This is a genomic window from Pseudomonas sp. S09G 359 (genome assembly GCF_002843605.1).
GTDB lineage: Bacteria > Pseudomonadota > Gammaproteobacteria > Pseudomonadales > Pseudomonadaceae > Aquipseudomonas.
In genome coordinates this window covers 4644723-4756484 of record NZ_CP025263.1, presented here as the reverse complement: position 1 = coordinate 4756484, position 111762 = coordinate 4644723, and the positions used below count along the sequence as shown (strand labels likewise).

Sequence of the window (111762 nt, the reverse complement as noted above, 5' to 3'; positions counted from 1 at the left end):
CTGGCTGAGCGCAATGGCCAGTTGGCGTTGCTGACCAATGGTTATCAGCCACTGTCGGAACTGTCGCCGTTGCTTGCCCGATGGCTGGAGCGAGCCACCTGTGCAGGATGAGCCCAAACGTACTGATCGTCTGACCTGGGCGGAAGTTCGCCGCCTGGCCCTGCGCCACAAGAAGTCCCTATGGATCGCCAATGGCGTCGCCGTGCTGGCGACCCTGTGCAGCGTGCCCATCCCCTTGCTGTTGCCGTTGCTGGTGGACGAAGTGCTGCTGGGCCATGGCGATGCCGCGCTCAAGGTGATGAACCACGCGTTGCCGCTGGGGTGGCAGAAGGCCGCCGGTTATATCGGCCTGATGCTGCTGCTGACCCTGCTGCTGCGCTGCGGCGCCCTGCTGTTCAACGTGGTGCAGGCGCGACTGTTTGCGCGGCTGGCCAAGGATATCGTGTACCGCATCCGCGTACGCCTGATCGAACGCCTCAAGCGCATCTCCCTCGGTGAGTACGAAAGCCTGGGCAGTGGCACGGTCACCACGCACCTGGTCACCGACCTGGACACCTTGGACAAATTCGTCGGCGAGACCCTCAGCCGCTTCCTGGTGGCCATGCTTACCCTGGTCGGCACCTCGGCGATCCTGGTGTGGATGCATTGGCAGCTGGCCTTGCTGATTTTGCTGTTCAACCCGTTGGTGATCTACGCCACGGTACAGTTGGGCAAACGCGTCAAACACCTGAAGAAGCTCGAAAACGATAGCACCTCGCGCTTTACCCAGGCGCTGACCGAAACCCTCGACGCGATCCAGGAAGTGCGTGCCGGCAACCGCCAGGGCTTTTTCCTCGGGCGCCTTGGCCAGCGCGCCCAGGAAGTGCGTGACTACGCCATTCACTCGCAATGGAAAACCGACGCCTCGAGCCGCGCCAGTGGCTTGTTGTTCCAGTTCGGTATCGACATCTTCCGTGCGGCGGCGATGCTGACTGTGCTGTTTTCCGACCTGTCCATCGGCCAGATGCTCGCGGTGTTCAGTTACCTGTGGTTCATGATCGGCCCGGTGGAGCAACTGCTCAACCTGCAATACGCCTACTACGCGGCGGGCGGCGCGCTGACGCGGATCAACGAGCTGTTGGCGCGTGCCGACGAGCCGCAATATGCCGGCGGCGCAGATCCGTTCAGCGGGCGCGAAACCGTTGGCATTGAAGTGCGCGGCCTGGATTTCGGCTATGGCGACGACCTGGTGCTCGACCAGTTGAACCTGGCCATCGCCCCCGGCGAAAAGGTGGCGATTGTCGGCGCCAGCGGCGGCGGCAAGAGCACCCTGGTGCAACTGTTGCTCGGGTTGTATACGCCCCAGGCCGGCACTATCCGTTTTGGCGGTGCCACCCAGCAGGAAATTGGCCTGGAAACCATTCGCGAGAACGTCGCCGTGGTGCTGCAACACCCGGCGCTGTTCAACGACACCGTGCGCGCCAACCTGACCATGGGCCGCAGCCGCAGTGACCAGGCCTGCTGGCAGGCACTGGAAATCGCCCAGTTGGATGCTACCGTCAAGGCTCTGCCGCAGGGCCTGGACAGTGTGGTGGGGCGCTCCGGCGTACGGTTTTCCGGCGGCCAGCGCCAGCGCCTGGCGATTGCGCGCATGGTGCTGGCCGAGCCGAAGGTAGTGATCCTCGACGAAGCCACCTCGGCCCTGGACGCCGCCACCGAGTACAACCTGCACCAGGCGCTGGCGCGGTTTCTCAGTGGGCGTACTACACTGATCATTGCTCACCGTTTGTCGGCGGTTAAGCAAGCAGATCGAGTGTTAGTGTTTGACGGCGGTCACATTGCTGAGGATGGTGACCATCAGCAGTTGATTGCCGATGGCGGGCTGTACGCCAAACTGTATGGACACTTGCAACAGGTGCGTTGATTCAGACGGGCTCAGGAAGCGGATTTTCGCGTGCGTATTCAGCAGTGCATGTGCAAGGGACTTCATGAAGCAAAAGCGGACTCTCGGAACGCCTCGGCTGCTGGGTATTGTGTGGCCTTTTATCGCAGTCGTGCTGTTCCAGGCATTGTTGGGCTGCGTGAGTCTTTACGTGCTTTCAGCGGTGCGCGGCTATGTGGCAGGCGAGAGCCTGTGGTCCAAGGGGCAGAAAGACGCGATCTATTACCTCACGCTGTACGCCGACAACCGTGACGAATCCACCTACCTCAAATACCAGCAAGCCATCGCCGTGCCCCAGGGCGGGCATGAGCTGCGCATCGCCCTGGACCGCTCCACCCCCGACCTGAGCGCCGCGCGCCTGGGTATTCTCAAGGGCGGCAACCATCCGGATGACGTCTCCAGCCTGATCTGGCTGTACCTCAATTTTCGCCACTTCAGTTACCTGGAAAAGGCCATCGAGCTATGGACCGTAGGCGATGGTTACCTGGTGCAACTTGATGACCTGGCTCGGGAGATGCACCAGGCAATCGCCCGCGACCAGGTCAACCCTAATGATGTGCGCCAATGGAAGGCGCATATCACCGCCATCAACGAGGGCGTGACCCCCGCCGCCAAAGCCTTCAGCGACGCCTTGGGCGAAGGCTCGCGGATGATCCTGCGGTTGCTGTTGATCACCAACCTGGCGACGGCCCTGGGCCTGATCGTGCTGGCGCTGTTGCGCACGCACAAGCTGCTGACCCAGCGCCATGCGTTCGCCGATGCCCTGCAAGAAGAGAAGGAGCGGGCGCAGATCACCCTGGAGTCGATTGGCGATGGGGTGATCACCACCGACGTCGACGGCGCCATCACCTATATGAACCCGGCGGCCGAGGCCCTGACCCATTGGCGCTCGGCCCAGGCCCAGGGCCTGCCCCTGGCGGGGTTGTTCAAGTTGCTGGAGGACAATGCCCAGCCAGACGGTTTCACCCTGATCGAACACATCGTCAAGGGCCAGCTCAGTGGCGGCAGCGAGCATTCAAAAACCATCCAGCGCGTGGATGGCAGCACCGTGTCGGTGACCTTGGTGGGGGCGCCGATCCGCAGCGCCGGCAAGGTTACGGGAGCCGTGCTGGTGCTGCACGACATGACCCAGGAGCGCCAATATATTGCCAACCTGTCGTGGCAGGCGACCCACGATGCCTTGACCGGGCTGGCCAACCGCCGCGAATTCGAGTTCCGCCTGGAGCAAGTACTGCACCCGGCAGGGGGCGCGCAGAGCGGGCGGCACGCGTTGATGTTTCTCGACCTGGACCAGTTCAAATTGGTCAACGACACCTGCGGCCATGCGGCGGGCGACGAGCTGCTGCGACATATCTGCGCGCTGCTGCAGTCGGACCTGCGCGAAGGTGACACCCTGGCCCGCCTGGGCGGCGACGAGTTCGGCATCCTGTTGGAGAACTGCCCGGCGCCGGTGGCGGAAAAGATCGCCGAGAGCCTGCGCCATACCGTGCAAAATCTGCATTTTGTGTGGAAGGGCCGGCCGTTCATGACCACCGTGAGTATCGGCCTGGTGCATATCTCGAACACCCCGACCACGCTGGAAACTTCACTGCGGGCCGCCGACATGGCGTGCTACATGGCCAAGGAAAAAGGCCGTAATCGCGTGCAGGTATACCACGCCGATGATTCGGAATTGTCCCTGCGCTTTGGCGAAATGGCCTGGGTGCAGCGCCTGCACATGGCCTTGGAAGAGAACCGGTTTTGCCTGTACGCCCAGGAGATCTCGCCGCTGGGGCACACCGACGGCGCCGATGGACATATTGAAATCCTGCTGCGCCTGCATGATGAGGCGGGCCGGATCATCCTGCCGGACAGCTTTATCCCGGCAGCCGAGCGCTACGGCCTGATGACCTCCCTGGACCGTTGGGTGGTGGAAAACGTCTTCCAGCTCATCGCCCGTTGCATGCACGAACGCCCGGGCCGCCCGATGGCGATGTGTGCGATTAATCTGTCGGGCATTACTATTGGTGATGATGACTTTCTGGGGTTCCTGCGTGAGAAATTTCACACTTACAGTATCCCGCCGAAAATGATCTGTTTTGAAATTACCGAAACCAGCGCAATTGCAAACTTGGGCAGTGCGATTCGCTTTATTAATGAACTCAAAGACTTAGGTTGTCATTTTTCCCTCGATGACTTTTGTGCCGGAATGTCCTCATTCGCGTATCTCAAACATTTACCTGTAGACTTCCTGAAGATCGATGGAAGTTTCGTAAAGGATATGCTGGACGACCCGATTAACCGCGCGATGGTTGAAGTGATCAATCACATCGGCCACGTCATGGGTAAGCGCACAATTGCAGAGTTTGTCGAGACACCGCAAATCGAACAGGCATTGCTCGAGATCGGTGTGGATTACGCTCAGGGCTACCTGATTGAACGACCGCAATTGTTTACCTTTGATAGCTTGCAGTGTCGACCTGTGCGGCCGCAGCCTCTGTTATTCAAGGCGCCCGGCACATTCCGCTGAAACATTTGTTGGTCTGTAAATCACACTTGAAAAGGAGCCCAACAGTGATCGACACATTCAACAGAACCGGCCCGCTTATGGAAGCCTCGAGTTACCCCGCCTGGGCGCAGCAATTGATCCAGGACTGTAGTGAGAGCAAGCGGCGCGTTGTCGAACACGAACTGTACCAGCGCATGCGCGATAACACGCTCAGCGCCAAGACCATGCGCCACTACCTGATCGGTGGCTGGCCCGTGGTGGAGCAGTTTGCCTTGTACATGGCACAGAACCTCACCAAAACCAAATTTGCCCGCCACCCTGGCGAGGACATGGCGCGCCGTTGGCTGATGCGCAATATTCGCGTGGAACTCAACCACGCCGACTATTGGGTGCATTGGGCCCGCGCCCATGGCGTCAGCCTGGAAGAGCTGCAGGCGCAGAACGTACCGCCGGAACTGCACGCACTGAGTCATTGGTGCTGGCACACCAGCTCGGCCGATTCGCTGATCGTGGCTGTGGCCGCGACCAACTACGCGATCGAGGGCGCGACCGGGGAATGGTCCGCCGTGGTGTGTTCCACCGGCGTCTACGCGGCGGCCTTCCCGGAGGAAGACCGCAAGCGTGCGATGAAGTGGCTGAAGATGCACGCCCAGTATGATGACGCCCACCCGTGGGAGGCGCTGGAAATCATCTGCACCCTGGCCGGGATGAACCCGACCAAGGCCCTGCAGACTGAGCTGCGCCAGGCTGTGTGCAAGAGCTACGACTACATGTACCTGTTCCTGGAAAGCTGCATGCGCCTTGAGAAAGAAAAGGCGCCGGCGGTGGTACGCGAGCGCCAGGTACGCGTGGCCAGCGAGGCATGATCTAAGCCAGTGACAAGTGGGCTGGTTGTGGCAATTAGGTCTGTTATAGCAATTGGGCTGGTTGTGGCAATCGGGCTTGTTGTGACAATTCGGCTTGTTGTGACAAAAGGGCTTATGTGACAAACGGGCTTATGTGGCGAGCGGGCTTGCCCGCGTTGGACTGCGCAGCAGTCCCATCTCTGGGGCCGCTGCGCGCCCCAACGCGGGCAAGCCCGCTCGCCACAACAAGCCCGGCTTTTACCCCAACAAGCCGGCCTGTGTCACTACAAGTCCGCCAGTGCCCCAACAAGCCGGCCTGTGTCACTACAAGTCCGCCAGTGCCCCAACAAGCCGGCCTGTGCCACTACAAGTCCGCCTGTGCCACAACAAGCCCGCTCGCCACAACGGCCTTGTTCTTACCCCGCCATTGCCAACCGGTTGCGGCCTTCGCGCTTGGCCACATACAAGGCATTATCGGCGCGGCGCAACAGGCTTTCGGCAGACTCGGCAGCCAATAAGGTTGAGCAGCCCAGGCTCACCGTCAATTCGATCCGTGTACCGTCCGCCCAATAATCCTGGGCCTGTGCCGCCTGGCGCAGGCGTTCGCCCACCAGCGCTGCTGCCTCGCGGCCGGTGTTGGACAGCAGGATCAGAAACTCTTCCCCGCCAAACCGAAACACCATGTCGACGTTACGCAGCTGGCCCTTGATCGCTGCGGCAACCGCACGCAGCACGCTGTCGCCGGCGGTGTGACCGTGGGTGTCGTTGATGATCTTGAAGTGGTCGATGTCCAGCATCAGCAACGACAGCGGGTTCAGGTGCCGGCGCGCCATGTCGATTTCCCGTTGCAGGGTCTGGTCCATGGCGATGCGGTTGCCGGTCTCGGTCAACGGGTCGCGCAGGGCGCTGCGGGTGGCGGCGCGGTAGAGCAGGGCGTTGCGCATCGGGTAGAGCAGGGTTGCCAGCAATGATTCGAGCTGGCCGAGTTCTTCTTCCAGCAGGCGCTGGTTGCGGCGAAAGATCAGCTCGCCCAGGTGCTCGCCTTCGTGGCTCAAGCTGTAGCTCACCGAATGGTGGCCGCGGTGGCCGAACTCCAGGCGCAGGTCGCTGGCCTCGTGGCGATATTGCAAGGCGTCCAGCGGCACCAGCCGTTGAATCTCACGGAAGAACACCCCGAGGATGCGCTCCGGTTCCAGGCTGGTCTGCAGTTGCATGCCCAGTTGCTGGCGAAGCTGGGTAATGGTGGTGGGGCGGCGCGGGAGGAGCGATGGCTGACCAAAGCCCAGGCGTTGCAATTTGGCACTGTCGAAGTCAATTGCGTTGGTCTGGGTAGGTGTTTTCATAAGCGATCGCCTCTAAGCACTTCAGTGTCTTACAGGCTCGATGAGAGTGGCGAATGCCAAGCGTCTTACTGTTCCTTCAGTTCCGTAAAACATGCTGAACAGTTTAGACCGCTTTGCAGTGGGTTATAACCCCTGGGCACAGCCGCACGTCTTGTCATCGCTTAACCTGCTTGATAAATAGCAGAGCGAGATTCATGCCAGTTTCTTTTGGTTGATAAAACTCTTTATAAATCAATGACCGTTTTTTAAGTTGAAAACAGTCATTGAAGAGTGGCGCCGGTTATTTGGCTGATTGAACCAGGGTGCTGTGGTCAATCTGGTCAATCGCGGTCACGCCGGTGAGGGTCATTGCCACACGCATTTCCTTGGCGAAGATATCCAGCAGGTTCTCTACCCCGTGCTGGCCATCGGCGGCCAACGCGTAAGCCGTGGCGCGACCGAGCAGGCACGCCTTGGCACCCAGGGCGAGCATGCGCACCACGTCCAGCCCGGAGCGGATGCCTGAGTCCACCAGCACCGTGAGGTCATCGCCCACGGCGTCGGCAATCGGCGGCAAGGCCTTGGCGGTGGACAGCACGCCATCCAACTGGCGGCCGCCGTGGTTGGAGACCACGATGCCATCGGCGCCGAAGCTCACCGCGTCCTTGGCGTCCTGGGGGTCGAGGATGCCCTTGATGATCATCGGGCCCTTCCAGAACTCACGGATCCACTCCAGGTCCTTCCAACTGATGGACGGATCGAAGTTGTTGGCCAGCCAGCCGATGTAGTCTTCCAGGTGGGTGGGTTTACCGAGGTATTTGGAGATATTGCCCAGGTCATGCGGGCGGCCCATCAGGCCCACATCGAACGCCCATTGCGGCTTGGTCACAGCCTGCAGCATGCGCCGCTGCGCCGCGAACGGCCCGGACATGCCCGAGTGCGCATCGCGGTAACGCGCGCCGGGCGTCGGCATGTCCACGGTGAACACCAGCGTGGTCACCCCGGCGGCCTGGGCCCGCTCCAGTGCATTGCGCATGAAGCCACGGTCCTTGAGCACGTAGAGCTGGAACCAGATCGACTGCGGGCTCTGCGAAGCCACCTCTTCAATCGAACACACCGACACCGTCGACAAGCAAAACGGGATGCCCTTGTTGGCCGCCGCCTTGGCGGCCTGCACCTCGCCGCGCCGCGCGTACATGCCCGTCAGGCCTACGGGGCTGAGGATCACCGGCATCGCGAGTTCCTGGCCGAACAGGGTGGTGCTCAGGCTGAGGTTGTCGACGTTGCGCAGGATGCGTTGGCGCAGGCTGATCTCGGCCAGGTCCGAACTGTTCGCGCGCATCGTGTGCTCGGCATAGGCGCCGCCGTCGATGTAGTCGAACAGGAAACGCGGCAGCTTGCGCTTGGCGGCTGCGCGGTAATCGGATGCGGACGAGATGATCATCAAGGGTGTCTCCTCAAGGCAAAGTGGGTTGAGGATAGGCAAATCTCTGGCATGATAAAAACAACTTTTATCACTAGATACCAGTCGCTAAAGGAATACTGATGAACCTCAGGACGCTACAGGCCTTTGTCGAAGTGGTACGCCAGGGCGGTTTTTCCCAGGCCGCCGAAGTGGTGTCCCTGACCCAATCGTCGGTAAGCAAGGCCGTCAAGACCCTGGAGGAGGAGTACGGCACGCCGCTGCTCAATCGCCTCGGCCATAAGAACGAACTCACCGCCGCCGGCGAAATTGCCTACCGCCGCGCCCTGGTAATGCTCGCCGAGCACCACGACCTGGTGGCCGAAATCAATGACCTGCGCGGCCTCAAGCGCGGTGTATTGCGCATCGGCCTACCGCCGGTGGGCTGTGGTGTGTTGTTTGCGAGCATGTTCGCCACTTACCGCAGCCGCTACCCGGACATCGACATCGAACTCACCGAATACGGCAGCAAAAAACTGCGTGAATGCCTGGAAGCGGGGGAGGTCGACCTCGCGGCCCTGCTGCTCCCCGTGGACGAAGCCTTCGACTACCAACCCGTGCGCAACGAACCGCTGATGGCCGTGCTGCCCAGGAGCCACCCGCTGGCCAGGCGCAAGCGCATCGACTTCACCGACCTCGCCGATTCGCCCTTCATCCTGTTCGAAGCCGGCTTCGCCCTGAACGCCAAGATCCTCGCCGCTTGCGAGCGCAAGGGCGTAACGCCGCGAGTCACCGCGCGCAGCGGGCAGATCGACTTTATCGTCGACCTGGTCGCCGCGGGCCTGGGCGTCGCCTTCCTGCCGCGCATGCTGGCGCACAAGCACCAACACGCCGACATCGCCCTGGTCCCCCTGGACGAACCCCACACCGACTGGCACATCGCCCTGGCCTGGCGCAGCAACGCCCACCTACCACCGGCGGCGCGGGCCTGGTTGGAATTGGCCAAGGAACAGCCGCTTTCAACCGGTCATCCGGTTTAATCGCCAGAAATGCCAGGTAAGGCTTGACTTATCCTTTTTAATCAGTAACATACGGCGCATTCCGCGATAGCTCAGTTGGTAGAGCAAATGACTGTTAATCATTGGGTCCCTGGTTCGAGTCCAGGTCGTGGAGCCAGATAGAGAAAAGCCTGCAGAGATGCAGGCTTTTTTTTGCCCGTATTTTGGGGCACTGCGAGGTGTTTCCGGTCAATCAGTATCAAGTGCAGTGGGTCGACCCAACGACGATTCTGACGCGCTGCTGCATAGAGTTGGCGATGCTGGTGTCGGCGGATGCTCGGTGCGCCCCTCCCACTTCGCTATCACCAACGGCGCCAGCGCATTGCCCAGCACATTCAACGCCGTGGTCGGCATCTCCATCAACCGATACACCCCGGCAATAAACGCAATGCCTTCCAGCGGCAGGCCCGCGCTGGCCAGGGTCGCGGAGAGAATCACGAACATGAACCCCGGTACTCCGGCGGCGCCTTTGGACGTGAGTACCATGGTCACCACCAGCAGCGCCTGATCGCCCAGGCTCAGGTCGATACCGTACAGCTGCGCCACGAACAGGGTGCCGATACCAAGGAACAGTGAAGCGCCGTCGAGGTTGAACGAGTAGCCCACCGGCACCACAAAGCTCACCAGTGACGGCGGCACGCCGTAGGTCTCGAGTTTTTTCATCAGTTGCGGCATGACCGACGCCGAACTCGCGGTGGAGAAAGCCAATATCAATTCATCCTTGATATGGCGCATCAAGGCAAACAGGTTGATCCCGCACAATCGCGCAACCAGGTTAAGCACCACCAGCACAAAGAAGGCGATCGCCACGTAACTGACCATGATCAGTTTGGCCAATGGCAGCAGCGAGCTGAAGCCGAAGTTGGCGACGGTCACGGCGATCATGCCGAACACGCCAATGGGCGAGTAGGCCATGATCATCGATGTAACCTTGAACATGGCATCCGACACGCCGCGCAGCAGCGCGATCACCGGGTCTTTGCGTTCGGCGGGCAAGCGTGCCACGCCCAGGCCGAACATCACGGCAAAGAACAGCACCGACAACAGGCTGCCCTGGGCCATCGCACTGATCACATTGTCGGGGATGATCCCAACGATAATCTGCCCCAGGCTGTGGCCCGCGCCACTGCTGGTGGGCAGGGTGATCGTCGCCGCATGCAGGCTCGACAGTTCAGTGCCGGCCCCCGGCTTGAGCAGGTTACCCAGTACCAGCCCGACAATGATCGCCAAGGTGGTGATGCAGAAAAAATACCCCAGGGAACGCACGCCGATACGGCCCAGGGATTTGCCGTCGCCGTGCCCGGCAATGCCCACCACCATGCACGAGAACACGATAGGGACGACGATCATCTTCATCAGCTTGATAAAAATGTCACCCGCCGGTTGCAGGAGATTGTCCACCAACCACGGCCGGGATTCGGGAAAACGGTGCAGCAGGGCACCGATGGCAATACCGGCGAGCAAGCCGATCATGATTTGCCAGACCAGCGCGATACGGGGCGTGTGCATGGGAATGCCTCATTTGGAATCAATGATTTTTAAGTTGTTGTTCTAGGCAGTCAAAAGGCGGCCGTCCGTTGGCCGCCGGGTGTAGCAAGAGGCCGTCAGCGCACGTCGTGGCATGCGTCTTTGAGGCGGCGGCAACCTTCTTCAATCACATCCAGCGAGCTGGCGAACGACAGGCGCACATACGGCGACATGCCATACGCCGCACCGCTGACCGTGGCCAGGCCGTAGTCGCGCAGCAGGTAGTCCACCAGTTGGGTATCGCTCGTCAGGCGATCACCCTGAGGGGTAAGTTTGCCCATCAGTCCGCTCACATTGACGAACACATAGAACGCGCCGTCGGGTGGGGTAAAGCTCAAGCCGGGAATGTCCGCCAGCAGCGCAAGCATGCGTGCGCGCCGCTGTTGGTATTCCTCGCGCATCCCGGCGATGGGCGCCTGGTCACCGGCAAACGCGGCCACCGCAGCGGCTTGGCTCAAGGAACTGGGGCAGGTGGTGGTTTGCGACAACAACTTGGCGATGGCCGAGATCAGCCACGCAGGCCCCGCGCCGAAACCCAGGCGCCAACCGGTCATTGCATAGCCCTTGGACGCGCCGTTGACGATCAACGTGCGTGGCTTCAGGTCCGGCGCCAAACGCGTCAGTGGTAGATGCTGCGCGTCACCGTAGACGAAGTGCTCATAGATTTCGTCAGCCATGATCAGCACATGCGGATGACCGCGCAACACGTGCGCCAGGGCCAGCAGCTCAGCCTCGCTGTACACCGCGCCGCTGGGGTTGTTCGGGCTGTTGAGGATCACCCATTTGGTCAGCGGAGTAATCGCTTGCTCCAGTGCCTGTGGTGACAGTTTGAAGCCCAGGCTTTCGTCGCCTGGAATAATCACCGGCGTGGCATCGTTGAGCCTTGCGATGTCCGGGTACGACACCCAGTAAGGCGTATGCACGATGACTTCATCGCCGCGATTCAGCGTGGCGGCCAGCGCGTGGTAGATGATGTGTTTGCCGCCGCAACCCGCCACCACTTCATCCAGGCCGTAGGCCAGGTCATTGTCCCGTTGCAGCTTCAGGCAGATGGCCTGGCGCAGGGCAAGGGTGCCGGTGGTGGGCGTGTAGTGGGTGTCGCCGCTGTGCATCGCCTGGCTGGCGGCTGCAAGGATATGCGCCGGGGTGTCAAAGTCCGGTTCGCCCACGGTGAAATTGACGATATCGCGGCCCTGGGCGCGCAACTCGGTCACTAGCGCATTGGCGGTGATGCTGGGTGAAGGCGCGATGCCCTGGACGCGCTCAGATAAAAACTGCTTCATTGCGCCAACCCTGCGTTGTCCAGGACCTTGTCGATCCAGCCCTGGCGCACCGCACCGCTGGCGATCTCGGCCTTGACCGCTTCTTCATGCTCGGCATGCTGCGCGGCGCGGCGCAGCACTTCGGCAGCGTCGGCTTGGGAAAACGCGACCAGGCCGTCTTCATCACCCACCACCAGGTCGCCGGGGTTGATCAGCATGCCGCCGATGGACACCGGCACGTTCACTTCACCGGGGCCGGTTTTGTACGGGCCGGTGTGCACCACGGCGCGGGCATAGCAGGGGGTGTCATCAAAGCTGGCCACATCACGAATCGCGCCGTCGATCACAAACCCTACACAACCGCGTTGTAGCGCGTAGAGCTTGACCAGTTCGCCGATCACCGCGTTATTGGTGTCGCCCTGGCCGTCCACCACCAGCACATGGCCCGGTTGCAGCATGCTCATGGCTTTGTAGATCAGCAGGTTGTCGCCAGGGCGTGTCTTCACGGTGATCGCCGTGCCCACCAGCTTGCCGCTGCGGTTGTAGCGTGTCAGGCCGCGGGCGCCGATGTGCCGGCCGAGGTTGTCACTGATATGCGGGGTGACCACTTGGGCAAACGCTTCGACCAATTCGGTCGAGGCCATGGGGGCGTTGGGAAGGATGCGTGAACCGGGCAAGGACATGGCAAATCTCCAAAATCGTTGGATAGCGATGGGCTATGTCCGGATCTTAGGAGTGATGATCGAAGAGTTTTAGCGATATTTTATGATGTGTTAGCATCGATTTTTTTCATGATTGGTGCGCCATGATCACCTTCAAACAAATCGACGCCTTGTTTTGGATCGCCGAACTGGGCAGCTTTGAAGCCGCCGCCAACAAGCTGAACATGTCCCAGTCGGCCATCTCCAAGCGCATCCAGGAGCTTGAAGATACCTTCGACGTAGAGATTTTTGACCGTAGCAAACGCAACGCGCGCCTGACTGAAAAAGGCGGCGAATTGCTCGACTACGCCCGCGACCTGCTCAACAGCCGCGACCAATTGCTCGAACGGGTCAGCGCGCGGGAAGTGCTGGTGCGCAGGTTTCGCCTCGGCGTCACCGAACTCACCGCCTTGACCTGGTTGCCGGCGCTGGTGGAAGCGCTGCGCCAGGCCTATCCCAAGGTGCAGATCGAACCCTCGGTGGAACTCAGCAGCGAGCTGTTCCGCAAATTGGAAAACGACCTGTTGGACCTGGTGATTGTGCCAGATGTCTACAGTGACCCGCGCTTTCACAGCACGCTGCTGCAGAGTGTCGAAAACGCTTGGATGTGTGCGCCTGGCCTGATCCCGGATGCCGACCCGATCAGCCTGGAGACGCTGGCCAGTTACACCGTACTGACCCAGGGTTCGCAGTCGGGCACCGGGATGATCTACGAGCGATGGCTGGCGGCGCACAACGTGCAGATGCCGCGCACACTCACCAGCCACAACCTGTTGGTGCAGGCCGGGCTGGCGTTGTCGGGGATCGGTGTGAGTTACCTGCCCAAGGCCTGCCTGGCCCATCTGATCGAGCAGGGTACCCTGCGTGCCCTGGTCACCCAGCCTGCGTTGCCGGACATTCAGTACGTGGCGTTACACCGGGTGGACCGGCAGTTTGGCTTGAACCAGGACGTGGCGAAATTGGCGCAGGCCTGCTGCGACTTTTCGCGATTGTTGTTCTAGTGCATGTTTTTAAAGTATCCAAACCCGGTTGTTTAGAGATTTTTCATCGGTGGCTTGGTCATGTTCATAAGCCTGTCCACCCAACCTTCCTCATCGACGCTGAGCTGTTTTTTTTGCTTTTGTGGCGAGCGGGCTTGCCCGCGTTGAGGTGCGAAGCAGCCCCAATTCAGGCGACTGCGTTTTTACAGGCAAATCAAGTTGGCAGGTTTTGGGGGCGCTTCGCACCCCAACGCGGGCAAGCCCGCTCGCCACAACAAGCCCACAGGGCAGAACACCTTACCAGCGGTAGGTCAACGAACTGACCAACTGGCGCTCATCGCCATAGCGGCAAATCGCGAATTCGCAGTAGGTGTAGCGTTTGTTGGTGACGTTGTTGGCGTTGAGCGCGACTTCCCAATGCGGGTCGATCTCGTAGCTGGCGCGGGCGTCGTACAGGGTGTAGGCAGGCATGGACGAAGGCACGCCGGAGGCCTGCGTGGTGCCTTTGTAGCGGGCGCCACCGCCGATGCGCACTTGCGGGATACCCAGCGCGGCCAGGCGGTAATCGGCCCAGAGGGCGGCCTGGTGGTAGGGCGTGTCTTCGCTGCGTTGGCCGATTTCGCTGGCGATATCGCTTTTGGTGATGCGTGCGTCAATGTAGGCGTAGGACGAAATCAGGCTGAGGTTGGGCGTGACTTCGGTCTTGGCTTCCAACTCGAAGCCACGGGAGCGAACTTCACCGACTTGTACCGAGAAGTTGATATCGGTGCGATCCTGGCTCAGGACGTTTTTCTGCTCCAGCTGGTACACCGCCGCGCTCAGCAGTGTGGCGCTGCCTTCGGGTTGGTAGCGGATGCCGATTTCATACTGCTTGCCTTCGGTGGGCACAAAGCTTTCCCCCGCCTTGTTGGTGCCGGCCACCGGGAAGAATGACTCGCTGTAGCTGATGTACGGCGCCAGGCCATTGTCGGCCTTGTACACCAGGCCGGCGCGCCAAGTGGTGGCTTCATCGCTTTTGCCGCTATCGGCGCCATTGCGGAACAGTTCGGTATGCTGGTCAGCCCAATCATGGCGGCCACCGAGCAGCAGAATCCAGCGCTCATCGAACTTGATCTGGTCCTGGAAGTAGATGCCTTTTTGCAGGGTATCGATCTGCGAGCCGCGGTCGGTTGTCGGGCTACGGTTAACCACCACCGGCTGGCCATATTGATAGGTCGCCAGGTTCAACGACGGCGCGTTGCCCCGGAAGTTATGCGAGTCGTAGCTGGTGTCATAGCCATCAAAGCCCAGCAGGAAGGTGTGCTGCCAATCACCGAACTGCCATTTGCTTTCGAGGTTGGTGTCGCTGGCCAGGCCTCGTGAGCGCTCCTCACGATCGCTGTATTGGCGGCGCAGGAGGCCGGTGTTTTGCGCCGTGGCGATGTTGGTGCCGGCGATGTTGACTTGCAGGTAACGCCACGTCACATCCGACTGGTAGTAGCGCAGCTTGTTGCTGATGCGCGTGTGCTCATCGAAGCGGTGCTCGAACTCATAGCCCAGCGCGGACATCTCGCCGTTCATTTCGTCGTAGTCCGGTTCGCCGATAAAGTCGTGGCGGCCGATCTGGAAGTTGCCGCTGCCCACGCCCTTGGTCAGTTGGTAGGGCAGGGGCGCGGAGAAGCCGGTTTCGGTCTTCTGGTAAAACGACAGCAGGGTCAGCGAAGTGTCGTCGTCGGGCCGCCAGGTCAGGGCCGGGGCCACGTACACCTTGTCGTTGGGGATATGGTCGGCGGCGGTGTCACTCTTGCGGTCGAGCAGGGTCAGGCGGTAGCTCAGGGTGTCGCTGTCGCCCACCGGGCCGGTGAAGTCGGCGGACAGCTGCTTGCGGTTGTTCTGCCCGGCTTGCAGGTTGAGCTCGTGGTAGGGCGTCTGGCTCGGGCGTTTGCTCACGGTATTGATCAAGCCGCCGGGCGAGAGTTGGCCATACAGCACCGACGCTGCGCCGCGAATCACCTCGGCGCGTTCCAGGCCATAAGGTTCCTGCACGCCGTCATAGGAGTTGTTTTGCAGGCGCAGGCCGTCGCGCAGGGAGCCGCCGGTGACGGATTCAACGTCGAAGCCACGAATGCGGAAGCGGTCCGAGGTGCGGTTGAAACTGGTGGGCTGGCTGGTGAAACCCGGGGTCAGGTCGAGGGTTTGCGAGAGGGTTTCCGATTGGCGATCGCGGATCTCGTCACTGGTGACCACCGACAGCGATTGTGGGGTTTCGATGATCGGCGTGTCGGTCTTGGTGGCGCTGAGGTTGCGCGTGGCCACGTAGCCCTTGACGTGCTCGGTGCTGCTTTCTTCGCTGAGGCCGGTGATGGCGGTGGGCCCCAGCTCCAGCGAACCGGTGGTGTCTATCGGCATCAGCACATAGCCATTGGCGCCTTGCACCGCCTGCAAGCCGCTGCCGCGCAGCAATTGCGCGAAGCCCTGGGCCACCGCGAAGTCACCTTGCAGGCCGGCGGTGTTCAGGCCAGCGACGGTCTTGCTGTCGAACAACAGCGCCACATGCGCCTGCTGGGCGAACAGGTTCAACGCGGGCCCCAGTGGGCCGGCGGCGATTGCATAACGCGTCGCCTCCTGTGCCGCCACCGGGCTGCTGAATGCCAGGCTCAGCGCAGCCAGGCTGGCCAGGTTGATCGCCAGGGCGAGGGGCAAGGGAGAACGCTTGAAGTGGCGCGGCATGGAAGAATTTCCTGTTATTGAGGTGCTTTCTTCCTTGACGGGGCAGTGCTGAAAAGCGGAACCCGGCGGGTAAAACTATTTTTCCTGGCGCTCGATCTGCAACCACCACGGGCTGAACGAACGGATGCGCACCGGCAGGCCATCGGCGATCAATTGCAGGGCGCGACGCGGGTTATCCAGCGGCAATACGGCGGACACGCGCAGATCGGCCAACTGCTGGCGATTGAACTGAACATGGCCGCCGTATTGGCGCGCGAGCTCGTCGAGGGCTTCCGGCAGGGGACGGTCCTGCACCACCAGTTGATGGTGTTTCCAGGCGTCGTCGGTGGCGCGCGGGTCGATCCTGCCTAGCCGTTTCACCGCGTCCGGGGTAATGCGCGCCTGTTCGCCGGCGCTGACCTGCACGTCATCATGCTGGCTGGCGTCGGTGGCGGCGACGGTTGACTCGAGCATGCTCAGCAAGGTGCCCGGAGCCTCACGCTTGACCGTAAAGCGCGTGCCGAGGGCGCGCATCTGGCCGTCCTCGGTGACCACGGTAAACGGCCGCGTCGCGTCGTGGGCCACTTGCACCAGGATTTCGCCGCGCAGCAAACGCACCTGGCGCTGCTGGCCGTTGAAGGTCAGGTCCACGGCGCTGTTGCCGCTGAGGGTCAGTTGCGAGCCATCTTCCAGCTTGACCTGCTGCCACTGCGCCGGGGCGGTGCGCTGGTCGGCCAGCAGGTAGCTCGGCGGGTAGGCCCGCAGCGCCAGGGCCACCGGCAGCGCCACCAGCAAGCCCAGCAGCACACGCCCGGCCGGGTTGCGTCGGCGTACCCGCGCGGCTTCCAGCGCAGCCTGCACCGGGGCCTGTTGCGGGCGCAAGGCCTGCAAGCGCCCGACAAACCCCTGCAAACGCTCAAAGGCCGCCCCATGCTGCGGGTCGGCAGCTTTCCAGCGCTCGAATTGCTGCTGCTCGCGCTCGCTGAGGTTGCCCTCATTGAGGCGAATCACCCAGTTTGCGGCCTGCTGGTCGAGGTCGCTGCTCATACGTCCAGCGCGTGGTTGCAGTGCATCAGGGCGTTCATCAAGTGCTTGCGCACCATGCGTTCGGAAATCCCCAGGCGGCTGGCGATCTCGCTTTGACGCAGGCCTTCGAGGAAGTACAGCAAGAACGCCTGCCGCGCATTCAGCACGAGGCCGTCGAGCACAAAGGCGATCTGCTCCAGGGCTTCGAGGGTGACCAGAATCTGTTCCGGCGACTGTTGGCACTGTTCCATCATCTCGATGGTCAGCGCCAGCTCGCGCAGGTAGGCGTCTTCCAACTGGCGGCGGCGCGCGCGGTCGATGATCAGGTGACGCGCGGTGGTGGTGAGGAAGGCCCGGGGTTCACGCATGCCGCCGAGGGCATCGCGGGAGGTGAGAATTCGCATAAACGTATCGTGGGAAAGATCCGCCGCGTTATGCGGGCAGCCGAGCTTTTTGCGCAGCCAGCCGAACAGCCAACCATGGTGCTCGGTGTAGAGCGCATGGACAGCCTGGTTCAAGGGGAGGTTGCTGGCCGACATGGCGGGATACGTCTGCGGATAAGAATTATTCGCAAGATTGGCGGTGTGCCATCAGCGAAAGCAAGCGTGGCCAGCAGCGGTTGCTGTATTTATGTGATCAGGGCTGATAAACAGGCGGTGTCAGCTTTAAAATCGCCATTCGGTGTAATCAATCATGAAGCGCCATTTCGAAGATTTGCAGCTGGGCAGCATCGAGCTGTTCTGCCTTGCCGCCGAATCCAGCAGCTTCACCGCCGCCGCACAGGTGGCCGGTGTAACCCCAGCCGCCGTGAGCCGCAGCATCTCGCGCCTGGAAGAACGCCTGGGCTCGCGCCTGTTTGTGCGCACCACCCGCAGCATTCGCCTCACCGACAGTGGCCGCACATTTTTCGAACAATGCCGCCAAGCCCTGACCCAGTTGGTGGAGGCCCAGCAGGAGGTGATGGGCGCGCAGTCGGTGCCCTCCGGCCTGTTGCGCATCAGCATTCCGACCACCTACGCGCACCACCGCCTGCTGCCGTTGCTACCGAAGTTTCGCGCGCTGTACCCGCAGGTCACGGTGGATATCCACATCAGCAACCGCAATATCGACTTCGTTGCCGAGGGCTACGACCTGGCCGTGCGCGTGCGTGCGCAACCGGACTCATCGTTGATCGCGCGGCTGCTGGAAGACGCTGAACTGGTGGTGGTGGCCGCGCCGTCCTACCTGCAACGCGCTGGTACCCCACAAACGCTGGCGGATTTGCCCGACCACGAATGCATCCAATATGAACTGCCGAGCAATGGCCGGCGCATCTCCTGGTTGTTCCAGGCGGGCGGCAAGCCCCAGGAGTTTTCGGGGGCGGCGGGGTACAGCTGCTCCGACGATGTGCTCGGCGGCGTAACCCTGGCCAAGCATGGCGCGGGCCTGTTCCAGACATACAAGTTTATTGTCGAGCAGGAATTGGCCGACGGCAGCCTGGTGGAAGTGCTGCAGCCGTTTGGCGGGCGTTCGCGGCCGTTTACCTTGTTGTATCCCCACGGGCGCTATGTGCCGCATCGGGTGCGGGCGTTTGTGGATTTTTTGCTGGCGTGTCGCGATGAATGGGCGCGGTGATCGACGCCGCCACATCCCAGGTCAGCAGCAGTTGGCTGATCGCCGCGTCGAGGGTGGCGTGGGGCACCCCATCACGGGCCAGTAGGGAAACCCCCTGCAAAAAACTGTCGAACACGCTGGCCATTACCGTTGCCTGCGTCTGCTGCGGCAACTGGCCCATACGCACGGCACGCTCCACACACGCGACCAGCCCCGCCCGCGTGCGTAACCGCGATTCGGTCAAGCCATCCGCCACCCGCGCATTCTCCGGGCTTGGCGCGCTCATCACGCCCAGCGCGACCATGCAGCCCTTGGGGTGCCCGTCTTCGCACTGCATGCGTACCGACTGGCGCAACGCGGTTTCGATGGCCTGGCGCGGGGGCAGGGTTTCGTCCCACAGGCATTCGGTGACCTGGGCGTAGGTCGCCACGTAGCGCTGCACGCATTCATCGAACAGCGCTTCCTTGGAGCCGAACGCCGCGTAGAAACTCGGCGCGGAGATGCCGCCACCCAGGCCGGCCTTGAGCTGCGCAAGGGAGGTGGCGTCGTAGCCGTGCTGCCAGAACAGGTGCAGGGCCTGCTCCACGGCCTGTGCGCGGTCGAAGGTACGGGGGCGGCCCATTTGTGCCATGGCAGGTCTCCGGTGCAAAGTTAGATAGATACTAGTCGATACATAAGTCGTTGACAATGTCGGTTGCCCGCCTGCAACATCTGTATCGATCAGTATTTAAGTAATCCCAAAGGAGTTACCCGTGACCCCCTCACTGACCTTACCGGCCGCATCCGAGCGCCTGCCCATCGGCGCCTTGCTTGCCCTGGCCATGACCGGCTTCATTTGCATCGTCACCGAAACCCTGCCCGCTGGCCTGTTGCCGCTGATCAGCGACGGCCTGGCGATATCGCCGTCGATGGCCGGGCAGATGGTCACCGCCTATGCGCTGGGTTCGGTGCTGGCGGTGATCCCCCTGACGATCGCCACCCGTGGCTGGCGCCGGCGCAATGTGTTGCTGCTGACCATCGTCGGCTTTCTGCTGTTCAACTCGATCACCGCGCTGTCGTCGCACTATGGCGTGACCCTGGTGGCGCGCTTCTTTGCCGGTGTGGCGGCGGGGTTGGCCTGGAGCCTGTTGGCCGGTTACGCCCGCCGTATGGTCGCGCCCCATCAACAGGGCAAGGCGCTGGCGCTGGCGATGGTCGGCACGCCGATTGCGCTGTCGCTGGGGGTGCCGCTGGGCACCTGGCTCGGCGGGCTGGTGGGCTGGCGCACGACCTTTGGCCTGATGTCGGCCGTGAGCCTGGTGCTGATTGCCTGGGTGCTGGTGAAAGTCCCGGACTACGCGCCGCAGCCCGCCCATCAACGCGTGTCACTGCGCAGCGTGTTGACCACCCCTGGCGTACGTCCGGTACTCGCGGTGGTGATCACTTGGATGCTGGCCCACAACATTCTCTACACCTACATCGCCCCGTTCGTGACGCCGGCGGGCCTGGCCGCGCGCGTGGACCTGGTGTTGCTGGTGTTCGGGGTTGCGGCGTTGGCCGGCATCTGGATCACCGCGAGGCTGGTCGAACCGCTGCTGCGTAACACCGTGCTGGTGAGCCTGGTGATGTTTGCCGCGGTGAGTGTGGTATTTGGCGTGCTGGGCAAGGTGCCCCAGGTGATCTACCTCGGCGTGGCGGTGTGGGGCCTGAGTTTCGGCGGCGCCGCGACCCTGCTGCAAACCGCCCTGGCTGACGCGGCGGGCGAGGGCGCGGATGTGGCGTTATCGCTGAACGTGGTGGCGTGGAACAGCGCGATTGCCGGCAGCGGCGTGGTGGGCGGGGTGTTGCTGGACCGCTGGGGTGTGGCGGCGTTTCCCTGGGCGATGCTGGGCTTGGCGCTGCTCGCGTTGGTGATCGCGTGGACGGCGCGTGCCCATGGCTTCAAACCGGGGAAGCGGTCTGCCGATGGGCCCGCCGTCGTGGGGCATTGAGCTAGTTCTAGGCCAGCTTCACATTCATGGTGATGCGCGCTGTAAACACTTTGACGTCGCCTTCATCGTAGATGTCCACCGGCACAATCTTGTCCCCGGCGGTATGCCAATCGATGCTGCTGCCGTCGGCCACCGCACGAATGGCGGTTTTTGCCTTGGCCAGGTATTCAACCGTCATGCCCTTGGGAATCCAGCGTGCGCCGGCGGGTATCGAGACGTCGGTCATGGTGCCGCCGGCCAGTTCGGCGGCGTTGCACAGGGCAATGGCATGCACCGAGGCGAGGTGGTTAGTGATTTCCTTGCGAAACGGCACGTTGACCACCGCACGGTTTGGGCTCAGTTCAACGAACTCCGGGGCGACGCTGCTGAAGTACGGTGCCATCTGGCACACCATCTGGCTGAAGGCGGCGGGCCCTGCGCTATTGAACAGGCCGAGTGTCTGGCTCATGGGATATCCTCTTATTGGCTTAAAAGAATAATATTCTGTAACGGAACAATATTCCGTTAACGTCGCGAGTGTCAACCCGGACGATCAACCTATAAACTGCTTTTATTTGGCGCCTCTTTGCATGCACTCCATCGATCTCATCGAACGCACCTTCCCCGGCCGGCGCAGCGACCTCAAGCGCAACATCCTGCGTGAGGCGCTGGCGTGTTTTAACGAGGTGGGTATCGAGGCGACCAATATCGAAACCATTCGCGCACGCTGCGACACCAGCGTGGGCGCCATCTACCATCATTTCGGCAGTAAAGAGGGGCTGGTGGCCGCGCTGTTTTTTGCCGCGCTGGAGGACCAGGCCGTGCTGCGCGACCGCTTCCTGCAAGCGGCGAGCACGGCGCGCGAAGGGGTGGTGGCGTTGGTGTACAGCTACGTCGAGTGGGTGGACGCACAGCCGGACTGGGCGCGCTTTGTTTTCCAGAGTCGCTTTGCGGTGTCCAACGGACCGTTCAAGGACGAGCTGATCGCGCGCAACCGCCAGCGCAACCGGCAGTTGCAGGACTGGATGAGCAGCGCCGATCGCAAGGAATCGTTCAGCCATCTGCCGGCGGAACTGATTCCTTCGCTGATCATCGGCGCTGCCGAAAGCTACTCACGTGCCTGGCTGTCGGCCAAGGTCAAGCAGAGCCCCCAGGCGTATCGCGAGTTGCTGGCTGAAGCCGCGTGGAATTCGATCGGGCTGGGCCAGCACTAAAGTGCATTGTGAGGGTCCATAGGTCCCGTTTATCCCTCACGATAAGATTTAAAAACATGCACTTACGCAACATTGCAGTCGGCCTGTCGGCCTTTTTCCTGCTCGCCACCGGTGCTCACGCCCGGGGTGTGATGGACCTCTACTCCAGCCAGGAACAACGACTCTCGTTTGACGCCTGCGCCGATATATTTCCCGCTTCAACACCGATCAACACCGCCACCGTCCCCGCCAGCATGAAGCCGTTGGCGCTGTGCTCCGACCACTTTGCGGTGGTGTATTCGCAAACCAGCAAGACGCCATTGGTGGTGGTCGAACGCCTTAACGCACGCCAGCTCAACGCGGCCAAAGGCGAGGAACGCACCAACCATTTCTACGCCGACCCACGCCTGCCCAAGGGTGGTCGCGCGGAGTTGAGCGACTACCACGGCCAGCAACCGGCGATGGACCGTGGCCATCAATCGCCGGCCGCCGATGCCCCTGATGCGAAGGCCATGGCGCAGTCCTTTGCGCTGTCGAACATGGTGCCCCAGGACCCCACCAACAACCGCAAGATATGGAGCAAGGTCGAGGCCGACGTGCGCAAATTCGCCGTGCGCGCCGGTGGCGATGTGTACGTGTTTACCGGCCCGCTGTTCGACTCGGGCCATAGCACCATCGGCGACAACCAGGTCTGGGTGCCGACGCGCCTGTTCAAGCTGGTGTACGACGCCTCGTCCCAGCGCGCCTGGGCCTACGTGCTGCCCAACGCCGAAACCCGCATTCAGAAACCGATGGACTACGACACCTTCGTGAAGAGCACCGGGCTCAAGTTGCTGGGCAATCTTCCGGTATCGGGGTCGGTAGGGCGCAGCTGACCCAGTAGTGAACGGACTCCTCGTGGCAAGCCGGCTTGATGTGGCAGGCGGCTAGTTGTGGCAAGCGGGCCAGTTGTACAGAGCGGGCCAATTGTGCAGAGCTGGCCAATTGTGGCGAGCGGGCTTGCCCGCGTTGGGCTGCGCAGCAGCCCCAAACCAGTCGCCGCGTTTTGTCAGTTAACCCGCGGTGCTTGAACCCGGGGCCGCTTCGCGCCCCAACGCGGGCAAGCCCGCTCGCCACGGGTGTTGCTTTGGCCATACAGCCAGCCACGGGTGTTGGTTTGGCCACACAGTCAGCCACGGTGTCGTTCTGGCCATACACCGCCACACAGCCAACGCCGCCTTTGTGGCGAGCGGGCTTGCCCGCGTTGGGCTGCGCAGCAGCCCCAAACCAGTCGCCGCGTTTTGTCAGTTGAACCGCGGTGCTTGAACCCGGGGCCGCTTCGCGCCCCAACGCGGGCAAGCCCGCTCGCCACGGGTATTGCTTTGGCCACACAGTCAGCCACGGTGTCGTTCTGGCCACACACCGCCACACAGCCAGCGCCGCCTTTGTGGCGAGCGGGCTTGCCCGCGTTGGGCTGCGCAGCAGCCCTAAAACAGTCGCCGCGTTTTGTCAGTTAACCCGCGGTGCTTGAACCCGGGGCCGCTTCGCGCCCCAACGCGGGCAAGCCCGCTCGCCACGGGTGTTGGTTTGACCATACAGCCAGCCACGGGTGTCGTTCTAGCCACACACCGTCACACAGCCAGCGCTGCCTTTGTGGCGAGCGGGCTTGCCCGCGTTGGGCTGCGCAGCAGCCCCAAAACAGTCGCCGCGTTTTGTCAGTTGAACCGCGGTGCTTTAACCCGGGGCCGCTTCGCGCCCCAACGCGGGCAAGCCCGCTCGCCACGGGTGTTGGTTTGGCCACACAGTCAGCCACAGTGTCGTTCTGGCCACACACCGCCACACAGCCAGCGCCGCCTTTGTGGCGAGCGGGCTTGCCCGCGTTGGGCTGCGCAGCAGCCCCAAAACAGTCGCCGCGTTTTGTCAGTTGAACCGCGATGCTTGAACTCGGGGCCGCTTCGCGTCCCAACGCGGGCAAGCCCGCTCGCCACGGGTATTCCTATGGCCATGCATCGCCACACAGCCAGCCACGGGTGTTGCTGTGGCCATACATCGCCACAAAAAGCAGGGGGCTGAAGCCGATCATTGTCCTCTGGGTTTATACTCGCGGCCCTCGCAATTCACCTTTTTCAAACGAACCGAGATACCCCATGAGCACCTCCGTTTCTCTCACTCCCGCGCGCAAGCCCTTCGCGCCGTTGGTGGCCTTTATCGTTCTGGTGCTTGGCGCCCTGTTCCTGCAGAACAGCGTCGGCTCGCGCCAGGTGTTGTTGCTGGTCGTCGGCGCGGCACTGGGCTTGACTCTCTACCATGCTGCCTTCGGTTTCACCTCGGCCTGGCGCGTGTTTATCAAGGACCGACGTGGCGCTGGCCTGCGCGCGCAAATGGTGATGCTGACGGTGGCGGTGCTGCTGTTTTTCCCGGCGCTGGGGGCAGGCACGTTGTTCGGGCAGCCGGTGGTCGGGCTGGTGGCGCCGGCTGGGGTGTCGGTGGTGTTTGGTGCGTTTATTTTCGGCATCGGCATGCAGTTGGGCGGCGGGTGTGCGTCGGGCACGCTGTTCACCGTGGGCGGCGGTAATGCGCGCATGCTGGTGACGTTGTTCTTCTTCATCTGCGGTTCGCTGATCGCCACTCACCACGTTGACTGGTGGTTTGCGCTGCCGGCGTTCCCGGCGGTGTCCATCGTCAAGAGCTTCGGCGTGGTGCCGGCCTTGCTCGCGAGCCTGGCGGTGTTCGGTCTGATTGCCGCCGTTACCGTACGTTTGGAGAAGGGCCGTCACGGTCAGCTCGAACCAGGCGTGACCAGCGAGCATCAAGGCCTGCGCCGTTTCCTGCGCGGGCCATGGCCGTTGGTATGGGGCGCGATTGGCTTGGCACTGCTCAACTACGCCACCCTGGCGCTGGCCGGGCGGCCGTGGGGCATTACCTCGGCCTTCGCCTTGTGGGGCGCCAAGGTCGCCAGCGGCCTGGGTGTGGATGTGGCCAGCTGGGCGTTCTGGCAGATGCCTGGCAATGCCAAGGCCCTGGCCGCGCCGGTGTGGGAAGACATCACCAGCGTCATGGACATCGGCATCGTCCTCGGTGCACTGCTGGCCGCAGGCCTGGCCGGGCGTTTTGCGCCGAGCCTGAAAATCCCCGCGCGTTCCCTGTTGGCGGCGGTGATCGGTGGCTTGTTGCTCGGCTACGGCTCGCGCCTGGCCTACGGCTGCAACATCGGCGCGTATTTCAGCGGCATCGCCTCCGGCAGCCTGCATGGCTGGGTATGGTTGGTGGCCGCGTTTATCGGCAACAGCGTGGGCGTGCGCTTGCGGCCCTGGTTCTTTGCCGGCGAACGCCCGCAGGTCGCGCTGAGCGGTTGCTGAACCTGTCCGAATCCGTCCGCAAGTGGTCCGGCGTGGGCCTGTTGCGCAACGGCCCGGCGGCCTAGCATGGCTTGCATCGACCCGTTAGATGCAAGCCACAGGAGCTGTCATGCGCCGCAAAGCCCTTATCGTCATCGATGCCCAGCAGTCATTTCGTCATTCAACCTATTGGTCCGAAAATGACCTGCCGGCTTACCTGGAAAAACAACAGGCGCTTATCGATGGGTGTGTTCAGCAAGGCATCCCGGTGATACAAGTCTTCCATGTTGAAGACCAGGGGCACTTTTCGATGGCATCGGGCAACGTCAGCACATTGAGTGAATTATCGATCAACCCTGAGCTGGTCATTCACAAGCGCTTCCACAGTGCCTTCGCCGGCACCCCACTGGCCGCCCGGCTCACCGAGCGGGGCGTGACCCACCTGATCATCAGCGGCATCCGCACCGAACAGTGCTGCGAAACCACCACGCGGCAGGCGTCGGACAGCGGCTTCAGTGTGGACTTTGTCAGTGAGGCAACGCTGACCTTTGCCATGACCCACGCGCGCAGTGGCCGGGTCTACACCCCGGACGAGATTCGTGAACGTACGGAGCTGGTGCTGGAAGAGCGCTTTGCCCGCATTGTCAGCGTTGCCCAGGCATTGGCAGAGTGAATCCATGAGCCTGCCGGTGCTGTTCGTGCTGTTGCCCAACGCGCTGATGCTGGACCTGGCCGGCCCGGCTGAAGTACTGCGCCTTGCCGCCCAAGTCGAGGACCCGGCCGCGATCGATTTTGACTTGCAGTACGTCAGCCCGGTGGCCTCCCTGCAAACGTCCATCGGCTTGCCTTTGAGTGGGTTGGCGCCACTCCCTCCAACCCTCGCGCCCGGCACCCTGGTGGTGTTGGTGGGCTCCACATCGAAGGTCACACACGCGCAGCGCCACGCATTCGAGTCGGCCAGCCAGCTGCTGACGCAATGGCTGCAAAGCGTATTCGCGCCCTCGGGCCAGCGGTTGGTGTGCGTGTGTGCGGGCGCCTTGAGTGCGGCCAGAGCCGGCCTGCTGGATGGCCGCCAGTGCACCACCCACCACGCGTTGTGCGCGACCTTGCAGGCCATGGCGCCCAAGGCCCGGGTGTTGGAAAACCGCCTTTACGTTATCGATGGCCCGATCAGTTGCAGCGCCGGCGTCACGGCGGGCATCGACCTGATGCTGCACCTGGTCGCCGAACTGGCTGGGCCACGGCTGGCCTGCGCCGTGGCGCGGGATATGGTGGTGTACATGCGCCGCAGCGGCACCGACCCGCAGTTGTCGCCCTGGATCACCGGGCGCAATCACCTGCATCCGGCGGTGCATCGGGTGCAGGACGCCATCGCTGCTGCCCCCTGTGACGCGTGGACCGTGACCCGCATGGCAAGCCTGGCGTGCACCAGCAGCCGTCACTTGGCGCGCTTGTTCCACGAGCATGTCGGCGTCAGCCCACTCGATTACCTGCACCAGCTGCGCTTGACCGTAGCCCGTGAGTTACTCGGTGAGTCGACCTTGGATATGGAAACCGTGGCCGAACGCGCGGGCTTCGGTTCGGCGCGACATCTGCGGCGTATCTGGGGCAAGTACGAGGTGGGGACGCCTTCAGCCAGCCGTGTCGGCCTCGTGGGTTGACGCCTGATCAGCCTCGGCTTCGAGCTTGGCGCGGTCGGCTTTGCTGATGTATTTGTCTTTGCTTTTCGGCGCCAATTTGGCGCTGGCCTTCTTGGCTTTGGCCTTGAAGAGCTGCTGGAGTTTTTTCTGGCGGTTCATGTCGTTTTACCTCGGGAGTGCAGGCGCGGATCATACCAGCTCGCGCCCGCTCAGAGGTCTAGCCCGGCTGCGCCGCCAAGCTGTTGCTGACATTACGCCCCAGCACCAGCACGGTCACAAACCCGCAGCCCACCAAGGCCGTGGCCAGGCTCAACAACACCGCGCTACCCATTTGGTCGACGATCTGCCCGCCGAAGAACGAACCCAGCGCGATGATCACCTGGAACAGGGCGACGAACAGCGGCATGCCGCGTTCGACATCCTTGGGCGCCACCACAAACATCCAGATGCTGGCGCAGGCCGGGAACGCGCCGAAGGCGAAGCCCCAGAGTGCGATCAGCATCGCCGCGCCGCTCATGCCGGTGGCGAAGTGCGGGAACAGCGCGGTGCTGGTGCCGATCATCAAGGCCACCAGCAGCAGGGTGTGACGCACGCTGCGGTTGGCGGCGAAACCGGCAAACACGTTGCCCATCACCCCGGCCACGCCATACAGCAACAGCAGCGAGCCAATGGTCGGGCCGTCGAAACCGGAACTGTTTTTGAAGAACGGCGCGACATAGGTGTAGGCCGCAAAGTGCGCGAGGCCGATCAGCAACACCGCGATCAAACCGACCCGCGCCTGTGGGTTGATAAACAACGCCGGCAGGTCACTCACACGAATCGCCTTTTCCGGCTTGAGCTGCGGCAACAGGAACACCTGGGCCAGCAGCACCGGCACGCCCACCAGCGCGGTGACCAGGAAGGTCATGCGCCAGCCCATCAAACCACTGAGCCAGGTGCCGACGGGCACGCCGAGTACGGTGGCCAGGGTCACGCCCATCATGATGATCGAGGTGGCCTTCGCGACGCCCACCCCCTTTGGCGCAAGGCGCCCGCTGAGGGCAATGGCCGTGGCCCAGAAACCGCCGATGCTGATGCCGAGCAATACGCGCCCGAACAACAACAGGTTGAAGTCGCTGGCGTAGGCCACCACGGCGTTGGCGATGATCATGATCAGCGTCAGGCCGATCAGCAGGTAACGACGGTCCATGGCACCAATGAACACCGACAGCAACGGGGCGGCGAGGGCGGCCATGATGCCGGGCAGGGTCACCATCAGCCCGGCGTGGCCGGCGCTGATGCCGAGGTCGCTGGCGACGTCGTTGAGCACGCCCACCGGCAGGAATTCGCTGGTCACCAGGGCGAAGGCACCCACGGCCACCGAAAGGATCGCCAACCACTGCTGTTTGACGCTTTGTTGATTATGTTCAGGGCGGCCGCTGGAGGCCTGGCTGACACTTGGCATGTGTTGGATTCCACGAGGAATGCCGCCTGAAACAGCCAGGCAGCAAGGAAGAAAGGGGAGGCGATTATAGGAAGCGGTTTTGCAGACGCTATAGGCGAGCGATTCGATAGTAATCATCAGTGCTATCGATGTGACGCCCAGGTCATGCGCCAAACGTTGCGCCGACTTCCCTGGCCACCTCAATAAACACCCGCGCCGCCGCCGACTGGTAAGCCCCTTGGCGCCGCATCAACACCGCCGTGCGCTGCAAGCGCTGTGGCCCCAGCTCAATCGCCACCAACTCCGGGTGTGCCTGCGCGATGGCGGCGGGCAGCAGCGTCGACAAGCGCGTCCTGCGCACCACCTCAAGCAGCGCGCCGATCACATTGGCCTCCATCACCACGCGCGGGCGGATGGCGTGCTGGTTGCAGTAGCGGTCGATCTGCTCGCGGGTGGCGAACTCGCTGCTCAGCAGAATCAGCGACTCGGCATTCAGCGCCTGCAGCCCGATGGCCTGTTCCCGCGCCAGCGGGTGCTGCGTGCCGACCACCAGCGCGAGGGTTTCCACCAGCAGCGGCGCGGCGTCGATGTCCTGGGCGTGGGCCTGGTCAAACGCGATGCCCACGTCCAGTTCGTCGGCCAGCAGTTGCTGCTCCATCTGTTCCTGGGCGACTTCACGCACGTTCAGCGTGATGTTCGGATAGCGCTGATGAAACGCTTCGACCAGCGGCCCGATCAGGTACGTGGTGAAGGTCGGCGTGACGGCAATGCGTAAGGCGCCGCGGCTCAAATCCGCCACGTCATGAATCGCACGTTTACCTTCCTGCAATTCCTGCGCAGCTCGCAGTGCATAGCGTAGGTAAACCTCGCCGGCATCGGTCAGGCAGGTCTTGCGGCCGGAGCGATCGAACAGCTGCGCGCCCAGGCTCTCTTCCAGTTGCCGCACTTGCTGCGACAGCGCCGGCTGCGACACATGCAAGGCCGCCGCCGCCTTGGTGAAACCCTGGTGTTGCGCAACGGCGAGGAAGTACTGGATATGTCGGGCAAGCATGTCGGTAGCCATAAGATTATCTGATGTACTTGATCATATATCAGACTTTTACCTTATCAAGTGCGCTGCGTAACCTTTGTTCCATCGCCTCGCGATTCAAAGGAGCCAGCCCATGCAAGACATCATCGACGGTTTTCTCAAGTTTCAGCGCAACGCCTTTCCTGAGCGCGCCAGCCTGTTCAAAGACCTGGCCAACCAGCAGAGCCCACGGGCGCTGTTCATCTCCTGCTCCGACAGCCGGCTGGTGCCGGAACTGGTTACGCAGCGTGAGCCAGGCGACCTGTTTGTGATCCGCAACGCCGGCAACATCGTGCCGTCCTACGGCCCTGAGCCGGGCGGTGTTTCGGCCTCGGTGGAGTATGCGGTGGCGGCCTTGCAGGTCAGCGACATCGTCATCTGCGGGCACTCCGATTGCGGCGCCATGACCGCCATCGCCACCTGCAAATGCCTGGATCACATGCCCGCCGTGGCCGGCTGGTTGCGTTACGCCGACTCCGGCCGCGTGGTCAACGAAGCCCGCCAGCATTCGAGCCCGCAGGCCAAGGTGGCGTCGATGGTGCGCGAAAACGTCATCGCGCAGTTGGCCAATATCCAGACCCACCCCTCGGTACGCCTCGCCCTCGAAGAGCAACGCGTGGCGCTGCATGGCTGGGTGTATGACATCGAAAGTGGCTGTATCGAAGCGTTCGATGGCCACACCGGCAAATTCGTGTCCCTGGCCGCAAACCCGACAGTACGCGCCGTTTAAAACCCCACCCGCCCGAATCAAAGAACAACGCAAATCGCCCTTGTGGCGAGCGGGCTTACCCGCGTTGGGCAGCGCAGCGGCCCCAGAACCAGACGCTGAGCTACTTCAGGAAAAACCGCAGTGCCTTTAGAGGGGCCGCTGCGCACCCCAACGCGGGCAAGCCCGCTCGCCACGAGGGACAGTGTGTGCTTTTAAACCTGTGTTACGCCTATTTTTACCCACGGAGATAACCCCATGATCCAGTCTCAAATCAGCCAGACCACTCGCCTTGCCCTGACCGACATTATCCTGTTGGCCAAGGCCCGCAAAGACCTGTCCTTCGCGCAGATCACCGAAGGCACCGGCCTGTCCGAAGCCTTCGTCACTGCCGCGTTGCTGGGCCAACACCCACTGCCGGCCAACGCCGCCCAAACCGTCGCCGACACCCTCGGCCTCGACGCCGACGCCGTGGCCCTGCTGCAAACCATCCCGCTGCGCGGCAGCCTCGGCAACGGCGTGCCGACCGACCCGACGATCTACCGTTTCTACGAAATGCTGCAGGTGTACGGCACCACGCTCAAAGCCCTGGTGCACGAGAAGTTTGGTGACGGCATCATCAGCGCGATCAACTTCAAGCTGGATATCAAAAAGGTTGAGGACCCGGATGGCGGCTCGCGTGCGGTGATTACCCTGGATGGCAAGTATTTGCCGACCAAGCCGTTCTGAATGAGCTGTGAAAAGGCCCGGCGCTGTGAGGCGGCCGGGCCACTTTTTTAATCGCGAACGGTTTGCCCCAGAAACTCAGTGATCAACCCTACGATCTGCTGCTGAATCTCTGCCCGTGGCCGCGCACCTTCACCGTCCCGGCAAATCATGCCATCCCCCGGCGAACTCTCTTCTATCAAGGCTATCGCCCCTGGCTTGCAGATCGACATAAAGCTGAAGTGGGTCGCGTCGCTGATCTCCACGTACTGCGTGGAAGCCTTTGGCATGCGCTTGACCATATTGGCGGATTCCAATTCAGGGTCCATATCCTCGGTCTTCACACCGCCTGCAATCACCAGCGCCGGCACCGGCAGCGCGGCCAGGCTGGCGTCGGTGAAGCCGCGCGACAGGCCCAGGTCCAACGCCACAATGGCGGTGACGCGTTTGTCGCTCAAATCCCCGGCCAGCTTGGCCTTACCCTCGGGGGTGGCCGCGGGGTTCATCTCGTGGTAACCGATGCAACCGCCCAGTTTGGGGTGCACGTTGCAGTCCTGGGCGAAGTGGTCCGGGTCGAAGCGCGCGCCGCCGATTTCCAGCACGGTCCAGCCGCCGAGGGAGTGACCTATCGCAGCAATCCGCTGGCTTGCCACCGCGCCAAATTGCTTGGGCTGCGCGAGCACTGCATCAATAGCGCGGCTCAGGTCCGCCGGGCGTTGCCATAACTGTGCGGCGGCTGGCGGGCTGCGGTCCTGGGTGGTGGTGCCGGGGTGGTTGACCGCCGCCACGATAAAACCTTGATGCGCCAACGCACTGGCCAGCCACGCCTGCTTACCCCAATTGCCGCCGTAACCGTGGGACAGCACCACCAGCGGATGCTCGCCACTGGCCGCCGGCGCATTGCGCACGGCGAGGGCGCCGGTGAACACCGCGTTGTCGGCGATCAGCTCGGGCTTGGTGGTGATGGCGGCGGCGGGGTACCAGACGGTCAGTTCCAGCGGGCGGTGGTTTTTCGCGTCGAGCAGGGTGGTGGTCTGGAAGCCGATGGGGCTTTCGGCGGCGAAGGCGGGGGAGGTCAGGCAGAGCAGGAACAGGGCGCGGAGAGCGGTTTTCATTGTTGTTATCGTCCTTGATTTGGGTGGCGCATGATTACCTGAAATCTGGCGCCTGAACATCCCCTGCGCAGGCTGAGATCAAAGCAAGCTCTGCCGTTCAAGTTCCGTAGTTTTTCACCGCCGCGCTAAGCAACTTGTGGACATGATCCCTGAGGGCTTGCGGCTCCAGCACCTCAATATCCGCAGCGTTTGCCATTAAAAACAGGCGCAGGCCCTGCGTGTCACGGATTTCACAGGTCAGCAACCAACTGTCCCCATAGGGAGCCAGCGTCTGGTTTATATCGAGAGGGTTTTCTGAAAGCCGGTTGTACAGGTTGTCACTCAGGCGCAGGCGCGTTAACTGCGGGGGCGAGTGAATGCTCACCAAGTCTTTTTGTGCCTCATCCGAGTGGATGTCGTAGCCTTCCGGCTCAATGGGGTTGCGCTTGCCGGGCCCCACTTGGGTGATTCGATGCAGCATAAGTGCACAGAGTTTATTCGGCCCGTTGCTGCTGTACTTGCCGCGCGGCAGACCGGGGTCGGGCGCTTCACCCGGCCAGTCTTCTTCGACGATGTAGGCGGAAAGATAAATATTGGAGTCCTGATAGGAAAGCCCCAATGGCGTGAGTTGGTAAGTGCATTCAACGCCTCCTGCATCTCGCGGCCGATACCCGACTTCCAATGGGGCGCCGTCGAGAATGGCGCTCTGTACCTGTTTGAGATGTTCGGGGTTGTACTGACCTGGCTGCAATAGCGTAAATCGGGTGCCGGAAGTCAAACGCTTGGTGTAGTCCAGCTTACGTTCTGCGCCGTCCTGCATCACCAACTCCGCATACTCCCGCAGCCCCTTGAGCTCATCGGTGGCTAATTGCAGGCCAAACCGCTCAGCGTGCTGGAAGACCGCCGTCAGTGACATGGCGTCGGTGGGTGAAAGTACCAACGAGTGGCTTCGACCCACCGCTTTCCAGAGCAGCAGTCTTTTGTCTGCCTTACTGGCGTCGCTATCAACGTACTTGAGTTTTTTGAGCAGCTCCAAGTCCCTGAGGGTGGTTTTCTTATCATGGACATCACCGGCATCACCATGACGATCAACCCAGACGACCAGCTTTTTGTGGATGTCGGTGGTGGAGAGCGGTGCGGCGGCGCCGCGAAGAATTTGGCGTACGTAATCACGGCGATGAGCTCGATCAATCATTTTTTTAGTTCGGGACAGGAAGTGTCCCTATTTGAATTCAGGATGTTCTTCATTGGCAAGGTAATCACGCCTGACCCGAATTGCGGGGCGGCGGATGAGGAGGGCATCGTGGTGAAAGACATCGAGCAAGTGAAAGCATTGATCGTTCAGAGCGCTGTCGGCGGCCTTGGTGCTGCCGACTTGCGCCGGTACGTCATGCAAGAAGCGACGTACCTGAGTGAGGCTGAGTTTCAGTCGATTATCTTGGGGCTACAGGAAGCGGGCCATCTGTGTGGGCATGAGGTTGAAGGCCAGTGGATGTACACCGCAATCGATACGGCGGCGCCGGGGTTCATTGCTTTGGAGTACAGCCCCCAGTTTGCCGAACGGATCATCGCCGCGTCGTGTGAAGAATTCAAAGAGATCGACGTGGATGCAATGATCAGCCAACTCGATGAGATGATCGCAAGCGCACGCTTACGCAAAGCCTTCAAGAATCAATAAATTACAATCAACCCGTATTTTGTCCCCCCACTGAAAGGAAGTAGGTTCCATGGTTAAAGATGTGACGTCCGCCATTATCAAGGCCAAGCCAGGCATCCAAAAATATCTGGCACTGATGGACCAAGTGGGCAAGGTCAATGTCTCGACCGATGCTGCGTTCCAGCGCGCCTATAACGGCTTCTATCGCGTCCAGCGCCGCCAGCCGGCCTGGTACAGCGCCTATTACAGCCTTATGCAGGAGCTGAAAGGGTCGACGCCCACCTTCGGTGAGGTACTCGACCGTATACACGAAAGCACTGGCCGCTATGAGCCGTCCTTTTCCAGTAAATGCGTGGCGACGCTAAACCCTGAGAAGCCGGTATGGGACAAATTTGTGTTGTCCAACACCAACCAGGTGGCGCCTTCCTACACCTCTCGCACGAAGATTCAGGACGCCAAGCTCCGTTACGCCGACATCGAAAATTGGTACCAGAGCTTCCTGCCGTCTGATGAAGGTGTGAGTTGGGTAGAGCAGTTCAACAAATTGGTACCGGAACACCACGCGCTGACGGATCTCAAGAAAGTCGATTTCATCCTCTGGCAGATGCGTGGCTAGTAATTTGATCGCGGCTTTTGCGTGCCAGCGGCAGGCAGAAATTCCTGGCCTGGCCGCCATCAGCCTGCCGAAAACCCGGCTACGCTCCTCGCACCGATACCCTCTGGAGACGCCGCGATGATCCGAGCCCTGCTGGTTGCTACTCTGCTTGGCCACATAGACCCAAGATCGACCGCTCGTGAGTCGATGGTTGCAATTGCGTCGAGACAATCAGCCATGGCCTCCTTGGTGAGGTGCTCTTGGTAGATACAAAGAGTCTCAGCAAATTGCGGAAGAGAAGAATTTATGAAAACTCTCCCGTTGTAACGGTCGTGGTTGAAGTAGATGACGTGTCGGCTGTCCATATCAATGGCAACAACGTCGCCAGATCCATTGTGACCTAGAGGAAAATAAGATTCGGGTAAGCCGACATTTTGTACTCGTGACTCAATTTCGGTCTGTGAGTAGGCATAGAACGAAAGAAACGGCGCGGCATCACGCGGCAGCCCCTGTGCCGCCAGAAGGCTTGAATCTTCTCTTGCAAGTCGGTCGGGAAGGGACTCTGGATCATGAGCGTTCGCTTCTGGCCGATAGATGCCGGTGTCGCGCTTCTGCGTATCTCCTGATAGATATCTAACGGATTGATCTGTCTCAGGATAAAGTGGCGTGTCAAATGATCAGGGCATGCACATGTCAAAAATGACTCAGCGCTTGAACATTAATGAACAGATCTCTTACCTGAAGGTAGGTATAGAGCTAGGTATTTTTAGCGTATCGGACGCTGCCCAATGGGCAGATGATCAAATCGCTACACAAGAAGACCCTGCCTACGAGCTGATAGAGCTTTCACTCATGAGTGACTCGAACCGGTACGAGATTGCAGATCAGTTGGTTCGAATTGGGGCGCCCTCGTTAAACCCCGCTGAGGTCTTGCCGTGTCTGCTCGCCAAGGCACATAAGAGGCTCCTCAATGAACCAGATTTTGGACGGATTTTAGCGGAGGGGCTGTACCGATCTTGGTCAGCCTCAATCTACGACTTCCCAGAAATCTTGAGTCCATGCGGTTACTTCGACGATGCCTATTCATTGGCTGAGAACGGGGTATATGGGACGACCGATCAGATAACGCGCGAGCTACTTGAGTTCACCTCTCGATTCCAGAATTGCGCTGAGCTTTTTAGCGCCTAAATGACAGATGTGGGAGAAGGCTAGCAGCTGCGAGAGGCCGCTTTCGACCCTGAGCAGACATTCAAGAGCTGACGTCAAGGGGAAAGCTACTCAGCACCTCATAGGTCAACCCAGCCTCAAAATATGACGCTCTCCACTCAAGAAACCCTACTTCTGGCTCGCACAACAAGAGAACAGTGCATCCAGCCTCCCCCATTGAAATCCTTTCCACCACGACGATATCTCCAGGAGCCGCCTCCCGAGAGTTCAACCAGTCCGTGAGTACCACCGCTGCTCGGTCAATAGTGATCAGCTTTATGATACTGCCTTTGGAAAGTGCCATGCCGTCTCGCCTTAACTTGTGCAGGTATGTGGTTTGTAAAGCTATTTGAAGATTTAAGGAAGGTCTGCTTTTGGCCGAAAGAAGCCATTCACCGTCGGCTGTTTCTGATGAGTAGTGTCTATCCATTGCCGTTGGCTCAGAGCATGTAGCTGGCAACCGCAAAGTGTGGGGTTTTAAGCCCCCAGACCGGATGACAACAACGGAACAGAAAATCACCGATTCGCCGTAAAGTTATATTGGCAAATCGGCGATCTTCCGGTCGAAAGCAACGTAGCTCAACCGCCAGCTAAAGCCCCCTCCCGCTCCATCAACCTATCCATCAACAAAACCCCCAACTCACTCAGCTGGTGAATCGCCAGCACCACATCACGCTGTTTCCCCGTCAAGTCTTCCGACAGGTCAAGTAGCAATGCGGTTACCGAGGAAAAGGTTTCATAGCTGTTGGTGATCAAGGTTTCGTTACTGGCATCAGTGGCAACGCTGAACAGGGCCGGTGGTGGCAGTGGTGGGGCGGTTTCTGGATTGAGGTAGTGATCGATTGCACGGTGCGCAGCCTGGTTGAGTTTCAGGTCTGGTTCGTTTGGAGGGTTAGGCGTGACTTTGAACATGATGTAATTCCTGAATAGGGCCGACACCTTTTCGCTACTACACAAAATGGGTGGCAGCTGTACGCAGGTTAGTAGACCGGGGAATTACACAAAGCCGGCGCACCCGAAGGCGCCCTACGCACAGCCACCATCAGGCACAGACAGGCGTCTGATAGATGAAGCTCATGCACTAAGTGTAATTGACCCTCGGGCTACTAAACCCGATCACTAAATTGTCAGCGACCGAGCAACCTTAGAGACCCCCACCCAAGCGCACAAGCCGGCGGATTCTGACGCAACTGTAGGCAATCGGGCAAGGCGCTGAAGCCTGATGTAGGACATGTCCTCCGGCCTCGTAAGTCGATCAGCCTGGCGTGTGCACAGCCTCGGTAAGCTGCAACGCCGCCAGCGCTTTCAGCTTGTTATGCGGCCCTTTAAACAGCACACCGTCATCCACTGCCGTAAGCGTGATCCGCTCTGAGTCACACCGATGAAACGGCGTGAACATACGTTTTTTCGGGTAGTACTCGCCTGGCTGTGTTTCGGAGTACTTCACGGCAGCCATGGCGCTGCGCAGTACCTCAGGGCTGACATGACCGGCCACGTGCCACTCGGCCAGGGCCGCTTCGCGGTACATACTGTAGGCCATGCCAATGGACGCACCCAGGGTGCCGCTGCACAGCAGGTTGCTTTTGAACGTGTCGGTGATGCCAAGGGCGTAACCAACAAACAGCACGACGCTCATCATCACAATGAAGGTGAGCAGGGTTTCCAGCAGGCCCAATGCCTTGTAAGGGTCAACGGCAAGTTGCTGCTTGAGCGTGAGTCGGGTGATATCAGCGTGGGTGTTAAGCGGGTTCAAGCGTTACCCCTCCTGGGTGGTGGTGTCCTGATCGAGCGAGGGTGGCATTTTACTCGCGGGGTGATGGCCACGCCCGGTTTTTTCCGCGCTGCAACTTGGTATTGGCCAACAGTGCCCCATAACTACCCTGTACCCATTGCGTGGAAATACACACCATGACCAACCAAACCGAAACCGCGATCCTCGCCGGCGGCTGCTTCTGGGGCATGCAGGACCTGTTGCGACGCTACCCCGGCGTGCTGAGCACGCGTGTCGGCTACACCGGCGGCGATGTGCCGAATGCCACCTATCGCAACCATGGCAACCATGCCGAAGCGATCGAGATCGTGTTTGACCCTGCGGTGATTTCCTACCGGCAGATTCTTGAATTCTTTTTCCAGATACATGACCCGAGTACGCCGAATCGGCAGGGTAATGACCTGGGGCCTAGCTATCGTTCGGCGATTTACTATTTGAGCGAGCAGCAGCGTGACGTTGCCGAAGACACGGCGGCGGATGTGGATGCTTCGAAGTTGTGGCCGGGCAGGGTGGTCACGGAAATTGAGCCGGCCAGAGAGTTTTGGGAGGCGGAGCCGGAGCATCAGGATTATCTGGAGCGGATTCCGAATGGGTATACCTGCCACTTCATTCGTCCGAACTGGAAGTTGCCGAAGCGGGGTTGAGTGCCCGTTTCCACACCTCATCCGCTGCCGCAGAGCCCCGGCCCGGGTCGCGGCGGCGTTGATCCAGACGCAAACGCTTAGTCAAAGAACTCCATGCCTGCATAGGGATGGCGTCGGCATTGTTCAAGCCGTGAAGCCAGGCTGCCTACGTGCAGTTCCAGGCGGTGCCCATCCGGGTCGGAAAAATAAAACGAGTCGCCTTCGCTCGAGTTGGTTTTCCACTCCATCACGTTACGGCGCCGTAAATAGGCAGTCACTTCTCCAAAATCGTCCTGGCTCACCGAAAACGCATAGTGGGTGTAATCAGGCTGCTTTTGCGCCAGGCGGCTCTCGTCCAGAGACACACACAGCCAAAGATCGCCGAGGCAAAGATAGGCCCCCGTGTCCCAGCGGGCAGCCAATTTGAAGCCGGGCAGGGCCATATAAAACTCGAGACTGCGAGAGAGGTTTGCCACCGCCAGCGTCAAATGATTCAAGCCAGTCAACATGCGCATTTATCCAGAACCCGTCCACGAGATAGCGTGAGGGTATCAATATCGAGTTTTTCAATTCCATCGGCCATGAGAGCCTTAACGAATGCTGAAAGACCGCATTAAATGGCTCCACTCACTCGTAGCCAATGCCCTGCGAAATCCCTATTTAACGAACTTCAAGCATGCGAACCCAGTTTTAATCTGCAACTGTTGAATGGGTTCGATGCTCTCCTGGTCGCCGACTTTCTTGATCACGCCTACGCCGCAAAACTGTTCGTCGCGGTTGAAGAGCGGAATAATCCCGGCCTTGGGTTTGCTCCAGGAGCCTTGGATCAACGTATAGGTGGCGCCGCTCTGTGGCGTGAAGGAGAACGGGATCTTACAAACGTTGCTTCCTGCAAATTGCCAATAGGTGAGGATCAGCTCTTTATTCACGCCGACCCGAGACTCGATGTAGTCGCCGTTAGAGGGCAGCACGGTGTAACCCGCATAGCAGCCATTGTCGCTGAACGTCATGGCATCCAGTCTCGCGCCATTTCCAGCCTTGATGCGAACCGTGGCGGCGGGTTCATCAGCGCCGGGCACGGCATACTGCTTGCCCTGCAACAGCGAAGTGCAGCCGCTGATTGCCAACGCGCCGGCCAGCAGGATACAGCGGCTGAACGTTTGATTGAGATACATCCATCTCTCCCTGATTCCATTGGGTACCCTGACCATCCCGGGGCTTGGGACGGCCGAATAGCGGGCCGATGATAATGTATTCGGTGATGTATCAACCAGTGTTCAGCGCATAGGCCTGGGCCACGATGTGCTGCTCACTTCCAGGCTGAAATGATTTGAACCCACCGCCCGCCTTGTAGAGAATCCCCGCCTTTGGCTCGAAAGGATGCGTGCGATGAAGTTCGAAGGGACTTTCCAATACATGGGCAATCACGGGATCGTGTTCAACGTCTCGCAGATCACCCTCACCGACAACTAGCGCGGGCGCCGCCTCGTATGTCGCCACCCCTTATGTAGGTATGCCGGTAGGCGCGGGTGTGCGCATGTATGCCAATGACGTGCTACCCACCTATCATGCAGGCGACGTGCTGGTCAGCATCGAGGCCCAGGTCAGCGGCGGTATTGGCCCGCAGCGCACAGCTACGACACTGATCATCAAGACCTGACGGGAGAGGCCCATGTCCGAGATTACCCAGCTGGTCATTGCCCTGGTGCTGTTTTTTCTGCTCGACCGATTTCTCAAACCCTTCCGGCTGCGCAAGTGGGTAGGGGTGTTGCTGGTGGCGGCGGGTGCGGTGGGCTGCGTGGCTGCAAGCCAGGTCCAACTAGTGGGGTTCGACCTGGGGTTGCTGTCGATCTTCGCGGTTGCGCTGGGGGTGGGGTTGTTCCTGAAGCGGCGGCGGTTCGAGCCGGTGGGCTGAATATCAGCCCGCACAGCTCTGCTTGTTGACTTCGATCCTTGCGACCTCTTTTACGGTTTTACTGCCATAAATGAAAATGATCGTGCCGCCCAGCGAAATGATTGACTGCTCCCTTGGCATTTGTTTGGCACAAACAGACTGGGTGGTGCTTGATTTCATCTCGGCGAAGTCAAAGTCTTCGGGGTGGGTATCGTAATTGGCCAAGGTGTAAATGAACTTGAGTTCGTGACTGTTAGCCGCTTCCGCCCGCACGAAGGTTACATCGTCGTCGATTTTTCGATTCCCGGGTGTGGTCCGCGCAGTCACGATGATCAGGTCGCTGAGGAAACTGGTTTTGCTCGGCTCGGGTGTTTCCTGGAAGGCCTGTATGACCAGAACCCCTACCAGGCTCAAAAAAACCAATCCCAACGCCCACGGTATAAACGATTTTTTCGGTTGTTCTTTTGCCACGTTATTGCCCCCTCGACCCTTCACTTACTTCCCTAGATCACCAACCGCCAGCACATCGGGTGCATATTTCAGGTACCACTCGCGTTGGCCTTTAGGCAGTTCACGTGCAAGTTCAAGCTCTCGCTCGGACATGGCGGCATAACTCCTCAGGCCATGGTCAACGTGTTGCACTTGATTGTTGACCACGGTGTAGAGCACCCAGCCTTTGCTTTCCATACAGAGGCGACTGCCCTCATTGATGATCTGCGCTTCGGTGTAACCCAGGGAGCGGAAAACCTGCACACCTTGGCCATTCTTTTGGTAACCGGCGACTTGAAATCGAACGCAGGCATTCAAGCTTTCACTGAACTGAGCGGCGGAAGACGTGTTGTCCGCTACTTTGAAATAGACCGCGCCGTCTTTGAAGTCCATATCAGCCCGATCGGACACCACACTTTGCGCGGTGCTCAGATAACTGACAGAGGGTTTCGAGGTCGAGGCGCAGCCATTGAGCAGGCCGCCGACGAGAGCAAGCGTAAGCAGGGAAAAGGTAGTTCGCATCGTTATGTCCTTGAGCAGTGTTCTGGGTAGATTCGGCCGTTCACTTGCGGTAATGGCGGCGAAACTCGGTTTTGCCGTCATACAAACGCTTGCAGGCTTTTCTCGACAGAATGGCGCAGGGAATCAGCACGGCGGCGAATACGCACCACAACAAGGTGGAGTTGGTGAACAGGTAGTCGTGGGCCAGCTTGGTCACATACCAACCTGCGCCGACAGAGAGCACGATAAAAAAGATGACGCTGGCCAGCGGGGTGCCGTAGGAGATTTCTGCCTGGCAGCCCCGGCATACGCGGGCGCCCCATGGCACGTTGTTCATGCAGTGCGGGCAGGTGATGGTGCTGTTCGTTGACACGGGCTTCAGTCCTTTGAGGTTGTTCAAGGGGGCGCATTCTACGGCAACCCGCCTTGTTCTACAGCCCTTCAGATTTCAACATTGCTGCGCCGTCATGGCTTTTGGTAAGCCTTGTACTCGTTCTGCAACACGATATGGTCCGCCACATATTTTGCGTCGTGCCACACCCCGTAGATAAACGACGACGCGCGGTTCACCAGGTTGGGCAGGCCGAGGAAGTAGATCCCGCTTTCGGCCGAAATCCCACGTTTGTGGAACGGCTCGCCTTTCTCATCAAACGCATCCACTTTCAACCAGCTGAAGTCGAACTTGAAACCGGTAGCCCAGAGGATGGTGGTCACGCCGGCTTCGGCCAGGTCCAGGCTGAGGATCGGGTTAACCAGGCACTCAGGATCGGGCAGCAATTCCCAGGCTTCGGGCTCCAGCGGAAACGGCAAGCCATTGGCCTCGATATAGGCGTCTGCATCGCGCAGTACGTCGAAGTATGCGCGGTCGCCTTCGGCTACGTTTTCAGCCAGGCCGGGCTGGAAGGTCATGACGCCTTCGTTCCAGTCCTGGGTGACGCCTACCAGGTTGATGCCTTGGTGCGCCAGGCGGCGGAAGTCCACGGTCTTGCCGCCTTCATAACCACTGACGGCAAAGGCTACGTGCTTTTTCTTCGGCTGGATTTTGACTTCGTCCCACAGGCCCAGCGCACCCAGCCACCAGCAGTAATCGCGGCTGCGGTAGGCGCGGGGCGGGCGGTAGTGTTCGCCCACGGAGAGGTACACGGTTTTGCCGGCCTTTTGCAGTTCTTCGGCGATTTGCGAGCCGGACGCGCCCGCGCCTACGACCAGTACGGCGCCTTCGGGCAACTGGGATGGATTTTTGTAGGCAGACGAGTGCAGTTGATGAATCGGCGCCGTGGCCGGGACGATGGTGGGGATCGACGGGCGTTGAAAGGGCCCGGTGGCGGCGACGACGTTGGTGGCTTCAATCACGCCTTCGGAGGTGGTGACCTTGAAGCCGGGGCGGCCGACATGGCGTTCCACTTGTTGTACTTCGACGCCGGTGCGCACGGGGGCCTGCAACTGCTGCACGTAGGCTTCGAAGTAGTCGGCCATGCGTTCTTTGGGCGGGAAGGCTTCCGGGGAGATGCCTTCGAAGGTGAGGCCGGGGAAGCGGTCGTGCCAGGCCGGGCCGTTGGCGACGAGGGAGTCCCAGCGCTCGGAGCGCCAGCGTTCGGCGATGCGGTGGCGTTCCAGCACGATGTGGGGCACGCCCATCAGGGACAGGTGCTCGCTCATGGCGACGCCGGCCTGGCCTGCGCCGACGACCAGGGTGTTGATGGTTTCTACTGACATGGGCGGTTCCTGGGAAGTAAGAGGTTTTTCAGTAACACCGACGATCTACCGTGGGAGCTGGCTTGCCTGCGATAGCGGTGTACCAGTGACAGATGGGCTGGATGACCCACCGCTATCGCAGGCAAGCCAGCTCCCACATTTGATCTGCTGTGTTTTCGAGTCTGCATTTAAGGTTTCAGTAACGCGGCCACGGCCGTGAGTGCCAGTTCGTAACTCATGGCCCCGAGCCCGGCGATCACGCCGGTGGCGGCCTTGGATACGTAGGAGTGATGCCGGAAATGCTCGCGCTTCCAGATGTTGCTCATGTGCGCTTCGATGATCGGGCCGTCGAAGGCCAGCAGCGCGTCGAGGATCGGCACCGAGCTATAGCTGAGGCCGGCGGCGTTGATCACGATGGCGTCGGCGTTCAGCCTGGCCTCTTGAATCCAGTCCACCAGCACGCCTTCGTGGTTGCTCTGGCGAAACTCCAGGCTCAGGCCCAGCCCGGCCGCGTGGCGTTGGCAGCGCGCGTCGATGCTGGCGAAACTTTCGCTGCCGTAGGTGCCGGTTGTGTCCAGCCCGTAGAGGTTGGCGTTGGGCCCATTCAGAAAAAACACGCGGTGGGGCATGGGGCTCTCCAGGTTAGGGCGCAATGGTCAGCAAGACTTTGCCGAGGTTGGCGTTGGCTTCCAGCAGGCGGTGGGCCTCGGCGGCTTGAGCCAGTGGTAGCTGGGCGTGGATTTGCGGGCGCACCAGGCCGGAGGCCAGCCAGGGCAGGAAACGCGAACGGATGCACACCGCCAGCCGGGCTTTTTCGGCGTGACTTTTTGGGCGCAAGGTCGACGAAGTGAGGCTGAGGTTTTTACGCATCAGCACCTGCAAATCCAGTTCGATGTGGGCGCCTTGCAGGAACGCCAAACTCACATGCCGCCCACCCATGGCCATGGCGGCGAGGTTGCGTGCCACATACGGGCCGCCGACGTTATCCAGCACCACGTCCACGCCGCGCCCTTCGGTGCAGTCCTGCACCACGTCGACGAAGTCTTCGACGTGGCGATCCACCGCGCGCCATACGCCGAGGCCTTGCAGCAGCGCGACTTTCTGCGCGCCGCCGGCGGTGGCGATCACCCGTGCCCCGGCGGCGTGGGCGCACTGCACGGCGAAGCTGCCGACGCCACTGGCGGCGCCGTGGATCAGCACGCTGTCGCCACTGCGTAGGCGGCCGAGTTCGAACAGGTTGTGCCACACGGTGAAGGCCGCTTCCGGCACCCCGGCGGCGTCGTGCAGTGCCAAGCCCGCAGGCACTGGCAGGCAATGCGCCGCCTGGGCCACGCAGTACTCGGCGTAGCCGCCGCCATTGAGCAGGGCCATCACGCGGTCGCCGACCGCAAATTCATCCACGCCCTTGCCCACGGCGGCTACCAGGCCGGCCACTTCCAGGCCCAGTACATCGGTGGTGCCCGGCGGCGTCGGCGCGCCGCTGCGTTGCATCAGGTCGGGGCGATTGACCCCGGCGGCCGCCACGCGAATCAACACTTCACCGGCTTGCGGCACCGGCAGTGGGCGCTCGACCACGTGCAGCACCTCAGGGCCACCGGGTTCGCGGGCAATGATCGCTTTCATACGGTCCAGTCATCCGGCACAACGGCGATCACGTCGATCTCCATCAACCATTCCGGTTGGCCCAGGCCGGAAATCACCAGCCCGGTGGAAATCGGGAACACGCCCTTGAGCCACTTGCCGACCTCCTGGTACACCGGCTCGCGGTAGCGCGGGTCGATCAAGTAGGTGGTGGTCTTGACGATATGGGTCAGGTCGGAACCCGCTTCTTCAAGCAGCTGCTTGACGTTTTTCATCGCCTGTTCGGCCTGGGCGCGCGGGTCGCCGAGGCCGACCAGGTTGCCGGCGAAATCGGTGCCGATCTGGCCGCGTACATAAATGGTGTTGCCGGCGCGCACGGCCTGGCACAGGTCGTTGTCCAGGGCCTGGTTGGGGTAAGTCTCTTTGGTGTTGAACATACGAATGCGGGTATGGGTAGGCATGGCGGGCAACTCATGGGAAGCGGGATGAGTTCAGCTTCACATCGCCCCGAGTCTGGCGAAACCAGCATTTGCGCTGGGTAGTGCTTAGGAAAAACCGAAGCCCGTGCAGGCCGTCGGTTTGCCCATGACCCGGCACGAACCCTGCAACGCTCCCCATACAGTCATTGTTGAGGGGCAGGCGTAATGCTCAGTCGTATTACTCAGCGTCAACTGGAGTATTTTGTCGCGTCGGGAGAGGCGGGCAGTATCAGTGCTGCCGCTGAACGCATTCATGTGTCGTCGCCATCGATCTCGGCGGCCATCACCCATATGGAGGCCGAGCTGGGCATCCAGCTGTTTGTGCGCCACCACGCCCAGGGCATTTCCCTTACGGCGGTCGGGCGCCAGGTGATGCAGGAGGCCAAGCAGATCCTGGAGCAGATGAGCAACCTCTACACCATCGCTTCGGAGTCGTTGAACACGGTGCGCGGGCCTTTGCGGGTGGGGTGCCTGGCGTCGTTGGCGCCGATGATCACCCCGGAGTTGGTGTTCGGATTCGGTCGCGCGTTTCCGGGCGTGCGCCTGACCCAGGCCGAAGGCAACCACGAAGAATTGCTGGAAAAACTGCGCAGCGGCGAGCTGGATATCGCCCTGACCTACGACCTGGTGACCAGCCCCGACATCGACTTCCAACCCCTGGCGCACCTGCCGCCCTACGTGATGGTCGGCGAGTATCACCCGTTGGCGAGCCTGCCGGCGGTGAGCATGCAAGACCTGGAGGCGTACCCGGTGGTGCTGCTCGACACGCCGTGGAGCCGCGACTATTTCCTCAGCCTGTTCATCCAGGCGGGCACCACGCCGAACATCATCATGCGCTCCACCAACCTCGAAACGGTGCGTGCCATGGTCGGCAATGGCATTGGCTATTCCTTCGCGAATGCGCGGCCCAAATCGAATATGTCCCAGGACGGCAAACGGGTGATCCGCCTGCGCCTGGCCGGCTCGCACCGGCCGATGCGCCTGGGTTACGCCACGGCGAGCAACACCCAGTTGTCGCGCGTGGTGTCGGCGTTTGCCGAGCGTTGCCGGCTGTTTGTCTCCGACCAGTACATCCCCGGCATGGCGCCGCCAAGCTTTTTTGACCCACATGCGGTGCGGGTGCTTGAGGGTGTGAGCTGAGGTTGCACCAGGATGTGGCGTGTGTCGTGCCACGAATTCTGGTGCGCACCTTTTTGGCCCTGGTATGCAATCTCAAGAACCCAGCAGGGCAAATGTGGGAGGGGGCTTGCCCCCGATGGCTGGGTGTCAGCTACAAATTAGTTGGCTGACCCACCGCTATCGAGGGCAAGCCCCCTCCCACATGGGTTTTGCAGTGCTTTCAGGGCTGCATAGGTTCTACCTACCCAGTGCCCCGGTTTTAACGAATTGACCCCAACCACCTCGCCCCACGACTCTGAATCCATCGATGCAGATCAACTTCTTTTTTTGTGCAGGGCACCACGACGATGACATTCGACTGGAATTACATGTTTGGTTTGCTGGGCGATGCCGAGTTCTGGCGCGCGACGTGGACGGTGATCAAACTCAGTACCCTGACCTGGCTCTTGAGCATCGCCCTGGGCTTTCTGCTGGCGCTGGCCAAACAATCCAAACATCCACTGCTCAGCGTGCCGGCGCGTGGCTATATCTGGTTGTTCCGCAGCCTGCCGCTGCTGGTGTTGCTGATCTTCATCTACAACCTGCCCCAGGCGCTGCCGGGCACTTCGGCGGTGCTGGCCGACCCGTTCTGGTCCGGCCTGCTGGCCCTGGTGATCTGCGAAACCGCCTACGTGGCCGAGATCCATCGCGGCGGCTTGCTCTCGATCCCCAAGGGCCAGGGCGAAGCGGCGCGGGCGCTGGGGTTGCGGTTTTTCGGCACCCAATGGCGCGTGGTCATCCCCCAGGCATTGCGCGTCGCATTGCCGTCGCTGGCTAACGAATACATTTCCATCGTCAAGCTCACCTCGCTGGTGTCGGTGATCTCGCTCACGGAGATCCTGATGGTCGGCCAGCGCCTGTACTCGCAGAATTTCCTGGTGATCGAAACCATGGCGGCGGTGGCGTTCTTCTACGTATTTATCGTCACGGTGTTCGACTTTTTGCTCAAACGCCTGGAGCGCTTTCTCGATGTGAACCAGCGCAATGTCTCGCGCGTGCCGGACGCGGCGGTGCTGGCCCTGGCCACCCAACAGCGCACCGCGTTGCAACGCCCGGCCAGTACTGGCGTGGCGGCGTTGCAAGCTTCGCGGTTGCACAAGGCCTATAACGACATCGAGGTGCTCGGCTCGGTCAACCTGCAGGTGCAGCCCGGTGAAGTGGTGTCGGTGATCGGCCCGTCGGGCTCCGGCAAAACCACCTTGATCCGCCTGCTCAACGGCCTGGAGCAACTGGACAACGGCGAGATCCACATCAATGGCCTGCCGTTCATTCGCTTGAGCAAGGTCGGCGCGCAGAAGCCCCAATACATCGAGCACGCCGAGCACCGCCTGAACATCGGCATGGTGTTCCAGAGCTTCAACCTGTTCCCGCATTTGAGCGTGCTCGACAACCTGCTGATGGCGCCCAAATACCACCGCCTGGGCGCGACCTCCGAGCTGAAGCAACAGGCCTACGCGCTGCTGCACAAGGTCGGCATGCTCGATCACGCCTGGAAGTACCCGCACCAGCTGTCGGGCGGCCAGCAGCAACGCGTGGCCATTGCCCGCGCCTTGATGATGCGCCCGCAGATCATGCTGTTCGACGAGCCCACTTCGGCGCTCGACCCAGAGAAAGTCAACGAAGTGCTGCAAGTGATCGAAGCCCTGGCCGAGGAGGGCATCACCATGGTGATCGTCACCCACGAGATGAACTTCGCCTTCAAGGTTTCCGACCGCATCGTCTTTATGGAGAAAGGCCGCGTGGTCTGCGATGACACCCCGAGCGCCTTGCGCAGCGGCCATAACCCACGCGTGGAGGCGTTCCTCAAGGACGTCTCGCTGGCGTGATCTGTTTAACGTTCAGGACACAATAAGATGATCGAGCAATCTCAAATCGAGCAATTCCAGCGTGACGGTTTCCTGGTGGTCGAAGGCGTGCTGTCGATGGACGACGTGGCCGCGCTGCAGCACGATTTCGACCAGTGGGTAGAAGAGAGCCGCAGCCACGACCAGGGCTGGGGCGCCACCGTGGATGGCCGTGCGCGCTTCGACCTGGAGGGCGACCACCGCGCCGATCACCCGTCGTTGCGCCGGGTCAGTTCGCCCACCGAGATTTCCCCGGTGTATGAGCGCGTGGCGTTGCACTCGCGGATGGCGACGATTGCCGCGCAGTTGATCGGCGGCGGTGGCGCGCGTTTCCACCACAGCAAAATCAACTCGAAACTGCCGCACACCGCGACCCAGGTGAAGTGGCACCAGGACTTCCTGTTTACCCCCCACAGCAATGACGACATCGTCACGGCCTTGCTGATGGTCAGTGAAGTGACACCGGAAAACGGCCCGCTGAATGTGATTCCCGGCAGCCATCAAGGCCCGCTCTGGTCGCACTGGCAGAACCAGCGGTTCACCGGCTCGGTGGACGACGCGGTGGTCAAAGAACACTGCCAGCAACCGGTGGCCTGCTACGGCCCGGCTGGCTCCGTGTGCTTTATGCACACCCGCCTTTTGCATGCTTCGAGCCCTAACGAGACCGAACTCCCGCGCACCCTGTTCATCGGCGTCTACGCCGCTGAAGACGCGCTGCCATTCGGCGAAAACCCGTTGCCCAGTGCACACGCCGGCCTGCTGGTAGCCGGCGTAGAAAGCGGCTTGGTGCGTTCCACGGAGAATCATCTGCGCTTGCCGCAGAAACCCCGTGGCGCGTCCTTCTTCGTGCAACAGGCCGGACAAGATTCTGCCACTGCCTAACCTCCTAAAAACCTTGCGGGTAATGACCATGACAGCGTTTCGTAACAGTGTTCGCCCCCTCGCCGTGTGCCTGCTGGGCGCAGCGGTAGCAATGACCTCGTTGGCGGCTGTGGCCTTTCAGAAAGACGGCAAGATCGTGGCGGGGTCGGACGTGACGTTCTTCCCCTATGAGTACATGGATAACAACAAGCCGGCCGGCTTTGATATCGAGTTCATGGACGGCCTGGGCAAGGTCATGGGGCGCCAGGTCGAGACCCTCGACACGCGCTTCCCCAACCTGATCACCGGCCTGCAAGCCGGGCGTTTCGATGTGACCAACTCGTCGATGTACATCACGGCGGAGCGGGTCAAGGTCATCGACATGATCCCCTACCTGAAAAGCGGCGAGTCGATCCTGACCCTCAAGGACAGTAAATTCCAACCCAAGACGCCGGAAGAGTTCTGCGGCCACAAGATCGGTTCCATGGGCGCCACCTCGTGGCTGGCGCAGATGAACAAGCTGTCGACCGAGTACTGCGTGGCCAAGGGCCTGAAGCCGATCGAGATCAGCGAGTACAGCACCGACCCGCAAACCACCCAGGCCCTGCTGGCCCACGCGGTTGAAGCGCAGATCACCGACGCCGCCGTGGCCCGTGGCGTGATCGACAAACTCGGCAGTCGCGTGGTGATTTCGTCCGACACCTTGATCTACCCGGTGCTCAACGGCTTTGGCGTGAAGAAGGGCAACGACACGGTGAAAAAAGCCCTGCTCGACGGCCTGGAAAAATACCGCGCCACGCCGGAATACGCCGCCTTGCTCAAGAAGTACAACTTCGAGGCGCCGACCGAGGCCGACCTCGCGGCGCTGATGCCCAAGTAACCTTGATAGCGTGCGCCGCAGCCTGCTGCGGCCACGCCCTGCGGAGTAAGCTTCATGGCGTTATCCCTCGAAGAACAGACGCGCATCGACTTGGCGGCGACCTTTCGCATCATCGCCCACCTGGGCATGCATGAAGCGGTGGCCAACCATTTCAGCGCGGCCGTGTCGGCCGATGGCAAACAGTTTTTGCTCAACCCCAAGTGGAAGCACTTCTCGCGTATCCGCGCCAGTGACTTGCTGTTGTTGAACGCCGACGATGCGGCCTGCGCCGATCACCCGAATGTGGACGCCACCGCGTGGTCGATCCACGGGCAGATCCACCGGCTGCTGCCGCAAACCCGCGCCGTGCTGCACTTGCACCCGGTGTACACCACGGCCGTGGCGTGCCTGGCCACGCCGCATATCCCACCGATTGACCAGAACACCGCGCGCTACTTCAACCGCGTGGCGGTGGACGAACTCTACGGCGGCATGGCCGACACCGAGGCCGAAGGCGCGCGCCTGGCCGGGCTGCTTGACGGCAAGAGCCGGCTGTTGATGGGTAACCATGGCGTGATGGTCACGGCACCCTCCATTGGCGAAGCCTTTGATGATATCTGGACCCTGGAGCGCTCCTGCCAGATCCTCGTGACGGCCTGGTCCACCGGGCAGCCGCTGCGGGTGTTGTCCGATGAAGTGGCGGAGAAAACCGCGCGGGGCTGGGAAGGTATTGTGGATTTCTCGCTCCGGCATTTTGAAGAAATGAAGCAGTTGATGATCGACGCCGACCCTTCGGTACTCGATTAAGGAGCGCCCTATGACTTTTTCCGTTGTCGCCCGCTGCGCCAAGACCGGCCAACTCGGTATTGCGATCAGTTCGTCGAGTATTGCCGTAGGCGCGCGGTGCCCGTGGTTGCGTGCCGGGGTGGGTGCGGTGGCGTCGCAGAACATCACCTTGCCGAGCCTGGGGCCGCAGGTGCTGGATTTGCTTGAGCAAGGCTTGGCGCCAAGTGAGGCCCTGGCGATGCTGGTTGAGCAGGATCACAGCGAGTACCGCCAAGTGACGGTGATTGATAACAGCGGCCGCACCGCGCATTTCAGCGGAGCACGGACCCTGGGCATTCACAATGCCGTGAGTGGTGAGCAATGCGTGGCGGCGGGCAACATGTTGGCCAACCCTGGTGTGATCGAGTCGATGGTGCACGCGTTTGAACACGCCGCGGGGCATCTGGCCGAGCGCCTGCTAGCGGCGATGCAGGCTGGCGTGGCCGGCGGCGGTGAGGCTGGGCCGGTGCATTCGGCGGCGTTGGTGGTGGTGGATGAGTTGCCGTGGCCGATCGTCAATCTGCGGGTGGACTGGGCCGACGCAGACCCCATCGGCGCCCTCGACCGACTCTGGCAGGCCTATCACCCGCAGTTACAGGACTACATCGACCGCGCCCTCAACCCGCAGATCGCCCCGGGTTATGCGGTGCCGGGAGATGACCGATGAGCAGCAGCCGCGAGTTGCTGGCGCAGCTGGTGCGCTTTGATACCACCAGCCGTGAATCCAACCTGGCCTTGATCGATTTTGTCCGCACGTGGTTGCAGGACCACGGCGTGGCCTGCGAGCTGGTGTACAACGAACACAAGAGCAAGGCCAACCTGCTGGCGACCATCGGCCCGGCCGACGTGCCGGGTATTGTGTTGTCCGGGCATACCGACGTGGTGCCGGTGGACGGCCAGCGCTGGACGGTGGCGCCGTTTGAACTGACGGAGAAGGGCGGCAAATTGTACGGGCGTGGCACCGCCGATATGAAAGGCTATATCGCTTGCGTGCTGGCCTGCGTGCCGGCGCTGGTGCAGGCGTCGTTGCGCATGCCGGTGCATATTGCGCTGTCCTATGACGAGGAGGTCGGCTGCCTGGGCGTGCGCGCGCTGATCGAGCGGTTCCACGGGCAGCTGGTCAAGCCGCTGCTGTGTGTGATCGGCGAGCCCACCGAACTCAAGCCGGTGCTCGGCCACAAAGGCAAGTTGGCGATGCGCTGCGAAGTGCATGGCGCGGCGTGCCATTCGGCCTACGCGCCGTCGGGCGTCAACGCGATTGAATACGCCGCGCGGCTGATCGGTGAACTGGTGCGCATCGGCGAAGGGCTCAAATCCCCTCAGCACTTGGATGAGCGATTCGACCCGCCGTTTTCCACCGTGCAAACCGGCGTGATCACCGGCGGCAAGGCGCTGAATATCGTGCCGCAGAACTGCACCTTTGATTTTGAAGTACGCGCGCTGCCGGCCCAGGACCCTTGGCAGGTGGCGCACCAGTTGCGCGGCTACGCCGAAAAGACATTGTTGCCGGCGATGCAGGCGGTGAGTGACCAGTCGGCGATCAGCCTCAGCGAGCTGTCGAGTTACCCGGGGCTGGCCACGTCATTGGAGAGCCAGGCGGCGGAGTGGGTCGCGCAGTTCTGTGGTTCGCGCGATTACGGCACCGTGGCGTTTGGTACCGAGGGTGGGCTGTTTGACCAGGCGGGGATTCCCACGGTGGTGTGCGGGCCGGGGAGCATGGAGCAGGGGCACAAGCCGGATGAATTTATCAGCGTGGAGCAACTGGAAGCCTGCGACCGGATGCTGGCCCGGGTGTTGGCGTTTGTGAGCAACTAAAACCCTCCCAATCCAAACACAGGGCCAAATGTGGGAGGGGGCTTGCCCCCGATTGCGGTGCATCAGCTGCAGCTGCATTCACTGACCCACCCCCATCGGGGGCAAGCCCCCTCCCACATTTGGCCTGTGTTGTTTGTTGAATTGAGCCTGACTTGCAGCGCTTTTAACCTGTGACTGGGCGCTGGGATTTATATGCCTGTAAGGCCATACCCCAATCAAAATGTGGGAGGGGGCTTGCCCCCGATTGCGGTGCATCAGCTACAGCTGTATTGACTGACCCACCCTCATCGGGGGCAAGCCCCCTCCCACATTTGGCCTGTGTTGTTTGTTGAATTGAGCCTGGCTTGCAGCGCTTTTGGCCTGTGACTGGGTGCTGGGATTTATATGCCTGTAAGGCCATACCTCAATCAAAATGTGGGAGGGGGCTTGCCCCCGATTGCGGTGCATCAGCTGCAGCTGTATTGACTGACCCACCCCCATCGGGGGCAAGCCCCCTCCCACATTTGGCCTGTGTTGTTTGTTGAATTGAGCCTGGCTTGCAGCGCTTTGGCCTGTGACTAGGTGCTGGGATTTATATGCCTGTAAGGCCATACCTCAATCAAAATGTGGGAGGGGGCTTGCCCCCGATTGCGGTGCATCAGCTACAGCAGCATTCACTGACCCACCCTCATCGGGGGCAAGCCCCCTCCCTTGGCCTGTGTTGTTTGTTGAATTGAGCCCGGCTTGCAGCGCATTAGCCTGTGACTGGGTGCTGGGATTTGTATGCCTGTAAGGCCATACCCCAAGCAAAATGTGGGAGGGGGCTTGCCCCCGATTGCGGTGTATCAGCTACAGCTGTATGGACTGACCCACCCCCATCGGGAGCTTGCCCCCGATTGCGGTGCATCAGCTGCATCAGCATTCACTGACCCACCCTCATCGGGGGCAAGCCCCCTCCCACATTTGGCCTGTGTTGTTTGTTGAATTGAGCCCGGCTTGCAGCGCTTTGGCCTGTGACTGGGTGCTGGGATTTGTATGCCTGTAAGGCCATACCCCAAGCAAAATGTTGGAGGGGGCTTGCCCCCGATTGCGGTGCATCAGCTGCAGCTGCATTCACTGACCCACCCTCATCGGGGGCAAGCCCCCTCCCACATTTGGCCTGTGTTGTTTGTTGAATTGAGCCTGGCTTGCAGCGCTTTTGGCCTGTGACTGGGTGCTGGGATTTGTATGCCTGTAAGGCCATACCCCAATCAAAATGTGGGAGGGGGCTTGCCCCCGATTGCGGTGCATCAGCTACAGCAGCATTCACTGACCCACCCTCATCGGGGGCAAGCCCCCTCCCACATTTGGCCTGTGTTGTTTGTTGAATTGAGCCCGGCTTGCAGCGCTTTGGCGTGTGACTGGGTGCTGTGGTTTGTATACCTGTAAGACCATACCCCAATCAAAATGTGGGAGGGGGCTTGCCCCTCCCACATTTGTTCTGCGTTGCTTCATTAACCTTTGGCGACACCTACTCGCCATTGCGCCGGCGGCAGCAGCCCATTGACCAGGTAATTGCCCACGATCCGCGATTTGTACACGCGAGGGTTGTGGTTCGCCAAGGTGCGCGCGTTACGCCACAGCCGATCCAGCGCCTTGTCGCTGGCGGTGGCGCTGGCGCCGAGTGCATCGAACAGCGCCGTGGTCGCCGCGAGGGTGGCATCCACCACCGGGTTGACCGCCAAACACACTTCCAATTCCGCCAGGGCCACCTGCGGGTCGTCATCCTGCAGTGGCTGGTCATGGTCGATCACGTACTGCGCGGTTTGCTCCAGGCGCTGGGCTGCTTGCTGGGCGATGGCCTGGGCGGCGTAGGCCTGGCTGGCGACTTCGCCGATCACTTGCAGCAGTTGCACGTCCTGGCCCGCAGTGTCGGCGTTGCCGGTGGTGAAGGTGCGCGCGCGCTGGCTGAGTGCTTCGGCGCCACTCAATGCCGCGCGGCGGGCGATGCCGGCGAGGGTGCTGAGGTGGTAGAGCTGGAAGAACGACTGGCCATGGCCAAAGCGCTGCTGGGTGGGGCGCACGTCGTTGTCCACCACCGGTGCGTTGTCGAAGACGCAGGTGCCGCTGGCGGTGAGGCGTTGGCCGAAGCCATTCCAGTCGTCGATGATCTGCACGCCGGGGGCCTTGAGGTCGACCACCACGCTGTAGACGGTGCCGTCTTCACCGGTGGCGATGGTGTTGATCAAGTCGCTGTAGAGCGCGCCGGTGGTGTAGAACTTTTTCCCGCTGATGCGCAGCGTGCCGCCTGCATCGTGGTGCAGGCGGGTGCCGAAATCACCGCGGGCCTGGGTGCCGACCTCAGTGCTACCGGGGGAGAGCAGGGCACCCTGGCCGAGGCGGTCGAGCCACTTGGCGCGCCAGTCGAGGTCCTTGGCGCTGAGCACGTCTTCGCAAAAGCCGAAGTGCCCGCGCAGCGCCTGGGTGATGTTGGAGTCGGCCGCCGACAGTTCAGTGAGCAACGTAAGCAGTTCCACCAGGGTGGCACCGTGGCCGCCATAAGTGGCCGGCAAACGCCAGCGTGGCAGGCCCAGCGCATTCAGTTGCTGGATCACGTCGGCCAGGCTGGCGCGGGTTTGATCCGCCTCGGCGGCCTGCGCGAGGATCTGCGCAAACAGCGGGCGAAACGGCGCCGCCAGTTGTTCGTAACGGGCGGAGGGCGGTGCGCCCCAGATATTCAAAACGGGAGTCGACATGCAATGGACCTTGCAGAAAGTGGTTCAGGTGCTGGGGTCCAGTGGTCTGGTGACGCCACCCTAACCCAAGGGCGGCCAAGGTTTTAATACGAAAAATAGCTATGCAGCTGCACGGCGGTTCTATCGATAGTGCCTAACAGTATTAATCGCTGCGCGCTGATTGCGTTAGCTTCTACGGGCGCCACGCTCGGCGACCTTTAAACCCTTCTCTCATCACCAGACTGCACGCCCACAGATGGTTGAGTCAGCCATTAACTCTGTGGATTTTTTGCATGATCAATCGTCGTAATTTGCTCGCCGTGCTCGGCCTGACCTCGCTCACTGCCTTCGTCCCTTCAGCCTGGGCGGCGGAGCCGTTGACCCTTACGGTAGGCGACCAGTTCTTCTCCAACCGCATCGTGCTGGAACTGTCGGGCGAGCTGAAAGACTTGCCGTACAAGATCGACTTCAAGCGCTTCAACACCGGCTCGCCGGTGGCCTCGGCAGTGGCCAGTGGCGCGCTGGACGTGGGCATTGTCGGCGATACACCAGTGATCAGCCTGGCCGCCAATGGCGCGCCGGTGAAGGTGGTGGCCAGCACCCAGACCAGCCTCGACGGCGTCGGCATCGTGGCGCGCAAGGGCATTCATTCGGTGGCCGACCTCAAAGGCAAAACCGTGGCGATCTGGAACGGCTCATGGAGCCAGCAACTGGCCTACAAGGCCCTGGATGAAGCGGGCGTGCCGCGCAGCAGCGTGACCTTCAAATACCTGCTGCCGGCCGAAGCCAGCCTGGCGCTGACCCAAGGCGACATCGACGCCTTCGGCACCTGGGAACCCTACGTGTCGCTGCAGGAAAAAGAAGGCAGCACGCTGATCCGCAACGCCAAGGGCCTGATGAGCGCGCCCACCTACATCGTCGCGTATGAGCCAGCCCTTGCGCAGAAAAGCGCGATCATCAAGGACTTTATCGCACGCCTCACCCGCGCCCGGGTGTGGAGCAGCACCCACGTGGATGAGTACGCCGAGGCGTGGTCGAAGGCCAACCAATCCGCCCCGGAAATCGCCAAGGTGTGGTTCAAGCGTGATGCGATCAAGGTGCTGCCTATCTCCCCGACGATTGTGAGCGAGGCCCAGGCCACGGCGGACTTTCTGGTGGATGCGCAGATGTTGAAACAGCGGTATGACGTGGCGCCGTTGTTTGACCGGGTGCTTTAAACGTTGGGGAAATACGCGCTAATAGTATCGACCGGCTGCTCCTGCGGGTCCTGGGCTAGGGTTTTTTCTACTGGATCTTTCCAGAGCTAAAAATTCACTGGTATCTACAAGGAGTAGCCAGTAGGCTACAAGTGATTCTGTGACGAATACGATCGGCAGGACGCCGGAGTTTGATACATGGCTCGACGGTATGAAGGATATTTGGGGGAAAACCGCTGTTCTTACCCGGCTGGACCGCGCCGAGGCAAACAATTTTGGAGACTGTGAGCCCGTAGGCGATGGGATGAGTGAAATGCGCGTTTTTGTCGGGCCCGGCTACAGGATTTACTTTGTACGTACGGGCTTAGCTGCTTATCTGATGCTGTGCGGCAGTGATAAAACCGACCAGAAAAGAGGTATCAAACGGGCAAAAGAGATTCTCGATGCCCTGCGAGGTCAATGAAATGAACGAATCGAAATTCCAACCCGAGGACATGCCGATCCTCGATCTTGATACATCCGGTACCAATGTCTATGAAGCCTCGCGCTTTCTTGACAGCCCGGAAACCATCAGTGCCTATCTTGCGCAAAGCATGAAGTCTCAAGACCCGCAGATATTGATGAAGGCGCTTGCGGAGGTTGCCAAGGCCCAGGGCGTGAACAAGGTGGCCGAGGCGGCGGGGGTTAATCGGGAGAGCTTGTACAAGACCCTCAAGGGTGGCTCGAAAACGCGCTATGAAACCATCCAGAAGCTGATGCTGGCATTAGGCGTGGAGCTGACCGTGCAGCCGATTGCTGCAACGGCGCTGAAAAAACCTGCCCGCGTAAAAGCGGGCAGTAGCCGGTAAACCCTGATATTCAAGGCGCCCCTGTGGGGGCGCGGTCCGTCAGTGCCTGGGTCACCGTACCAAACAAGGTTGTTTGTTGTTGAAGCTCCAACCCGGAATCAGAAACTGCATCGCCACGCTGTCGTCCCGTGCGCCAAGGCCCATGCCTTTGTACAGCTCGTGGGCCTGGGCCACGGCGTCCATGTCGATGTCCACGCCCAGGCCGGGTTTGGCCGGTACTTTCACGTAGCCGCCTTCGATTTTCAGCGGCTCTTTTGTCAGGCGCTGGCCGTCCTGCCAGATCCAGTGGGTGTCGATGGCAGTGATGTCGCCCGGGGCGGCGGCGGCCACCTGGGTGAACATCGCCAGGGAAATATCAAAGTGGTTGTTGGAGTGCGAGCCCCAGGTGAGGCCCCATTCATTGCACATCTGCGCCACGCGCACCGAACCCTGCATCGTCCAGAAGTGCGGGTCGGCCAGCGGAATGTCCACCGATTGCAGCTGGATCGCGTGGCCCATTTCGCGCCAGTCGGTGGCGATCATGTTGGTGGCGGTTTTAAGGCCCGTGGCACGGCGGAATTCGGCCATGACTTCGCGGCCCGAGTAACCGTTTTCGGCGCCGCAAGGGTCTTCGGCGTAGGCCAGCACGTGGTGTTGGTCACGGCACAGGCGGATGGCTTCTTTGAGTGACCAGGCGCCGTTCGGGTCGAGGGTGATGCGTGCATCGGGGAAGCGTTCGGCCAGGGCCGTGACGGCTTCGATTTCGGCGTCACCGCTCAAGACGCCGCCCTTGAGCTTGAAGTCGTTAAAGCCGTACTTGGCCTTGGCGGCTTCGGCCAGGCGCACCACGGCTTCAGGGGTCAGGGCGGTTTCATGACGCAGGCGGAACCAATCGTCGTCGGCGTCGGCTTCGTTGCGGTAAGCCAGGTCGGTGGCGTTACGGTCGCCGACATAGAACAGGTAGCCGAGCATTTTCACCGCGTCGCGCTGCTGGCCTTCGCCGAGCAAGGCGGCCACCGGCACTTCAAGGAATTGCCCCAGCAGGTCGAGCAGGGCGGCTTCCATGGCGGTAACGGCATGGATGGTGATGCGCAGGTCAAAGGTTTGCAGGCCGCGGCCGGCGGAATCCCGTGAGGCAAAGGTGCTGCGCATCTGGTTGAGAATTCGCTGGTATTGGCCGATCGGTTGGCCGATCACCAGGCTGCGCGCGTCCTCCAGGGTTTCGCGGATACGTTCGCCGCCGGGCACTTCGCCGACGCCGGTATTGCCGCTGCTGTCCTTGAGGATGACGATGTTGCGTGTGAAGAACGGCCCATGGGCGCCGCTCAGGTTGAGCAGCATGCTGTCGTGGCCGGCCACCGGGATGACCTGGAAGTGCGTAACGATAGGAGTAGTCATGGCAAGTTCCTGAATAAGCTCAAAGAGGTTTGCTGAGGGCGGCGCCGGTTGGCGGGGTGCCTGGCGAGGCCAGCGCGGCCGAGGGCGCGGTCTTGGCGAAGAACACCAGGATCGCCGCGAGCACCGAGGTGCCGGCCAGGCCGTAAAGCCCGCCCTGGATCGAGCCGGTGGTCTGCTCCAGGAAACCGAAGGTGGTCGGCGCGACGAAGCCGCCCAGGTTGCCGATGGAGTTGATCAACGCGATCACGGCGGCGGCGATGCGCACATCCAGGTAGCCCTGGGGGATCGGCCAGAACAGCGACGACGCCGACTTGAACCCGATGGCCGCAATGCAGATCGCTATAAAGGCGAAGATCGGCCCGCCGGTGGTGGACATGAACATCCCCGCCGCAGCAATCAACAGTGCCGCCGCTACCCAGGCCTGCTGGAACTTGAATTTGCCCGACAGCGACGCGAAGGCGTACATGGCGATGATCGAGATCAGCCAAGGGATCGAGTTGAAGAAGCCGACTTGCACATCGCTCAGGTCGCCCATCTTCTTGATGATGCTCGGCAGCCAGAACGTTGCTGCGTAAATCGTCAGCTGGATGCAGAAGTAGAGCGCGCAAAACAGCATGATCTGGCGGTCTTTAAGCAGCTTGCCAATGGTTGGCTTGACGCTGGTCAGCGCCTCGCGCTCGCGTTGTTCCCCGTCGATGGCGTCGACCAGGGCGTCCTGTTCCTCGCGGGTCATCCATTTGGCGTCGTGGGGTTTGGAGTCGAGCCAGAACCACACAAAGAAGCCGATGGCCACCGAGGCCAGGCCTTCAATGGCGAACATCCATTGCCAGCCGTGGAAGCCAAACCCTTCGATCTGCAACAACACCCCCGACAACGGGCCGGAGATCAGCGAGGCCACCGCCGAGCCGCTGAGGAAAATCGCGATGGCTTTACCGCGTTCCACACCTGGCAACCAGCGCGTGAAGTAGTAGATCACCCCGGGGAAGAAGCCGGCTTCGGCCACGCCCAGCAGAAAGCGCAGGATGTAAAAGTGGGTTTCATTCTGGATGAACGCCATCAGCGTGGCGACGATGCCCCAGGTGAACATGATGCGGGTCAGCCAAATACGCGCGCCGACCTTTTGCAGCAGCATGTTGGAGGGCACTTCGAACAGGGCATAGCCGATGAAGAACAGCCCGGCGCCAAAGCCATAGGCCGCGGCGCCGATGCCCAGGTCATGCTCCATGTGCGTGCGCACGAAGCCGATATTAACCCGGTCGATGTAATTGAGGATGAACATGATCACGAACAGTGGGAGCACATGGCTCTTCACTTTGCGCACGGCGCGCGCGAGAACCGGATCACTGTTTGAAGCGGCAGATGCATGGCTTGAATTGTTCACAATTCAAAACTCCCCCTGATTATTTTTATGCGGGTTTGCGTGTTTTGTTGATAGACATCATACAAGTGCTTTTCTTGGCTTAGCAATCCGGTGCGGGGTGTTTTTGTTCTTATAAGGCGATGCTCAGGTCCGCATATTTGGTTATTTGTCCAGTATTTGTTGGGGTATGTGCTGGGCTTTGCCATGCGTGGATGAGCGCGGATTCCTTGATAAGGGCACGAAAGTGGAAATTGAGATAAGAGTGCTTCAGATTAGTTGTCATACAAGATGAGCATTTTTTCCATCAACCCAAACGAAGCCGTCGGGCGCGGTGTTAAGCTCCCACCAGCCCAGCCCCGTGGACCCGTAGCAATGCCCATCGACAGTGGACCCCCCGTCCGTAAACGCTCCAACAACCTCGCCCAAGGCGTGGTCGAAGACCTGACCCAGCGCATTTTGCTCGGGCAGTTGAAACCCGGTGAAAAGCTGCCGTCGGAATCCACCATCGTGCTGGAGCATGGCGTCAGCCGGACCGTGGTGCGCGAGGCGCTGTCCAAGTTGCAGGCGTCGGGGTTGGTGGAGACGCGTCACGGCATCGGCACCTTTGTGCTGGAGCAGCACGCCCAGCAAGGCTTGCGCCTGCACGTGGACACGGTGGCCAGCGTGCGCAATATGCTCGAGCTGCGCCTGGGCCTGGAGGTGCAGGCGGTGGCGCTGGCCGCGCTGCGCCGCAGCGACGCGCAACTGGCGCGCATGCGTGAAGCGCTGGACGACTACCAGGCTTCCCTGGCCAACAACGACAGCTGCGTGGAAGAGGACAAGCGCTTTCATCAACTGATCGCCGAAGCCACCGGCAATACCTTCTTCACCGAGATCATGCAGCACCTGGGCAATGCGATGATCCCGCGCACCCAGGTCAAGGGCGTCGAACGCGGCGGTGCGGACTTTGCCAAGCTGGGGCAGTTGGCGAACCTGGAGCATGAAGCGATCTTCAATGCGATCAAGCGCCAGGACCCAGACGCCGCGCGTGCTGCGATGGTGTTGCACCTGACCAACAGTCGCGACCGGTTTTCGGGGGAGTAGGGCGTTGAACCAGCACACTTTATCCATGCGCCTTGAGCGCGTGGCGGCGAACATACCCGTGGGCGCGCGCCTGGCCGATATCGGCTCAGACCACGCCTACCTGCCGGTGGCATTGCTGCGCCGTGGCCTGGTCGCGGCGGCGGTGGCGGGCGAGGTGGCCACCACGCCATTCCTGGCCGCCCAACGTACCGTGCGTGACAACGGCCTGGAGCAGCACATCAAGGTGCGCTTGGCCAATGGCCTGGCGGCTGTCGAACCGGGGGATGGCATCACCGCGATCAGCCTGTGCGGCATGGGTGGCGAAACTATTCGCGATATTCTCGAGAGTGGTAAGGGCTACCTTGGCGGCCATGAGCGGTTGATTCTGCAACCCAATGGCGGCGAGCAGCCGTTGCGGCTTTGGTTGATGGAAAACGGTTACGCGATCCTCAGTGAAGAGTTGCTGCGGGAGAACCGTTTCTACTTCGAGATCATCGTCGCCGAACGTGCCGATTCGGTTAAATACAGTCCTAAGGAATTGTACTTCGGCCCACTGCAAATGCAGGCGCGCAGCGCGGTTTTTCTGGCCAAGTGGCAGCGTATATTGCGCGAGAAGCAGAAGACCTTAGCGAGCTTTGAGCGTGCGCTACAGGCGGTGCCGGAGGGCAAAATCCAAGAGATTGCCCAGCAAGCCAGATGGATCACCGAGTTACTGGCCTAATCTGCCTTATGTGGCGAGCGGGCTTGCCCGCGTTGGGCTGCGTAGCGGCCCCAAAACCTGCCACAGCGTTCTACCTGAAAGACTGCGGCGCCTGGGGTGGGGCCGCTTCGCGCCCCAACGCGGGCAAGCCCGCTCGCCACATAAGCAGGTTTGCTACGCGGCAGGCGGTGCCGGAGGGCAAAATCCAAGAGATTGCCCAGCACGCCAGATGGATCACCGAGTTACTGGCCTAATCTGACTTATGTGGCGAGCGGGCTTGCCCGCGTTGGGCTGCGTAGCGGCCCCAAAAACCTGCCACAGCGTTCTACCTGAAGGACTGCGGCGCCTGGGGTGGGGCCGCTTCGCGCCCCAGCGCGGGCAAGCCCGCTCGCCACAAAAGCAGGTTTGCTACGTGCGCGGCAGGCGGTGCCGGAGGGCAAAATCCAGGAGATTGCCCAGCAAGCTAGATGGATCACCGAGTTACTGGCCTAATCTGACTTATGTGGCGAGCGGGCTTGCCCGCGTTGGGCTGCGCAGCGGCCCCAAAAACCTGCCACAGCGCTCTACCTGAAAGATTGCGGCGCCTGTGGTGGGGCCGCTTCGCGCCCCAACGCGGGCAAGCCCGCTCGCCACAAAAGCAGGTTTGCTACGCGGCAGGCGGTGCCGGAGGGCAAAATCCAAGAGATTGCCCAGCACGCCAGATGGATCACCGAGTTACTGGCCTAATCTGACTTATGTGGCGAGCGGGCTTGCCCGCGTTGGGCTGCGCAGCGGCCCCAAAACCTGCCACAGCGTTCTACCTGAAGGACTGCGGCGCCTTGGGGTGGGGCCGCTTCGCACCCCAGCGCGGGCAAGCCCGCTCGCCACAAAAGCAGGTGTGCTTTGTGCGCGGCAGGCGGTGCCGGAGGGCAAAATCCAAGAGATTGCCCAGCAAGCCAGATGGATCACCGAGTTACTGGCCTAATCTGACTTATGTGGCGAGCGGGCTTGCCCGCGTTGGGCTGCGCAGCGGCCCCCAAACCTGCCACAGCGTTCTACCTGAAGGACTGCGGCGCCTGGGGTGGGGCCGCTTCGCGCCCCAACGCGGGCAAGCCCGCTCGCCACAAAAGCAGGTTTGCTTTGGGCGCGGCAGGCGGTGCCGGAGGGCAAAATCCAAGAGATTGCCCAGCACGCCAGATGGATCACCGAGTTACTGGCCTAAGCCTGGCTTTTGTGGCGAGCGGGCTTGCCCGCGTTGGGCTGCGTAGCGGCCCCAAAACCTGCCACAGCGTTCTACCTGAAGGACTGCGGCGCCTGGGGTGGGGCCGCTTCGCGCCCCAACGCGGGCAAGCCCGCTCGCCACAAAAGTAGATTTGCCACATAAGCAGGTTTGCTACAAAAGCAGATTTGCCACATGAGCAGGTTTGCTACAAAAGCAGGTTTGTCACATAAGTAGGCTTGCCACGTGAGCCCGGGGTTGGGGGTGTTGGTCGGGATATGCTCCAATGGCCGCCCTCATTTGTTAACCCGGGATACACACCATGGCAGACGCCACTGACCAAGCCTTCTATGATCGCGCCGACGCCCATATCGAGCTGTCGAACGAGCAGCTTAAGACCTTCGAAAACCTCGGCCAGGTCAGTGCTTCGATGATGTTCGGCACCACGCGCTTCAATGCCTGGGCCTGCGCGCGCAACTTCAAGTCCGGCGCGCACATGGCCGAGGAGCGGGAGGCGATGCTCAAGTATTTCTGTGACCAGTACCGGATGATGCTTGAGGATAATCTGGATGATCACATCCAGCATTTTGCCCAGTACATGCAGGTCAAGTAGCTCAACGGTTACAAGTGTGTCGTTGGCCCTGAGTGCTTTTGCCCCATTTTCGCGCACGCGATGGGGTGCAGCGGCGCACCATCCGCCCTATTTCAGGGCTGTGTGCCATCGGCCCGTATCTTGCTAGAGCTAAGCTAATCAATGACATGGCATTTTGCCGTTAGTCATTTCAAGGCTTCGCCCACCGTCGTATCGCGTGGGTGGTTTTAGGGAGTAGTCGGACATGCACAGCTTGTTATCACCCGGTATCCGCCTGCTTGGTCGCTTCGGTTTCGCGCGCAAATTCCAGATCCTGTTTTTCCTGTTCATGCTGCCCCTGGCGGGTAGCTTGTGGATGATCGGCCAGGACTATCGCGACAAATTGGGCGTGATTTCCAACGAGCAATCCGGTGTTCGCCAACTGTTGGCCCTCGACTCGCTGGACGGCCAGTTGACCGCGCAGCGCAACCTGGCTTCGCGCTGGAAAGCCGCCGACATCCTGCACGCGCCGACGCCGGCGGCGAAGGCGGCGATGGATAAGGTCGACGCCAATTTCCCGCTGATCCAGCAAAGCCTGCAAGCCCTGGGCGATGAGTTGAAAACCCAGAACGCCAGCGCTGACATCCTGGCGCGCTACGAGGCATTGCAAGCCACGGTCAAGGGCATGGACTCGCAGTCGCTGCGCACCGTGGGCTGGTGGCCGGACGGCTACGACCGTTTCACCGCCGCCCTGAGCGCGATGCAAACCCTGCGCGAGCAAATCACCCTGGACGCCGGCCTGATCCTCGATCCCTGGCTGGAAACCTACATGCTCATGCAGATGGGCACCCAGCACACGCCCGACCTGATCGAGCGCATTGGCCGGATGGCCAGCGTTGGGCAGTCGTCGATCGCCTCCGGCCAATTCACCTTGCAGAGCCGCCTGCAGATGCGCGATCTGCGCAGCCGTATTGGCGACGCGCGCGACCAGTTGGCCAAGGCCGCTGCCTCGCTCAAAGCCAAGCAATACGCCGGCATGGAGCCCTGGACCGCCCAGTACGACACCACTCTGCAACTGCTGGACAATGAACTCAAGGTACTCGACGACGGCGTGTTCGGCGGCACCATCAAGCTCGACACGGCCGGCTTTGAGCGCAGTGTCGACGCCATGCTCGGCGCGCTCGGCAGTTTGCGCATCCAGTCGCTGACCTCCCTTGATGCGCGCTTGAGTTACTACCACAACCACGCGAACGCCCGGTTTATCCCGCTGGCCGCGACCTTCGGCCTGCTGGCGCTGGCGGCGCTGTACCTGTTCATGTGCCTGCAAGCCTCCATCCGCCGCAGCGCCAGCGGCATTACCACGCTGGCCGAGTCCCTGCGTGACGGCAACCTGTGCGTGGCCGTGGCGGTGGAAGGGCGCGACGAACTCGCGGCCATCAGCACGGCGCTCAACGTGGCGGTGGTGCAATTGCGTGCCAGCCTGCTGGGGGTCAACCATGAGACGCAGCAGTTGGGTTCTGCCGTGCTCACGCTCAATTCGCAATCGGGCAGCACCCTCACCGAGGTCGAAGACCAGCAACAGCAAATCAGCCAGATTGCCGCCGCCGCCACCCAGTTGGCCGCCACCTCCATGGGCGTGGCCAGAAGCTGCGAGCAGGCCTCGGGCAGCGCCCAGCAAACTCGGCGCATCGCCGAAGACAGCAGCCGTGACAGCCAGCGCACCACGGCGAGCATCCAGCAACTCAACCAACGCCTCACCGACACCGCCGATGCGTTGCAGCAGGTGAGCCAGCAGGGGCAGCAGATTCAATCGGTGGTCGACACCATTCGCGGCATCGCCGAGCAGACCAACCTGTTGGCGCTCAACGCCGCCATCGAGGCGGCGCGCGCCGGTGAGCAGGGCCGCGGTTTTGCGGTAGTGGCCGATGAAGTGCGCAGCCTGTCGCAACGCACCCAGGCCTCGACGGCGCAGATCGCCGGCACTGTCGACAGCCTGCGTGCCACCGTGAGCCAGGCGGTCACCCTGATGGGGGCGGCATGCGAGCAGGCGCTTACCGATGCCGAGTCGGTGACCGGGCTGGGCACGCGCTTGGGCGAGATTGCCGGCGCGGTGCAGAACGTCACCGACACCCTGGCGCAAATCGCCACGGCGGTGGAAGAGCAAGCCGCGACAGCGGATGAAGTGAGCGGCAATATCCAGCAAGTGGACCAGGCCGCAGGCCGCTTGCTGGATGGCGCGCGGGCGGTCAATCGGGCGGCGGACACCCTGAGCAAAGGCAGCCAGGCATTGAGCGACAACACCGCAAGGTTCCGCCTGAGCTAAGCACTGAAGCCCTTTAAAAGCCACACGCTCCCGTGTGGCGAGCGGGCTTGCCCGCGTTGGGCTGCGTAGCAGCCCCAAAACCAGCTGCCGAGTTCTTCCAGGAAAAACCCAGTGCCTGTAGGGGGGCCGCTGCGCAGCCCAACGCGGGCAAGCCCGCTCGCCACGGGGAGGGTGCCTGCGGTTTAAATTCGATGCACTTGGGCGAATTACTTCGCCGCCGTGTGCAGCACTTCAATCCACAGCGCACCTTTGCCCGACGCGGCTTCACTCACACGCTTCAACGCCCCGGTGGCGCTGACCGCGTAAGTGCCGACGGTGTCGCTTTTTTCACCGGTCACCAGCAACCACTTCCCGTTGGGTGAAAACGCGATATTGCGTGGCTGCTTCTCGTTGACCGGGTAGTTGTCGATAAAACGCAGGCCGCCGGTGGCCGTGTCCACTGCAAACGCCGACACCGAACTGCTGGTGCGCTCGCTCATCAACAGCAGCTTGCCGTCCGGCGACAGGCGCAGGTCGGCCGCCCAGATGCGTGGGGTAGGGTCGTCCTTCAAATCGTTGTTGCGCGCATCGCGCACTTCGCCGTGGGCCAGTTTCAAGCGCTCGGGAATACCATTGGCCACGCCGATTTGCGTCAACGCGCCGGTGTTGCCGTCGATGGCAAATGCCGTGACGGTGCCGCTCATTTCGCCGACTACATACAGGTACTTGCCGTTGGCTGAAAACGCCAGGTGGCGCGGCCCGGTGTTGGCCGGCACGCTGACGTAGCCGCTGCCGATCGGCGTGAGCGCGCCGGTGTTGGCGTCGAAGCGGTATTGCAGTACGTGGTCACTGCCCAGGTTGCCGGCGTAGGCAAAGCGATTGCTCGGGTCGGTGCGCAACGAGTGCGCGTGTGGGCCGGTTTTATAGGTGAGGATCGGCTCGGCCTTGGCGATAGGCTGCACGCTGAGGGTGTCGGCACCGTAGGAGGCCGCGAGCAGATAGCGCCCGGCGCGGTCGGTGGCCAGGTACGCCATGCTTTCGGCCAGCGGCGCCTTGGATTGCGGGGTCAAGCGCCCGCTCGCCGGGTCGATGCTGAACGCCTCGACCTGAAACGGCTTGACCCGCAATGCCGCAAACAGGGTTTTACCGTCGGGGCTCAAAGCCATCGGGTTGACCTGGTCGCCGGCCGTCACCTGGTCGACCAGGCTTAGCGCACCGTTGCTTTCGTCGAGGCGGTACTGGGAAATCAACCCATCACCGGGGCTGGAGATGTAAGCAAAAGTAGCGGCGTTGGCTTGCACACTGAGGCCACAGACAACGGCGGCGGCCATGAGAAGGGGTTTACTCACGAGAGATCCTTTATTTTTATGATTGTGGTCAGTCATCGTATGACTGTATTCGGATCGGAGCAATAGCCGGTTGCAGAGGGGATAGGGTATTTGAAACGAAGCCGATCAAATGTGGGAGCTGTCGAGCCTTAGCGAGGCTGCGATGGGATCACCGCGGTGCACCCGCCAGACCGCGGCGCCTGCATCGCAGCCTCGCTAAACCTCGACAACTCCCACAGGGCGCTGCGGTGTTTTCAGCCACTCACTTGGCAAACGCGTACTCGCCGCCCTGATCCACCGCCGTGCGATACGCCGGCCGCGCCTGGAAACGTTGCACCCAGGCTGCCAGGTGCGGGTAGGCCTGCAGCTTGCCCTGGGCCTTGGCGATTTCGCCGATAAAACTCATCTGGATATCCGCGCCGCTCAACTCATCGCCCAGCAGGTAGGCCTTATCCGCCAGCGCGTCGTTCAGGTAACCCAGGTAATTGGCCACCTCGGATTCGATGCGCGGGTGCAACGGCGCGCCGGCGTCGCCCAAGCGGCCGACGTAGAGGTTGAGCATCAGCGGCAGCATGGCCGAGCCTTCGGCAAAATGCAGCCATTGCACGTAGGTGTCGTATTCAGCGCTAGCAGGGTCCGGTTGCAGGCGACCTGCGCCATGGCGGCGGATCAGGTAGTCGATGATCGCAGCGGACTCGATCACCACGCGGCCTGCATCTTCAATCACCGGGGATTTGCCCAGTGCATTGATCGCCTTGAGTTCCGGCGGTGCGAGGTTGGTTTTCGGGTCGCGGCTGTAGCGCTTGATCTCGTACGGCAGGCCAAGCTCTTCGAGCAGCCACAGGATGCGCTGCGAGCGCGAATTGTTGAGGTGGTGAACAATGATCATGGGAACTCCGCTGGCGAGGGGTGTGTAGGAACAGACTGCGGCGGCGCCGCAGAGTGCCGTCAATCAGCGTGTCACTTCAAGCGCGGTGTATTTATACACCGAGCGCATTTTGCCCGACGTCGTTTCCAGCGTCAGGGCAACCCCCAGGTCTTCGATAAACGCGCGTGAGGTGGTGTAGTCGCCCTGTTCGCACTCAAGCTTGATCGCGTCGCCGGTCAACGCGGCAAACACCTGCTTGGCCGGGAAGCGCTGGCCAATCTTGCAGGTCATAGCGGTTTCCACCGGCGTGTCGGTGGGCTTGCCTGGCACGTTGGCCATGTGCAGGCGGGCGCTCAGGGTCTGGCCTGGGGCCCAGCTGCTGGGTACGTTCAGCTCTATCTCGCGGGTTTGCAGGACCTGGCCGTCGCCGATGCCATTCATCTTCGACTTCAACTGGATCAGGTCAGCCTGCACCAGGCGTTCGACATGGAAGTTTTCGCTGTAGATCTCGTCTTTGTTCAACAAGCCACCGGCGGCCGCAGCGAAGGTCACCGAGGTGGGTGTGTCCTTGCTGCCATCGCTCTTGGTGGAGAGGTAGGTGTAGTTCAACGTCTTGAACTTGGGCTGCAACAGCGGCGAGTTAAGGCTCTGGAGCACGTTGGCCGGCACGGCGACATCGTTGATGCTCGGTTCAACCACGGTACGCGGGTAATCCACCGGCGCGATATCCGGGCGCAACCACACCAGCAGCGCGGCGTCGACGCCACCCTGTACCGAGCAGCTGACGCGTGATTGCGTGCCTTGTTGGCCTTCCGGCTCCACCAGCAGCACGCGTTCTACATTGCGGGTGCCCGGCGCGGTGCCGGGGCGCGGCTTGATCGCCTGCCAGCGGTCGCCGACCTTGAGTTCGCTGCGAATGTAGTCCCCATCGCCTTTTTGCAGGCGCGCCGGTTGCTCCAGCAGCGGCGCGAGGCGCTGGGCCACCTCATCGACATTGCCTTCCACCACGAAGCCCCAGTAATAGTAGAGGCCCAGCGAGCCGAGGTCGGTGGCTTCGTCGTTGTACGACAGCAGCTTCAAGCCCGCGATGGGCGGCGCGCTGACCGGCACCGAGTTGGCCTTGCGGTCGGCGCGGTTCTTGACCGCGATCCAGGTGAAGTCCTTGTCCTGCTTGAGCGGCGCATAGGCCTGCCAGGCATCGCGGTGGGTGTTCAGGCTGCTGAAGAAGGTTGCATCGCACCGGGCGAAGGCCTTGAGGGTGTCGGTCAGCGCGGCGTCATCGGCATGGGCGACGGCGGGCGCGAGCAGGGCAGAGGCGAGGAGCAGGACGGACGCGGGCAACTTCATCGAGCGGGATTTCCGTATCGGGGCGTGGGGTGGGCAGTATCGCGGAAATGCTTGGCGGCCTCTAGCGGCTTGTGAGTGACGGGGCGCCAATCCAGGGTGGGATGCCCTATAGTCTTCAGCCGAAGAGTTGTGACTGAGCCACTGATGATAAACAAAGCGCAATTGATCGCCCTGGGGCAACAGGCACCCCAAGGGCTTTTTGGCTGGAGTGATTTTGTCGCCCAGACTGAGTTCCTGTGGCAGGACACCACGCTGATCCCTGACGCGGCGGCGTGGCAGCGCCAATGGTTCGAGCTGGAAATCATCAACGGCCTGGCCCTGGCCGAATGGGACGAAGCCGGCCGGCCGCAGGACTGGTCGGCGCGCTGGCAAGAGGTTTATCAGCAGGAGGCGGGTGAGTTGGTGCAAGCACTGCTCAAGCTTCTGTAGGCATAGGTGTACGCAATCTACTTCAGGGGTTATCGCCCCCTTCCAGCGACCAGTAGTTAAGGAAAACTCAAGATGCGCCGCATAAGTGCGAATAGTTTATTTGTTCTCAGCATCGCCATGGCATGCGCCGGCTGTACCTCCTATGCGTCAAAACCGATCATCAACGAACATGTTGAGTCCGGCAGAAAACAAACAGTCTCCAGCTTCACTTATGAGATTGCCTCTCCCTGGAAAGACAGTCGCTTCGGTAAGCGTGCATACGACGCGACCGAAAAAATCATTCCAGATGCAAAACACATCAGCTCAACGCCGACGGCTTCGGCCGTTCCTGCATTGGCAATAAAAATCTCGGAATTTTCCTCGGGCGGCGCGTGTGCACAGGAATATTTGACGGGGTTGAGCCTGGGCTTGATTCCCAGCTGGTGCACAAGGCCGGAACTGTTCAAGTTCAATTTCATACTCAATAACGATCACGGCGTGTGCAGGCAGAAAACCTATTCAATAAGCTCCCTGACAGTGGCGCATATCACCCTGATTCCACTTGCCTTGCTCAATACCGACAATCAGCCGTTAGCGCTTTATCAGGCAGCGCTGAACGATTTTCTTCAAGACACGCCCTGTGCAACGCCCTGACACACGTGCTCAGACCTCAAGGATTGGCTTTCAGCCGCCCCAGGATTGCCACGCGCAGGCACCCCCAGGCGATCACGCCGATAATCAGCACCTCGGCGACACCCACCAGCACATTGAATGAAAATACCATCGGTTGTTCGGCCCAGTAGAAGCTCACCGACCCCGATCGAACGCCGCCGACCCGCAGCCGCCCGGTAAACAGCGCGCGCACCAGACCGATGGCGTGCGTCAGCTCCAGCACGGCCAGGAAGGCGCCCAACAGGGTGAGCAGGGCGCGTGCGGGCATGCCGAGTGGTTCGGTGGACTTTGCTGCAGGGGTGGGCCCCTTGGCTTTGCGCTGCCTGGCGGCCTTCACGGGTGATGGCGCAGGCCTATAGGGGGCCTGCGCAGTGGCCGCCGTGCCGACGACTACCTCGGTGGGCACCGCCACGTTCAGGTAATCGGCCAACTCACGCAGCCACCGATCGGTGTGTTGACTGCCCGGCACCACCGGAACGTTATCGGTGGTCAGGCGATGTTCGGTGCCATCGCGCATTACCAGCCACAGCTGGGTGTAAGCGGGCTCGGCGTGTGGGCGACGGCGAAGTTCGAGTTGGCGCGGCGTATCGATTTTAAACACCGACTGCACACGCTCGCGGCCGCCGAAGAAATTTCGGGTGCGGCGCTTGCCTTCACCGTCGACGCGCGATAACAGCAAGGTCTCGCGGGTGCCGGTGTAAACCATCAAGAACAGGCCGAGGGCGGGAATCAGCAGCAGTAAAAGAGCGATCAGCAACGAGGACAGCGGGTCCAGGCCCGTCAGCGATGAGCTTGCATCGGTGCACCAGAAGACCACGAAGGCCAGCGGCAGAATGAAGGCCATCGCGCCTGCCAGCAGTACAAAAGCACTCTGCACCCGGTTGCAGGCGTGGATATGCAGATCATCCTGTGCGGTGCGCTCGAAGCGATGCCCAATCAACATGCCACTCTCCTCATGCGCCTTTTGACGCAGCGCAGGATAGCGTATGTCGAGTATGTCGAGAGTGGGCACCTGATCTGCTGGTGTAGGTGCTGGGGGCGGGTTAGGGAGTTGTTGGGAAGTTCATAGTTGCTAAACGACTTATCAGTAATGGCCAAAATATGGTTATTGCATCATTGCTGTAGGTTTTGATCTGTATGCTTGTAGCTCTTTTCTGAAACTGAATTTTGACCGCTTTATTTTTCGCCAACTAAGAACGTTCCGACTTTATATTTTGAACTCTTCTTATTTGAAATCGGAATTCGGGCATGGCGACGGCTTATATCAATCAACATTTAACTGACTACGCGAGTTTGAAAATCAGGGTACTGAGTGGGGCTTCTTCCACTGCCGTGCAGAAATTTGATGCGCTGAACGCTCATCTACCTCGGCCGTTTATAGGGCCGGGTTACTTGGTGGTCGTGCCAGACAACATGGCTCAACAAAGCACCTCCAACGAAGCCTGGCTTATGAACCGAGCTGAAGAGATCAACCGCGTGCTGGATCACAACCCAGGAGCGGGGGACCTGATAGTCAAAGACTACGACTTACTAGAGAGCATGTTGAGCTACAGCTCGCTGGGAATTGGCAGTGCTACATCCGCCTGGAGCAGCCATCTGAATGACGTCCGACACACGTTGGAGGCGATTGAGCAGGCTTACGTACGGCTTAAAAATGGCGCCGTGAACAGAGATGTTTTTTTTCAGCAGCGTCAGATCTTGCTTAAGCAGTTAAATAACCAACTTCACGGCGCGGCTCGATTGGGTACCGGGTTGCGCAGTAGTCAGTCATTAAGGTGGATTTTGGGGGTATCCACCAAGAGCTTTTTGCACAAAGGGGAAATCAAAGGGTACGCCGAGCGCATCGAAAGGATTGCAGCGATCTCCCAGCATTTACGCAAAGGCACCTATATTGGACTGGCACTGGATGTGGGTGTGACGGGGTTGAAGGTAAAGGAGGCCTGTACAGACGGGCGGGAGGAGGAGTGTCGTAAGGCTAAGTTTGTGGAAGGCGGGAGGTTGGCGGGAAATGTTGGAGGGGGAGCGCTGGGCACCGCAATTGGTGGAGCATTGGGGCCTGCTATGTGTCGCTTTTTTCTCGGGATTGCTACCCGAGGAAGAGGGGGACTTTATTGCGGAATTATAGGAGGGGCTGCGGGCGGTTATAGAGGCGGATCGAGATTGGGAGAACAGGGGGCGCAGTGGGGTGAAGAGCTCTATATGGCTGATGATCTGTGGATATAGGTATCGACCGGTTCGTCACCATCCTTGTTCGCGTTGAGTTTCCAATTGGTTTGATGTTGATGGTCTATTCGCTCTACTTCAAGCTTGAAAGTCTGGAGAAATATTTTGAAGGCAATGAAGTTGTTCAGCGCAATAAACGCGTGTGGTCCGGCAAGCGGCCGCAGGATAAGTCTCTGCGTATGGGACAAATTTCCTGTTTTTTGATGTTTCCCAAAAGTTACATTCAGTCGGGTGATGTGAGCGAGGAGGAACTCGCGTCTATCCCCCTTCCCCTAAAGCGCTGGGCTACCTGGCCGTATTACTTCAGCATTCAAATGTTTATGTGGGTGGGGGTTGATTACGTATTGCGCGGGTCGTAATTCGCCCCGGCCGTAAAAATTAAATCGCCGAGTCGTTGTAAGTGGTTTACGACGACGCGACGAGCAATCGGGCTAGCGACTAGAAGGGCAGGTATCAGCCAGGGCATGTTGCTTCACGGTCGAGGAGTTTGGCGGTGAGCAGCACGCCCAATTCACTCAATTGATGAATAGCCAAGGCGGTGTCGCGGTGTTTGCCGCTCAAGTCTTCGGACAGGTCGAGCAGCAGGATGCTGACGGATGTGAAGGTTTCGAAGCTATTGGTGAGCAAGGCTTCGCTGCTGGCGTTGGGAGTGACGGTGAAGAGTGTTGTTGAATCGGTATTGGCTTGAGACATAACGATATCCAGTTTTGGGCCGTCACCTTGTCGCTACTAAACAAAAAGGTGGCAGCTGTGCGCAGGTTAGTAGACCGGTGGATATCAAAGCCGGCGCACCCGGAGGTGCCCTACGCATAGCCGCCATCAAGCGCAGACGCAATGTCTGATTGATGAAGCTCATGCACTTTTCAATACCCAACTCAGGCTACTAAACCCGATCACTGAGAGATTCAGCGACCGAGCAACCTTAAAGACGGCCACCCCAGCGCACAAGCCGGCGGATTCTGACGTAAGCGTAGGCAATGGAGCAAGGTGCTGCGGGATTGGGGCCGCTGCGCAGCCCAACGGGAGCAAGCTCCCTCGCCACACAGGGCCGGGTTGCCGGGTAAGCCTCTGGTCGCCAGAAAACAGCCCTTTAAGGTGGATATCGGTCTACCATGCCAGCCCCGGCAGTGGTTTTAAGCGCTACCGATCTCATTCTTTCAAGGTATCGCCCATGTCCATCGACCAAATCAGCCTTCCCAAAGGCGTAGGCCCTCACGCCGCCAAGCTTCTTGACGCCATCACCGGCGCGTCCACCCATGAAGAACTCAACCGTGCTGGCGGTAAAGCCGAAGGTTTTGTGCTTGGCTTGGAGTCCACCAAGGCCATCAAGAGCCAGATTGCCGAGTCGCTGTATGTGGCTTACGACGACGCGGCGAGCAACCGGGCGGGTGAGTTGAAGGGCTAGGCGTTATCGGTGCTGCGGGTTTTGGGGTTGCTGCGCAGCCCAACGGTAGCAAGCTCCCTCGCCACAGAGCGTACAGTCGCTGATTACAAAGGAATAACCCATGACATTGACCGTCGACCGCCTGCTCAGCCTGGCCATGGCCAACCCCATCAATGCTGAAATCACCAAGCGCCTGCCCGACCTCGGTGTAGACCAGTGCATGCTCACGGCGGGCTGTTTGTTCCAGGCGGTGTGGAATCATCAGTCGAACCTTCCGGCTGATCAGGGGGTAAAGGATTACGACGTTTTTTACTTCGACACAGACCTTTCCTATGAGGCGGAGGACGCGGTGATTCGCCGGGCCGAGCGGTTGTTCGAGGACCTGGGGGTTAATGTCGAAGTGAAGAACCAGGCGCGGGTCCACCTCTGGTATGGGCAGCGGTTTGGCCGACCGTATCCGCAGTTGCACACGGCTAAACAAGGTGTGGACCGTTACCTGGTGGCAGGCACGTGCATCGGGTTGGATATCGCCACGGGCGAGGTGTATGCGCCCTATGGGTTGGCGGATGTGGAGCAGGGCCTGTTGCGCATCAACCCCGTGCATGCGGAGCCGGCGCTGTTCGCCAACAAGGCCCGGAGTTATCAGGCGCGTTGGCCTTGGCTGAAGATTGTGGAACCGGGCTAAGCTCCCACACTAATCAGCGTTGCGGGTGCATTTTTGGGGCAAACATTGAATTTCTGCGCGGTAGTTTGAGTCTTTGAAACATAGCGTGGCTTTCTTTCAACTGACCTCAAGGACCGACCATGACGTTTTTCATTTTCCTGCTCGCCTGCGCCGCCGCCGCCAGCACCGGCATTATCTTCAAGCCCGGAGCCTGGTACGAATCCCTGGTCAAACCCGGTTTCACCCCGCCCAACTGGTTGTTTCCGGTGGCGTGGACCCTCATCTACCTGCTGCTGGCCTGGGCTGGCTACCGCTTGAGTTTGATCCCAGGCAGCGAAGTGGTGCTGGCGCTGTGGGCGGCGCAGATCGCGTTGAACACGCTGTGGACGCCGGTGTTTTTTGGCGCGCATCGCATCCTCGCGGGGATGGTGATTCTGGCGGTGCTGTGGCTCACCGTGGCGGCGATGGTGGTGCTGGCCGTGCGCCTGGATTTGATCACCGGGTTGATCCTGTTCCCGTACCTGGCGTGGCTGTGTGTCGCGGCGGCGTTGAATTTCTCGATCTTGCGGAATAACCGCTGATGGCCCACACGCTATGGCCCGCCACCGCAGCGGAACGCGCCCAGATGCGCCGCTTCAATCAAAAGCTCGCCTGGTTGCCGCGCTTTAAAATCCGTAATCGGGTCACGCCGCGTCTGATCCAGGCGCTGTTGCGCGTCAGCCAGAAGATCAAGCGCGCACCCGTGGCCGAAACCAAATCAGTCGGTTCAGTGCCCGTGCGCATCCTGCGTCCCAGCGGCAAGCCCAAGGGCGTGGTGTTGGATATCCACGGCGGCGGGTGGGTGATCGGCAACGCGCAGATGGATGACGACCTCAACCTGGGCATGGTCAACGCGTGCGACGTGGTGGTGGTGTCGGTGGATTATCGGCTGGCGGTGAATACGCCGGTGGAAGGGCTGATGGACGACTGCCTGGCCGCTGCGCGTTGGTTGCTCAGTGAGGATGAGTTCGCCCACCTGCCGGTCATCGTGGTCGGCGAATCGGCGGGCGGGCATCTGGCGGCGGCGACGTTGCTGGCGTTGCAGCAATCGCCGGCGCTGCTCAAACGCGTGAGCGGCGCGGTGTTGTACTACGGCGTTTACGATTTGGCCGGCACGCCGAGTGTGCGCACCGCCGGGCCGGAAACCCTGCTGTTGGATGGGCCGGGGATGGTCGAGGCGTTGCGCATGCTCACGCCGGGGTTGAGTGATGAACAGCGCAGGCAAGCGCCGCTGTCGCCGCTGTATGGTGACTTTACCGGCATGCCGCCGGCGTTGATGTTTGTGGGGGAGTTGGACCCGCTTAAAGACGACACGCTGTTGATCGCTGAACGCTGGCCCGAGGCAGAGGTTCATTTGCTGCCGGAATCAGCCCATGGGTTTATTCATTTTCCGGTGGCGATGGCCAGCAACGTGCTGGTCTACAGCCGTGGTTGGATAACCCAGCGGTTGAGCGAGGGAGTACTCAAACTGCAATCGGCCGGGTAACCTCTCGGCTCCAATCAAGCAAAGGACTGCACGTGAAGCTTCTTCAATGCGCCATCGGGCTCTCAGCCCTGTCTCTGCTGACCGCCTGCGGCCAGGCCACCGAGCAAAAACTCAGCTTCGACGTGCCTTACGGCCAGTACCAAACCGTGCTGCGCCAGAACGTCAGCGGTAAGGGCCAGTTGACCTGCAAGGTGGTGACCGACAACCAGGACCGTGGCGAAAAATGGGTGCCGTCGGTGATCCTCGCGGCTGCCGAAGACGCCGCCGAGGACGATACGCTGTTTCTGTCCAGCTATTCGCCACCCGGCACCGACCAGCGCCTGTTCAACCTGCGCACCTTCAACAAGGCCAAGCCGATCATCGACACGCAGTTCAAGCAGGCGCTGGATTATAACGGCGTGTATATCCTGCGCCTGAGCTGGCAGGCGGATGGCAGCATCGGTTACCAGGTCGCCAGTGGTGACATCTGGGACGAGAAAAAGATTGTCCAGGCGCCGGGCTTTAGCGTGCGCCACGTGAGCGTGCATGCGTCGGGGATGAAGGGCAGTGCTACGTGCGAGTTGCGTGAATGATTATTCAGCCGGTTGTGGCCGCTGACATTCCTGACGTACTGACCTTCGTTCTGCAGGCCCGTGCGGAGCTGTTTCCCAAGCTCAGCGGCGCCGGTATGCCGGCTGACCTGGCGGACTTCGAAGCCGTTTACCTGCAAAGCGATGGGCGGTTTCTGGTCGCGCGCGAGGGGGATCAGATTGTCGCCGCGATCGGCTATTTGCCTTACGACGGGCGCTTTCCCCAGTTGGATTATCAGGATCGCAAGACGGTGGAAGTGGTGCGGCTATTCGTGCTGCCAGCGTTTCGCCGCTTTGGTCTGGCGGGTAGGTTGTATCGCGAGCTGGAAGCGCTGGCGCGGGCGGATGGGGTAGAGGTGGTGTACCTGCATACCCACCCGTTTCTGCCGGGAGCGATTGATTTCTGGGTGCGGCAGGGCTTTGAGATTGTTGATATCGAAGCCGACCCGCTGTGGCAGACCACCCACATGCACAAGCCGCTGTAGATCCAAAGGTGGGAGGGGCGGTGCGACGATTCGACTTGCCCCCGATGGCTGTGGGTCAGTCCTGGATTTATCAACTGACACTCCCTCATCGGGGGCAAGCCCCCTCCCACTTTGGATTTTTGTTGTGCTGGAAATTTTGGTGTGTCAGCTAACTCGCAAGTCGATATATCGAAGCCGACCCGATCTGGCAGACCACCCACATGCACAAGCCGCTGTATATCCAAAGGTGGGGGGGGCGGTGCGACGATTCGACTTGCCCCCGATGGCTGTGGGTCAGTCATGGATTTATCAACTGACACTCCCTCATCGGGGGCAAGTCGAATCGTCGCACCGCCCCTCCCACATTTGAATTTTGGTGTGTCAGTTGGAGCGCAATCGCAATATTTGCGCCCCATCAAACGGGTCCGTCAGGTAATGCGCCTGCACCCCGAACGTGTCCTGCAGCCGCTGCGGCGTGAGTACTTCCAACGGCTTGCCCAACGCCACCAACCGCCCGCGATCGAGCACGGCCAGGCGGTCACAGGTCAGGGCCTGGTTAAGGTCATGCAGCGCAATCAGCGTGGTCACCGGCAGCGCCTGCACGCCTTTCAATATCGCCAGCTGGTGCTGGATATCCAGGTGATTGGTCGGCTCATCCAGTAACAGAATCTGCGGCCGCTGCGCCAGGGCGCGGGCGATGTGCACACGCTGGCGTTCGCCGCCGGAGAGGCTGCGCCAGGCGCGTGTGCTCAGGTGCGTGGCGTCCACATCGTGCAGGGCCTGGCGCACGATGGCGTCATCTTCGTCGGACCACGGGCTCAACGCCGACAGCCAGGGCGTGCGGCCCAGCGCCACGGCGTCGAAGACGCGGATGGCGTCGTCGGTGTCGGCCTGTTGCTCCACCACCGCCAGCTGTTGCGCGATGGCGCGGCGCGACAGCTCGCCCAGGCGCTTACCGCCAAGCTGCACCTGGCCCGATGCGGGCGCCCGCAGGCCGGCGAGCAGTTTGAGCAGGGTGGATTTGCCGGAGCCGTTCGGGCCGACGATGCCGAGGGTTTCGCCCTGCTCGACGTCCAGGTGAATATCGCACAGCAACTCAGCCTCGCGCACCTTGAAGCCCAAGCCGCTGCAGCTCAGTACGCTCATCGGGGGTTTCTCCGGCCAATCAGAATCAACGCAAACACTGGCGCACCGACCAGGGCGGTGACCACGCCCACCGGAATCACCTGGCCCTTGATCAGCGTGCGTGACAGCACATCGGCGGCAATCAGAAACAGCGCGCCCCCCAGCGCACTGGCCGGCAGCAAACGCGAGTGCCCGGTGCCAAGCAGCAGGCGCACAGCGTGGGGGATCACCAGGCCGACAAAACCGATGGAGCCGACAATCGAGACCATCACCGCCGTGACCAGCGCCGCGCAACCCACCAGCACAAATTGCACGCGACGTACCGGGATGCCAAGGGACGCCGCCGAGTCGCTGCCGAAAGTGAACGCATCCAGCGCGCGCCGGTGCCACAGGCACACCGCCAGGCCGATGACCGCCACCGGCACCGCCAGCCACACAGAGGGCCAGCGCACGCCGCTGAGGTTGCCGAGCAACCAGAACATGATGCCGCGCGCCTGTTCGGAACTGGCCGACTTGGTGATCAGGAACGCGGTGAGGGCATTGAACAGCTGCGAACCGGCGATGCCCGCGAGGATGATCTGCCCGGTGCCGCTCACGGAGCCGCTGGCCCGCGCGAGCAGAATTACCAAGGCAAAGGCGGCCATGGCGCCTACAAATGCACCGGCCGACAACGAGATCAAACCGCCGCCCACGCCCATCAGCGCCACCAACACCGCGCCGGTCGAGGCGCCGGCGCTGATGCCCAGCAGGTACGGGTCGGCCAGCGGGTTGCGCAGCAACGACTGCAGAATCACCCCACAGGTTGCCAACCCGGCACCGCACGCGGCGGCGACCAGGGCGCGGGTCAGGCGGTAGTTCCACACCACGCCCTCATCGATAGGGTCCAGCACGTAACTGGCGCCCCAAAGTTTGTTGGCGAGCACCTGCAGCACCACCTGGGGTGAGATGGCGGTTTCGCCGATGGCCACGCCGGCGAGCACGGCGATCAGCAGCAGGGCCAGGGCGAGTAGGGTTCGGATCACGCCTGTACTCATTTGCGCAGGTCGTAGCCGTCGATGGCCGTGGCCAGTTGTTCAAGGCCGTCGAACATGCGGATGCTGGCCTGCAACGCCAGGGCATCGAGGATGATGATGCGGTTGTTTTTCACCGCGTCCATGTTGCGGGTCACTGCGCAGGAAGGCGAGTTTCTTTTCATGGTCGTCGGCGGGGTAGCGGCGACGGTCCATACGTGCGATCACCAAAAAGGTCGGGTTGGCCTTGGCGATGGTTTCCCAGCCGACGGCGGGCCACTCTTCATCGGACTGCACCACATTGGTCAGGCCGAGCGTTTGCAGGATGAACTCCGGGATGCCCTTGTGGCCGGCCACATACGGGTCGCTGGCCATCTCGGAGCTGGAGAACCACACCAACGCGCTGGCCTGCTTGAGGCCCTTGCTCTGCACGGTGGCGACGGATTTGGCCAGGCGCGCCTTGAGCTCGTCGTTCAACTGCTGGCCGCGGTCCTGCACGTCGAAGATCTGCGCCAGTTGGCTGATACTTTTATAGATGGTCTCGATGCGGAACGGCTCCAGCCGCGTGCCGTCGGCGCCCACCAGGTTGTCCTTGCCTTCGCAGTCGGAGGGCAGCAGGTAGGTGGGGATGTTCAACTCATGGAACTGCTCGCGCGTGCCCACCACGCCCTGCGGGCCGACCACCCATTCCAGCTCGGCCGCCACCAGTTGCGGGCGCTTGGCGATCACCGCTTCGAAGCTCGGCTCGTTATTGGCCAGGCGTTCGATGCCATCGTTCAGGGCCTTGTACTGCGCCAGCACGTTGTTGAACCACAGCGAGGTGCCGACCACTTTGTCGCCCACGCCCAAGGCGTAAAGCATCTCGGTGGCAGCCTGGCCGATGGTCACGCTGCGTGCAGGGGCTTGCTGGAAGGTCACGTTGATGCCGCAGTTCTCGACGGTCAGCGGGTAGTGAGTCGGTGCCGCGTGGGCCAGGGCACAGAAACCCAGGCCGGTGATCAGGGCGGTAACGCGTGGCAGCATGGGGCTATCTCCGTAAAGCCGTAGGTGAAGCAGGGGCGGTACGGCTTGGAAACACACCCTCGAGCGCTGCCGAGCGGGCAGGGCAAGGACGTCCTTCCCGGACACCCCGCCGGTTAGTGTTCTTACTCGGCCGGCAGGTCTCCTGACTGATGCGTCGTCGCCACGCTCCGGCCTTCCCGGGCAAGGCCCAGTGGCGTCAAGGAGCAGGCTCAGCACCTACAGTTGCGGGGGCAGTTTCGATTGGCGCGGTGTACCGCGTTTCGAATTCCCTATTAGTCCCGTATGGGAACCGGCGCGGTATGGTAGTCGATCGTGGCTGGCCGGGGGAACCTCATCCGTACGCATTTGGCCCGCGGGCCCGGATGGGGTCTCTAAACCTCGGCTTAGGGTGTACCATCAGTCTCTGTTCATCAGAAATCAGTCAGACATGCCCACGCTTAGCGAAGAGAGCCGCCGGATTGTAGCTACTCTGGTGCACCGCGTTGGTCCGCACGCTGACACTGCAAGCATCGCCGAGGCGATTGTTTCGATTTTGCAGGATATGGACGCAGCACTGGCGCCCATAATCGGCCAGCAGGGCGTTGCCGCGCTGTACCGGCGCAGCTTCCATCTGTGCGTCGCCAACCATCCACGCCTGGCCGTCAGCTATGACAGCGTGCCGGCGGCGATGGATCTGCTTGCCCTCAAATCCGTTCTCGTCGAGCAAAACGAGACCGATGCGCGGTTTTTCGGTGAGGTGTTGCTGACAACCCTCTACGAACTCCTGACCACGCTGATCGGGCCTTCACTCACCGCACGTTTGCTGGTGGGTGTGTGGCTGCCTCCTTCGAGCGACACCTCTTCGCAGGAAATTTCGCCATGAGCACCAAAGTGACTATCAACCGTCTGGCCACGGGTGTGCCAGGACTGGACGAGGTCCTGGGCGGTGGCCTGCCGGAGTTTTCGTTCAACCTCATCGCCGGCCCTCCGGGATGTGGCAAAACCACCCTCGCGCACCAGATGATGTTCGCCCTGGCCACGCCCGAGCGCCCGGCGCTGTTCTTTACCGTGCTCGGGGAGCCGCCGCTGAAGATGCTGCGTTATCAGCAGCAGTTCGATTTCTTCGACGATGAAGCCATCAACCAGTCGATTCGCTATATCAACCTGGCAGACGACACCCTGGCCGGTGATCTGGACGAAGTGTTGCGGCGCATCGTCAGTGAGGTCGAGGCGCATTCGCCGTCGCTGGTCTTCGTCGATTCGTTCCGCTCCGTGGTGCTGGCCAGCCAGACCCAGCACAACCCCAACAACAACTTGCCGCAGTTCATCCAGCAACTGGGCATGTTGATGACGACGTGGCAGGCGACGACCTTCCTGATCGGCGAGTATTTCACCGAAACCGACACCAATCCGATCTTCACTGTGGCAGACGGCCTGATCTGGCTGCGGCAGAGCGTCGAGCGCAATTCGATGGTGCGCAAGATGGAAATCATGAAAATGCGCGGCCAACCGACCTTGCCGGGGCTGCACACTTTCCGGATTGCCACTTCGGGGATCAAGGTGTTCCCGCCGGCCGCCCTCAACCGGTCGGTTGAAGTGCCGCCGACGTTCCCGATCACGCGCCTGAAAATGGGCGTGCCGGCCCTTGATGAAATGCTCGGCGGCGGCCTGCCTCGCGGCTATTCGCTGCTGGTGGCCGGGCCGTCGGGCTCGGGCAAGAGCATTCTGGCCGCGACCTTTCTGGCCGAGGGCGCGCGCAACGGTGAGACCGGGGTCATCGCCGTCTTCGAGCAGCGGCCCAATCATTCGCAGAACCCGCAGTTGGCCGAGTTGATCAAGAATGGGCAGGTGGGCCTGGTGGACAGCCGCGCGCCGGACCTGTCGATTGACGAGATCGTGCAACTGCTGCTCGGTGAGATCAGCCGCTTGAACGCCTCCCGCGTGGTGATCGATTCGCTGTCGGGCTTTGAACTGGCGCTGGCGCCGACCTTTCGCGCGGATTTCCGCGAGTCGTTGTCGCGCATGGTCACCGCGTTGACCGGGGCCGGGGTCAGCGTGTTGATGACATCGGAGCTGGAAGACCGTTACACCGACCTGCGTTTCAGCCCCTACGGCACGGCGTTCCTCACCGATGCGATCATCGTGCAGCGCTACATCGAAGTAGAGAGCCGCTTGCTGCGCATCATGGCGGTGGTCAAGGTTCGCGCCAGCGCTCACTCGGATCAACTGCGCCAGTACTACATCGACGATAACGGCCTGCAGATTCGCGACATGTTGCCGGAGCAGGAAGGCTTGTTGGGTGGGCGCCCGACCAAACAGGTTTCGACGGGAGACAAACATGTGTGAGCCCGGCTCATGAGTGAAACCGGCGGCAAGAATGACAGTGAGCTGAATACAGCGGCCCACGAGCTGTTCCTGCTTGGCCAGAAAACCGTCGAGGCCCGCGCCGTGCTCGCCGCCCTGCAACAGCAACTGAGTGACGTCAGCAGCCGCCTGGTGGATACCCAGCAGGTCGAGCAAGTGATCGAGGCCAACCAGCAACTGGTCGTGGCGATCCTGCTCGCGCAATCCGACGCGGCCAGCCCGCCACGCGTGGAAGAACAGCGTTTGTACCAGGAGCTTCGCGAGGCGAATGCGCAGTTGGTCATTGCTGCGCTCAGCGCTCAAGACCTGCAGGCCACGGCCGAGCGCGCGCTGGGCCAGCAGAAAAGTATCCTGGCGATGGTGGCGCATGAGCTGCGCAACCCGTTGACGCCGATCAGCATGATCGCCGAGCGCATGGTGCGCCTGCCGAGTGACCAGCTGCCGCGCATGCGTGAGCTGATCGAAGGCCAGGTGCAGCATATTTCACAGCTGGTGGATGACCTGTTGGACGTGTCCCGCGTCAGCACGGGCAAACTGCGTGTCGAGCGGCGCAAGGTCGACATGCTGTACATCCTCCGCAGCGCTATTGATGCCTGTGGCCCGGTGATGCGTGCGAAAAATCAGCACTTTGAGGCCCATCTGCCCGATGGCCCGTTGACGGTGAGTGGTGACCCCGGGCGCCTTGCGCAGATCCTGAACAACCTGCTGGCCAACTCGGCCAAGTACACGCCGGTGGGGGGCCGTATTGTGCTGTCGGTGACCGTCACAGACGCGTTGAGGATCAGCATTGGCGACAATGGCATCGGCGTTTCGGCCAAGGCGTTGCCGTTCATCTTCGACCCTTATGTGCAGGACGAGCATGCCATCGGCTTCAATGGCTCGGGTTTGGGGATCGGCTTGACGGTGGTGCGCGAACTGGTGGAAGCCCATGACGGCACGGTTACCGCCATGAGCGAAGGCAAGGACAGGGGCAGCGAGTTTGTGGTGACGCTGCCGCTGCTGGATGCCTGAACACAGGCTTTTGCGTTGACTGGGCTTACTTGCGATCCAGCCACACCGTCTGCGCATTACAGAATTCCCGCACACCAAAGTGCGACAATTCACGCCCAAACCCACTCTTTTTCACCCCACCAAACGCCACCCGAGGGTCGGACACGCTGAACGCGTTGACGAAGATCCCGCCGGTCTCCAGCTGATTGGCGATGTTGCGCGCCTTGGCCGCATCGGTGGTGAAAATGCTCGCGGTGAGGCCGAATTCACTGTCGTTCGCCAGGGCCACAGCGTGGTCGGCATCGCGGGCAGTGATGATTGAGGCCACGGGGCCGAACAGCTCCTGTTTGAACGAGGTCATCTGGTCGGTGACATTGGCCAGCACGGTCGGCTCATAGTAGTTGCCGGCGCCGGCTGCTTTGTTACCGCCCAGCAGCAGCGTCGCGCCTTCTTCCAGGGTGGCCTGGACCTGGCCGTGCAGCTCGTCGCGCAGGTCGAAGCGGGCCATGGGGCCGATGTAAGTGGCGGTCGCCGTCGGGTCGCCCATCACCAGGGCACGGCTGGCTTCCAGGAACTTGGCGGTGAAGGCTTCCACCACACCTTCTTCGATGATCAGGCGCTTGGCGGCGGCGCAGACTTGGCCGCTGTTCTGGAAGCGGCCGATCACAGCGGCCTGAACGGCGGCGTCGAGGTCGGCGTCGTTGAGCACAATGAAGGGGTCGGAGCCACCCAGTTCCAGCACGCATTTCTTCAGCGCAGCCCCAGCCTGGGAGCCGATGGCCATGCCGGCGCGCACGCTGCCGGTGAGGGTCACGGCGGCGATCCGCGGGTCGGCGATGGCCTTGGACACACCTTCGGTGGTCACGTTGATCACTTCGAACAGGCCGTCAGCGAAGCCGGCTTTCTGAAACGCTGCTTTCATCAGGTAAGCGCTGCCCATCACGTTCGGCGCGTGTTTAAGCACATAGGTGTTGCCGGCGAGCATGGTCGGCACGGCGCCGCGCAGCACTTGCCACACCGGGAAGTTCCACGGCATCACGGCGAGGATCGGGCCCAGCGGGCGGTATTCGATCTGAGCGCTGCCGTTGTCCACCAGGGTCGGTTCCGGCGCCAGCATGGCCGGGCCTTGGGCGGCGTACCATTCGGCGAGCAGCGCACATTTCTCGATTTCGGCACGCGCCTGGGCGATGGGTTTGCCCATTTCCAGGGTGATCATCTGCGCCATCTCTTCGGCTTGGTCGCGCAGGGCGGCGGCCAGGGCCAGCAGCAATTCGGCACGCTGGCTGACTGGCTGGCGGCGCCAGGTGCGGAATGCGCCGGTGGCACGGTCGAGGGCGGCGTCCAGTTGCGACGCGGTTTCATACGGGTAGCTGCCGACCGTTTCGCCATTGGCGGGGTTGATCGACAGGGCGTGGGTCTGGGGGGAAATAGCGTTCATGGCACCGTCCTGCTGAATGAGTGGAATGGGTTCAGCGTACGGGGCTGGATCTTTTATGGAAACTGAATAATATTAAGCAATACGTTCACGATTGGAGAATGACTTGGATCTGGTGCAGCTGGAAATCTTCAAGGCCGTTGCCGAGCAAGGCAGCATCAGCGCCGCCGCGCAGTTGATTCATCGGGTGCCGTCGAACCTGACCACGCGCATCAAGCAACTGGAGCAGGATTTGGGCGTGGAGTTGTTCATTCGCGAGAAAAGCCGCCTGCGCCTGTCGCCTGCCGGGTGGAATTTCCTCGGTTATGCGCGACGCATTCTCGACCTGGTGCAAGAAGCCCGGGCCACGGTGGCGGGGGAGGAGCCCCAGGGCGCATTTGCCCTCGGCTCGCTGGAAAGCACAGCGGCGGTGCGCATTCCGGGGTTGCTGGCGGCGTACAACCAGAAGCACGCCAAGGTCGAACTGGACCTGAGCACCGGGCCATCGGGCACCATGATCGAAGGCGTGCTGTCGGGGCGCCTGACGGCGGCCTTTGTCGATGGCCCGGTGCTGCACTCGACGTTGGAAGGCGTGGCGGTGTTCGAAGAGGAAATGGTCGTGATCGCGCCGCTGCATCACGCGCCGATCAACCGCGGGCAGGATGTGAATGGCGAAAACATCTATACGTTTCGCTCGAACTGCTCGTACCGGCACCATTTCGAGCGCTGGTTCTCACAGGATGGTGCGATGCCGGGCAAGATCTTCGAGATCGAGAGCTACCACGGCATGCTCGCCTGCGTCAGCGCCGGTGCCGGCCTGGCGCTGATGCCGCGCAGCATGCTGGAAAACATGCCGGGCTTCGCGGCGGTGAGCGTGTGGCCGTTAGCGGACAACTTTCGCATCCTGCACACCTGGCTGATCTGGCGGCGGGGGACGGTGTCGCAGAGCTTGAGCAGTTTTGTGAAGTTGCTGGAGGAGCGCGGGGCGATTCGCGAGGGGGTGTGAGGGAAGGCTCAGTGATTCTGGTCTACGCTCGTCGTTGTCACCCCTTGAGAGCGATCCGCGAATGGACAAACCACCTGGTTCGAGCCTGGTTCAGGTGCCCACGGATGATCAATTTTTGTGGCGACCGATTGCCTGGATTCCGTTGCTGTTTACATCGATCGTGGTCTTTGGCGGGTGGAGCGCGGATTTTCTCAAGCTGACGTGGGCTAACGCTTTAGTCAGTGGGTTGGCGCAAACGCTGCCGTCTATCGAAACATGGGCTGAAAAGTCATTTTTTTCCGAGGTCACGCGGCTGATTTTTGCGTTGGCGTGGCTGTTCAGTGTGTATTACGCCGTGCTGATTGCATGCTGGGTGCCTTATCGAACACTGTTTCTGCGCTCATTGGTCAACAGAAGGCGCCACCTTGCGATCTTGCCTGTCGTGGTAATGGGCGGCTTCGGGGTGTTCTTCTTAACGGTGACCTTTCCCGAAGAGCCTCACTGCACGCGCAACTGCGTTTATGAGTCCGCAGTGATTCAGGTGCTCTATTCGTCGGTAGGGTCATTTCTTACGGGCTATGGCCTGGCAATGCTGTACTGGTGGTTAAGCAATTTTTCCAGAATTCACTTCGACAGGCCTCTGCACTGAGGGCCGGGCATCAGCCGCCGAATTGCAGGGTGCCCATGGCCAATTTTGCCATGATTGCGGTCGCGCCCAACTGCACCAGCCACAGCGCAAGGCCACCGAGGAACACGCCGAGCGCTACTTGCAGCACCAGGCTTTTCTGGCGTTTGGCTGGCGGTGTGCGCGGGGTGTAGTCATGCAACTCGTCGCGGTCGGCACGCAGGTCCAGGTCGTCGTTTCTCATAGAGTTCTCACAGCAAAGGGGCAGTCAGGGTTCAGTCTAGGGGCTGCGCGTTGTGCCCAGTGAATTTTTTGCAGGCGCTGCGCCTTTTGTGGCGAGCGAGCTTGCTCGCGCTGGGGTGCGTAGCGGCCCCTTGTTCAGGCACCGCGTTTCGTCAGGAAGTTCAAGGTGGCGGGGTTTGGGGCTGCTGCGCAGCGCGTTGTGCCCAGTGAATTTTTTGCGCGCGCTGCGCTGCTTGTGGCGAGCGAGCTTGCTCGCGCTGGGGTGCGTAGCGGCCCCTTGTTCAGGCACCGCGTTTGGTCAGGAGGTTCAAGGTGGCGGGTTTGGGGCTGCTGCGCAGCCCAACGCGAGCAAGCTCGCTCGCCACAGGTTCAGTGAAGCTACAGGTTTAGTTAAGCCATAGGTTCAGCTAAGCCACGGGTTCAGTGAAGCCACAGGTTCAGTGAAGCTACAGGTTTAGTTAAGCCATAGGTTCAGCTAAGCCACGGGTTCAGTGAAGCCACAGGTTCAGTGAAGCTACAGGTTTAGTTAAGCCATAGGTTCAGCTAAGCCACGGGTTCAGTGAAGCCATAGGTTCAGTTAAGCCACAGGTTCAGTGAAGCCATAGGTTCAGCTAATCCATGGGTTCAGCTAATCCATGGGTTCAGTTAAGCCGCAGGTTCAGCTAATCCACAGGTTCAGCTAATCCATCGGTTTAACTAACTCATCGGCTCAACGTTCGCCCATAAAAAAGGGGAAGCCATGAATGGCTTCCCCCTCATCGCCTGTTTAAGGCTTACAGCACCTGCACAATCGCTTTTGTTACCGCGCCGATGTTCGACTGGTTCAGCGCCGCCACACAGATACGCCCGGTATCCAGTGCGTAGATACCAAACTCGGTACGCAGGCGGGTCACTTGTTCAACGGTCAGGCCGGAGTAGGAGAACATCCCACGCTGGCGGCCGACGAAGCTGAAGTCGTGGCCTGGAGCAGCCTTGGCCAGTTCAGCCACCATCTGCTCGCGCATGCCACGGATGCGCAGGCGCATTTCGGCCAGTTCGGCTTCCCACTGGGCGCGCAGCTCGGGGTTGTTCAGTACTGCCGCCACAATCGCCGCGCCGTGGGTAGGCGGGTTGGAGTAGTTGGTGCGGATCACACGCTTGACCTGGGACAGGATGCGCGCGCTTTCTTCTTTGGATTCGCTGACGATCGACAGCGCGCCCACACGTTCGCCGTACAGCGAGAACGACTTGGAGAACGAGCTGGACACAAAGAAAGTCAGGCCCGATTCGGCGAACAGGCGTACAGCAGCGGCGTCTTCGTGGATGCCGTCGCCAAAGCCCTGGTAGGCCATGTCGAGGAACGGCACCAGGTTCTTGGCCTTGACCACGTCCAGCACGTTTTGCCAGTCGGCCGGGCTCAGGTCGACGCCGGTCGGGTTGTGGCAGCAGGCGTGCAGCACCACGATGGATTGCGGCGGCAGGGCATTGAGGTCTTCGAGCAGGCCGGCGCGGTTTACGTCGTGGGTGGCGGCGTCGTAGTAGCGGTAGGTCTGCACCGGGAACCCGGCTTTTTCGAACAGCGCCTGATGGTTTTCCCAGCTTGGGTCGCTGATGGCGACGACGGCGTCTGGCAGCAGTTGCTTGAGGAAGTCAGCGCCGATTTTCAGCGCGCCGGTGCCGCCAACCGCTTGGGCGGTGATCACACGGCCGGCGCTCAGCAGTGGCGATTCAGCGCCAAACAGCAGTTTTTGCACGGCCTGGTCATAGGCGACGATGCCGTCGATCGGCAGGTAGCCACGGGCGGCGTGTTGCGCCACGCGAATGGCTTCCGCTTCGGCAACGGCACGCAAGAGTGGAATCTTCCCCTCCTCGTTGCAGTAAACGCCCACGCCAAGGTTGACCTTGGTGGTTCGTGTATCGGCGTTGAATGCTTCGTTGAGGCCCAGGATAGGATCGCGTGGTGCCATTTCGACAGCGGAGAACAGGCTCATTTTTGCGGCAGCTCTATGGGGGAATGGAGGGACGTGTCGCGCTCCAGCCGAATGCACTAGAGCGGTGCACAAACGGGGAGCTAGTATAGAGGCCCTCACCGCTGAGGGCGACAACCGAAACGGCTTTTCGGCCAAGTTTTTCGGTTTATTTGCTGACCGTTAGTCTTATTGCAACCTTGATCCTAGACGGCGGATAGGACGATTGCCTTGAAACCCGTCACATTCGCCACCACTTCTACAGCTATCATGGTTTTTTCCTGCAACCTGCGATGACTATTCGCGGGTTGCTGAGCTATTTCGTCCCTGGCGGTTTCGAGTCTGGGGTGACTTCACGAGGTACGTTATGTCGGATTTCCAGCTCGTCACCCGTTTTGAACCCGCCGGCGATCAACCCGAAGCCATTCGCCTGCTGGTCGAAGGCATCGACGCCGGCCTGGCGCACCAGACGCTGCTCGGGGTGACCGGTTCGGGCAAGACCTTCAGCATTGCCAACGTGATTGCGCAGACCAATCGCCCCACGTTGGTGCTGGCGCCGAACAAGACCCTGGCCGCGCAGCTGTACGGCGAGTTCAAGGCGTTCTTCCCGAATAACGCGGTGGAGTACTTCGTTTCCTACTACGACTACTACCAGCCCGAAGCCTATGTGCCGTCCTCCGATACCTTTATCGAGAAGGATGCGTCGATCAACGACCACATTGAGCAGATGCGCCTGTCGGCGACCAAGGCGTTGCTGGAGCGCAAGGACGCGATCATCGTCACCACGGTGTCGTGCATCTACGGCCTGGGCAGCCCGGAAACCTATTTGAAGATGGTGCTGCACGTCGACCGCGGCGACAAACTCGACCAGCGCGAGCTGCTGCGCCGCCTGACCAGCCTGCAATACACCCGCAACGACATGGACTTTGCCCGCGCGACCTTCCGCGTACGTGGCGATGTGATCGACATCTACCCGGCCGAGTCCGATCTGGAAGCCATCCGCATTGAGCTGTTTGACGATGAAGTCGAGAGCCTGTCGGCCTTCGACCCGTTGACCGGTGAGGTGATTCGCAAATTACCGCGCTTTACCTTCTATCCGAAAAGCCACTATGTGACGCCGCGAGAAACATTGATGGGCGCCATCGAGGGGATCAAGACCGAGCTGGTGGAGCGCCTGGAATACCTGCGTAGCAACAACAAGCTGGTGGAAGCCCAGCGCCTGGAGCAGCGCACGCGCTTCGACCTGGAGATGATCCTGGAGCTGGGCTACTGCAACGGCATCGAAAACTATTCGCGCTACCTGTCGGGCCGTGAATCCGGGCAGGCGCCGCCCACGCTGTTCGATTACCTGCCGGATGACGCCCTGCTGGTGATCGACGAATCCCACGTCAGCGTGCCGCAGGTCGGTGCGATGTACAAAGGTGACCGCTCGCGCAAAGAAACCTTGGTGGAGTACGGGTTCCGTTTGCCGTCGGCGCTGGATAACCGGCCGATGCGTTTCGACGAGTTCGAAGGGATCAGCCCGCAGACCATTTTTGTCTCGGCCACGCCGGGTAATTATGAGGCCGAGCATGCGGGGCGCGTGGTTGAACAAGTGGTGCGCCCAACCGGCCTGGTGGACCCGCAAATCGAAATCCGCCCGGCGCTGACCCAGGTGGACGACTTGCTCTCGGAAATCACCAAGCGCGTGGCCCTGGAAGAGCGGGTGCTGGTCACCACGCTGACCAAGCGCATGTCCGAAGACTTGACCGACTACCTGGCCGACCACGGCGTGCGCGTGCGCTACCTGCACTCGGACATCGACACCGTGGAGCGCGTGGAGATCATCCGCGACCTGCGCCTGGGAACCTTTGATGTACTGGTGGGCATCAACCTGCTGCGCGAAGGCCTGGACATGCCGGAAGTGTCGCTGGTGGCGATCCTCGATGCTGACAAGGAGGGCTTCCTGCGCTCCGAGCGCTCGCTGATCCAGACCATCGGCCGTGCGGCGCGTAACCTCAATGGCCGGGCGATTCTCTACGCCGACCGTATCACCGGCTCCATGGAGCGGGCGATCGGCGAGACCGAGCGCCGTCGCGACAAGCAGATTGCCTTTAACCTGGCCAATGGCATCACGCCCAAGGGGGTGTTCAAGGACGTCGCCGACATCATGGAAGGCGCCACCGTGCCCGGCTCGCGCAGCAAGAAGCGCAAGGGCATGGCCAAGGCCGCCGAGGAAAGCGCCAAGTACGAGAACGAATTGCGCTCGCCGAGTGAGATCACCAAGCGCATCCGCCAGTTGGAAGAGAAGATGTACCAGTTGGCGCGGGACCTGGAGTTTGAGGCGGCGGCGCAGACGCGCGATGAGATTGGCAAGCTGCGGGAGCGGTTGTTGGCGGTTTGATGTGTGGTGATTCAACTGGCCTCATCGGGGGCAAGTCGAATCGTCGCACCGCCCCTCCCACATTTGACCGTGCTCACAAATCAAAGTGTGGGAGGGGCGGTGCGACGATTCGACTTGCCCCCGATGGCTTCACCTCGGTCTGCCAGAATCACCCAAGCTGGTGTTACCATTCGCCCCTTGTTTCAATTTTCAGTTTTATCGCCCATTCGAGACCAGCCATGACCACCGTCCGCACGCGCATTGCGCCATCGCCTACTGGGGATCCCCACGTCGGTACTGCCTACATCGCCTTGTTCAACTACTGCTTTGCCAAGCAGCACGGCGGTGAATTCATCCTGCGGATCGAAGACACCGACCAACTGCGCTCCACCCGTGAGTCGGAGCAGCAGATTTTCGATGCCTTGCGCTGGCTGGGCATTACCTGGGCGGAAGGCCCGGACGTTGGCGGCCCGCACGGCCCGTATCGCCAGAGCGAGCGCAGCGACATCTACAAGCAGTACACCCAGCAACTGGTCGACATGGGGCATGCGTTCCCGTGCTTCTGCACCGCTGAAGAGCTGGACCAGATGCGCGCCGAGCAACAGGCCCGGGGCGAAACCCCACGCTACGACGGCCGCGCGCTGCTGCTGTCGAAGGAAGAGGTGGCCCAGCGCCTGGCTGCCGGCGAACCGCACGTTATCCGCATGAAAGTGCCGAGCGAAGGCGTGTGCGTGGTGCCGGACATGCTGCGCGGTGACGTCGAGATTCCGTGGGACCGCATGGACATGCAAGTGCTGATGAAGACCGACGGCCTGCCGACGTACTTCCTGGCCAACGTGGTCGACGACCACCTGATGGGCATCACTCACGTGCTGCGCGGCGAAGAATGGCTGCCGTCGGCGCCCAAGCTGATCCTGCTGTACGAATACTTCGGCTGGGAACAGCCGCAGCTGTGCTACATGCCGCTGCTGCGTAACCCGGACAAGAGCAAGCTGTCCAAACGCAAGAACCCGACCTCGGTGACCTTCTACGAGCGCATGGGCTTCATGCCGGAAGCCATGCTCAACTACCTGGGCCGCATGGGCTGGTCGATGCCGGACGAGCGCGAGAAGTTCTCGCTGCAGGAAATGGTCGACAACTTCGACCTGTCCCGCGTGTCCCTGGGCGGGCCGATTTTCGATATCGAGAAACTCTCGTGGCTCAACGGCCAGTGGCTGCGTGACCTGCCGGTGGACGAGTTCGCCACGCGCTTACAGCAGTGGGCGTTGAACCCCGAGTACATGATGAAAATCGCGCCGCTGGTGCAGGGCAGGGTGGAGACGTTCAGCCAGGTCGCACCGTTGGCCAGCTTCTTCTTCGCCGGTGGCGTGAACCCGGACGCCAAGCTGTTTGAGTCCAAGAAGCTCTCCGGTGACCAGGTTCGCCAGTTGATGCAGTTGATCCTGTGGAAGCTCGAAAGCCTGCGCCAGTGGGAGAAGGATGCGATCACCGCGACGATCCAGGCGGTGGTTGAATCCCTTGAGCTGAAATTGCGCGATGCCATGCCGCTGATGTTTGCTGCGATTACCGGGCAGGCCAGTTCGGTGTCGGTGCTCGATGCGATGGAAATTCTCGGCCCGGACCTGACGCGTTTCCGTCTGCGCCAAGCCCTTGATTTGCTTGGTGGTGTGTCGAAGAAAGAAAACAAAGAGTGGGAAAAGCTGCTGGGCGCTATCGGCTAAGCAGGCTGTTGCAGCGACGAAACCCCGGTTTTCCGGGGTTTCGCCGGTAAGTGATTGTTATCCCGGCAAAAAACTTTGGAAAATGTTGAAAATAAATTTGACACACTTCCAAACCGCCATTAAGATTCGCCCCGTCCTCACCGATGAGGGGCTATAGCTCAGCTGGGAGAGCGCTTGCATGGCATGCAAGAGGTCAACGGTTCGATCCCGTTTAGCTCCACCAATTTACAGGTTCAAGGTCTGGCCACACCGTCCTTGAATTGATCAGGTCTCAGCTCTGATCGGTTGTACAGAAGGTTTTGTCCCCTTCGTCTAGTGGCCTAGGACACCGCCCTTTCACGGCGGTAACAGGGGTTCGAGTCCCCTAGGGGACGCCAGTTTCAACAAGCAGCTCGCAAGGTCTGCTGCGCCGCGAGGCGAAAAATCCGGGGCTATAGCTCAGCTGGGAGAGCGCTTGCATGGCATGCAAGAGGTCAACGGTTCGATCCCGTTTAGCTCCACCAATTTACAGGTTCAAGGTCTGGCCACACCGTCCTTGAATCGATCAGTTCTCAGCGCTGATCAGTGTATAGAAGGTTTGTGTCCCCTTCGTCTAGTGGCCTAGGACACCGCCCTTTCACGGCGGTAACAGGGGTTCGAGTCCCCTAGGGGACGCCACGATTACCCGCTCTGCGGGATTTTTAAGGGTCATTCAATTATTGAATGGCCCTTTTGTTTGTCTGGCGTTTGGCCAATTCCCTCCCCGATCCCGTTCTTCTGTTCTGACCAGTGGTCATGCTTCTCGCTTGCGAAATATTATTATGGTAATAATATTCAACCCATGAAAGACGGAGGCAATGATGAGCGATAAAAAAGCGCAAACCCGCGAACGTATTCTGCAAGCCGCCAGCGCCGCATTGATCCAGCGTGGCCCGGCCGAGCCGAGCGTGGGTGAAGTCATGGGCGCGGCGGGGCTGACCGTCGGTGGGTTCTACGCGCACTTTGAAAGCAAGGACGCGCTGATGCTGGAGGCCTTCACCCAGCTGCTGGCCCGGCGTCGCGCGTCCATCGACGATATGGACACCCAACTCACCGGCGAAGAGCGCAGGGGCCTGGTGGCGGCGTTCTACTTGTCGCGCAAGCACCGCGACTCAACCGCCCAGGCCTGCCCGATCCCGGCCACCGTGGGCGAGATGGCGCGCCTGCCGGACGCCTTCCGCGAAGCGCTCAACGAACACGTAGAGCTGATGGCCGCCCAGCTCGCCGCCAGCCCCGAGGACACCGACAAGGCGCTGGCAGACATGGCGCTGATGATCGGTGGCCTGGCATTGGCACGTGCCTTGGGGCCCGGTGAATTGTCGGATCGTGTATTGCGCGCTTCCAAGTCGGCGGTACGCTGAAAGAGGGCTTGCACAAATGCGCACGTTAACCTGGATTCGTCGTATCAACGGCACGCTGGGCCACCTGGCGCCGCACGCGGTGGCCAACAAAATGCGGCGTGCCTTCATGACACCGCGCGACCTGCCGCCGCGTGACTGGGAATTGCCGCTGCTGGCGCAGTCGCAGCGCATGACCCTGCGCTTTGGTCTCTCGGCCCTGCGCTGGGGCCAGGGGCCGGCGGTACTACTCATGCACGGTTGGGAAGGGCGGCCCACTCAGTTCGCCAGCCTGATCACGGCATTGGTGGAAAACGGTTATTCAGTGATTGCCCTCGACGGTCCCGCCCATGGCCGTTCGCCGGGGCGTGAAGCGCATGTGCTGCTGTTTGCCCGTGCCATGCTGGAGGCGGCCGCCGAGCTGCCGCCGTTGCACGCGGTAATCGGCCATTCGATGGGCGGCGCCAGTGCGATGCTGGCGGTGCAGTTGGGGCTGCGTACCGAGGCGCTGGTGAGCATCGCCGCGCCGTCGCGCTTTCTTGACGTACTGCGCGGTTTTACCCACATGGTCGGTTTGCCGGCGCGGGCGCGCTCGGCGTTTATCCAGGAGGTGGAACACACCTTCGGCATGCCGCTCAAGCATTTGGACGTGGCCCACTACCAAATGAATATCCCAGGGCTGATCGTTCATGCCGAAGACGATACCTTTGTGCCGGTCAAAGCCTCGCAAGCCATTCACGACGCCTGGTTCGACAGCCGCCTGCTGCGCCTGGAGCAGGGTGGGCACCAGAAAGTGCTGGCCGACCCACGGGTGATCGACGCTGTGCTGGCGTTGTTGGCCGGTCGCCGTCTACAGGAGCGGCAAACTGCCTGATACACTGCCCCGCCGACATTAATCGACTGGGAGCAACGCATGGGCTGGGATTTGGCAACGCCGTTTATCATCGATCTGCAGGTCGCCCCTGAAGACATCGACGGGTTGGGGCACGCCAATAACGCGGTGTATGTGTCCTGGCTGGAGCGCTGCGCCTGGCGCCACTCCCAGCGTTTGGGGCTGGATCTCACTGAATATCGCCGCCTGGACCGCGCCATGGCCGTGGTGCGCCATGAGATCGATTACCTGGCGGCAGGCTACGAGGGCGACGAGCTGCAACTGGCCACCTGGATTGTTGACTGGGATCAGCGCCTGAAGATGACTCGCCGCTTCCAGTTAGTGCGCCCGCGTGACGGCGCCACCCTGCTACGGGCGCAAACCACGTTTGTGTGTATCGAAATGTCTTCCGGCAAACCCAAGCGCATGCCCACAGAGTTTCTCGACGGTTACGGCCCCGCCCTGACAGGGGGTTAACGGTTGCCGTAGGAAACCCAGTAAACTGCGCCACGATTTTTGTTGAGTGTTTTCCATGCAAATTGCTTTGGCGCCCATGGAGGGGTTGGTCGACAACATCCTGCGGGACGTGTTGACCCGTGTGGGCGGTATCGACTGGTGCGTGACCGAATTCATTCGCGTCAACGACCGCTTGCTGACGCCTGCCTACTTCCACAAGCTCGCCCCGGAATTGCTGCACGGTGCCAAAACCGCTGCCGGCGTACCGCTGCGCGTGCAATTGCTCGGCTCCGACCCGGTATGCCTGGCGGAAAATGCCGCGCTGGCCTGCGAGCTGGGCTCCCAGGTGATCGACCTGAACTTCGGCTGCCCCGCCAAAACCGTCAACAAGTCCCGCGGTGGTGCGGTGCTGCTCAAGGAGCCCGAGCTGCTCAACCAGATCGTCGAGCATGTTCGCCGTGCGGTGCCGGCGCACATACCGGTAACCGCCAAAATGCGCTTGGGCTTCGACAGCCCGGACGGCGCGCTGGTGTGCGCCACCGCCCTGGCTGAAGGCGGCGCTGCGCATATCGTGGTGCACGCGCGCACCAAGGCCGATGGCTACAAGCCGCCGGCGCACTGGGAGTGGATCCCGCGGGTGCAGGACGTGGTCAAGGTGCCAGTGTTCGCCAACGGTGATATCTGGAGCGTTGAAGACTGGCGGCGCTGCCGCGAGATCAGCGGCGTCGAAGACATCATGCTCGGTCGCGGGCTGGTGGCGCGCCCGGACCTGGCCCGGCAGATTGCCGCCGCCCGTGCAGGAGAGGACGTGGTGGAAATGACCTGGGCGCAGATGCAACCAATGCTTCAGGAGTTCTGGCGCCAGTGCGTGGAGCAGTTGACTGAGCGTCAGGCGCCTGGCCGTTTAAAGCAATGGCTGGCGATGCTGACACGCAACTATCCCGAGGCGGTGGAGTTGTTTACCGCAATGCGCCGCGAAACCGACTTGGTGCAAGTAGGACGTTTGTTGGGCGTTGGGCATCAGCGGCCCGAGGTTTTGGCGGTGTAATATCAGCTTTATATTTATCTAAGTTTCAGTGATTGATTCAAGGGGCGCTCCGGCGCCTTTTTTTTTGCCTGTAATAACCGGTCGTGCCAGTAAGCCCAAGGCGGTTGCGAGCGAGGGTGAATGTCTTGTGGGCAGAATGGTTTATTTGTATGTGTAAAAAACAATGTTTTTTTGGTCTTTTTGCTTCAAAAGTTTTGTGGTTTTTGGCGTTGCGCTGCGAAAGGGAATATAGGCGTGCGCGGTAACTAGCACAGGTAGATCGCCTGATTAAGTCTTGGTGATTTCATCAAGTTTCACTGGGGCTGAGTGTTGCTCTTTGTATCGGCTTTATTTGCACGTCCAGGTAAGGCCGCCCATGGTGTTTTGTGAATGTCCATAAGAAATATTCCTCGCTTTTCTAATGGTGTCTTAATGTGAAGCGGAATGTTCGGAACTCAAAGGTCTGGCGGCCCACGAAAGTAGGGAGTGCGAATGCTCGTACTTGTTAGCCAACTTTTATGACGACGAACGTTTCTCGGGCCACTGCCGGTTTAGAGGGACATTGAGAAAGGATATTGTATGTCTAATTTGCCGATTAATAATTTCGCCCCCATGACTAATACCTATCTTCCGCAGGATCGGGAGAAACCAGTGGTTGATAAGTCGCGCGACCCAATGTTGTCCAAAACGGTTACCAATACTGTGCTCCCTGATAATACAGTGGAGTCAAAGGACGGCAATATCACAATGAACAGGGCCACTTTCGATCAATTGTTTGACATTCTTGAGTCGATTTTCAAGGCGGTAAGACTGTGGGCGGGTCAAGGCGGCATACCCAAGCTTACGCTTGATGCGGGGCCTCTACCGAAGGCAATACCCGAAGCGGATCTTAACGCGCCAGTGCTCAAAGACACTGCGGCAAAAACGCTGCCGAAGGCGGATGCAGGGGCCAAGGTGACGCCAGAGTCCGATCCTAAAGCGCAAATGCTCAAGGACATTGTGGCGCAAACGCTGCCGAAGGCGGATGCAGGGGCCAAGGTGACGCCAGAGGCCGATCCTAAGGCGCAATTGCTCAAGGATATTGTGGCGCAAACGCTGCCGAAGGCGGATGCAGGGGCCAAGGTGACGCCGGAGGCCGATCCTAAGGCGCCATTGCTCAAGGATACTGCGGCGAAAATCCTTCCGGATGCAGCGGTGATGCCCAGGGCCATGCCGGAGGCCAAGCCTCACGCGCAGGTGGTCCCAGGTGACGACCTTAAGGTGAGCCCTGACGTAGTATCGGTGACAAAAAAACTGTCCGGCGAAGTTCCAGAGATAAAGCTCGACGCAGCGCAGCAGAGTAAGCAGACGTCTGATATCAACCTGACGGTTCAGGTGGTGAACTGCGGTTTGCATCACCCTGAGGTGAATATTCTTTCGCATGAGCTAAAGCTTGATGACCAGCACATGGTGCTGCCTAAGACACCGGATAAGCCAAAAGCCGATGACCAGCGCCCGTCGGTGCCGAACACCCTGGATAAACCAAAAGCCGACGAACCGCCTCCGTTGGTGCCGAACGCCCTTGATAAACCCAAAACCGCTGACAAGTCCCCAGTGACGCCAAACACGCCGGACATGCCCATGCTCAATGACCAGCCCTCGGGCCCCATTCCTGACATTCGCGTCAATCCGGAACTGACAGCCCCCGGGCCTGCCGATGACCGTTCGGGCGATATTTTCAGTAGCCGCAGCCGGAACAGGTTCGACAACCTCTGGACCACCAATGCCGGTCGTCAAAACAGGGCATAAATTAAGCGGGACTTTTCACAATCTGTACTGATGAGGTCGCTCCCTTGGCTATTGTCAGCAAGGGGGCGCTTGATAAAGGTGAGCGTATGTCCGGAATGGCGATCAACAATGCATCGGTGATTAAACACGATTATCAAACCATTGAGTCGAGTGGCGCAGTAACTGCTCGAAGTATTAAACAACCCGTTAGTGCATCGGCACACAATGTTTTGCACCCTTGTGATAAAACAATAAAGGGCTCTGGTAATAGGGCAAACCTCCCGAAAGCTCTCAAAAAGTACTTTCGAACGCTCAGCCGGATTCTTACTCGCTTACACGGGATGTGGCGACATGAGTCTGACAGGCACTCACCACGGGTAGTCCCTGCGCCCCAGCCACGGGTACCGCTCAAGCCGCAGGTGTTGCCCCAGCCCAGCCCGCCGATGGTTAATCCCCAGGCAGGCGATCTTCCAGATCTTTCGAGCAAGCGTAATGGTGCCAAGGCAAATGATATCTGGGGCGGTTTCCGCCAGGGGCCGGACGGCAACTGCGTGACGGTCTCGGCCATCAAGGCGGCCATGGTGAAGTTTGGTCAAAGCCCGACGGATATCTTTAAGGACGTTCGAAAAGTCGGGGAGGGTTATCAGGTGGTGATGCGCGACGGCTTCGCGCTCCATCTCAGTCGTCGGGAGTTGGCGGAGGGTGCTTGGGGTTCGAAGTTTGTCAGTCGCGATTCGGAAATGCTCAAGGATGCTCATTTTCTGTTTGCGGCGAGCGCCAAGCGGGCTCAACTGGAAAACAATGATGGCTATGCGAAACATAGCTTCAGGGCCGCAATACGCAGTTTGAATAATGGTGAAGATGAATACGGCCCAGGTGAAGGTTTACTGCGTTTGGGGCTCAAACAGCGCATCAAGAGGGTATCTGTCAGTGAACTTGCCAGTGGCGTAGTCGGCATGGTCAATCGCGACGGACATTCGGTAGCGGTGATAAACGGTATTGAAGAGCAATTTGGGGGAAGGGGCGGCGTGCCCACCCACGGCGACGCAATAGCGCTGAGGTAATACCCGGTGATCGCTTATTAACGCTACCTCTACGAGGTGTAAAATTATGAGTTCAGTTTCGGCCAGCTGTATGCCTTTGATAAAAATAAAAGACACTGAGTTTTCGCAAGCTGCGCTAGTTCCTTTTTCGGAGAACAGTCGACAACCCGCGCGGGGCGAAGTACCCACAATAAACTTCTCATCGCGCAAGAACGGCGAAAAACCCAAGGATGTTACAAATGCATTCATCGCCACGGAGCGCCGCTTTGGTGAGTACTTTGATGTCAGCACTCACGCTGCTGTTATCAAGATGATGATGCTCAGGTTTGGTCAAAGCCCCACCGATGTATTTGATCAGGTGACTCCCGTTGCGGGTGGCTATGACGTGACCATGAAGGACGGCTTCAGCGTTCATCTGACTCAGGATGAGTTGCAGCGCGCAACGCGCGCCTCAAGGTTTGCCGGCAATGACCCGGGTGCAATAACGGATGCCAATTTTATCTTTGCGGCTTTCGTCAAACGCAAGCAACTGGAAGGGCCTTACTCTTCGCTGGGCAATGGTTTCGATGCGGCCCTGGCCAAGACCCTCGAAGGCGAAACATCCAAGCGAGCGCTGAAGGGCATGGGCATGGTTGGCTTTATGCAAGATGTGTCGACGGACCAGATGCAGGCCAAGGGTGCGGTCGGCGTGGTTGACACCCGCAACTTCGGCGCAGGGTTGGTGCTGGAGGGGCGACAGCATGATCATCAGAGGCAGGAGCCGGTTCGGCGCACTTACGGCTACATGCTTACGGGTGATGATATTACCGATGATGACTATTCGATCGAGCAGGGCAGCGTAAGCGTTTCCAACGTGTCGGTAGGCGTCAAACCCGGCAATATCTGGGGCGGCTTCTACCAGGGCGTCGAGGGCAATTGCGTCACCGTATCGGCGATCAAGGCGGCGATGATGAAGTTTGGACAGAACCCAACGAGTATCTATAAAAACATCCGCGAGACCGCCGACGGCTATCACGTAAGCATGCGCGACGGTCATTCACTGCACTTGACCTTTGATGAGTTGAAAAAGGCCGAGCAAGGTTCAAACCTCGCAGGCCCTGACAAAGCGCTGCTCAAGGATGCCAACTTCTTGTATGCGGTGAGTGCAAAGCGAGCCATGAAGGAAAACCATGAGTTCCGCGCCGCAGAGAGTTTTGAGACGGCGATGCAAACGCTCAACAATGGCGAATACCCAGGTGAAGCCTTTCGCCGCTTGGGCCTGTATGCCTACACACGGCCCAGCACTGCCGGAGAATTGGCCAAGGGGGCGTTGGGCACCCTGGCAAGTGGGGGGCACTCAGTGGCCGTGGTGAATGGCAGCCTGGACTGGTATGGCTCCAAGTCGTCGCTGGCGTCGTCGCACTGGAACAACCCCGGCTACACGGCGATAAGGCTGGTAGACACTACACCAGCAACCGCCTGAAACCTTCCACGGGTAACGGCCGGCTGTGCAGGTATCCCTGATACAAATGGCAACCAAGTCCCTGCAAAAATGCCAGTTGTTCCAGGGTTTCCACGCCTTCGGCAATCACCTCCAGGTTCAGGCTGCGCGCCATGGCCACGATGGCGCGGATGATTTCCGCGTCGTTCGGGTCATGGGTCGCATCACGCACAAACGACTGGTCGATTTTCAAGGCATCCACCGGCAGGCGTTTGAGGTAGGTCAGGGACGAGTAGCCGGTGCCGAAATCATCCATGGCAAAACTGATGCCGAGCTTTTTCAGGCGGCGCATTTTGCTGATGGTGTCGTCCAGGTTTTGAATCACGATGCCTTCGGTGATTTCCAGCTTCAGCAGGCTAAAGGGCAGTTGGTGCGCGCGCAGGCTGCGTTCTACCCGCTCCACAAAGTCGTTTTGGCGAAACTGCCGGGGGCTGATGTTCACGCACAGGCTGAAATTCAGCGGGTCTACCAGGCCGTCGGCGATCAACTGGCCGAAGGTGGCGCAGGCTTCGTCGAGGATCCAGGTGCCCACCTCCAGAATCAGCCCGCTGTCTTCCAGTACCTTGATAAATTCAGTCGGCGACTGCGCGCCCAGCTGCGGGTGCTGCCAGCGCACCAGGGCTTCGGCACCGACGATTTTGTTGCCGCGTGCATCAACCTGCGGTTGGTAATGCACGCTGAATTCGCCACGCGACAAGGCCAGGCGCAGGTCGGTTTCCATGCGCAACCGCTCGCTGGCGGTTTTTTGCATGCTGTTGTGAAACATCTGCGTGGTATTGCGCCCCGAATCCTTGGCGCGATACAGCGCGATGTCGGCGCGCTTGAGCAGGTCGGCGGGGGTTGAGCCGTGGTCGGGAATCAATGCCACGCCAATGCTCGGCGTGACCTGCAGGCGGTGCCCATCCAGAAACATCGGTTCTGACAGCAGTTCGCGCAGGGTGTCGGCCAGTTCCTGCACCTGGTTGCTGACTTCGGTGCGTGTGCCGTCCAAGCCGCTGAGCAATACCACGAATTCGTCGCCGCCCAGGCGCGCCACGGTGTCCTCCATGCGCACGCTGGCTTCCAGGCGCGCAGTGACGATTTTCAGCACGGTGTCGCCCACCGGGTGCCCGAGGGAGTCGTTGATGTGCTTGAAGTGGTCGAGATCAAGAAACAACAAGGCCCCGCGCAGGTTGTGGCGCTTGAGCAGGGCGATCTGTTGGCTCAGGCGGTCCATCAGCAGCGCGCGGTTGGGCAGGTTGGTCAGCGGGTCGTGGTAGGCCAGGTGGCGGATCTGCGCCTGGGCGTTTTTCAGCAGGCTCACGTCCCGTGCGGTCAGCAGCAGGCACGGGGTTTCATTGAGGGTGATGGGCTCCACCGACACCTCCACCGCCAGCACTTCGCCACGTTTGTTGTGCCAGAGCATTTCCAGGTGGTGGATACGCCCCTTGATCTGCAGTTCGGCGAGCAGTGCCGAGCGCTGGTTTTCATCTGCCCAGATACCGATCTGGTACAGCGTCAGGCCGATGGCTTCATCGGCACGGTAGCCGGTCAGGCGGCAGAAGCCATCGTTGACCTCCACATAGCGGCCGGTGTCGCGCTCGGTGATAGAAATCGCGTCGGGGCTGGAATGGAAGGCCTTGGCGAATTTTTCCTCGCTGGCCTTCAACGCCGCCTCCGAGCGCTGTTGCTGGGTGATATCGCGCAGGGTGGTGACGATGCACGGTTGGTCACCGACCTTGATCATCCGGCTGGAAATCACACAGGTCAGGGCCTGGCCATCCTTGTGATGCACCACAATCGCCACATTGCTCAGCGCCTGTTCGCGAATCACCCGCTCGATGCGTTGCAGGCGTTTGCTTGACTCGTCCCACAGGCCGATCTGCTCGGCGCTTTTGTCGATCACCTCGGCTGCAGTCCAGCCAAAGGTCTGGGTAAAAGCGGGGTTGATCTCGATAAACTCGCCGCTGTCCAGGCAGGTCACGCAGATAGGATCCGGGCTGGCCTGGAACAGGCTGGCGAATTTCTCTTCGGAGGCGCTCAGGCGTTGTTCGCGCTCGACCTGGTCGGTGATGTCCAGCAGTGTACCGGCCATGCGCAGCGGCACACCCTGGTCGTCGCGATAGAGGCGGGCGCGGCTTTCCAGGTAGCGTGAGCTGCCGTCCTCCATTTGTACGCGGTAGGTCAGTTGGTAATTGCCGGCGGGGCCTTCACGCAAGGTCCGATAGGCATTGCGCATGTTTTCCCGTTCTTCATTCGGCATGCCCTCGAAGAACGCGTCAAAAGATTCATGGAAGGGTTCGGGCGGCAGACCATGCAATTGGGCGGCGCGGGCCGAGCCGTAGAGCATGCCGCTGGGGATGTGCCAGTCCCAGGTGCCGAGTTGCGCGGAGTCCAGGGCCAGGTCGAGGCGCTCCTGGCTGTCCTTGAGGGCTTGCTCGGCATTTTTGCGTTCGGTGGTGTCGAGGAAGGTGCTGAGTAAATACGCCTCGCCTTCCAGTTCGACCTTTTGCGCGCTGAGGGTGCCATCGTGGATCTGGCCGTTGCTGGCGCAAAACTGCACCTCCATGGTAATCGGCTCGCCCTTGCGCTGGGTGGCCTTGACCAGCTGTGCGCGCTGTTCGGGGTAGCGCCATAGGCCCAGGTCCAGGGTGGTGCGGCCCAAGGCGTCGGCCAGTGGCCAGCCGAACAGCATCTGGAAATACTGGTTGGCTTCACTGATCAGGCCGTCGGACTGGCGGGTCAGCAGCACCATGTTGGGGCACAGGTGAAACAGCGTGGCGAAGCGTTTTTCGGAATGGCTGAGGGCGTGCTCGCGCTCGCGCTGGCGAGTGGTCTCGCGGATCACGCCGATCATGCGGCGCCGGCCGGCCTTGTCCGGCGCCAGGCTGCCGTTGATTTCCAGCCAATGATGGCTGCCATCCGGCCACTGGATGTGGTGATGCATGGCCTGCTCGAATGGCTCGCCCGCCAGCACCGCGTGGAAGGCCCGTACCACGCGGGCGCGATCCTGCGGCGCGAGCAGGTCGAGGTAGTCGAGGTCCTTGGGCAACGGCTGGCGGGGGTCGTAGCCGAACAGCGCCTGGGTGCCCCGTGACCAACTGATGCGCCCGCTGTCGATTTCCCAGCACCATGCACCCAGCCGAGCAGCATTCAGCGCCGCCAGCAACTGCGGGGCGCTGTCCCAGCTTTGCTCCGCCTCTTGAGGGTCAAGGGCGTAAATGCGGGGCAAGGGTGGCACGGAATCGGCGGGGTTGCGCATTATCAAAGGGCCTTCGCTCAATGGGCGTTCGGCGCGGTTCTATTCAGACCTTGAGGCCGCACAGCTTCATGCCGGTATCCCTGGCAGATCGACCTGTGCATCCAATAGGCTCATGAAAGCCCGCGCAGCGTTCGACAGCGTCCTTTCGGTGTGCACGATATAGCCTAGCTGGCGACTGAGCTGTATGCCCGGCAAAGCGATGCTTGCCACCTGGTCATCGAGCATGGTGCGCGGCAAAACGCTCCAGGCCAGGCCGATCGAAACCATCATTTTTATAGTTTCCAGGTAGTTAGTGCTCATCGCGATGTTCGGTGTCAGGCCCTGGGCTTCGAACAATTTGCTCACAATATGGTGGGTAAAGGTGTTGCCGCCGGGAAAAACCGCCGGGTGCCCGGCAATATCGGCCAGGCTGATGCGGCCATTGAGGGTCAGGCTGTGTTCGGGCGCCACTACAAAGTCCAGCGGGTCGTCCCACACCGGGGTCGCACGTACGAGGTGGTGCGGGTCGGGCGCCAGGGTGATGACGGCCACTTCCGCGCGGCCATGGAGGATTTCTTCGTAGGCCACTTCCGAATCGAGAAACTGAATATCCAGCGCCACGTTCGGGTATTCCCGGGTAAAGGTGCGTAATACCGGCGGCAGGCGATGCAGGCCGATATGGTGGCTGGTGGCCAAGGTGAGGCGGCCGCTGACTTCGCCGGTGAGGTTGGTGAGCGCGCGGCGGGTGTCGTCCAGCACGTTCAGGATCTGATAGGCACGCGGCAGCAAGGCGCGCCCGGCCTCGGTCAAACCGACTTCGCGGCCCAGACGGTCGAACAGGCGCACCTTCAATTGTTGCTCCAGGCCGGCGATGCGTTTGCTGATGGCTGGCTGGGTCAGATGCAGGCGCTCACCGGCGCCGGAGAAGCTGCCCGTCTCGGCGATGGCGATAAAGGCGTTAAGGTTGGCCAGATCCATGGTGGTATTCCAGTTGGTAATCCAAAGCATAAAAAATATGAATTTGAGTTATTTAATGTAGCGCCATACCATCAGCCTCACAAGCCAAAGGGTTATTGAAAAGCCTGGCATAGAGAAACACCGCTGATGAGGACCGACTGATGGCCGGCAAAACGCTTTACGACAAGCTTTGGGATTCCCATGAAGTGAAACGGCGCGATGATGGGTCGTCGCTGATCTATATCGACCGTCACATCATCCATGAAGTGACCTCGCCCCAAGCGTTCGAAGGCCTGCGACTGGCCGGGCGCAAGCCTTGGCGCGTCGACTCGATCATCGCCACCCCGGACCACAACGTGCCGACGACCCCGGAGCGCAAGGGCGGCATCGACGCGATCGTCGACACCGTGTCGCGTTTGCAGGTGCAGACCCTCGACGACTACTGCGACGAATATGGCATCACCGAATTCAAGATGAATGACGTGCGTCAAGGCATCGTCCACGTCATCGGCCCGGAGCAGGGCGCGACCTTGCCCGGCATGACCGTGGTCTGCGGCGACTCCCACACGTCCACCCATGGTGCGTTCGGCGCCCTGGCCCATGGCATCGGCACCTCCGAGGTGGAACATGTGTTCGCCACCCAGTGCCTGGTCGCCAAGAAAATGAAGAACATGTTGGTCAAGGTCGAAGGCACGTTGCCGTTCGGCGTGACCGCCAAGGACATCGTGCTCGCCGTGATCGGCAAGATCGGCACCGCCGGCGGTAACGGCCATGCCATCGAGTTCGCCGGCAGCGCGATTCGCGACCTGTCCATCGAAGGCCGCATGACCATCTGCAACATGTCCATCGAAGCCGGTGCCCGCGTGGGCATGGTCGCGGCGGATGAGAAAACCGTCGAATACGTAAAAGGTCGCCCATTCGCACCGGCGGGTGCCGATTGGGATGCCGCGGTCGAAGCCTGGAAAGACCTGGTGTCCGATGCCGATGCGGTGTTTGACACCGTGGTTGAGCTGGACGCCGCCCAGATCAAGCCGCAAGTCAGCTGGGGCACCTCGCCGGAAATGGTCTTGGCTGTGGACCAGAACGTGCCGGACCCGGCCAAGGAAACCGACCTGGTCAAGCGCGGTTCCATCGAACGCGCCCTGAAATACATGGGTTTGCAAGCCAACCAGGCGATCACCGACATTCAGTTGGACCGCGTTTTCATCGGTTCCTGCACCAACTCGCGGATCGAAGACCTGCGCGCCGCGGCGGTCATCGCCAAGGGCCGCAAGGTGGCCTCGACCATCAAGCAAGCCATCGTGGTACCGGGCTCGGGCCTGGTCAAGGCGCAAGCCGAAGCCGAAGGCCTGGACAAGATCTTCCTCGAAGCCGGTTTTGAGTGGCGCGAGCCGGGCTGCTCCATGTGCCTGGCGATGAACCCGGACCGTTTGGAGTCGGGCGAGCATTGCGCGTCCACCTCCAACCGTAACTTCGAAGGGCGCCAGGGCGCCGGTGGCCGTACCCACCTGGTCAGCCCGGCCATGGCCGCTGCTGCTGCCGTCAACGGTCGTTTCATCGACGTTCGCGAATTGATCTGAGGAATACCCGATGAGAGCTTTTACCCAACACACAGGTCTTGTCGCGCCGTTGGATCGTGCCAACGTGGACACCGACCAGATCATCCCCAAGCAGTTCTTGAAGTCGATCAAGCGCACCGGTTTCGGCCCGAACCTGTTCGACGAATGGCGCTACCTGGACGTGGGCTACGCCTACCAGGACAACTCCAAGCGCCCGTTGAACAAGGACTTCGTGCTCAACGCCGAGCGTTACCAGGGCGCCAGCGTGTTGCTGGCCCGGGAAAACTTCGGCTGCGGCTCCAGCCGTGAGCACGCGCCGTGGGCCCTGGAAGAATATGGCTTTCGCAGCATCATCGCGCCGAGCTACGCCGACATTTTCTTCAACAACAGCTTCAAGAACGGCCTGCTGCCGATCATCTTGACCGATGAAGAAGTCGACGAACTGTTCAAGCAAGTGGAAGCCGAAGAGGGCTACCAGCTGACCGTCGACCTGGCCGCGCAAACCGTGACCCGTCCGGATGGCAAGGTGTACCACTTTGAAGTGGACGCCTTCCGCAAGCACTGCCTGATCAACGGCCTGGACGATATCGGCCTGACCTTGCAGGACGGCGACGCGATTGCCGCCTTTGAAGCCAAGCACCGCGCTAGCCAGCCTTGGTTGTTTCGCGACGCCTGACTCTATGTAGACCGGATTGACCCCTTCGCGAGCAAGCCCGCTCCCACATTCGACCGAGTTTCTTCAGTTGAAATGCAATCAAATGTGGGAGGAGGCTTGCCCCCGATGAGACCAGTGTTAACAACACAAAACCCAAGGAGCCCACCATGGCCACCACCGCCCACACCCAAGTCGTGCAAAAACAATTCGGCGAGCAAGCCTCGGCCTACCTGAGCAGTGCCGTGCACGCCCAAGGCACCGAATTCGCGCTGCTGCAGGCCGAACTGGCCGGGCAGGGCAGTGCGCGACTGCTGGATTTGGGCTGCGGTGCCGGTCATGTCAGCTTTCACATGGCGCCGTTGGTAAAAGAAGTGGTGGCCTACGACCTGTCCCAACAGATGCTCGATGTGGTCGCCGCCGCAGCGCAAGATCGCGGCTTCAGCAACATCAGCACTGTAAACGGCGCGGCCGAACGCCTGCCGTTCGCCGATGGCGAGTTCGACTTCGTGTTCAGCCGCTATTCGGCCCACCACTGGAGCGACCTGGGCCTTGCCCTGCGTGAAGTGCGCCGGGTGCTCAAGCCGGGCGGCGTGGCGGCATTCGTCGATGTGTTGTCACCGGGCAGCCCGTTGTTGGACACTTACCTGCAAACCGTCGAAGTGCTGCGCGATACCAGCCACGTGCGCGATTATTCCGCCGCCGAATGGATGCGCCAGCTCAGCGAAGCCGGTTTGCATGTGCGCACCAGCAGCCGTCAACGCCTGCGCCTGGAATACACCTCGTGGGTCGAGCGCATGCGTACGCCAGAGGTATTGCGCGCTGCAATCCTTGAGCTGCAAAAAGCGATGGGCCAGGAAGTCCGCGATTACTACGAGATTCAAGCCGACGGCACCTTCAGCACCGACGTGCTGGTGGCCTTTGCCGAACGCTGATTATTTTTCCCGACCTGCCCACGGGCGGGTCGCTTGATGAAATGAGGAACGCATGAGCAAGCAGATTCTGATTCTCCCTGGCGACGGTATTGGTCCGGAAATCATGGCCGAAGCGGTCAAAGTCCTGGAGCTGGCCAACAGCAAATACAGCCTGGGGTTCGAATTGAGCCACGACGTGATCGGCGGCGCGGCCATCGACAAGCACGGCGTGCCCCTGGCCGACGAAACCCTGGACCGCGCCCGTGCGGCCGACGCCGTGCTGCTCGGCGCCGTGGGTGGCCCCAAGTGGGACAAGATCGAACGTGACATCCGCCCTGAGCGCGGCCTGCTGAAAATCCGCGCGCAACTGGGCCTGTTCGGCAACCTGCGCCCAGCCATCCTCTATCCGCAACTGGCGGATGCCTCGAGCCTCAAGCCGGAAGTGGTGGCGGGCCTGGATATCCTGATCGTGCGTGAGCTGACCGGCGGTATCTATTTCGGCTCGCCACGCGGTGTGCGTGAGTTGGAGAATGGCGAACGCCAGGCCTACGACACCCTGCCGTACAGCGAGAGCGAAATCCGCCGTATCGCCCGTGTCGGTTTCGACATGGCCCGCGTGCGCAGCAAGAAGGTCTGCTCGGTCGATAAGGCCAACGTACTGGCGTCCAGCCAGCTGTGGCGCGAGATCGTTGAAGAAGTTGCCAAGGACTACCCGGACGTCGAACTGAGCCACATGTACGTCGACAACGCCGCCATGCAACTGGTGCGCGCGCCCAAGCAGTTTGACGTGATCGTCACCGACAACCTGTTCGGCGACATCCTGTCCGACCAGGCCTCGATGCTCACCGGCTCCATCGGCATGCTGCCGTCGGCGTCCCTGGACACCAACAACAAGGGCATGTACGAGCCTTGCCATGGCTCGGCGCCGGACATCGCGGGCCAGGGCATTGCCAACCCGCTGGCGACGATTTTGTCGGTGTCGATGATGCTGCGTTACAGCTTCAACCTGAGCGAAGCGGCAGACGCCATCGAGAAAGCTGTGAGCCTGGTGCTGGACCAGGGTTTGCGCACCGGCGACATCTGGTCGCAGGGTTGCACCAAGGTCGGTACGCAAGAAATGGGCGACGCAGTAGTCGCCGCGCTGCGGAATCTGTAATCTCTCGGGCCCGCTTGCAGATGTTGCTGCAAGTCGGCCCACTTTTTAACAAGGTGTAGTTGCGATGAAACGTGTAGGTCTGATCGGTTGGCGCGGTATGGTCGGTTCCGTGCTCATGCAGCGGATGCTGGAAGAGCAGGATTTCGATCTTATTGAGCCGGTGTTTTTCACCACTTCGAACGTGGGTGGCCAAGGGCCGTCCGTGGGCAAGGATATTGCCCCGCTCAAGGACGCCTACAACATTGAAGAGCTGAAAACCCTCGACGTGATTCTGACCTGTCAGGGTGGCGACTACACCAGCGAAGTCTTCCCCAAGCTGCGCGAAGCCGGCTGGCAGGGTTACTGGATCGACGCCGCCTCGAGCCTGCGGATGCAGGACGACGCGGTGATCATCCTCGACCCGGTGAACCGCAAGGTCATCGACCAGCAACTGGATGCCGGCACCAAGAACTACGTCGGCGGCAACTGCACCGTCAGCCTGATGCTGATGGGCCTGGGCGGCTTGTTCGAAGCCGGCCTGGTCGAGTGGATGAGCGCCATGACTTATCAGGCGGCCTCCGGTGCCGGCGCGCAGAACATGCGTGAACTGATCAAGCAGATGGGTGCAACCCACGCCGCGGTCGCCGATCAACTGGCCGACCCGGCCAGCGCGATCCTCGACATCGACCGCCGCGTGGCCGAAGCCATGCGCAGCGACGCTTACCCGACCGAGAACTTCGGCGTGCCATTGGCCGGTAGCCTGATCCCTTGGATTGACAAAGAGCTGCCGAACGGCCAGAGCCGCGAAGAGTGGAAGGCCCAGGCCGAAACCAACAAGATCCTCGGTCGCTTCAAGAGCCCAATCCCGGTGGACGGTATCTGCGTGCGCATCGGCGCCATGCGTTGCCACAGCCAGGCGCTGACCATCAAGCTCAACAAAGACGTGCCGATCGCCGATATCGAAGGGCTGATCAGCCAGCACAACCCATGGGTCAAGCTGGTGCCGAACAACCGCGATATCAGTATGCAGGAGCTGAGCCCGACCAAGGTTACTGGCACCCTGAATGTACCGGTTGGCCGTCTGCGCAAGCTGAACATGGGCACCCAGTACCTGGGCGCGTTCACGGTTGGCGACCAGCTGCTGTGGGGCGCGGCTGAGCCGTTGCGTCGTATGCTGCGGATTCTGCTGGAGCGTTGATCGCTGCTGGTAGGATGAAACCCGCGTTCTGGTGACAGGCGCGGGTTTTTTGTTGCTCTTGAGGGCCTCATCGCAGGCAAGCCAGCTCCCACATTTGGCTGTGTTCACAAATCAAAATGTGGGAGCCGGGCTTGCCCGCGATGGGGCCATCAGCCTCACCCCAGGGCCCAGCCCAATTGCCTCACCCCCAACCACCCGGTAAAGTGCCGCTCCCCCCGCAATGCCCGAGGCAGCCCCCATGACCCAGACCTTTGAAATCGCCGTGATCGGCGCCACCGGCACCGTGGGTGAAACCCTGGTGCAGATTCTCGAAGAGCTGAGTTTTCCGGTGGGCACCCTGTACCTGTTGGCCGGTAACAATTCAGCCGGTGCTTCAGTACCCTTTCGCGGCAAGAACGTACGGGTCAAGGAAGTCGACGAATTCGACTTCAGCAAAGTGCAGCTGGCATTCTTCGCGGCCGGCCCGGCGGTGACCTTGAGCTTCGCGCCACGCGCCACGGCGGCAGGGTGTTCAGTGATCGACTTGTCGGGCGCCTTGCCTGCCGAGCAGGCACCTCGCGTGGTGCCGGAAGCCAACGCGCACGTGCTCAAGGGGCTGAAAAAACCTTTCCAGCTCAGCAGCCCAAGCCCGTCCGCTACCAACCTGGCCGTCGTTCTGGCGCCATTGAGCAACCTGCTGGATATCCAGCGCGTCAGCGTCACCGCCAACCTGGCCGTGTCTGCCCAGGGCCGTGAAGCCGTCAGCGAGCTGGCCCGGCAAACCGCCGAGCTGTTGAATGTGCGCCCGCTGGAGCCGCAATTTTTTGATCGGCAGATGGCCTTCAATCTGTTGGCCCAAGTCGGCACGCCGGATACCCAGGGTCATACAGTCCTGGAGAAACGTCTCGTACACGAGCTGCGTGCAGTGCTGGAAACACCTTTACTAAAGATTTCCGCAACTTGCGTTCAAGCCCCGGTGTTTTTTGGCGATAGCCTGACTGTGTCATTGCAATTGGGCGCGGCGGTCGACCTGGCCGCCGTCAACCGCGCACTTGACGCAGCGCCGGGTATCGAGCTGGTGGAAGAGGGCGACTACCCCACTGCGGTGGGTGACGCGGTCGGCCAGGATGTGGTGTATGTCGGCCGAGTGCGTGCGGGGGTGGATGACCCGGCGGAACTAAATCTGTGGCTGACGTCAGATAACGTACGCAAAGGCGCCGCACTAAACGCCGTGCAGCTGGCGCAGTTGTTGATAAAAGGTCTTGCGTAAAAGATACTTGGCGGCAATTTGTAGATTGATTCTAGCCAGGCGCTATGCTTGGCCCGAAGTGCAACAGAAGCGTGTCGGTAACCTATCGGCTCGCCATGCCTTATGGCAGCGGTTACCAACCTTCTCGCAGGCCGGGGAGTGTTCAGACAAAGGATGAGGCTATGGTTCAAGTTCGCAAACTGGTGTTAGCAATAGCGGCCGCCTCGGCGCTGACCTCCGGTATGGCGCAGGCGCTGCAGCTGGGGGAGATGACCCTCAAGTCGAAGTTGAACCAGCCGTTGTCGGTGGAAATCGAATTGCTCGATGTCGGTGGCCTCACGGCTGCCGAGATCACGCCGAGCCTGGCGTCTTCCCAGGCCTTTGTGGATGCGGGTGTAGATCGCCAGGCGTTTCTCGATGACCTGACGTTTACACCGGTGGTCAACCCCAGCGGCCGCAGTGTGGTGCGCGTCACTTCCAGCAAGCCGCTGCCCGATTCCTATGTGCGTTTCCTGTTGCAGGTGCAGTGGCCTAATGGCCGTCTGATGCGCGACTACAGTGTGCTGCTCGACCCGGCCAAGTTCGATCAATC

At 60.9% G+C, this 111762-nt stretch carries 108 protein-coding genes, 5 tRNA genes, 2 pseudogenes and 1 riboswitch (2 of these 116 running past the window's edge); of the genes and pseudogenes, 72 read left to right on the top strand and 43 right to left on the bottom strand.

Annotated features, from left to right (window positions below; genetic code table 11):
• The 4 genes from CXQ82_RS21725 to CXQ82_RS21710 form a co-directional block, all read left to right on the top strand.
• Positions 1-111, top strand: partial view of a DsbA family protein gene (locus CXQ82_RS21725; RefSeq protein ID WP_177409961.1) — the 3' portion only. The gene continues 495 nt to the left of window position 1, outside the view; 111 of the gene's 606 nt are visible here — the last part of the coding sequence; its start codon lies off the left edge, out of view; its stop codon occupies positions 109-111.
• The gene (locus tag CXQ82_RS21720) at positions 38-1903 is read left to right on the top strand and encodes an ABC transporter ATP-binding protein (RefSeq protein WP_371917328.1); all 1866 of its coding nucleotides are present in this window, start codon (positions 38-40) and stop codon (positions 1901-1903) included. Before CXQ82_RS21725 ends, CXQ82_RS21720 begins: the two co-directional genes overlap by 74 nt.
• 64 nt (positions 1904-1967) lie before the next feature.
• Complete coding sequence (locus tag CXQ82_RS21715; protein WP_101272231.1) at positions 1968-4430, top strand: EAL domain-containing protein; 2463 nt, start codon at positions 1968-1970, stop codon at positions 4428-4430.
• Between the two features lie 44 nt (positions 4431-4474).
• A complete protein-coding gene (locus CXQ82_RS21710; RefSeq protein WP_101272230.1) occupies positions 4475-5275 on the top strand; it encodes a TenA family transcriptional regulator in 801 nt (266 codons plus the stop codon).
• Between the two features lie 395 nt (positions 5276-5670).
• Here the strand turns inward: CXQ82_RS21710 and CXQ82_RS21705 are convergent, their stop codons facing one another.
• Together CXQ82_RS21705 and lldD are read right to left on the bottom strand one after the other, a co-directional pair.
• Entirely contained in the window at positions 5671-6597 is a 927-nt protein-coding gene (locus CXQ82_RS21705; protein ID WP_101272229.1) for a GGDEF domain-containing protein, read from the bottom strand.
• 280 nt (positions 6598-6877) lie between these two features.
• A complete protein-coding gene (lldD, locus tag CXQ82_RS21700) occupies positions 6878-8020 on the bottom strand; it encodes an FMN-dependent L-lactate dehydrogenase LldD (RefSeq protein WP_101272228.1) in 1143 nt (380 codons plus the stop codon).
• A gap of 101 nt (positions 8021-8121) precedes the next feature.
• Here lldD and CXQ82_RS21695 point away from each other — a divergent pair, with 101 nt between their 5' ends.
• Positions 8122-9018: a LysR family transcriptional regulator gene (locus CXQ82_RS21695; protein ID WP_101272227.1), complete on the top strand. Its 897-nt coding sequence runs from the start codon at positions 8122-8124 to the stop codon at positions 9016-9018.
• A 60-nt stretch (positions 9019-9078) separates the two neighbouring features.
• Positions 9079-9154 (top strand) — tRNA-Asn (locus tag CXQ82_RS21690).
• 71 nt (positions 9155-9225) lie between these two features.
• Here the strand turns inward: CXQ82_RS21690 and CXQ82_RS21685 are convergent.
• The 3 genes from CXQ82_RS21685 to CXQ82_RS21675 all read right to left on the bottom strand — a co-directional run bounded on the left by CXQ82_RS21685 (position 9226) and on the right by CXQ82_RS21675 (position 12508).
• On the bottom strand, positions 9226-10545 hold the full coding sequence (locus CXQ82_RS21685; protein WP_101272226.1) for a cation:dicarboxylate symporter family transporter: 1320 nt from the start codon (positions 10543-10545) through the stop codon (positions 9226-9228).
• Between the two features lie 95 nt (positions 10546-10640).
• Entirely contained in the window at positions 10641-11846 is a 1206-nt protein-coding gene (locus CXQ82_RS21680) for a pyridoxal phosphate-dependent aminotransferase (RefSeq protein WP_101272225.1), read from the bottom strand.
• Positions 11843-12508: an RraA family protein gene (locus tag CXQ82_RS21675; RefSeq protein WP_101272224.1), complete on the bottom strand. Its 666-nt coding sequence runs from the start codon at positions 12506-12508 to the stop codon at positions 11843-11845. Before CXQ82_RS21675 ends, CXQ82_RS21680 begins: the two co-directional genes overlap by 4 nt.
• A 122-nt stretch (positions 12509-12630) precedes the next feature.
• Here CXQ82_RS21675 and CXQ82_RS21670 point away from each other — a divergent pair, with 122 nt between their 5' ends.
• Complete coding sequence (locus CXQ82_RS21670; RefSeq protein WP_101272223.1) at positions 12631-13527, top strand: LysR family transcriptional regulator; 897 nt, start codon at positions 12631-12633, stop codon at positions 13525-13527.
• A 276-nt stretch (positions 13528-13803) separates the two neighbouring features.
• Here CXQ82_RS21670 and CXQ82_RS21665 read toward each other — a convergent pair whose 3' ends face one another.
• From CXQ82_RS21665 to CXQ82_RS21655, 3 genes are all read right to left on the bottom strand, one after another.
• Positions 13804-16215 carry a TonB-dependent siderophore receptor gene (locus CXQ82_RS21665; protein ID WP_101272222.1) on the bottom strand — a complete coding sequence of 804 codons (2412 nt, stop codon included), beginning with the start codon at positions 16213-16215 and terminating at the stop codon, positions 13804-13806.
• 75 nt (positions 16216-16290) lie between these two features.
• Entirely contained in the window at positions 16291-17241 is a 951-nt protein-coding gene (locus CXQ82_RS21660; RefSeq protein WP_101272221.1) for a FecR family protein, read from the bottom strand.
• Positions 17238-17759 carry a sigma-70 family RNA polymerase sigma factor gene (locus CXQ82_RS21655; RefSeq protein ID WP_101272220.1) on the bottom strand — a complete coding sequence of 174 codons (522 nt, stop codon included), beginning with the start codon at positions 17757-17759 and terminating at the stop codon, positions 17238-17240. Before CXQ82_RS21655 ends, CXQ82_RS21660 begins: the two co-directional genes overlap by 4 nt.
• A 154-nt stretch (positions 17760-17913) precedes the next feature.
• Between CXQ82_RS21655 and CXQ82_RS21650 the strand changes: the two genes are divergently transcribed.
• On the top strand, positions 17914-18834 hold the full coding sequence (locus CXQ82_RS21650) for a LysR family transcriptional regulator (protein ID WP_101272219.1): 921 nt from the start codon (positions 17914-17916) through the stop codon (positions 18832-18834).
• On the opposite strand, the gene CXQ82_RS21645 is transcribed toward CXQ82_RS21650, so the two are convergent.
• Positions 18740-19444 carry a TetR/AcrR family transcriptional regulator gene (locus CXQ82_RS21645; protein WP_101272218.1) on the bottom strand — a complete coding sequence of 235 codons (705 nt, stop codon included), beginning with the start codon at positions 19442-19444 and terminating at the stop codon, positions 18740-18742. The two genes, CXQ82_RS21650 and CXQ82_RS21645, sit on opposite strands and share 95 nt — an antisense overlap.
• A gap of 121 nt (positions 19445-19565) precedes the next feature.
• Here CXQ82_RS21645 and CXQ82_RS21640 point away from each other — a divergent pair, with 121 nt between their 5' ends.
• Positions 19566-20783 (top strand): MFS transporter, encoded by a 1218-nt coding sequence (locus tag CXQ82_RS21640; RefSeq protein WP_101272217.1) that lies wholly within the window; start codon positions 19566-19568, stop codon positions 20781-20783.
• Between the two features lie 7 nt (positions 20784-20790).
• On the opposite strand, the gene CXQ82_RS21635 is transcribed toward CXQ82_RS21640, so the two are convergent.
• On the bottom strand, positions 20791-21231 hold the full coding sequence (locus CXQ82_RS21635) for a hotdog fold domain-containing protein (protein ID WP_101272216.1): 441 nt from the start codon (positions 21229-21231) through the stop codon (positions 20791-20793).
• Between the two features lie 121 nt (positions 21232-21352).
• On the opposite strand from CXQ82_RS21635, the gene CXQ82_RS21630 reads away from it, so the two are divergent.
• The 5 genes from CXQ82_RS21630 to CXQ82_RS21610 all read left to right on the top strand — a co-directional run bounded on the left by CXQ82_RS21630 (position 21353) and on the right by CXQ82_RS21610 (position 26933).
• Entirely contained in the window at positions 21353-21976 is a 624-nt protein-coding gene (locus CXQ82_RS21630) for a TetR/AcrR family transcriptional regulator (protein WP_101272215.1), read from the top strand.
• Positions 21977-22032: 56 nt separating this feature from the next.
• On the top strand, positions 22033-22830 hold the full coding sequence (locus tag CXQ82_RS21625) for a DNA/RNA non-specific endonuclease (protein WP_101272214.1): 798 nt from the start codon (positions 22033-22035) through the stop codon (positions 22828-22830).
• Between the two features lie 1251 nt (positions 22831-24081).
• On the top strand, positions 24082-25293 hold the full coding sequence (locus CXQ82_RS21620) for a YeeE/YedE family protein (RefSeq protein ID WP_101272213.1): 1212 nt from the start codon (positions 24082-24084) through the stop codon (positions 25291-25293).
• A gap of 109 nt (positions 25294-25402) precedes the next feature.
• Positions 25403-25945, top strand: a complete 543-nt coding sequence (locus tag CXQ82_RS21615) for a cysteine hydrolase family protein (RefSeq protein ID WP_101272212.1) — start codon at positions 25403-25405, stop codon at positions 25943-25945.
• A 4-nt stretch (positions 25946-25949) separates the two neighbouring features.
• Complete coding sequence (locus tag CXQ82_RS21610; protein ID WP_101272211.1) at positions 25950-26933, top strand: GlxA family transcriptional regulator; 984 nt, start codon at positions 25950-25952, stop codon at positions 26931-26933.
• On the opposite strand, the gene CXQ82_RS21605 is transcribed toward CXQ82_RS21610, so the two are convergent.
• From CXQ82_RS21605 to cynR, 3 genes are all read right to left on the bottom strand, one after another.
• Positions 26904-27071, bottom strand: a complete 168-nt coding sequence (locus CXQ82_RS21605; protein WP_101272210.1) for a DUF2986 domain-containing protein — start codon at positions 27069-27071, stop codon at positions 26904-26906. The genes CXQ82_RS21610 and CXQ82_RS21605 overlap by 30 nt on opposite strands.
• A gap of 58 nt (positions 27072-27129) precedes the next feature.
• A complete protein-coding gene (locus tag CXQ82_RS21600) occupies positions 27130-28356 on the bottom strand; it encodes an MFS transporter (RefSeq protein WP_101272209.1) in 1227 nt (408 codons plus the stop codon).
• 142 nt (positions 28357-28498) lie between these two features.
• Positions 28499-29386, bottom strand: a complete 888-nt coding sequence (cynR, locus tag CXQ82_RS21595) for a transcriptional regulator CynR (protein WP_101272208.1) — start codon at positions 29384-29386, stop codon at positions 28499-28501.
• A 112-nt stretch (positions 29387-29498) separates the two neighbouring features.
• On the opposite strand from cynR, the gene CXQ82_RS21590 reads away from it, so the two are divergent.
• Both CXQ82_RS21590 and cynS read left to right on the top strand, forming a co-directional pair.
• A complete protein-coding gene (locus tag CXQ82_RS21590; protein WP_101272207.1) occupies positions 29499-30134 on the top strand; it encodes a carbonic anhydrase in 636 nt (211 codons plus the stop codon).
• Between the two features lie 234 nt (positions 30135-30368).
• Positions 30369-30839, top strand: a complete 471-nt coding sequence (gene cynS / locus CXQ82_RS21585) for a cyanase (RefSeq protein WP_101272206.1) — start codon at positions 30369-30371, stop codon at positions 30837-30839.
• A 47-nt stretch (positions 30840-30886) separates the two neighbouring features.
• Here cynS and CXQ82_RS21580 read toward each other — a convergent pair whose 3' ends face one another.
• Positions 30887-31930, bottom strand: coding sequence for an alpha/beta fold hydrolase (locus CXQ82_RS21580; protein ID WP_101272205.1), 1044 nt, complete (start codon positions 31928-31930; stop codon positions 30887-30889).
• A 97-nt stretch (positions 31931-32027) separates the two neighbouring features.
• Positions 32028-32945 carry a YafY family protein gene (locus CXQ82_RS21575; RefSeq protein ID WP_256581825.1) on the bottom strand — a complete coding sequence of 306 codons (918 nt, stop codon included), beginning with the start codon at positions 32943-32945 and terminating at the stop codon, positions 32028-32030.
• A gap of 24 nt (positions 32946-32969) precedes the next feature.
• On the opposite strand from CXQ82_RS21575, the gene CXQ82_RS31695 reads away from it, so the two are divergent.
• The gene (locus CXQ82_RS31695; protein WP_256581824.1) at positions 32970-33587 is read left to right on the top strand and encodes a hypothetical protein; all 618 of its coding nucleotides are present in this window, start codon (positions 32970-32972) and stop codon (positions 33585-33587) included.
• Positions 33588-33636: 49 nt separating this feature from the next.
• A complete protein-coding gene (locus CXQ82_RS21565) occupies positions 33637-34182 on the top strand; it encodes a hypothetical protein (protein ID WP_101272203.1) in 546 nt (181 codons plus the stop codon).
• A gap of 59 nt (positions 34183-34241) precedes the next feature.
• Here CXQ82_RS21565 and CXQ82_RS32025 read toward each other — a convergent pair whose 3' ends face one another.
• Positions 34242-34757: an SUKH-4 family immunity protein gene (locus CXQ82_RS32025; protein WP_101272202.1), complete on the bottom strand. Its 516-nt coding sequence runs from the start codon at positions 34755-34757 to the stop codon at positions 34242-34244.
• 70 nt (positions 34758-34827) lie between these two features.
• On the opposite strand from CXQ82_RS32025, the gene CXQ82_RS21555 reads away from it, so the two are divergent.
• Positions 34828-35349, top strand: a complete 522-nt coding sequence (locus CXQ82_RS21555; protein ID WP_101272201.1) for a hypothetical protein — start codon at positions 34828-34830, stop codon at positions 35347-35349.
• A 597-nt stretch (positions 35350-35946) separates the two neighbouring features.
• Here the strand turns inward: CXQ82_RS21555 and CXQ82_RS21545 are convergent.
• Positions 35947-36279, bottom strand: coding sequence for a DUF6124 family protein (locus tag CXQ82_RS21545; RefSeq protein ID WP_101272199.1), 333 nt, complete (start codon positions 36277-36279; stop codon positions 35947-35949).
• Between the two features lie 343 nt (positions 36280-36622).
• Complete coding sequence (locus CXQ82_RS21540) at positions 36623-37120, bottom strand: hypothetical protein (RefSeq protein WP_101272198.1); 498 nt, start codon at positions 37118-37120, stop codon at positions 36623-36625.
• Positions 37121-37275: 155 nt separating this feature from the next.
• Here CXQ82_RS21540 and msrA point away from each other — a divergent pair, with 155 nt between their 5' ends.
• Positions 37276-37782 (top strand): peptide-methionine (S)-S-oxide reductase MsrA, encoded by a 507-nt coding sequence (gene msrA / locus CXQ82_RS21535; protein ID WP_101272197.1) that lies wholly within the window; start codon positions 37276-37278, stop codon positions 37780-37782.
• A 77-nt stretch (positions 37783-37859) separates the two neighbouring features.
• Here msrA and fos read toward each other — a convergent pair whose 3' ends face one another.
• Both fos and CXQ82_RS21525 read right to left on the bottom strand, forming a co-directional pair.
• Positions 37860-38270 carry a fosfomycin resistance glutathione transferase gene (fos, locus tag CXQ82_RS21530; protein WP_101272196.1) on the bottom strand — a complete coding sequence of 137 codons (411 nt, stop codon included), beginning with the start codon at positions 38268-38270 and terminating at the stop codon, positions 37860-37862.
• Positions 38271-38417: 147 nt separating this feature from the next.
• Positions 38418-38936, bottom strand: coding sequence for a hypothetical protein (locus tag CXQ82_RS21525; RefSeq protein WP_101272195.1), 519 nt, complete (start codon positions 38934-38936; stop codon positions 38418-38420).
• Between the two features lie 362 nt (positions 38937-39298).
• Between CXQ82_RS21525 and CXQ82_RS31690 the strand changes: the two genes are divergently transcribed.
• Both CXQ82_RS31690 and CXQ82_RS21515 read left to right on the top strand, forming a co-directional pair.
• Positions 39299-39421 carry a hypothetical protein gene (locus CXQ82_RS31690; RefSeq protein ID WP_256581823.1) on the top strand — a complete coding sequence of 41 codons (123 nt, stop codon included), beginning with the start codon at positions 39299-39301 and terminating at the stop codon, positions 39419-39421.
• Between the two features lie 12 nt (positions 39422-39433).
• Positions 39434-39676, top strand: a complete 243-nt coding sequence (locus tag CXQ82_RS21515) for a hypothetical protein (protein WP_101272194.1) — start codon at positions 39434-39436, stop codon at positions 39674-39676.
• Between the two features lie 3 nt (positions 39677-39679).
• Here CXQ82_RS21515 and CXQ82_RS21510 read toward each other — a convergent pair whose 3' ends face one another.
• From CXQ82_RS21510 to CXQ82_RS21480, 7 genes are all read right to left on the bottom strand, one after another.
• Positions 39680-40126, bottom strand: coding sequence for a hypothetical protein (locus tag CXQ82_RS21510; RefSeq protein ID WP_101273847.1), 447 nt, complete (start codon positions 40124-40126; stop codon positions 39680-39682).
• A 24-nt stretch (positions 40127-40150) separates the two neighbouring features.
• Complete coding sequence (locus CXQ82_RS21505) at positions 40151-40666, bottom strand: hypothetical protein (RefSeq protein WP_101272193.1); 516 nt, start codon at positions 40664-40666, stop codon at positions 40151-40153.
• 40 nt (positions 40667-40706) lie between these two features.
• Positions 40707-41018: a hypothetical protein gene (locus CXQ82_RS21500; protein WP_157832186.1), complete on the bottom strand. Its 312-nt coding sequence runs from the start codon at positions 41016-41018 to the stop codon at positions 40707-40709.
• 92 nt (positions 41019-41110) lie between these two features.
• Positions 41111-42361: an NAD(P)/FAD-dependent oxidoreductase gene (locus tag CXQ82_RS21495; protein ID WP_101272191.1), complete on the bottom strand. Its 1251-nt coding sequence runs from the start codon at positions 42359-42361 to the stop codon at positions 41111-41113.
• 167 nt (positions 42362-42528) lie between these two features.
• Positions 42529-42969, bottom strand: a complete 441-nt coding sequence (locus tag CXQ82_RS21490) for a type II 3-dehydroquinate dehydratase (RefSeq protein ID WP_101272190.1) — start codon at positions 42967-42969, stop codon at positions 42529-42531.
• 13 nt (positions 42970-42982) lie between these two features.
• The gene (locus CXQ82_RS21485) at positions 42983-43963 is read right to left on the bottom strand and encodes an NAD(P)H-quinone oxidoreductase (protein ID WP_101272189.1); all 981 of its coding nucleotides are present in this window, start codon (positions 43961-43963) and stop codon (positions 42983-42985) included.
• Positions 43960-44382: a RidA family protein gene (locus CXQ82_RS21480; protein ID WP_101272188.1), complete on the bottom strand. Its 423-nt coding sequence runs from the start codon at positions 44380-44382 to the stop codon at positions 43960-43962. Before CXQ82_RS21480 ends, CXQ82_RS21485 begins: the two co-directional genes overlap by 4 nt.
• 183 nt (positions 44383-44565) lie before the next feature.
• Between CXQ82_RS21480 and CXQ82_RS21475 the strand changes: the two genes are divergently transcribed.
• The 7 genes from CXQ82_RS21475 to argE all read left to right on the top strand — a co-directional run bounded on the left by CXQ82_RS21475 (position 44566) and on the right by argE (position 51762).
• Positions 44566-45540, top strand: coding sequence for a LysR family transcriptional regulator (locus CXQ82_RS21475; protein ID WP_101272187.1), 975 nt, complete (start codon positions 44566-44568; stop codon positions 45538-45540).
• A gap of 326 nt (positions 45541-45866) precedes the next feature.
• Positions 45867-47384 carry an amino acid ABC transporter permease/ATP-binding protein gene (locus tag CXQ82_RS21470; RefSeq protein ID WP_101272186.1) on the top strand — a complete coding sequence of 506 codons (1518 nt, stop codon included), beginning with the start codon at positions 45867-45869 and terminating at the stop codon, positions 47382-47384.
• Positions 47385-47411: 27 nt separating this feature from the next.
• Positions 47412-48284 (top strand): phytanoyl-CoA dioxygenase family protein, encoded by an 873-nt coding sequence (locus tag CXQ82_RS21465; RefSeq protein WP_101272185.1) that lies wholly within the window; start codon positions 47412-47414, stop codon positions 48282-48284.
• Between the two features lie 28 nt (positions 48285-48312).
• Positions 48313-49143, top strand: a complete 831-nt coding sequence (locus tag CXQ82_RS21460; protein ID WP_101273846.1) for an ABC transporter substrate-binding protein — start codon at positions 48313-48315, stop codon at positions 49141-49143.
• Positions 49144-49197: 54 nt separating this feature from the next.
• The gene (locus tag CXQ82_RS21455) at positions 49198-49929 is read left to right on the top strand and encodes a class II aldolase and adducin N-terminal domain-containing protein (RefSeq protein WP_101272184.1); all 732 of its coding nucleotides are present in this window, start codon (positions 49198-49200) and stop codon (positions 49927-49929) included.
• Between the two features lie 10 nt (positions 49930-49939).
• Positions 49940-50614: a DUF1028 domain-containing protein gene (locus CXQ82_RS21450; protein WP_101272183.1), complete on the top strand. Its 675-nt coding sequence runs from the start codon at positions 49940-49942 to the stop codon at positions 50612-50614.
• Positions 50611-51762: an acetylornithine deacetylase gene (argE, locus tag CXQ82_RS21445; protein WP_101272182.1), complete on the top strand. Its 1152-nt coding sequence runs from the start codon at positions 50611-50613 to the stop codon at positions 51760-51762. Before CXQ82_RS21450 ends, argE begins: the two co-directional genes overlap by 4 nt.
• A 1472-nt stretch (positions 51763-53234) precedes the next feature.
• On the opposite strand, the gene CXQ82_RS21435 is transcribed toward argE, so the two are convergent.
• Entirely contained in the window at positions 53235-54476 is a 1242-nt protein-coding gene (locus tag CXQ82_RS21435) for an acyl-CoA dehydrogenase family protein (protein ID WP_101272180.1), read from the bottom strand.
• Positions 54477-54748: 272 nt separating this feature from the next.
• Here CXQ82_RS21435 and CXQ82_RS21430 point away from each other — a divergent pair, with 272 nt between their 5' ends.
• The 3 genes from CXQ82_RS21430 (at position 54749) to CXQ82_RS21420 (ending at position 56499) form a co-directional block, all read left to right on the top strand.
• Complete coding sequence (locus CXQ82_RS21430; RefSeq protein ID WP_101272179.1) at positions 54749-55672, top strand: ABC transporter substrate-binding protein; 924 nt, start codon at positions 54749-54751, stop codon at positions 55670-55672.
• A 139-nt stretch (positions 55673-55811) separates the two neighbouring features.
• Positions 55812-56114 (top strand): type II toxin-antitoxin system RelE/ParE family toxin, encoded by a 303-nt coding sequence (locus CXQ82_RS21425; RefSeq protein WP_101272178.1) that lies wholly within the window; start codon positions 55812-55814, stop codon positions 56112-56114.
• Between the two features lies 1 nt (position 56115).
• Positions 56116-56499, top strand: coding sequence for an addiction module antidote protein (locus CXQ82_RS21420; RefSeq protein WP_101273845.1), 384 nt, complete (start codon positions 56116-56118; stop codon positions 56497-56499).
• Between the two features lie 51 nt (positions 56500-56550).
• Here CXQ82_RS21420 and gudD read toward each other — a convergent pair whose 3' ends face one another.
• Together gudD and CXQ82_RS21410 are read right to left on the bottom strand one after the other, a co-directional pair.
• On the bottom strand, positions 56551-57876 hold the full coding sequence (gudD, locus tag CXQ82_RS21415) for a glucarate dehydratase (protein ID WP_101272177.1): 1326 nt from the start codon (positions 57874-57876) through the stop codon (positions 56551-56553).
• Positions 57877-57895: 19 nt separating this feature from the next.
• Positions 57896-59257, bottom strand: a complete 1362-nt coding sequence (locus tag CXQ82_RS21410) for an MFS transporter (protein ID WP_101272176.1) — start codon at positions 59255-59257, stop codon at positions 57896-57898.
• A gap of 351 nt (positions 59258-59608) precedes the next feature.
• On the opposite strand from CXQ82_RS21410, the gene CXQ82_RS21405 reads away from it, so the two are divergent.
• The 5 genes and pseudogenes from CXQ82_RS21405 to CXQ82_RS21365 all read left to right on the top strand — a co-directional run bounded on the left by CXQ82_RS21405 (position 59609) and on the right by CXQ82_RS21365 (position 65090).
• Positions 59609-60319, top strand: coding sequence for a FadR/GntR family transcriptional regulator (locus CXQ82_RS21405; protein WP_101272175.1), 711 nt, complete (start codon positions 59609-59611; stop codon positions 60317-60319).
• A 4-nt stretch (positions 60320-60323) separates the two neighbouring features.
• Positions 60324-61019, top strand: a complete 696-nt coding sequence (locus CXQ82_RS21400) for a tRNA (adenine(22)-N(1))-methyltransferase TrmK (RefSeq protein WP_305882049.1) — start codon at positions 60324-60326, stop codon at positions 61017-61019.
• Between the two features lie 390 nt (positions 61020-61409).
• Positions 61410-61490 (top strand): annotated as a pseudogene (locus CXQ82_RS31680) (tRNA (adenine-N(1))-methyltransferase); the annotation flags it as partial.
• Between the two features lie 1028 nt (positions 61491-62518).
• Positions 62519-62809: a DUF3144 domain-containing protein gene (locus tag CXQ82_RS21370; protein WP_101272173.1), complete on the top strand. Its 291-nt coding sequence runs from the start codon at positions 62519-62521 to the stop codon at positions 62807-62809.
• Positions 62810-63032: 223 nt separating this feature from the next.
• Positions 63033-65090 (top strand): methyl-accepting chemotaxis protein, encoded by a 2058-nt coding sequence (locus CXQ82_RS21365; protein ID WP_101272172.1) that lies wholly within the window; start codon positions 63033-63035, stop codon positions 65088-65090.
• Positions 65091-65296: 206 nt separating this feature from the next.
• On the opposite strand, the gene CXQ82_RS21360 is transcribed toward CXQ82_RS21365, so the two are convergent.
• The 3 genes from CXQ82_RS21360 to CXQ82_RS21350 form a co-directional block, all read right to left on the bottom strand.
• Complete coding sequence (locus tag CXQ82_RS21360) at positions 65297-66418, bottom strand: lactonase family protein (protein ID WP_101272171.1); 1122 nt, start codon at positions 66416-66418, stop codon at positions 65297-65299.
• Between the two features lie 241 nt (positions 66419-66659).
• Positions 66660-67286 carry a glutathione S-transferase family protein gene (locus CXQ82_RS21355; protein WP_101272170.1) on the bottom strand — a complete coding sequence of 209 codons (627 nt, stop codon included), beginning with the start codon at positions 67284-67286 and terminating at the stop codon, positions 66660-66662.
• A 63-nt stretch (positions 67287-67349) separates the two neighbouring features.
• On the bottom strand, positions 67350-68612 hold the full coding sequence (locus tag CXQ82_RS21350; RefSeq protein WP_101272169.1) for a hypothetical protein: 1263 nt from the start codon (positions 68610-68612) through the stop codon (positions 67350-67352).
• Between the two features lie 144 nt (positions 68613-68756).
• Here CXQ82_RS21350 and CXQ82_RS21345 point away from each other — a divergent pair, with 144 nt between their 5' ends.
• Together CXQ82_RS21345 and CXQ82_RS21340 are read left to right on the top strand one after the other, a co-directional pair.
• Complete coding sequence (locus tag CXQ82_RS21345) at positions 68757-69041, top strand: hypothetical protein (protein ID WP_101272168.1); 285 nt, start codon at positions 68757-68759, stop codon at positions 69039-69041.
• Between the two features lie 72 nt (positions 69042-69113).
• Entirely contained in the window at positions 69114-69674 is a 561-nt protein-coding gene (locus CXQ82_RS21340; RefSeq protein WP_101272167.1) for a hypothetical protein, read from the top strand.
• A gap of 16 nt (positions 69675-69690) precedes the next feature.
• On the opposite strand, the gene CXQ82_RS21335 is transcribed toward CXQ82_RS21340, so the two are convergent.
• Positions 69691-70635: a hypothetical protein gene (locus CXQ82_RS21335; protein ID WP_101272166.1), complete on the bottom strand. Its 945-nt coding sequence runs from the start codon at positions 70633-70635 to the stop codon at positions 69691-69693.
• A gap of 305 nt (positions 70636-70940) precedes the next feature.
• Here CXQ82_RS21335 and CXQ82_RS21330 point away from each other — a divergent pair, with 305 nt between their 5' ends.
• Complete coding sequence (locus CXQ82_RS21330; RefSeq protein WP_101272165.1) at positions 70941-71915, top strand: hypothetical protein; 975 nt, start codon at positions 70941-70943, stop codon at positions 71913-71915.
• Complete coding sequence (locus tag CXQ82_RS21325) at positions 71906-72274, top strand: hypothetical protein (RefSeq protein WP_101272164.1); 369 nt, start codon at positions 71906-71908, stop codon at positions 72272-72274. The genes CXQ82_RS21330 and CXQ82_RS21325 overlap by 10 nt, the downstream gene beginning before the upstream one ends.
• A gap of 94 nt (positions 72275-72368) precedes the next feature.
• Here CXQ82_RS21325 and CXQ82_RS21320 read toward each other — a convergent pair whose 3' ends face one another.
• A complete protein-coding gene (locus tag CXQ82_RS21320; protein ID WP_101272163.1) occupies positions 72369-72608 on the bottom strand; it encodes a DUF6124 family protein in 240 nt (79 codons plus the stop codon).
• Positions 72609-73086: 478 nt separating this feature from the next.
• Between CXQ82_RS21320 and CXQ82_RS21315 the strand changes: the two genes are divergently transcribed.
• From CXQ82_RS21315 to CXQ82_RS21290, 6 genes are all read left to right on the top strand, one after another.
• Entirely contained in the window at positions 73087-73320 is a 234-nt protein-coding gene (locus CXQ82_RS21315) for a hypothetical protein (RefSeq protein WP_034136025.1), read from the top strand.
• Positions 73321-73420: 100 nt separating this feature from the next.
• Positions 73421-73984, top strand: coding sequence for a nucleotidyltransferase family protein (locus CXQ82_RS21310; protein WP_101272162.1), 564 nt, complete (start codon positions 73421-73423; stop codon positions 73982-73984).
• A 119-nt stretch (positions 73985-74103) separates the two neighbouring features.
• The gene (locus CXQ82_RS21305; RefSeq protein WP_101272161.1) at positions 74104-74544 is read left to right on the top strand and encodes a TspO/MBR family protein; all 441 of its coding nucleotides are present in this window, start codon (positions 74104-74106) and stop codon (positions 74542-74544) included.
• A complete protein-coding gene (locus CXQ82_RS21300) occupies positions 74544-75488 on the top strand; it encodes an alpha/beta hydrolase fold domain-containing protein (protein WP_101272160.1) in 945 nt (314 codons plus the stop codon). The genes CXQ82_RS21305 and CXQ82_RS21300 overlap by 1 nt, the downstream gene beginning before the upstream one ends.
• Before the next feature lie 32 nt (positions 75489-75520).
• Positions 75521-76060, top strand: coding sequence for a hypothetical protein (locus CXQ82_RS21295; RefSeq protein WP_241150938.1), 540 nt, complete (start codon positions 75521-75523; stop codon positions 76058-76060).
• Positions 76057-76542, top strand: coding sequence for a GNAT family N-acetyltransferase (locus CXQ82_RS21290; protein ID WP_101272159.1), 486 nt, complete (start codon positions 76057-76059; stop codon positions 76540-76542). The genes CXQ82_RS21295 and CXQ82_RS21290 overlap by 4 nt, the downstream gene beginning before the upstream one ends.
• Positions 76543-76902: 360 nt before the next feature.
• On the opposite strand, the gene CXQ82_RS21285 is transcribed toward CXQ82_RS21290, so the two are convergent.
• The 3 genes and pseudogenes from CXQ82_RS21285 to CXQ82_RS21275 all read right to left on the bottom strand — a co-directional run bounded on the left by CXQ82_RS21285 (position 76903) and on the right by CXQ82_RS21275 (position 79679).
• Positions 76903-77667 (bottom strand): ABC transporter ATP-binding protein, encoded by a 765-nt coding sequence (locus tag CXQ82_RS21285; RefSeq protein WP_101272158.1) that lies wholly within the window; start codon positions 77665-77667, stop codon positions 76903-76905.
• Positions 77664-78668, bottom strand: coding sequence for an iron ABC transporter permease (locus CXQ82_RS21280; RefSeq protein WP_177409925.1), 1005 nt, complete (start codon positions 78666-78668; stop codon positions 77664-77666). Before CXQ82_RS21280 ends, CXQ82_RS21285 begins: the two co-directional genes overlap by 4 nt.
• An 8-nt stretch (positions 78669-78676) precedes the next feature.
• Positions 78677-79679, bottom strand: a pseudogene (locus CXQ82_RS21275) (ABC transporter substrate-binding protein).
• Positions 79680-79793: 114 nt separating this feature from the next.
• Positions 79794-79988: riboswitch (cobalamin riboswitch) on the bottom strand.
• A 118-nt stretch (positions 79989-80106) separates the two neighbouring features.
• Here CXQ82_RS21275 and CXQ82_RS21270 point away from each other — a divergent pair.
• Genes CXQ82_RS21270 through CXQ82_RS21260 form a run of 3 tightly spaced genes read left to right on the top strand, consistent with a single transcriptional unit; the run spans position 80107 to position 83033 of the window.
• On the top strand, positions 80107-80541 hold the full coding sequence (locus tag CXQ82_RS21270) for a hypothetical protein (RefSeq protein ID WP_241150939.1): 435 nt from the start codon (positions 80107-80109) through the stop codon (positions 80539-80541).
• Positions 80538-82004, top strand: a complete 1467-nt coding sequence (locus CXQ82_RS21265; RefSeq protein WP_101272155.1) for an ATPase domain-containing protein — start codon at positions 80538-80540, stop codon at positions 82002-82004. Before CXQ82_RS21270 ends, CXQ82_RS21265 begins: the two co-directional genes overlap by 4 nt.
• 9 nt (positions 82005-82013) lie before the next feature.
• The gene (locus tag CXQ82_RS21260) at positions 82014-83033 is read left to right on the top strand and encodes a HAMP domain-containing sensor histidine kinase (RefSeq protein ID WP_101272154.1); all 1020 of its coding nucleotides are present in this window, start codon (positions 82014-82016) and stop codon (positions 83031-83033) included.
• A 25-nt stretch (positions 83034-83058) separates the two neighbouring features.
• On the opposite strand, the gene CXQ82_RS21255 is transcribed toward CXQ82_RS21260, so the two are convergent.
• Positions 83059-84450 carry an aldehyde dehydrogenase family protein gene (locus tag CXQ82_RS21255; RefSeq protein ID WP_101272153.1) on the bottom strand — a complete coding sequence of 464 codons (1392 nt, stop codon included), beginning with the start codon at positions 84448-84450 and terminating at the stop codon, positions 83059-83061.
• A gap of 103 nt (positions 84451-84553) precedes the next feature.
• On the opposite strand from CXQ82_RS21255, the gene CXQ82_RS21250 reads away from it, so the two are divergent.
• Both CXQ82_RS21250 and CXQ82_RS21245 read left to right on the top strand, forming a co-directional pair.
• Positions 84554-85432 (top strand): LysR family transcriptional regulator, encoded by an 879-nt coding sequence (locus CXQ82_RS21250; protein WP_101272152.1) that lies wholly within the window; start codon positions 84554-84556, stop codon positions 85430-85432.
• Positions 85433-85493: 61 nt separating this feature from the next.
• A complete protein-coding gene (locus CXQ82_RS21245; protein WP_101272151.1) occupies positions 85494-86060 on the top strand; it encodes a hypothetical protein in 567 nt (188 codons plus the stop codon).
• A 10-nt stretch (positions 86061-86070) separates the two neighbouring features.
• On the opposite strand, the gene CXQ82_RS21240 is transcribed toward CXQ82_RS21245, so the two are convergent.
• Both CXQ82_RS21240 and CXQ82_RS21235 read right to left on the bottom strand, forming a co-directional pair.
• Positions 86071-86280 (bottom strand): hypothetical protein, encoded by a 210-nt coding sequence (locus tag CXQ82_RS21240; protein ID WP_101272150.1) that lies wholly within the window; start codon positions 86278-86280, stop codon positions 86071-86073.
• A gap of 772 nt (positions 86281-87052) precedes the next feature.
• The gene (locus CXQ82_RS21235; RefSeq protein WP_101272149.1) at positions 87053-88249 is read right to left on the bottom strand and encodes an amino acid aminotransferase; all 1197 of its coding nucleotides are present in this window, start codon (positions 88247-88249) and stop codon (positions 87053-87055) included.
• A 343-nt stretch (positions 88250-88592) separates the two neighbouring features.
• On the opposite strand from CXQ82_RS21235, the gene uvrB reads away from it, so the two are divergent.
• The 13 genes from uvrB to CXQ82_RS21170 all read left to right on the top strand — a co-directional run bounded on the left by uvrB (position 88593) and on the right by CXQ82_RS21170 (position 100289).
• Complete coding sequence (gene uvrB / locus CXQ82_RS21230; RefSeq protein ID WP_101272148.1) at positions 88593-90608, top strand: excinuclease ABC subunit UvrB; 2016 nt, start codon at positions 88593-88595, stop codon at positions 90606-90608.
• Positions 90609-90826: 218 nt separating this feature from the next.
• Positions 90827-92308 (top strand): glutamate--tRNA ligase, encoded by a 1482-nt coding sequence (gltX, locus tag CXQ82_RS21225; RefSeq protein WP_101272147.1) that lies wholly within the window; start codon positions 90827-90829, stop codon positions 92306-92308.
• Between the two features lie 147 nt (positions 92309-92455).
• Positions 92456-92531: transfer RNA gene (locus CXQ82_RS21220), tRNA-Ala, on the top strand.
• 78 nt (positions 92532-92609) lie between these two features.
• Positions 92610-92685 (top strand) — tRNA-Glu (locus CXQ82_RS21215).
• 50 nt (positions 92686-92735) lie between these two features.
• Positions 92736-92811, top strand: a tRNA-Ala gene (locus tag CXQ82_RS21210).
• Between the two features lie 78 nt (positions 92812-92889).
• Positions 92890-92965, top strand: a tRNA-Glu gene (locus tag CXQ82_RS21205).
• 182 nt (positions 92966-93147) lie between these two features.
• The gene (locus CXQ82_RS21200) at positions 93148-93687 is read left to right on the top strand and encodes a TetR/AcrR family transcriptional regulator (RefSeq protein ID WP_101272146.1); all 540 of its coding nucleotides are present in this window, start codon (positions 93148-93150) and stop codon (positions 93685-93687) included.
• A gap of 16 nt (positions 93688-93703) precedes the next feature.
• Complete coding sequence (locus CXQ82_RS21195) at positions 93704-94537, top strand: alpha/beta hydrolase (RefSeq protein WP_101272145.1); 834 nt, start codon at positions 93704-93706, stop codon at positions 94535-94537.
• Between the two features lie 39 nt (positions 94538-94576).
• Positions 94577-95011, top strand: coding sequence for a thioesterase family protein (locus CXQ82_RS21190; protein WP_101272144.1), 435 nt, complete (start codon positions 94577-94579; stop codon positions 95009-95011).
• Between the two features lie 55 nt (positions 95012-95066).
• Positions 95067-96038 (top strand): tRNA-dihydrouridine synthase, encoded by a 972-nt coding sequence (locus tag CXQ82_RS21185; protein WP_101272143.1) that lies wholly within the window; start codon positions 95067-95069, stop codon positions 96036-96038.
• A 558-nt stretch (positions 96039-96596) separates the two neighbouring features.
• On the top strand, positions 96597-97805 hold the full coding sequence (locus CXQ82_RS21180) for a hypothetical protein (RefSeq protein WP_101272142.1): 1209 nt from the start codon (positions 96597-96599) through the stop codon (positions 97803-97805).
• A 44-nt stretch (positions 97806-97849) separates the two neighbouring features.
• On the top strand, positions 97850-98848 hold the full coding sequence (locus CXQ82_RS21175; RefSeq protein WP_371917327.1) for a hypothetical protein: 999 nt from the start codon (positions 97850-97852) through the stop codon (positions 98846-98848).
• 46 nt (positions 98849-98894) lie between these two features.
• Entirely contained in the window at positions 98895-100289 is a 1395-nt protein-coding gene (locus tag CXQ82_RS21170) for a hypothetical protein (RefSeq protein WP_157832185.1), read from the top strand.
• Here CXQ82_RS21170 and CXQ82_RS21165 read toward each other — a convergent pair.
• On the bottom strand, positions 100270-103548 hold the full coding sequence (locus CXQ82_RS21165; RefSeq protein WP_101272139.1) for an EAL domain-containing protein: 3279 nt from the start codon (positions 103546-103548) through the stop codon (positions 100270-100272). The genes CXQ82_RS21170 and CXQ82_RS21165 overlap by 20 nt on opposite strands.
• A gap of 66 nt (positions 103549-103614) precedes the next feature.
• A complete protein-coding gene (locus tag CXQ82_RS21160) occupies positions 103615-104505 on the bottom strand; it encodes a LysR family transcriptional regulator (protein WP_101272138.1) in 891 nt (296 codons plus the stop codon).
• A gap of 140 nt (positions 104506-104645) precedes the next feature.
• Between CXQ82_RS21160 and leuC the strand changes: the two genes are divergently transcribed.
• The 7 genes from leuC to CXQ82_RS21125 all read left to right on the top strand — a co-directional run.
• Positions 104646-106064 carry a 3-isopropylmalate dehydratase large subunit gene (gene leuC, locus CXQ82_RS21155; protein ID WP_058419749.1) on the top strand — a complete coding sequence of 473 codons (1419 nt, stop codon included), beginning with the start codon at positions 104646-104648 and terminating at the stop codon, positions 106062-106064.
• A 10-nt stretch (positions 106065-106074) separates the two neighbouring features.
• On the top strand, positions 106075-106719 hold the full coding sequence (gene leuD / locus CXQ82_RS21150; protein WP_010209061.1) for a 3-isopropylmalate dehydratase small subunit: 645 nt from the start codon (positions 106075-106077) through the stop codon (positions 106717-106719).
• Positions 106720-106865: 146 nt separating this feature from the next.
• Entirely contained in the window at positions 106866-107630 is a 765-nt protein-coding gene (locus CXQ82_RS21145) for a class I SAM-dependent methyltransferase (protein ID WP_101272137.1), read from the top strand.
• A 52-nt stretch (positions 107631-107682) separates the two neighbouring features.
• Positions 107683-108765, top strand: a complete 1083-nt coding sequence (gene leuB / locus CXQ82_RS21140; RefSeq protein ID WP_101272136.1) for a 3-isopropylmalate dehydrogenase — start codon at positions 107683-107685, stop codon at positions 108763-108765.
• Between the two features lie 64 nt (positions 108766-108829).
• Positions 108830-109942: an aspartate-semialdehyde dehydrogenase gene (gene asd, locus CXQ82_RS21135; protein WP_101272135.1), complete on the top strand. Its 1113-nt coding sequence runs from the start codon at positions 108830-108832 to the stop codon at positions 109940-109942.
• Positions 109943-110180: 238 nt separating this feature from the next.
• The gene (locus tag CXQ82_RS21130; RefSeq protein WP_101272134.1) at positions 110181-111191 is read left to right on the top strand and encodes an aspartate-semialdehyde dehydrogenase; all 1011 of its coding nucleotides are present in this window, start codon (positions 110181-110183) and stop codon (positions 111189-111191) included.
• 161 nt (positions 111192-111352) lie between these two features.
• Positions 111353-111762 carry the start of a FimV/HubP family polar landmark protein gene (locus CXQ82_RS21125; RefSeq protein ID WP_101272133.1) on the top strand. The gene runs 2140 nt beyond the window's last position, so 410 of the gene's 2550 nt are visible here — the first part of the coding sequence; the start codon lies at positions 111353-111355; its stop codon lies beyond the right edge, outside the window.

What these genes read in the sequence shown, in the direction of transcription:
- CXQ82_RS21720 (WP_371917328.1), top strand. Translation starts at nt 38, where the DNA reads ATGGTTATCAGCCACTGTCGGAACTGTCGCCGTTGCTTGCCCGATGGC.
- CXQ82_RS21715 (WP_101272231.1), top strand. Translation starts at nt 1,968, where the DNA reads ATGAAGCAAAAGCGGACTCTCGGAACGCCTCGGCTGCTGGGTATTGTG.
- CXQ82_RS21705 (WP_101272229.1), bottom strand. Translation starts at nt 6,597, where the DNA reads ATGAAAACACCTACCCAGACCAACGCAATTGACTTCGACAGTGCCAAA.
- lldD (WP_101272228.1), bottom strand. Translation starts at nt 8,020, where the DNA reads ATGATCATCTCGTCCGCATCCGATTACCGCGCAGCCGCCAAGCGCAAG.
- CXQ82_RS21695 (WP_101272227.1), top strand. Translation starts at nt 8,122, where the DNA reads ATGAACCTCAGGACGCTACAGGCCTTTGTCGAAGTGGTACGCCAGGGC.
- CXQ82_RS21685 (WP_101272226.1), bottom strand. Translation starts at nt 10,545, where the DNA reads ATGCACACGCCCCGTATCGCGCTGGTCTGGCAAATCATGATCGGCTTG.
- CXQ82_RS21680 (WP_101272225.1), bottom strand. Translation starts at nt 11,846, where the DNA reads ATGAAGCAGTTTTTATCTGAGCGCGTCCAGGGCATCGCGCCTTCACCC.
- CXQ82_RS21675 (WP_101272224.1), bottom strand. Translation starts at nt 12,508, where the DNA reads ATGTCCTTGCCCGGTTCACGCATCCTTCCCAACGCCCCCATGGCCTCG.
- CXQ82_RS21670 (WP_101272223.1), top strand. Translation starts at nt 12,631, where the DNA reads ATGATCACCTTCAAACAAATCGACGCCTTGTTTTGGATCGCCGAACTG.
- CXQ82_RS21665 (WP_101272222.1), bottom strand. Translation starts at nt 16,215, where the DNA reads ATGCCGCGCCACTTCAAGCGTTCTCCCTTGCCCCTCGCCCTGGCGATC.
- CXQ82_RS21660 (WP_101272221.1), bottom strand. Translation starts at nt 17,241, where the DNA reads ATGAGCAGCGACCTCGACCAGCAGGCCGCAAACTGGGTGATTCGCCTC.
- CXQ82_RS21655 (WP_101272220.1), bottom strand. Translation starts at nt 17,759, where the DNA reads ATGTCGGCCAGCAACCTCCCCTTGAACCAGGCTGTCCATGCGCTCTAC.
- CXQ82_RS21650 (WP_101272219.1), top strand. Translation starts at nt 17,914, where the DNA reads ATGAAGCGCCATTTCGAAGATTTGCAGCTGGGCAGCATCGAGCTGTTC.
- CXQ82_RS21645 (WP_101272218.1), bottom strand. Translation starts at nt 19,444, where the DNA reads ATGGCACAAATGGGCCGCCCCCGTACCTTCGACCGCGCACAGGCCGTG.
- CXQ82_RS21635 (WP_101272216.1), bottom strand. Translation starts at nt 21,231, where the DNA reads ATGAGCCAGACACTCGGCCTGTTCAATAGCGCAGGGCCCGCCGCCTTC.
- CXQ82_RS21630 (WP_101272215.1), top strand. Translation starts at nt 21,353, where the DNA reads ATGCACTCCATCGATCTCATCGAACGCACCTTCCCCGGCCGGCGCAGC.
- CXQ82_RS21625 (WP_101272214.1), top strand. Translation starts at nt 22,033, where the DNA reads ATGCACTTACGCAACATTGCAGTCGGCCTGTCGGCCTTTTTCCTGCTC.
- CXQ82_RS21620 (WP_101272213.1), top strand. Translation starts at nt 24,082, where the DNA reads ATGAGCACCTCCGTTTCTCTCACTCCCGCGCGCAAGCCCTTCGCGCCG.
- CXQ82_RS21615 (WP_101272212.1), top strand. Translation starts at nt 25,403, where the DNA reads ATGCGCCGCAAAGCCCTTATCGTCATCGATGCCCAGCAGTCATTTCGT.
- CXQ82_RS21610 (WP_101272211.1), top strand. Translation starts at nt 25,950, where the DNA reads ATGAGCCTGCCGGTGCTGTTCGTGCTGTTGCCCAACGCGCTGATGCTG.
- CXQ82_RS21605 (WP_101272210.1), bottom strand. Translation starts at nt 27,071, where the DNA reads ATGAACCGCCAGAAAAAACTCCAGCAGCTCTTCAAGGCCAAAGCCAAG.
- CXQ82_RS21600 (WP_101272209.1), bottom strand. Translation starts at nt 28,356, where the DNA reads ATGCCAAGTGTCAGCCAGGCCTCCAGCGGCCGCCCTGAACATAATCAA.
- cynR (WP_101272208.1), bottom strand. Translation starts at nt 29,386, where the DNA reads ATGCTTGCCCGACATATCCAGTACTTCCTCGCCGTTGCGCAACACCAG.
- CXQ82_RS21590 (WP_101272207.1), top strand. Translation starts at nt 29,499, where the DNA reads ATGCAAGACATCATCGACGGTTTTCTCAAGTTTCAGCGCAACGCCTTT.
- cynS (WP_101272206.1), top strand. Translation starts at nt 30,369, where the DNA reads ATGATCCAGTCTCAAATCAGCCAGACCACTCGCCTTGCCCTGACCGAC.
- CXQ82_RS21580 (WP_101272205.1), bottom strand. Translation starts at nt 31,930, where the DNA reads ATGAAAACCGCTCTCCGCGCCCTGTTCCTGCTCTGCCTGACCTCCCCC.
- CXQ82_RS31695 (WP_256581824.1), top strand. Translation starts at nt 32,970, where the DNA reads ATGGACATCACCGGCATCACCATGACGATCAACCCAGACGACCAGCTT.
- CXQ82_RS21565 (WP_101272203.1), top strand. Translation starts at nt 33,637, where the DNA reads ATGGTTAAAGATGTGACGTCCGCCATTATCAAGGCCAAGCCAGGCATC.
- CXQ82_RS21545 (WP_101272199.1), bottom strand. Translation starts at nt 36,279, where the DNA reads ATGTTCAAAGTCACGCCTAACCCTCCAAACGAACCAGACCTGAAACTC.
- msrA (WP_101272197.1), top strand. Translation starts at nt 37,276, where the DNA reads ATGACCAACCAAACCGAAACCGCGATCCTCGCCGGCGGCTGCTTCTGG.
- fos (WP_101272196.1), bottom strand. Translation starts at nt 38,270, where the DNA reads ATGTTGACTGGCTTGAATCATTTGACGCTGGCGGTGGCAAACCTCTCT.
- CXQ82_RS21525 (WP_101272195.1), bottom strand. Translation starts at nt 38,936, where the DNA reads ATGTATCTCAATCAAACGTTCAGCCGCTGTATCCTGCTGGCCGGCGCG.
- CXQ82_RS31690 (WP_256581823.1), top strand. Translation starts at nt 39,299, where the DNA reads ATGTATGCCAATGACGTGCTACCCACCTATCATGCAGGCGACGTGCTG.
- CXQ82_RS21515 (WP_101272194.1), top strand. Translation starts at nt 39,434, where the DNA reads ATGTCCGAGATTACCCAGCTGGTCATTGCCCTGGTGCTGTTTTTTCTG.
- CXQ82_RS21505 (WP_101272193.1), bottom strand. Translation starts at nt 40,666, where the DNA reads ATGCGAACTACCTTTTCCCTGCTTACGCTTGCTCTCGTCGGCGGCCTG.
- CXQ82_RS21495 (WP_101272191.1), bottom strand. Translation starts at nt 42,361, where the DNA reads ATGTCAGTAGAAACCATCAACACCCTGGTCGTCGGCGCAGGCCAGGCC.
- CXQ82_RS21490 (WP_101272190.1), bottom strand. Translation starts at nt 42,969, where the DNA reads ATGCCCCACCGCGTGTTTTTTCTGAATGGGCCCAACGCCAACCTCTAC.
- CXQ82_RS21485 (WP_101272189.1), bottom strand. Translation starts at nt 43,963, where the DNA reads ATGAAAGCGATCATTGCCCGCGAACCCGGTGGCCCTGAGGTGCTGCAC.
- CXQ82_RS21480 (WP_101272188.1), bottom strand. Translation starts at nt 44,382, where the DNA reads ATGCCTACCCATACCCGCATTCGTATGTTCAACACCAAAGAGACTTAC.
- CXQ82_RS21475 (WP_101272187.1), top strand. Translation starts at nt 44,566, where the DNA reads ATGCTCAGTCGTATTACTCAGCGTCAACTGGAGTATTTTGTCGCGTCG.
- CXQ82_RS21470 (WP_101272186.1), top strand. Translation starts at nt 45,867, where the DNA reads ATGACATTCGACTGGAATTACATGTTTGGTTTGCTGGGCGATGCCGAG.
- CXQ82_RS21465 (WP_101272185.1), top strand. Translation starts at nt 47,412, where the DNA reads ATGATCGAGCAATCTCAAATCGAGCAATTCCAGCGTGACGGTTTCCTG.
- CXQ82_RS21460 (WP_101273846.1), top strand. Translation starts at nt 48,313, where the DNA reads ATGACAGCGTTTCGTAACAGTGTTCGCCCCCTCGCCGTGTGCCTGCTG.
- CXQ82_RS21455 (WP_101272184.1), top strand. Translation starts at nt 49,198, where the DNA reads ATGGCGTTATCCCTCGAAGAACAGACGCGCATCGACTTGGCGGCGACC.
- CXQ82_RS21450 (WP_101272183.1), top strand. Translation starts at nt 49,940, where the DNA reads ATGACTTTTTCCGTTGTCGCCCGCTGCGCCAAGACCGGCCAACTCGGT.
- argE (WP_101272182.1), top strand. Translation starts at nt 50,611, where the DNA reads ATGAGCAGCAGCCGCGAGTTGCTGGCGCAGCTGGTGCGCTTTGATACC.
- CXQ82_RS21435 (WP_101272180.1), bottom strand. Translation starts at nt 54,476, where the DNA reads ATGTCGACTCCCGTTTTGAATATCTGGGGCGCACCGCCCTCCGCCCGT.
- CXQ82_RS21430 (WP_101272179.1), top strand. Translation starts at nt 54,749, where the DNA reads ATGATCAATCGTCGTAATTTGCTCGCCGTGCTCGGCCTGACCTCGCTC.
- CXQ82_RS21420 (WP_101273845.1), top strand. Translation starts at nt 56,116, where the DNA reads ATGAACGAATCGAAATTCCAACCCGAGGACATGCCGATCCTCGATCTT.
- gudD (WP_101272177.1), bottom strand. Translation starts at nt 57,876, where the DNA reads ATGACTACTCCTATCGTTACGCACTTCCAGGTCATCCCGGTGGCCGGC.
- CXQ82_RS21405 (WP_101272175.1), top strand. Translation starts at nt 59,609, where the DNA reads ATGCCCATCGACAGTGGACCCCCCGTCCGTAAACGCTCCAACAACCTC.
- CXQ82_RS21370 (WP_101272173.1), top strand. Translation starts at nt 62,519, where the DNA reads ATGGCAGACGCCACTGACCAAGCCTTCTATGATCGCGCCGACGCCCAT.
- CXQ82_RS21365 (WP_101272172.1), top strand. Translation starts at nt 63,033, where the DNA reads ATGCACAGCTTGTTATCACCCGGTATCCGCCTGCTTGGTCGCTTCGGT.
- CXQ82_RS21355 (WP_101272170.1), bottom strand. Translation starts at nt 67,286, where the DNA reads ATGATCATTGTTCACCACCTCAACAATTCGCGCTCGCAGCGCATCCTG.
- CXQ82_RS21350 (WP_101272169.1), bottom strand. Translation starts at nt 68,612, where the DNA reads ATGAAGTTGCCCGCGTCCGTCCTGCTCCTCGCCTCTGCCCTGCTCGCG.
- CXQ82_RS21345 (WP_101272168.1), top strand. Translation starts at nt 68,757, where the DNA reads ATGATAAACAAAGCGCAATTGATCGCCCTGGGGCAACAGGCACCCCAA.
- CXQ82_RS21340 (WP_101272167.1), top strand. Translation starts at nt 69,114, where the DNA reads ATGCGCCGCATAAGTGCGAATAGTTTATTTGTTCTCAGCATCGCCATG.
- CXQ82_RS21335 (WP_101272166.1), bottom strand. Translation starts at nt 70,635, where the DNA reads ATGTTGATTGGGCATCGCTTCGAGCGCACCGCACAGGATGATCTGCAT.
- CXQ82_RS21330 (WP_101272165.1), top strand. Translation starts at nt 70,941, where the DNA reads ATGGCGACGGCTTATATCAATCAACATTTAACTGACTACGCGAGTTTG.
- CXQ82_RS21320 (WP_101272163.1), bottom strand. Translation starts at nt 72,608, where the DNA reads ATGTCTCAAGCCAATACCGATTCAACAACACTCTTCACCGTCACTCCC.
- CXQ82_RS21315 (WP_034136025.1), top strand. Translation starts at nt 73,087, where the DNA reads ATGTCCATCGACCAAATCAGCCTTCCCAAAGGCGTAGGCCCTCACGCC.
- CXQ82_RS21310 (WP_101272162.1), top strand. Translation starts at nt 73,421, where the DNA reads ATGACATTGACCGTCGACCGCCTGCTCAGCCTGGCCATGGCCAACCCC.
- CXQ82_RS21305 (WP_101272161.1), top strand. Translation starts at nt 74,104, where the DNA reads ATGACGTTTTTCATTTTCCTGCTCGCCTGCGCCGCCGCCGCCAGCACC.
- CXQ82_RS21300 (WP_101272160.1), top strand. Translation starts at nt 74,544, where the DNA reads ATGGCCCACACGCTATGGCCCGCCACCGCAGCGGAACGCGCCCAGATG.
- CXQ82_RS21290 (WP_101272159.1), top strand. Translation starts at nt 76,057, where the DNA reads ATGATTATTCAGCCGGTTGTGGCCGCTGACATTCCTGACGTACTGACC.
- CXQ82_RS21285 (WP_101272158.1), bottom strand. Translation starts at nt 77,667, where the DNA reads ATGAGCGTACTGAGCTGCAGCGGCTTGGGCTTCAAGGTGCGCGAGGCT.
- CXQ82_RS21270 (WP_241150939.1), top strand. Translation starts at nt 80,107, where the DNA reads ATGCCCACGCTTAGCGAAGAGAGCCGCCGGATTGTAGCTACTCTGGTG.
- CXQ82_RS21265 (WP_101272155.1), top strand. Translation starts at nt 80,538, where the DNA reads ATGAGCACCAAAGTGACTATCAACCGTCTGGCCACGGGTGTGCCAGGA.
- CXQ82_RS21260 (WP_101272154.1), top strand. Translation starts at nt 82,014, where the DNA reads ATGAGTGAAACCGGCGGCAAGAATGACAGTGAGCTGAATACAGCGGCC.
- CXQ82_RS21255 (WP_101272153.1), bottom strand. Translation starts at nt 84,450, where the DNA reads ATGAACGCTATTTCCCCCCAGACCCACGCCCTGTCGATCAACCCCGCC.
- CXQ82_RS21245 (WP_101272151.1), top strand. Translation starts at nt 85,494, where the DNA reads ATGGACAAACCACCTGGTTCGAGCCTGGTTCAGGTGCCCACGGATGAT.
- CXQ82_RS21240 (WP_101272150.1), bottom strand. Translation starts at nt 86,280, where the DNA reads ATGAGAAACGACGACCTGGACCTGCGTGCCGACCGCGACGAGTTGCAT.
- CXQ82_RS21235 (WP_101272149.1), bottom strand. Translation starts at nt 88,249, where the DNA reads ATGAGCCTGTTCTCCGCTGTCGAAATGGCACCACGCGATCCTATCCTG.
- uvrB (WP_101272148.1), top strand. Translation starts at nt 88,593, where the DNA reads ATGTCGGATTTCCAGCTCGTCACCCGTTTTGAACCCGCCGGCGATCAA.
- gltX (WP_101272147.1), top strand. Translation starts at nt 90,827, where the DNA reads ATGACCACCGTCCGCACGCGCATTGCGCCATCGCCTACTGGGGATCCC.
- CXQ82_RS21200 (WP_101272146.1), top strand. Translation starts at nt 93,148, where the DNA reads ATGAGCGATAAAAAAGCGCAAACCCGCGAACGTATTCTGCAAGCCGCC.
- CXQ82_RS21195 (WP_101272145.1), top strand. Translation starts at nt 93,704, where the DNA reads ATGCGCACGTTAACCTGGATTCGTCGTATCAACGGCACGCTGGGCCAC.
- CXQ82_RS21190 (WP_101272144.1), top strand. Translation starts at nt 94,577, where the DNA reads ATGGGCTGGGATTTGGCAACGCCGTTTATCATCGATCTGCAGGTCGCC.
- CXQ82_RS21185 (WP_101272143.1), top strand. Translation starts at nt 95,067, where the DNA reads ATGCAAATTGCTTTGGCGCCCATGGAGGGGTTGGTCGACAACATCCTG.
- CXQ82_RS21180 (WP_101272142.1), top strand. Translation starts at nt 96,597, where the DNA reads ATGTCTAATTTGCCGATTAATAATTTCGCCCCCATGACTAATACCTAT.
- CXQ82_RS21170 (WP_157832185.1), top strand. Translation starts at nt 98,895, where the DNA reads ATGAGTTCAGTTTCGGCCAGCTGTATGCCTTTGATAAAAATAAAAGAC.
- CXQ82_RS21165 (WP_101272139.1), bottom strand. Translation starts at nt 103,548, where the DNA reads ATGCGCAACCCCGCCGATTCCGTGCCACCCTTGCCCCGCATTTACGCC.
- CXQ82_RS21160 (WP_101272138.1), bottom strand. Translation starts at nt 104,505, where the DNA reads ATGGATCTGGCCAACCTTAACGCCTTTATCGCCATCGCCGAGACGGGC.
- leuC (WP_058419749.1), top strand. Translation starts at nt 104,646, where the DNA reads ATGGCCGGCAAAACGCTTTACGACAAGCTTTGGGATTCCCATGAAGTG.
- leuD (WP_010209061.1), top strand. Translation starts at nt 106,075, where the DNA reads ATGAGAGCTTTTACCCAACACACAGGTCTTGTCGCGCCGTTGGATCGT.
- CXQ82_RS21145 (WP_101272137.1), top strand. Translation starts at nt 106,866, where the DNA reads ATGGCCACCACCGCCCACACCCAAGTCGTGCAAAAACAATTCGGCGAG.
- leuB (WP_101272136.1), top strand. Translation starts at nt 107,683, where the DNA reads ATGAGCAAGCAGATTCTGATTCTCCCTGGCGACGGTATTGGTCCGGAA.
- asd (WP_101272135.1), top strand. Translation starts at nt 108,830, where the DNA reads ATGAAACGTGTAGGTCTGATCGGTTGGCGCGGTATGGTCGGTTCCGTG.
- CXQ82_RS21130 (WP_101272134.1), top strand. Translation starts at nt 110,181, where the DNA reads ATGACCCAGACCTTTGAAATCGCCGTGATCGGCGCCACCGGCACCGTG.